General features: G+C 61.6%; 73 protein-coding genes, 1 tRNA gene, 1 other RNA gene and 2 pseudogenes (1 of these 77 only partly in view). 48 read left to right on the top strand and 29 right to left on the bottom strand.

Translation table 11 applies throughout. From position 1 onward, the window contains the following. Nucleotides 1-106: 106 nt before the first annotated feature. Nucleotides 107-697: pseudogene (locus V3587_RS25200) on the bottom strand (Bcr/CflA family efflux MFS transporter); the annotation flags it as partial. Nucleotides 698-704: 7 nt separating this feature from the next. Beyond that, on the bottom strand, nt 705-1,556 hold the full coding sequence (locus V3587_RS25195; protein ID WP_019746496.1) for an alpha/beta fold hydrolase: 852 nt from the start codon (nt 1,554-1,556) through the stop codon (nt 705-707). Between the two features lie 101 nt (nt 1,557-1,657). Between V3587_RS25195 and V3587_RS25190 the strand changes: the two genes are divergently transcribed. The 15 genes and pseudogenes from V3587_RS25190 (at nt 1,658) to V3587_RS25120 (ending at nt 15,359) form a co-directional block, all read left to right on the top strand. After that, nucleotides 1,658-2,143, top strand: a complete 486-nt coding sequence (locus V3587_RS25190; RefSeq protein ID WP_007731639.1) for an FAS1-like dehydratase domain-containing protein — start codon at nt 1,658-1,660, stop codon at nt 2,141-2,143. Beyond that, nucleotides 2,140-2,538, top strand: a complete 399-nt coding sequence (locus tag V3587_RS25185; protein ID WP_007731636.1) for a hypothetical protein — start codon at nt 2,140-2,142, stop codon at nt 2,536-2,538. The genes V3587_RS25190 and V3587_RS25185 overlap by 4 nt, the downstream gene beginning before the upstream one ends. 81 nt (nt 2,539-2,619) lie before the next feature. Continuing rightward, nucleotides 2,620-3,909, top strand: a complete 1,290-nt coding sequence (locus tag V3587_RS25180) for an aromatic ring-hydroxylating oxygenase subunit alpha (RefSeq protein WP_007731634.1) — start codon at nt 2,620-2,622, stop codon at nt 3,907-3,909. A gap of 122 nt (nt 3,910-4,031) precedes the next feature. Continuing rightward, nucleotides 4,032-5,375: a M20 family metallopeptidase gene (locus V3587_RS25175; RefSeq protein ID WP_007731632.1), complete on the top strand. Its 1,344-nt coding sequence runs from the start codon at nt 4,032-4,034 to the stop codon at nt 5,373-5,375. Then, the gene (locus V3587_RS25170; protein WP_007731630.1) at nt 5,375-6,331 is read left to right on the top strand and encodes a 3-(2,3-dihydroxyphenyl)propionate dioxygenase; all 957 of its coding nucleotides are present in this window, start codon (nt 5,375-5,377) and stop codon (nt 6,329-6,331) included. Before V3587_RS25175 ends, V3587_RS25170 begins: the two co-directional genes overlap by 1 nt. A gap of 30 nt (nt 6,332-6,361) precedes the next feature. Beyond that, on the top strand, nt 6,362-7,234 hold the full coding sequence (locus tag V3587_RS25165) for an alpha/beta fold hydrolase (RefSeq protein WP_019746500.1): 873 nt from the start codon (nt 6,362-6,364) through the stop codon (nt 7,232-7,234). Nucleotides 7,235-7,343: 109 nt separating this feature from the next. Then, complete coding sequence (locus V3587_RS25160; RefSeq protein WP_019746501.1) at nt 7,344-8,300, top strand: NAD(P)-dependent oxidoreductase; 957 nt, start codon at nt 7,344-7,346, stop codon at nt 8,298-8,300. Nucleotides 8,301-8,504: 204 nt separating this feature from the next. Next, on the top strand, nt 8,505-9,488 hold the full coding sequence (locus tag V3587_RS25155) for an ABC transporter substrate-binding protein (protein ID WP_007731624.1): 984 nt from the start codon (nt 8,505-8,507) through the stop codon (nt 9,486-9,488). Next, nucleotides 9,485-10,348 carry an ABC transporter ATP-binding protein gene (locus tag V3587_RS25150; RefSeq protein WP_007731623.1) on the top strand — a complete coding sequence of 288 codons (864 nt, stop codon included), beginning with the start codon at nt 9,485-9,487 and terminating at the stop codon, nt 10,346-10,348. The genes V3587_RS25155 and V3587_RS25150 overlap by 4 nt, the downstream gene beginning before the upstream one ends. Further along, complete coding sequence (locus V3587_RS25145) at nt 10,345-11,181, top strand: ABC transporter permease (RefSeq protein ID WP_019746502.1); 837 nt, start codon at nt 10,345-10,347, stop codon at nt 11,179-11,181. The genes V3587_RS25150 and V3587_RS25145 overlap by 4 nt, the downstream gene beginning before the upstream one ends. 10 nt (nt 11,182-11,191) lie before the next feature. Beyond that, a pseudogene (locus tag V3587_RS25140) lies at nt 11,192-11,980 on the top strand (class II aldolase/adducin family protein); the annotation flags it as partial. A 150-nt stretch (nt 11,981-12,130) separates the two neighbouring features. Next, nucleotides 12,131-13,141 (top strand): NAD(P)/FAD-dependent oxidoreductase, encoded by a 1,011-nt coding sequence (locus tag V3587_RS25135; RefSeq protein WP_007731607.1) that lies wholly within the window; start codon nt 12,131-12,133, stop codon nt 13,139-13,141. Between the two features lie 3 nt (nt 13,142-13,144). Continuing rightward, complete coding sequence (locus V3587_RS25130; protein WP_007731605.1) at nt 13,145-13,465, top strand: DUF362 domain-containing protein; 321 nt, start codon at nt 13,145-13,147, stop codon at nt 13,463-13,465. Beyond that, nucleotides 13,465-14,289, top strand: coding sequence for an alpha/beta fold hydrolase (locus V3587_RS25125; protein ID WP_007731603.1), 825 nt, complete (start codon nt 13,465-13,467; stop codon nt 14,287-14,289). Before V3587_RS25130 ends, V3587_RS25125 begins: the two co-directional genes overlap by 1 nt. Nucleotides 14,290-14,456: 167 nt before the next feature. Next, nucleotides 14,457-15,359 carry an IclR family transcriptional regulator gene (locus V3587_RS25120; protein WP_007731601.1) on the top strand — a complete coding sequence of 301 codons (903 nt, stop codon included), beginning with the start codon at nt 14,457-14,459 and terminating at the stop codon, nt 15,357-15,359. An 11-nt stretch (nt 15,360-15,370) separates the two neighbouring features. Here the strand turns inward: V3587_RS25120 and V3587_RS25115 are convergent, their stop codons facing one another. From V3587_RS25115 to V3587_RS25095, 5 genes are all read right to left on the bottom strand, one after another. After that, a complete protein-coding gene (locus tag V3587_RS25115) occupies nt 15,371-16,894 on the bottom strand; it encodes an AMP-binding protein (protein WP_007731600.1) in 1,524 nt (507 codons plus the stop codon). A gap of 15 nt (nt 16,895-16,909) precedes the next feature. After that, a complete protein-coding gene (locus tag V3587_RS25110) occupies nt 16,910-17,857 on the bottom strand; it encodes a quinone oxidoreductase family protein (protein ID WP_007731598.1) in 948 nt (315 codons plus the stop codon). 50 nt (nt 17,858-17,907) lie between these two features. After that, on the bottom strand, nt 17,908-20,244 hold the full coding sequence (locus V3587_RS25105; protein ID WP_283377319.1) for a CaiB/BaiF CoA-transferase family protein: 2,337 nt from the start codon (nt 20,242-20,244) through the stop codon (nt 17,908-17,910). 119 nt (nt 20,245-20,363) lie between these two features. Beyond that, nucleotides 20,364-21,335, bottom strand: a complete 972-nt coding sequence (locus V3587_RS25100) for an ABC transporter substrate-binding protein (RefSeq protein ID WP_007731596.1) — start codon at nt 21,333-21,335, stop codon at nt 20,364-20,366. 26 nt (nt 21,336-21,361) lie between these two features. Further along, nucleotides 21,362-22,153: an enoyl-CoA hydratase/isomerase family protein gene (locus V3587_RS25095; RefSeq protein WP_283377318.1), complete on the bottom strand. Its 792-nt coding sequence runs from the start codon at nt 22,151-22,153 to the stop codon at nt 21,362-21,364. A 191-nt stretch (nt 22,154-22,344) separates the two neighbouring features. Between V3587_RS25095 and tgt the strand changes: the two genes are divergently transcribed. Beyond that, complete coding sequence (gene tgt, locus V3587_RS25090; protein WP_007731594.1) at nt 22,345-23,634, top strand: tRNA guanosine(34) transglycosylase Tgt; 1,290 nt, start codon at nt 22,345-22,347, stop codon at nt 23,632-23,634. Here the strand turns inward: tgt and V3587_RS25085 are convergent. From V3587_RS25085 to V3587_RS30715, 3 genes are all read right to left on the bottom strand, one after another. Continuing rightward, nucleotides 23,625-24,359 (bottom strand): queuosine precursor transporter, encoded by a 735-nt coding sequence (locus V3587_RS25085; RefSeq protein ID WP_030535741.1) that lies wholly within the window; start codon nt 24,357-24,359, stop codon nt 23,625-23,627. The two genes, tgt and V3587_RS25085, sit on opposite strands and share 10 nt — an antisense overlap. A gap of 117 nt (nt 24,360-24,476) precedes the next feature. After that, a complete protein-coding gene (locus V3587_RS25080) occupies nt 24,477-25,442 on the bottom strand; it encodes a hypothetical protein (protein WP_223304518.1) in 966 nt (321 codons plus the stop codon). Nucleotides 25,443-25,450: 8 nt separating this feature from the next. Continuing rightward, nucleotides 25,451-26,161, bottom strand: coding sequence for an RDD family protein (locus V3587_RS30715; protein ID WP_007731590.1), 711 nt, complete (start codon nt 26,159-26,161; stop codon nt 25,451-25,453). A 130-nt stretch (nt 26,162-26,291) separates the two neighbouring features. Here V3587_RS30715 and V3587_RS25070 point away from each other — a divergent pair, with 130 nt between their 5' ends. Continuing rightward, complete coding sequence (locus tag V3587_RS25070) at nt 26,292-26,945, top strand: DUF4190 domain-containing protein (protein ID WP_047271551.1); 654 nt, start codon at nt 26,292-26,294, stop codon at nt 26,943-26,945. A gap of 28 nt (nt 26,946-26,973) precedes the next feature. Here the strand turns inward: V3587_RS25070 and V3587_RS25065 are convergent, their stop codons facing one another. From V3587_RS25065 to V3587_RS25045, 5 genes are all read right to left on the bottom strand, one after another. Continuing rightward, nucleotides 26,974-27,714 (bottom strand): EAL domain-containing protein, encoded by a 741-nt coding sequence (locus V3587_RS25065; protein ID WP_003943863.1) that lies wholly within the window; start codon nt 27,712-27,714, stop codon nt 26,974-26,976. Between the two features lie 255 nt (nt 27,715-27,969). Beyond that, nucleotides 27,970-28,866, bottom strand: coding sequence for a tRNA glutamyl-Q(34) synthetase GluQRS (gluQRS, locus tag V3587_RS25060; RefSeq protein ID WP_283377317.1), 897 nt, complete (start codon nt 28,864-28,866; stop codon nt 27,970-27,972). A gap of 1 nt (nt 28,867) precedes the next feature. Then, nucleotides 28,868-29,476: a TetR/AcrR family transcriptional regulator gene (locus V3587_RS25055; RefSeq protein ID WP_019746515.1), complete on the bottom strand. Its 609-nt coding sequence runs from the start codon at nt 29,474-29,476 to the stop codon at nt 28,868-28,870. Between the two features lie 51 nt (nt 29,477-29,527). Further along, the gene (locus tag V3587_RS25050) at nt 29,528-30,088 is read right to left on the bottom strand and encodes a TIGR03086 family metal-binding protein (RefSeq protein WP_050656464.1); all 561 of its coding nucleotides are present in this window, start codon (nt 30,086-30,088) and stop codon (nt 29,528-29,530) included. A 51-nt stretch (nt 30,089-30,139) separates the two neighbouring features. Further along, the gene (locus V3587_RS25045) at nt 30,140-31,207 is read right to left on the bottom strand and encodes an Lrp/AsnC family transcriptional regulator (RefSeq protein ID WP_064073653.1); all 1,068 of its coding nucleotides are present in this window, start codon (nt 31,205-31,207) and stop codon (nt 30,140-30,142) included. A 111-nt stretch (nt 31,208-31,318) separates the two neighbouring features. Between V3587_RS25045 and argE the strand changes: the two genes are divergently transcribed. Together argE and V3587_RS25035 are read left to right on the top strand one after the other, a co-directional pair. Beyond that, nucleotides 31,319-32,506, top strand: coding sequence for an acetylornithine deacetylase (gene argE, locus V3587_RS25040; protein WP_283377316.1), 1,188 nt, complete (start codon nt 31,319-31,321; stop codon nt 32,504-32,506). 16 nt (nt 32,507-32,522) lie between these two features. Further along, nucleotides 32,523-33,812: an MFS transporter gene (locus V3587_RS25035; RefSeq protein ID WP_003943831.1), complete on the top strand. Its 1,290-nt coding sequence runs from the start codon at nt 32,523-32,525 to the stop codon at nt 33,810-33,812. Nucleotides 33,813-33,834: 22 nt separating this feature from the next. On the opposite strand, the gene V3587_RS25030 is transcribed toward V3587_RS25035, so the two are convergent. Then, nucleotides 33,835-34,614 carry a helix-turn-helix domain-containing protein gene (locus V3587_RS25030; RefSeq protein WP_003943809.1) on the bottom strand — a complete coding sequence of 260 codons (780 nt, stop codon included), beginning with the start codon at nt 34,612-34,614 and terminating at the stop codon, nt 33,835-33,837. A 39-nt stretch (nt 34,615-34,653) separates the two neighbouring features. Next, nucleotides 34,654-35,325, bottom strand: coding sequence for a response regulator transcription factor (locus tag V3587_RS25025; protein ID WP_007731581.1), 672 nt, complete (start codon nt 35,323-35,325; stop codon nt 34,654-34,656). A gap of 134 nt (nt 35,326-35,459) precedes the next feature. Between V3587_RS25025 and V3587_RS25020 the strand changes: the two genes are divergently transcribed. Beyond that, nucleotides 35,460-35,768: a DUF6191 domain-containing protein gene (locus V3587_RS25020; protein WP_283377315.1), complete on the top strand. Its 309-nt coding sequence runs from the start codon at nt 35,460-35,462 to the stop codon at nt 35,766-35,768. Between the two features lie 22 nt (nt 35,769-35,790). Here V3587_RS25020 and V3587_RS25015 read toward each other — a convergent pair whose 3' ends face one another. From V3587_RS25015 to V3587_RS25005, 3 genes are all read right to left on the bottom strand, one after another. Continuing rightward, nucleotides 35,791-36,609 (bottom strand): pentapeptide repeat-containing protein, encoded by an 819-nt coding sequence (locus V3587_RS25015; protein ID WP_064112115.1) that lies wholly within the window; start codon nt 36,607-36,609, stop codon nt 35,791-35,793. A gap of 354 nt (nt 36,610-36,963) precedes the next feature. Next, entirely contained in the window at nt 36,964-38,055 is a 1,092-nt protein-coding gene (locus tag V3587_RS25010) for a Fic family protein (RefSeq protein ID WP_249343164.1), read from the bottom strand. A gap of 531 nt (nt 38,056-38,586) precedes the next feature. Beyond that, a tRNA-Ser gene (locus V3587_RS25005) sits at nt 38,587-38,674 on the bottom strand. 136 nt (nt 38,675-38,810) lie between these two features. On the opposite strand from V3587_RS25005, the gene ffs reads away from it, so the two are divergent. The 4 genes from ffs to V3587_RS24985 all read left to right on the top strand — a co-directional run bounded on the left by ffs (nt 38,811) and on the right by V3587_RS24985 (nt 42,298). Next, nucleotides 38,811-38,910, top strand: an RNA gene (gene ffs, locus V3587_RS25000) — signal recognition particle sRNA small type. A 41-nt stretch (nt 38,911-38,951) separates the two neighbouring features. Continuing rightward, nucleotides 38,952-40,244 carry an aminotransferase class I/II-fold pyridoxal phosphate-dependent enzyme gene (locus tag V3587_RS24995; RefSeq protein ID WP_030535733.1) on the top strand — a complete coding sequence of 431 codons (1,293 nt, stop codon included), beginning with the start codon at nt 38,952-38,954 and terminating at the stop codon, nt 40,242-40,244. 98 nt (nt 40,245-40,342) lie between these two features. Beyond that, entirely contained in the window at nt 40,343-41,698 is a 1,356-nt protein-coding gene (locus V3587_RS24990; RefSeq protein ID WP_030535732.1) for a glycosyltransferase 87 family protein, read from the top strand. An 18-nt stretch (nt 41,699-41,716) separates the two neighbouring features. After that, complete coding sequence (locus V3587_RS24985) at nt 41,717-42,298, top strand: HhH-GPD-type base excision DNA repair protein (protein ID WP_003943868.1); 582 nt, start codon at nt 41,717-41,719, stop codon at nt 42,296-42,298. A gap of 7 nt (nt 42,299-42,305) precedes the next feature. Here the strand turns inward: V3587_RS24985 and V3587_RS24980 are convergent, their stop codons facing one another. Then, entirely contained in the window at nt 42,306-43,214 is a 909-nt protein-coding gene (locus tag V3587_RS24980; RefSeq protein ID WP_003943906.1) for a LysR family transcriptional regulator, read from the bottom strand. Nucleotides 43,215-43,315: 101 nt separating this feature from the next. Between V3587_RS24980 and V3587_RS24975 the strand changes: the two genes are divergently transcribed. Beyond that, on the top strand, nt 43,316-44,362 hold the full coding sequence (locus V3587_RS24975) for a YeiH family protein (RefSeq protein ID WP_283377314.1): 1,047 nt from the start codon (nt 43,316-43,318) through the stop codon (nt 44,360-44,362). On the opposite strand, the gene V3587_RS24970 is transcribed toward V3587_RS24975, so the two are convergent. Next, entirely contained in the window at nt 44,355-45,359 is a 1,005-nt protein-coding gene (locus V3587_RS24970; protein ID WP_007731570.1) for an AraC family transcriptional regulator, read from the bottom strand. The two genes, V3587_RS24975 and V3587_RS24970, sit on opposite strands and share 8 nt — an antisense overlap. A 200-nt stretch (nt 45,360-45,559) precedes the next feature. Here V3587_RS24970 and V3587_RS24965 point away from each other — a divergent pair, with 200 nt between their 5' ends. The 7 genes from V3587_RS24965 to V3587_RS24935 all read left to right on the top strand — a co-directional run bounded on the left by V3587_RS24965 (nt 45,560) and on the right by V3587_RS24935 (nt 52,613). Beyond that, nucleotides 45,560-46,534, top strand: a complete 975-nt coding sequence (locus V3587_RS24965) for a quinone oxidoreductase family protein (protein WP_003943928.1) — start codon at nt 45,560-45,562, stop codon at nt 46,532-46,534. Between the two features lie 30 nt (nt 46,535-46,564). Beyond that, nucleotides 46,565-47,464, top strand: a complete 900-nt coding sequence (locus tag V3587_RS24960; protein ID WP_007731564.1) for a TauD/TfdA dioxygenase family protein — start codon at nt 46,565-46,567, stop codon at nt 47,462-47,464. A 52-nt stretch (nt 47,465-47,516) separates the two neighbouring features. Continuing rightward, nucleotides 47,517-48,569: a 3-keto-5-aminohexanoate cleavage protein gene (locus V3587_RS24955; RefSeq protein ID WP_042926507.1), complete on the top strand. Its 1,053-nt coding sequence runs from the start codon at nt 47,517-47,519 to the stop codon at nt 48,567-48,569. Nucleotides 48,570-48,666: 97 nt separating this feature from the next. After that, nucleotides 48,667-50,028: an MFS transporter gene (locus tag V3587_RS24950; protein WP_007731563.1), complete on the top strand. Its 1,362-nt coding sequence runs from the start codon at nt 48,667-48,669 to the stop codon at nt 50,026-50,028. Continuing rightward, a complete protein-coding gene (locus V3587_RS24945; protein ID WP_042926504.1) occupies nt 50,028-50,651 on the top strand; it encodes an RBBP9/YdeN family alpha/beta hydrolase in 624 nt (207 codons plus the stop codon). The genes V3587_RS24950 and V3587_RS24945 overlap by 1 nt, the downstream gene beginning before the upstream one ends. Further along, nucleotides 50,644-52,233, top strand: coding sequence for a long-chain-fatty-acid--CoA ligase (locus V3587_RS24940; RefSeq protein WP_208689935.1), 1,590 nt, complete (start codon nt 50,644-50,646; stop codon nt 52,231-52,233). Before V3587_RS24945 ends, V3587_RS24940 begins: the two co-directional genes overlap by 8 nt. 8 nt (nt 52,234-52,241) lie before the next feature. Continuing rightward, nucleotides 52,242-52,613, top strand: coding sequence for a carboxymuconolactone decarboxylase family protein (locus V3587_RS24935; RefSeq protein WP_283377313.1), 372 nt, complete (start codon nt 52,242-52,244; stop codon nt 52,611-52,613). Nucleotides 52,614-52,619: 6 nt separating this feature from the next. Here the strand turns inward: V3587_RS24935 and V3587_RS24930 are convergent, their stop codons facing one another. Continuing rightward, nucleotides 52,620-53,933 (bottom strand): ammonium transporter, encoded by a 1,314-nt coding sequence (locus V3587_RS24930; RefSeq protein WP_003943791.1) that lies wholly within the window; start codon nt 53,931-53,933, stop codon nt 52,620-52,622. A gap of 162 nt (nt 53,934-54,095) precedes the next feature. Here V3587_RS24930 and V3587_RS24925 point away from each other — a divergent pair, with 162 nt between their 5' ends. The 7 genes from V3587_RS24925 (at nt 54,096) to V3587_RS24895 (ending at nt 71,366) form a co-directional block, all read left to right on the top strand. After that, nucleotides 54,096-56,309: a DNA polymerase III subunit gamma and tau gene (locus tag V3587_RS24925; RefSeq protein ID WP_007731559.1), complete on the top strand. Its 2,214-nt coding sequence runs from the start codon at nt 54,096-54,098 to the stop codon at nt 56,307-56,309. 676 nt (nt 56,310-56,985) lie between these two features. Beyond that, a complete protein-coding gene (locus V3587_RS24920) occupies nt 56,986-63,096 on the top strand; it encodes a type I polyketide synthase (RefSeq protein ID WP_283377312.1) in 6,111 nt (2,036 codons plus the stop codon). Beyond that, a complete protein-coding gene (locus V3587_RS24915) occupies nt 63,093-64,649 on the top strand; it encodes a hypothetical protein (RefSeq protein ID WP_042922793.1) in 1,557 nt (518 codons plus the stop codon). Before V3587_RS24920 ends, V3587_RS24915 begins: the two co-directional genes overlap by 4 nt. A gap of 88 nt (nt 64,650-64,737) precedes the next feature. Further along, nucleotides 64,738-66,564 carry a multicopper oxidase family protein gene (locus V3587_RS24910; RefSeq protein WP_283377311.1) on the top strand — a complete coding sequence of 609 codons (1,827 nt, stop codon included), beginning with the start codon at nt 64,738-64,740 and terminating at the stop codon, nt 66,562-66,564. A gap of 222 nt (nt 66,565-66,786) precedes the next feature. Then, nucleotides 66,787-68,001, top strand: a complete 1,215-nt coding sequence (locus V3587_RS24905; protein WP_007731553.1) for an acetyl-CoA C-acetyltransferase — start codon at nt 66,787-66,789, stop codon at nt 67,999-68,001. A gap of 45 nt (nt 68,002-68,046) precedes the next feature. Further along, a complete protein-coding gene (locus tag V3587_RS24900) occupies nt 68,047-70,188 on the top strand; it encodes a 3-hydroxyacyl-CoA dehydrogenase NAD-binding domain-containing protein (protein ID WP_270008738.1) in 2,142 nt (713 codons plus the stop codon). 140 nt (nt 70,189-70,328) lie between these two features. Further along, complete coding sequence (locus V3587_RS24895; RefSeq protein WP_283377310.1) at nt 70,329-71,366, top strand: type IV toxin-antitoxin system AbiEi family antitoxin domain-containing protein; 1,038 nt, start codon at nt 70,329-70,331, stop codon at nt 71,364-71,366. A 36-nt stretch (nt 71,367-71,402) separates the two neighbouring features. On the opposite strand, the gene V3587_RS24890 is transcribed toward V3587_RS24895, so the two are convergent. Together V3587_RS24890 and V3587_RS24885 are read right to left on the bottom strand one after the other, a co-directional pair. Beyond that, nucleotides 71,403-72,704 carry a class I SAM-dependent methyltransferase gene (locus V3587_RS24890; protein WP_003943932.1) on the bottom strand — a complete coding sequence of 434 codons (1,302 nt, stop codon included), beginning with the start codon at nt 72,702-72,704 and terminating at the stop codon, nt 71,403-71,405. Beyond that, nucleotides 72,701-74,104 (bottom strand): FAD-binding oxidoreductase, encoded by a 1,404-nt coding sequence (locus V3587_RS24885; RefSeq protein ID WP_042447764.1) that lies wholly within the window; start codon nt 74,102-74,104, stop codon nt 72,701-72,703. Before V3587_RS24885 ends, V3587_RS24890 begins: the two co-directional genes overlap by 4 nt. A 338-nt stretch (nt 74,105-74,442) precedes the next feature. Between V3587_RS24885 and V3587_RS24880 the strand changes: the two genes are divergently transcribed. Beyond that, a complete protein-coding gene (locus V3587_RS24880; protein ID WP_003943959.1) occupies nt 74,443-74,877 on the top strand; it encodes an SRPBCC family protein in 435 nt (144 codons plus the stop codon). 54 nt (nt 74,878-74,931) lie between these two features. Here the strand turns inward: V3587_RS24880 and V3587_RS24875 are convergent, their stop codons facing one another. The 3 genes from V3587_RS24875 to V3587_RS24865 all read right to left on the bottom strand — a co-directional run bounded on the left by V3587_RS24875 (nt 74,932) and on the right by V3587_RS24865 (nt 77,644). Next, a complete protein-coding gene (locus V3587_RS24875) occupies nt 74,932-76,443 on the bottom strand; it encodes an alpha/beta hydrolase (protein WP_283377309.1) in 1,512 nt (503 codons plus the stop codon). Beyond that, complete coding sequence (locus tag V3587_RS24870; protein ID WP_283377308.1) at nt 76,443-76,592, bottom strand: hypothetical protein; 150 nt, start codon at nt 76,590-76,592, stop codon at nt 76,443-76,445. The genes V3587_RS24875 and V3587_RS24870 overlap by 1 nt, the downstream gene beginning before the upstream one ends. A gap of 251 nt (nt 76,593-76,843) precedes the next feature. Next, nucleotides 76,844-77,644, bottom strand: coding sequence for an Rv3717 family N-acetylmuramoyl-L-alanine amidase (locus V3587_RS24865; RefSeq protein ID WP_007731541.1), 801 nt, complete (start codon nt 77,642-77,644; stop codon nt 76,844-76,846). A 109-nt stretch (nt 77,645-77,753) separates the two neighbouring features. On the opposite strand from V3587_RS24865, the gene V3587_RS24860 reads away from it, so the two are divergent. The 4 genes from V3587_RS24860 (at nt 77,754) to V3587_RS24845 (ending at nt 80,853) form a co-directional block, all read left to right on the top strand. Continuing rightward, nucleotides 77,754-78,092, top strand: coding sequence for a YbaB/EbfC family nucleoid-associated protein (locus tag V3587_RS24860; RefSeq protein WP_003943929.1), 339 nt, complete (start codon nt 77,754-77,756; stop codon nt 78,090-78,092). Between the two features lie 12 nt (nt 78,093-78,104). After that, entirely contained in the window at nt 78,105-78,725 is a 621-nt protein-coding gene (gene recR, locus V3587_RS24855) for a recombination mediator RecR (RefSeq protein ID WP_003943917.1), read from the top strand. Beyond that, nucleotides 78,725-79,294 (top strand): TetR/AcrR family transcriptional regulator, encoded by a 570-nt coding sequence (locus tag V3587_RS24850; RefSeq protein WP_099696768.1) that lies wholly within the window; start codon nt 78,725-78,727, stop codon nt 79,292-79,294. The genes recR and V3587_RS24850 overlap by 1 nt, the downstream gene beginning before the upstream one ends. Before the next feature lie 86 nt (nt 79,295-79,380). Then, nucleotides 79,381-80,853 (top strand): MFS transporter, encoded by a 1,473-nt coding sequence (locus V3587_RS24845; protein ID WP_054188607.1) that lies wholly within the window; start codon nt 79,381-79,383, stop codon nt 80,851-80,853. On the opposite strand, the gene V3587_RS24840 is transcribed toward V3587_RS24845, so the two are convergent. After that, on the bottom strand, nt 80,840-81,553 hold the full coding sequence (locus V3587_RS24840; RefSeq protein WP_283377307.1) for a TetR/AcrR family transcriptional regulator: 714 nt from the start codon (nt 81,551-81,553) through the stop codon (nt 80,840-80,842). The two genes, V3587_RS24845 and V3587_RS24840, sit on opposite strands and share 14 nt — an antisense overlap. Before the next feature lie 65 nt (nt 81,554-81,618). Between V3587_RS24840 and V3587_RS24835 the strand changes: the two genes are divergently transcribed. The 4 genes in view from V3587_RS24835 to V3587_RS24820 are tightly spaced (each overlapping or abutting the next) and all read left to right on the top strand, a layout consistent with a single transcriptional unit that may run on beyond the window. Then, entirely contained in the window at nt 81,619-82,197 is a 579-nt protein-coding gene (locus V3587_RS24835; RefSeq protein ID WP_283377306.1) for an FAS1-like dehydratase domain-containing protein, read from the top strand. After that, nucleotides 82,194-82,622 carry a Zn-ribbon domain-containing OB-fold protein gene (locus tag V3587_RS24830; protein ID WP_047271580.1) on the top strand — a complete coding sequence of 143 codons (429 nt, stop codon included), beginning with the start codon at nt 82,194-82,196 and terminating at the stop codon, nt 82,620-82,622. The genes V3587_RS24835 and V3587_RS24830 overlap by 4 nt, the downstream gene beginning before the upstream one ends. Next, nucleotides 82,619-83,032, top strand: a complete 414-nt coding sequence (locus V3587_RS24825; RefSeq protein WP_283377305.1) for an acyl dehydratase — start codon at nt 82,619-82,621, stop codon at nt 83,030-83,032. The genes V3587_RS24830 and V3587_RS24825 overlap by 4 nt, the downstream gene beginning before the upstream one ends. Beyond that, a protein-coding gene (locus tag V3587_RS24820; protein WP_042447777.1) for a lipid-transfer protein crosses the window boundary here: on the top strand, nt 83,029-83,110 show its 5' portion. Its footprint extends 1,100 nt past the window's final position; only the first 82 of its 1,182 coding nucleotides appear in the window; its start codon is at nt 83,029-83,031; the stop codon falls past the right edge of the window. The genes V3587_RS24825 and V3587_RS24820 overlap by 4 nt, the downstream gene beginning before the upstream one ends.

Raw genomic sequence — 83,110 nt, 5'->3', positions numbered from 1 at the left:
CCGATGGAAGGCAGCACTGAATGCCTTCGAGATAACGTTCGACGGACGGCTGTCTGCCGGACGAAAGTAGTTAGAAACCAATCAATTACACCGTTTTCTGGACAGACCCCGACCGATTCTCGGGTGGAAGTGTTTCCGGCAGCGATACTGCCGCGAGTGCGATCATCGCGATGCCCAGGATGAAGAGAGCGAGAAAGACTCCGCGCCACTGTGTTACGGACATCAGTGCCCCGCCGATGGAGGGGGCCAGGATGGGCGCTACGCCCATGACCAACATCAGCCGCGAAAGTACAACTGCCGCATCGTGTCCGGTGAATAGATCACGAACGATTGCCATCGCGATCACGCCTGTCGCGGCGGCGCCGAAACCTTGAAGGGTTCGCAGCGCAGTGAGGACTTCGATGGACGGAGCAAAGAAGCAGGCCAACGACGCGCCGACGTGAATTACTGTGCCCACGAGCAGGGGACGTCGACGTCCGTAGATGTCGGACAGTGGGCCGATGAGCAACTGGCCGAAAGCCAGACCCAGCAGTGTGCCCGTCAGGGTCAGCTGAACCATCGTGTCCGACGTACCGAATTCCTGCGTGATCTGTGGCAGCGCAGGAAGATACATGTCGACGGTGAACGGCCCGAGGGCGGTGAGAATTCCGAGAAGCAGTACCAATCGGATCCGTGCACCGCCCCTCGGGGCGATCACCGTTCGTTCAGTTGTGCTGTTGGTCAAGGAAACCCGAAACTACACTGTAGTAGTCGTATGGTCGTTCTTCCTGAAGATGATGCGACGCCTTGTCCATGATGTAGAGATGGCCATGGGGAATCATCCGCGCAAGCATGAGCGGGTAGTCCGGGGTGAGGAATGCGTCGTGCATGCCCCAGACGAAGAGCGTCGGCGCCTGGATCTGGCCGAGTTCAGCTGTGAGATCCTGCCAATCGCCACGAGGTGAGTCCGCCGAGGCAGCCAGGGCCATTTCTTCGGGGTCGAGACTTTGCTCGTATCGCATCTGGAGGGTTTCGGCGGGCAACTTCGATCCGTCGAACCATTCGAGACTGGTGATCAAGGTGCGGAGTTTTTCGAGGGTGGGGCCGGTGCCGCCGTAGTAGACGTCGCGGGCGTTGCGGCCACGACGGCCATCCTCGGGGAGCGGCGCGAGTGGACCGTAGAAGACGGGCATGCTGCCCGTGATCACCAGGGAGCGAACGCGTTCCGGGTACTTTGCCGCAAGATTGAGAGCTATGGTGCCGCCCCACGAGTTGCAGACGAAGTCTGCGCGTTCGATTCCGAGTTCGTCGAGCAGGGCAACCACCTTGGCGGCGTGGAAGTCCCACATTGGGCCGGCGATGGTGCACTTGTCGGACCGACCGTATTGCAGCAGATCAACGAGAATCGCTCGTCGATCCGAGGCGAAGAGCGGTGCCACTGGCCCGAAGTCGGACCACGCAGTGCAGCCGGGGCCGCCTCCGTGCAGGAAAATCGTGGGGTCGCCCTCGCCGAGGTCGTAGTAATGGAATGTGACGCCATCTGCTTTGGCGTACAAGCTCTTCGGTTGATCAGCCATGGCTATACCTGACCTCGAGGTGAGCGGTATGGGAAGTATCGCGGTCCGGCAGGCGAACCCGGTTCGTGGCTGTGAGACTTCCGAATGCCTAGCGTGCTGGCATGAGAACAGAACTCGAGCACGCGCGTGATCGCGCGGAGGCGATGATCGGTACGCGGGAAACGCGAGAGTTGGGAACGGTGCGTCCGGCGGAGTCGGTTGCGTTTGCGGTTGCCACCGCCGAGACGGACCCCCGGTTTCTCGACCCGGAGCACCCGGCATTTGCCGTCCATCCGATGTATCTGCCTTCGCTTTTGCGAGGACCGCAAGGTGGCTCCGATCGAGAGTACCGAGCAGACGGCATGTTCCGTGACGAAGTGCCGGGCACAGACGGTATCGACGTGCGCTTGATGGCCGGCGGGCAGAGTGTGACTTTCTTGCGACCGGCCCCGCTGGGTGAGGCTGTCGTCGTAGGGCGAGTACTCGATACCGTGACGACCAAGGGCCGGGCTCCGGACGAGTTTCTGCTGCTCTCGGTCACCAAGACTTACCGGGGTGCGCAGTCCGGCGCATTCGCCGAGGTCGTCGAGAAGTTCATCGTCCGATGACCGAAACAGTAGTCGTGGGCACGCCGATCGAATCGGTGACCTTGGTCTGCGATCCGGTTCGGATCCTTCGATTCGGGGCGTCGACGCACAATTCGCACCGTATTCACTACGACGCCTCCTATGCGCAGACGGAGGGGTTGTCCGCACCGGTGGTGATGGCCCAGTTGCAGGGCACGCTGTTCTTTCGTGCCGCGTCACACTTTGCCGGTGGATACGAAGGAGTTGTGTCCGTCTCCTGGCAGAATCGTGCGCCCGCGCCCGTCGGAACCACACTCGAGGTGTCGGGTGAAGTGTCCCAAATCAACAGTGACCAACTAACTTTGGCATTGCGGGAGCATTCGGACAATGGCGTGCTGTGTGCCGTCGGAACCGCTGTGGTGGTCCGGGTCTGCTGAGCGAACCGAATCCATTGGCGTAGACCGCAATCTCACCCAAGATCTGTTTCATTCAAACGTTCAGTGTCGAGAGGACTTCACATGACTGGTGTCGAGGCGTCGGAAGCCACGTTCGCGCTGCCCGAGCGGCCACGAGCGGCCGGTCGGCAGGATTGGACGGCATGGCCGGGTTACAACGCAGCCGGCAGCGGATACCGCGGTTACTGGTACCCGGTCACGTGGTCGAACCACATCACCAAAGACCCCAAGAGCTTCACCATCTGTGGTGAAAAGCTGGCGATCATCCGCGACGCAGGCAAGGCATATGCCCTGCACGATCGGTGCCCGCACCGCGGCGTTCCGTTGTCCGAGGGCGATCAGCAGTTCCCGGGAACTGTCAGCTGCCCGTACCACGGCTGGACGTACCGACTCACTGACGGCAAGCTGGCCGCGGTCATCACCGACGGTCCGGATTCCAAGATCTGCGGCAAGCTGAACGTCCAGACCTATGCGATCGAGGAGCGACTCGGTCTGGTGTGGGTGTACATCCCGATCGCCAACGAGCCGGCGCCGTCCATCGACGACCAGTTGCCGCGTGAGCTGGTGGAGAACAAGGGTATCGTCGGTGGTCGGATTCAGCCCCGAGAAGGCAACTGGCGCTTCGCATGTGAGAACGGTTTCGACGAGGGACATGCGAAGTACCTGCACCGCACCGCATTGTGGCGTCTGTTCAAGCCGATGCCGACGTGGAACATCACGAGCATCGTTCCGGAGGGACGCTGGATCTACCGCGTGCAGGAAGAGGTGTACTGGGAGGCGGAATTCCCGGGCGTGGGAACCTGGACGAACAAGCGGTGGTGGAAGAAGAAGCCGGACGAGACCCAGATTTCGCAGATCGGAAACGTCGGCGCCGGTCTGGACGTCAATCCTGTGATCGCAGCTCAGAACTTCCCCGGTTTTGCTTCACTGTCCATGCCGGGTGTCCTGCGCATCGCGTACCCCAAGTTCATTCACTACGAGTTCTACGTCCCGGTGGACGAAGACAACCACAAGTACGTCGGCCTCATGGTCAACTTCGTCTCCGGCGCAGCAAAATTGGGCTTCTACGCCAAGTACCTCGGCGCGATCCGCTGGCTGTTCCACGGTCAGTTCTCGGGTCAGGATGCGTGGATGGTCGAGGTCACCGACGCACCGCCGGAGAAGCTGTACCGACCGGACGTGTCGCTGACGACGTGGCGAAATCTGGCAGAGGAAGAGTACGCCGAGAAGATCGCCGACGCGGCCAAGCACACCCCCAAGGCGCCGGTCAGGCCCACCCGAGAGCGCCGGACGCCAACGCCCCGCTCGGCCCCTGTCGCCGACGCTCAGATTCCCACCGGCACCAGCGAATAGGAGAGATACATGTTCAAGATTCTGACGGCTGTCGCTATCGGTGCCGCTGTTGCAGTGGCAGTTCCCAAGCTGTGGCAGCTGGCCGGCGAGCGCAGCAATACTCAGGTACATCAGGTCAATCCATGACCACTGCGAGGGCCGATGCTCTCGCAGGCCTAGGCGACGAGCGCCGGGAATGGGTCGAGCGAGCCTACGCCCATGTCGATCGTGCGCGATTGCGGGATCTCGCCACTTCGGTGGTCAACATTCCCAGTCCGACGGGTGACGAAGCACCGCTGGCCCGCCACATCACGGCGGTCCTGGCAGCGTCGGGCATCGAGGCCCACACAATGGATCTCGATGATCGGCAGGCGAACTCGTGGGGAAGGCTCCGCGGTGACGGGTCGGGACCGGACCTGTTGCTGTATGCGCCGATCGACACCGTCACGACCGGCGATCCGGCGGAAGACCTGCCGTGGGTGGGAAATGAGCTGCGAGCGGATCTGACGCCGCACGCCCAGTTCGACGAGAACTACGTGATCGGATTGGGTGCGTCGAACCCCAAAGGCCACGCCGTCTGCATTGTCGCGGCGGCCGAAGCAATTGCCGCAGCCGGTATTCCGCTCCGCGGTGACCTGGTGCTCGGATTCGGCGCCGGTGGTATGCCGACCAATGCCCGCCCCGGTGTCGGAAACCCCCGACGCAACACCGGCCAGGGCGTCGGCTGCTCGTTCCTCCTGGAACAGGGAGTGTGGGCGGACTGCGCGTTGATCGCCAAGCCCGGCTGGACGGTTTCCTGGGAAGAAGTGGGACTGGCCTGGTTCGAGATCACGGTGCACGGTCTGCACACCTACGTCGGCTCGCGCCACCGGTTGCCGTACCGCAACGCGATTACCGCAGCCGGCGAGGTGGTCGCCAAGTTGGAGGAATGGTTCCCGAAGTACTCGGCGGCGCATCAGGACGGTTTGGTTGCGCCTCAGGGGATCGTTGCCAACATCCGCGGCGGGTGGGAGCGAACAGCGTCGTTCACCCCCGAGCAGGTGCGCCTTACCGTTGATCTACGGCTCAGCCCGCGGACGACGCCCACCGCGGCCAAGCGCGAACTCAAAGCCGTCGTTGCGGAGATCGCACAATCGCTGGATCTGCAGATCGACGTCGAACAGGTTCTTGCCATCCCCGGTGAGGGTTCCGACCCTCGAATGTGGTTGCGCCGCGCCGCAGTCCACGCGTGGGAAGCTGCCGAAGGAGAGCCGCATCAGGACTTCTTCGACGCGAGTGGAGCCACCGACGCAAACATCCTGCGCAGCCGCGGCATCCCGACGATTCGGGTGGGTATGCCCAAGGTGGTCGACGCACCGTTCGAGGTGGACTTCGCGATGGGGATGAACACTGTGGACCTGGCTGCGGCGGAGAGATTTACGAAGTATCTGATCCGAGTGGCCCTCGACACCGTCACCCGCTCGCTCGAGGAAGTAGGAATCGACTGATGGCGAAGATAGTTCTGGGTATCGGTGCCTCCCACAGCACCTTGATGAACACCCATTGGGAAGAGACGACGCACAAGGCGGAGGCCGAACGCTTCCGGGACGCGCTGTATCTGAGCCGGGAGAAGATCGCGGCGTCGAAACCCGATGTTGTCTTGATTCTCGGCTCCAACCACTTTCGCGGTTTCTGGCTGGATCTGATTCCGGCGTTCACTCTCGGCGTCGGAGAGTGCATTTCCAGTGGCGAGTCAGGAACACCCAAGGGGCCGCAACGGGTCGACGTGGAGTTCGCCAGGCACCTTGCAAACGAGCTGATCGAAGGTGGCCGGTTCGATCTTGCCTACTCGGCGCGATTGCAGATCGATCATGGTCAGTCTCACGCGATTCAGTACCTTCTCGACGGAATCGATGTTCCGATAGTTCCGTTGGTGGTCAACGTATTCGCGCCGCCCCTCCCGACGTTCAAGCGATGTGAGGAAGTGGCGAAGGCCCTGCGGGATGCCGTTGCGTCGTATCCGGCGGATACCCGGGTCGTGGTGATCGCGTCCGGTGGATTGTCTCATCGTCTGCCCTGGCCGGACTGGCGGGATCCGCACGGTGAGGACGAGGATTTCATGGTTCAAGCCTGGCTGGACGGCCGGGAGAACTGGTCCGACTACGACGTCCGGCGACGCCAGATCATCCGCGCAGCCGATGCCGCGATCACTCCGGAGTTCGATGACCGAATTCTTGATCTGTTTGCCAGCGGCAAGGCAAGTGAGCTTGCCGAGTTCACGACGCAGCAGATCGAAGACGAGGCGGGCAACGGTGCGCAGGAGTTGCGGACCTGGCTCATGATGGCCGCGATGCTCGACTACGTTCCGGGTGAACGCCTTGCCTACGAAGCGATTCCCGAGTGGCTCACCGGTATGGGTGTCACGATTCTCGATCCAGCTGGAACAGACAGCGCAACAACATAATCTGCACCTTCAGTAAAGGAAGTTTCTCTGATGACAATCTGGAACGAACTTGCCGGGCTCGATTTCGAGTTGACGACCGTCGACGCCGGCGGTGTGCCCACGCGCTCTCTGCAGGCAGGATCCGGTGACGAGGCCGTGATCTTCCTGCACGGCACCAGCGGACACCTCGAGGCATTTGCACGCAATATTGCACCGCACGCCGAGTCTTACCGGGTTCACGCGATCGACATGCTCGGCCATGGTTACACCGGCAAGCCTGACTACCCGTACGAGATTCCGCGCTACGTCGAGCATTTGGTGAACTACCTCGACGCGGTCGGACTGGACCGTGTGCACTTGGTGGGTGAAAGCCTCGGTGGTTGGGTCGCTGCCTACCTGGCCAGCGAGCAGCCCGAACGTGTTCTGTCGCTGCAGTTGCTGGCAGCAGGCGGAACAGTCGCGAACCCGGTAGTCATGGAGCGCATCAAGACGTCGACCGCGAAGGCCGTCCAGAGTGACGACATCGAATTGACCCGCGCACGTATGCAGTTGCTCATGCATGATCCCGCCGATGCAACCGAGGAATTGGTTCAGGCTCGTCACCGGATCTACCATCAGCCTGACTTTGTCGCCAACATCCACAACCTCCTTTCCTTGCAGGAGATGGAGGTTCGCCAGCGGAACCTGCTGCGCCCGGATCGAATGGCACTCATCAAGGCGCCGACTCTTGTGGTCTGGGGTCAGGAAAATCCGTTCGGTGATGTTCCGGAAGCGAAGAAGATGGCCGAGGATATTCCGGGCGCTCAGCTCGAACTCTACTCGGAGTGCGGTCACTGGCCGCAGCACGAGCAGGCAGCGAAGTACAACCCGCTGAGCCTCGAGTTCTTGGCAAAGGCATCAGCCAGCGCGAAGGCAGCTATCTGAGAAGTTCCTGCCAAATATGCTGCTGCGTAATGGAGCCGGTCTCTCGATTGGGAGGCCGGCTTCCGCGTTTTCGAAGGTACAGTCATCGTCTTACAGCGAAGGAGTTCTCGTGAAGAAAGTACTTCTGCTGACGGCCGACGCCGACAACGGACTCGGTACCGCAATCCGTGACGCCGTCAGGGGTGAGGCGGAGGTAGTTCGATTACCTGAGCGCACCACGGGGGCGCTCCGTGCGGAGTTGCCGACATGCGACGTCGTGGTGGGGGACTGGAGTGGTGATCTGCCACTGGGCAAGGAGGAAGCAGAGCTCGGCCGGAATGTGCTCCTCGTCCAACAGCCTGGTGCCGGAACCAATTTCATCGATGCCGAAGCCTGGCGCGCCGCCGGAGTTCCGGTGGCGAATACTCCCGGTGCAAACGCGAACTCGGTTGCGGAGTGGGCAGTGCTCGCGGCAGGTGTGTTGTGCCGCTCCATGTTCTGGGCGCACAACGAGGTTACCGATGGTCGATGGCCACAGGAATCCATCCTGACGCGCGATTGCCGCGATCTGGCGCAGCGCCGGGTCGGCGTCGTAGGTGTTGGTTCGATCGGCCGCCGGTGTGCAGAATTGTTTGCCGCCTTCGGTTGCGACGTCTACGTCACCGCGCGTTCGAGACCGCGTGACACTGTGGCTGCGACGTTTGTGTCACTCGACGAGTTACTGCCTCTCGCGGATGTCCTGGTGCTGGCCGTCCCGCTTACGGAATCAACTCGGGGACTGATCAATTCCCATCGAGTTGCGCAGTTGCCCACCGGAGCGATCGTGGTCAATGTGGCGCGCGGCGCTGTCGTCGACGACGCGGCATTGGCGCGTGCCTTGCGTTCCAGGCATGTCGGCGGCGCTGCGCTCGATGTGTTCGACGTTGAACCACTACCGATTTCGAGCCCGCTCCGTGGATTCGATTCGACCCTCCTGAGCCCGCACGTCGCCGGCGGCAGCGCCGGAGCGCGTGCGTCGATCTATTCGATGACGGCGCAGAATGTCGCCAGTGCGCTGCGCTCGCAGACAATTCGGTGGACATTGTGATTCGGTGGACATTGTGATCGAGGGCCGTGTTACCGAAGTATTTCGGTCCGCACGTTCCTCCAGGTGCAGTGTTTCGCCGAGGTAAGTTCCTGTCCCCGGTCCGCACGGTGGACCCGGTTGGTTCTCGGGTGTAGGTACACACAGCTAGGTTTGCTCTCCACGACCCGCAACTGCGGCACAGATCACAAACAAAGGTGTGAGTAGATGGCCTCGCTGTCAAAGTTTGGAAGGACTGCTCTTGTTTCGGCTGCGCTGCTGCTGACCGTTGCAACCGGCGCATGCAGCCGCCCGGCGACGCAAAGCACAGCTGATTCTGCCGGAAGTGGACCACTGCGTATCGCAGTCGGAATCGATGCTTCCTACGCTCCGTTCTTCGTAGCGGATCAGGAAGGCATGTTCGACGCTGCCGGTTTGGACGTCGAACTCGTCCAGTTCGGTCGTGGTGGCGAGGCCGTCGACGCACTCTCGACCGGGCAGGTCCAGATCGCCGGTAGCTCCGATACGACAACGATCGCCCAGTTGCGTCAGAATCCGTCGTTGCGCGCGATGTACTCGTACGAGGCGTCGGGTGACTACATCAAGGTCGTGCTGCGTAACGGTGTCGACTCACCGGCTGCGATCAAGAAGATGGGCATCGTCCCGGGTCTCAGCCAGATTTCGACGGACAAGTACCTCGCTGCCAATTCCATTGCCCCCGGTTCGGTCGAGATGATCTCGGCGACCCCGACGGACATGCCCGCACTGCTCAGTCGCGGCGACATCGACGGGTTTGTCCTGTGGGAGCCGTGGCCGGCCACCGCCCTGGATCAGGGAACCGGCCACGTGGTGGCAGTAACCGGAGACTACGGCTGGTTCTATCATCATTGGGCGATCACGACGGCTCCGTGGTTGTCGGCCAACGAAGAGACAGCGCGAACCGTCGCGAAGGTGCTCGACGAGGCAACGCGCAAGGTCGAGTCGGATCCGGGCGTGGCAGCGTCCGCGACCAAGGCGGCTGTGAACGTCAGCGAGGATCAGACTATTGCCGCGGTGGACGAGATCGACTTCGCCGTGGTGAATCTCGAAGCTGCGGATGTCGAGTCGGCTCAATCGATCGTAGATTTCTACAAGTCGATCGGTGTTCTCAGCGACCAGCCGGATCTCGAATCGGCAATGCTTCTGGATTGGTACAAGGATGGTGCACAGTGAGTATCGCAACAAGTGGTTCAACGACCAGCTCGACGAATAGCGCGGGGACAGCCGGCCCCGGCAAGAAGAACACCGGTGTTGCCATCGACGTGGTCGACCTCGGAATCAGCTTCGGCGCGGCGGAGATCGTCGCCGGAATCGACATGCACGTGCAGCCAGGTGAATTCGTCTGTCTGCTCGGTCCGAGTGGCTGCGGCAAGTCGACGCTGCTGTCGTCCATGGCCGGCTTCGTGGAACCCAGCGCCGGCGAGATCGTGTGCGACGGAGATGTCGTCGCCGGCAGTAACCGCCACGCCGGCATGGTGTTTCAGAGCTCCGAAGCGTTGTTCGAATGGATGACCGTGAGCCAGAACGTGGCCTACGGCCCCAGGATGCGTGGAGCGAACCGCAGCGAGCAGGCGAGTATCGCGGCCGAGTACCTCGCGATGGTCGGCTTGCCCCACGCGGGTGCGAAGTTCCCCTCGCAGCTGTCCGGCGGTATGCGGCAACGTGTTCAGATCGCACGAGTTCTTGCCAACCAGCCGTCGTTGGTTCTCATGGACGAGCCGTTCGGTGCGTTGGACGCTCAGACTCGTCAGGTTCTGCAGACCGAACTCGACCGTATCTGGCGGCACACCCGCTGCACCGTGGTATTCGTGACTCACGATATCGACGAGGCACTGACGTTGGCTGACCGTGTGATCGTGATGTCGGCCGGCCCGCGGGCCCGGATCAAGAGCGTCTACGAGGTCAATGCGGCTCGTCCGCGAGACCGCAACGATCCCGAGGTGATCGAGCTCTACGAGAAGCTGCGGGACGACATTCGGGCAGAAGTGGTTGCGTCGCTGCGGAACCAAGGCATTGAGGAGGACGAGCTGTGACGGCTGTAGTGACCGGTGGTTCAGCCGGTGTGAGAACAGCGAAGGTGGCGGAGACAAAAAAGCGTTCGTCGGCGCGGCGATCCAAGATTGTCAAAGCGACGCTGATGTATGCAGCCTCAGCGGCAATCGGTTTGGGCATCTGGTCGTTCCTGGCGTGGTGGTACGGGCCGACCACCATTGCATCACCGGCCGAAGTATGGTCGGCGGCACAGGAACTGTGGGAGAGCGGCGTTCTGTGGTCGTCGATCACCGCATCGGGTCAGCGAATTCTCATCGGCTGGTTCCTGGGTGTCGTGATCGGTGCTCCCGTCGGAATTCTGATGGGCCGCATTTCCATCGTGCGACAGCTCCTCGATCCGTACATCGAGTTCTTCCGGTTCATTCCGCCTATTGCGTTTGTCACTCTCGCCGTCGTCTGGTTCGGCATCGGTGAGACGTCGAAGGTTGTTCTGATCTTCTACACCTCGGTATTCATCGTCACGGTCAGCACGATTGCCGCGACTGTAGCGATCAGCGAGAACAAACTGCAGGCAGCGGCAAATCTTGGTGCCAACAAACTTCAGATCATGAAGACGGTGGTCTTGCCGTCGTCGATCCCCGGCATCGTCACGGGCGCTCGCCTGGCGATGGGCAACAGCTTCCTCACCATCGTGTCGGCGGAGATCGTCGCCGCCGACCAGGGTATCGGTTCGATGATCTGGCAGGCTCGAAACTACGGCCGGATCGACTGGACGTTCGTCGGCATCATCGTCCTGGGCATCATGGGCTTCATCTTCGACCGGATTCTCCGCATTCTGTCCTCGCGGTACCTCGCGCGTTACGGCGTCAAATAGTCAGGAGCGCAGCATGAATCACCCGCTGAGCATTGCCGAGCAGGCCGGAATTCCGGGACCGCCCGAGTTCACCGATATCGAGAGTGAGCGGCGTCGTCGCAAGACCGCTGTCATCGGCGGGTATCGGATTTTGTCGAAATTCGGTTTGGACGAGGGAATCTCGGGACATATCACCGCCCGAGACCCAGAAGATCCGGAGACTTTCTGGACTGCGCCGTTCGGGCGGCACTTCTCCCAGGTTCAGCCGGAGGAATTGCTGCATGTGGCGTCGGACGGCGCGGTCATTTCCGGAGACGGACCGCTCAACCGAGCAGCGTTTGTCATCCACAGCAAGGTTCACGAGGCTCGTCCCGACGTCATCGGAGCTGTTCACGCTCACGGTTTGAACGGTAAGGCGTTCTCCTCGCTGCACACCCGCCTCACGCCGATCACTCAGGACGCGTGCGCCTTTCACGAGGATCACTCGATCTACGAGGAGTATCACGGGGTGGCGCTGGACGAAGAGGAGGGGATTCGCATCGCGGATGCCCTCGGATCGAACAAGGCCGTGATCCTCGCCAACCACGGTCATCTGACCGTCGGAACTTCCGTGGAGAGCGCAGTGTGGTGGTATGTGTCGATGGAGCGGTCGATGCAGGCGGAGTTGACGGCGCGAGCCGCCGGTGATCCGGTTGTCCTGCACGAGAAGATCGCGGCGCAGACCTACGAAGCAGTCGGCACCGAGAAGGTGGGGTGGTTTGCGTACTCGACCATCATCCAGAAGATCGCAGCAGACGAACCCGAGGTATTCGCGCACTGAATTCTTCGCGCACTGAATTCCTGCGAGCATTGGGCCCGTCGACCGAGAGGTCGGCGGGCCCTTTTCGTGTTGTCCCGCAACTGTTACCGAGGTCTGTTGAGCGGACCGGTTTCATTTGCGTGAGTCCGTCGGCGCAATACCGTATCGAGTGTGAACAAAACGTCTTCCACGGCGACCGACAACGAGATCGGCGTCGATATTCTGATCATTGGTGCCGGCCCCGCCGGGCTGTACGGCGCGTACTACGCAGGCTTCCGCGGCCTCTCGGTTGCCGTGATCGATGCCCTTGCGGAACCGGGGGGACAGGTCAGTGCGATGTACCCGGAGAAGGCGATCCTCGACATCGCGGGATTCCCTTCGGTCAAGGGACGCAACCTCATCGAGGGTTTGATGGCGCAGGCTGCCCCGTTCGATCCGGTGTACCTTCTGGGCATGCAGGCTCGTGAGCTGTCGCATGACGACGACGGCCGGGTGCGGATCACCACCAGCACGGGCCAGGTCGTGGTGGCCGGCGCGGTTGTCATCACCGGCGGCATCGGAACCTTCACCCCGCGTCCGTTGGCGAAGGGTTCGGAGTTCATGGATCGGGGGCTGAGTTACTTCGTCCCGGATTTGTCGGCGCACACCGGGAAAGACGTTGTCATCGTCGGTGGCGGCGACAGCGCGTTCGACTGGGCCGTTCACCTGGAACCAATTGCCAAGTCCGTCACCCTGGTTCACCGGCGAGATCGTTTCCGCGCGCACAAATCCACAGTCGCCAAGGTGCAGGAAAGCAGTGTCCAGGTTCTCGTCAACGCCGATGTCTCGGCGGTACGTGGAAACGGGTGGATCGGCGAGGTCGACATCACCCACAAACAAGACAAGAGCACGTCCACGCTGCTCGCTCAATCCGTCATCGCTGCATTGGGATTCACGGCCGACCTCGGTCCGATGATGGAGTGGGGAATCGAGATCGACAATCGCCACATCGCGGTGAACACACGGATGGAGACGAATGTTCCGCGTGTGTATGCCGCCGGGGACATCACGGACTATCCCGGCAAGGTCCGCTTGATCGCCGTCGGTTTCGGCGAGGCCGCGACTGCGGTGAACAACGCTGCGGCAGTGCTGGATCCGGAAGCAGAAATCTTCCCTGGACACTCCACCGAACAGGAGAGCTAGGCAATGGCATTTGTCATCGGTGAAGCATGCATCGACTACACGGACCGATCATGCATGGAAGAATGCCCCGTGGATTGCATCTACGAGGGTGATCGCAAGCTCTACATCAACCCGAACGAATGCATCGATTGCGGCGCTTGCGAATTGGCCTGCCCGGTGGAGGCGATCACCGTCGACCGGAAAGCAGACCCGGATTTCAAGGAAGACAACAAGCGCTTCTTCCTCGAGGTCTTGCCTACCCGTAGCGAGCCCGTCGGAAATCCGGGTGGTTCGGCAAAGATCGACATCGTCGGCGTCGATACCCCGATGGTTGCGGCGTTCTGATGGCTGGCGGCCTGCAACTCGGATACGTTGATTCGTCTTTCGGGCAATTGCATTACGCGCAGCAAGGTTCGGGTGAGGCGATTCTCCTGCTTCATCAGGCGCCCCGGTCGTGGGACGAGTTCCGCGAGTTCATTCCACTCCTTGCCGACGACTTCCGCGTTGTCGCGATGGACATGCCGGGGTACGGCAACAGTGCTCCGGTGCCCGGCCCGCAGACCATCGAGACCTATGCGCGAGGCGCGTGGGAATTGCTCGACACCCTGGGCGTCGATCGAGTCACGGTCATCGGTCACCACACCGGTGCGGCAGTGGCGCTCGAGATGGCGGCATCACGCCCCGAGAGGGTGCACGCTGCCGTGCTCTCGTCGTGCCCGTGGACCGACCGCAACTACCGCGAGGGGCACTCGGGACCCGGTGGGATCGACTGCGTCGACCGGGCCGCAGACGGTAGCCATCTGACCAGGCTGTGGGAGATGCGTCGCCCCTACTACCCCGAACCAGGCACCGCACTGCTCGACAGGTTCATCCGAGACGCGCTTGCCTACCGGGTAGATCCGGCGGAGGGGCACAAAGCCTGCGCCCGCTACGTCATGGAGGCGAGAGTCGGTTCGGTGACTGCGCCGGTTTTGCTGATCGGCGCGCAGAAGGATCCCTTCTCGATGCCTAACATTGCGCCGTTACGTGCACACCTGACGGGTGCGGCAGTGGTGGAAACGGAGATCGTCGAATCGGGGACCGTCGCACTCGTCGAGGAGCACGCTCCGCAGATTGCATCCGCCGTCCGCATGTTTCTGGAGAATTACGCAGGTAGGCGCCCCGTGTAAACTCTGCGGGACGGGTTCACTGAGCGGACCGTGTGGCGTGCGTCTCATCGTGTCGTCACCATAGTGTCAGTCTCGAAGCACCTGCACCTAACGAGGACCCCGACCGATCTCGGTCGTTGTGGCACTCGGTCTCGGCAGGCTGTCACAGATCGTTCAGGAGGACACTCATGGCCGCTCCACAACAATCCGTCGGGTTCGGATCCGTACTACCCATCGCGTCGGAAACGACCGCTGCATCGCAGCCTGCAGGTGAACTGTCCTCGGTCCTGGGCAAGGCTCGAATGATCTTGGACGCTTTCGACACCGACCACAGTGACCTGTCTCTGACGGAGCTCACCCGGCGCAGTGGGGTCGCGAAAGCGACGGTTCACCGGTTGGCCGGCGAGCTGGTCGAGTGGGGATTGCTCGAGCGCGCGGGTACCAAGTACCGGCTCGGCCTGCGATTGTTCGAGCTGGGCCAATTGGTGCCGCGTCAGCGGATTCTGCGCGACGCGGCGCTGCCGTACATGGAGGACCTACTGCTGGCGACGCAGGAGACGGTTCACTTTGCGGTTCGTGACGGCATCGACGTCCTCTACATCGAGAAGATCATCGGACACCGCGGGCTGAATCAGCAGTCGCGGGTGGCCGGTCGGCTCCCGCTGTACTGCACCGCCACCGGCAAGATCATCCTTGCCTTCTCCCCGCAATCGGTCTTCGACGAGGTAGTCGAGCAGGGTTTCACCGCCTTGACCAGTCGAACGACGATGTCCGTCAGCGTGCTGCGCCAGCAAACCGAGCGGATGCGTAAGGAACAACTCGCGGTGGAGGTCGAGGAGACACGGCTCGGGTACATGAGCGTCGCAGTGCCGGTGTTCAGCGGCCCGCGCACTCTGGCCGGCGCGTTGTCTGTGACAGCGCCGACGGCTCGCCTCAACGTCAGCCGCATCACAGGGGCCCTGCGCACTGCCGGCGCCGGAATCACCCGAAAACTTCATGCCATGAAGTGCACACATTCGCCGAGCGACCCGCTGGCTCTGCGCACGATCTGCAGTCCGGTGATGTGTTCGTTCAACGGTTGCGGCAAGTAGCGAGGCGCGGTCTATCGCCGGGCGCGGAACACGCTCTTCTCGCAATCCCAGGTGTGTGGGCCGACGCCCCTCTCACGTAGCACTGCTTTCTGTACCTTGCCGGTTTCGGTGAGTGGCAACGTGTCCACGACGTCGATGTACCGGGGAAGTGCAAAGTACGGCAGCTGTTGCTGGGAGAACTCCAGAATCGAAATGGGGTCGAAAGATACTCCGGGGCGCAGTATTACAGTTGCCATGACGTCGTCCTCGGCCAGATCCGACGGTACCGGGAAGACGGCAACCTGACCGACCGACGGATGCAACGCCAGAACGGTTTCCACTTCGGCCCCGGAAATATTTTCACCGCGGCGCCGAATCACGTCTTTGATGCGATCGACAAATCGGAACCAGCCGTCTGCTTCCCGAATCACCCTGTCACCGGTCTGTATCCAACTCTCCGTCGCCGGAATCTCCTCGCCCAGATAGCCCAGTGAACAGGCGCCGGGGATCGTGCTGCGGACCACCAGTTCGCCGGGCTCCCCGTCTGCGGCAGCAGTACCGTCGTTGACGACTGCGGCGTCGTAGCCACTCATCACCCGCCCCATGTACCCGGCCCGCCGATCTCCCGGAAGTGTGCCGATCACGAGATTGGTTTCGGTACTTCCGAATCCGTCCACGAGTTCTACACCGAATCTCTGGGCAAACGGTTCGATCAGATGAGCCGGCGTTGCGGGGGCAAGTGCCACGTGGACGCTGTGCTGTCGGTCTTGCGGCGATGGGTCCGCGTTCATCAACATGGCCACCATCGCACCCAGCAGGTAGTCGACAGTTGCGCCGATCTCGCGAACTTCGCGCCAATGATTGCGGACCGAAAAGCGTTGTCCCAGGAAAAAAGTAGACCCGGCCCAAAGGGACTGAACAAAGGCATTGAGAGCATTGGTGTGAAACAGCGGCAGGCAGTTGTACAGCACATCGTCCCCGGTGAGCCCGAGTGAGGCGCCGACGCCTTTGCCCCACTGCAGGAACTGCGCGTGCGGGCATCGGACGCCTCGGGGCAGACCGGTGGTGCCGGAGGTGAAGAGTATCGCGGCCAGGTCGAGCGGATCGAGGGTCTCGGGCTCACAGCCCGGATGCGAACCGGCAGTGGGGACGCACTGTTCACCCATGACCCACACGGTGCCGTCGAATCCGGCTACAGCGCCTGAGTATTCGGGTGAAACCAGGATCCGTTGTACACCAGCCTGTTCGAGTGCGCTGGCAACACTGTCGGCTCGGAGGGCCGTATTGAGTGGGACGACAACCGCACCGATCCACGCGCATCCGAGAACAAGGTCTGCCAGTTCGATCCTGTTGCCGGACAGTGCCGCCACGCGCTCCCCACGGCCGACACCGTGATTACGGAGATCCGCCCCCATCGACGCTGCACGATCCCGCAATTCGCGGTAGGTGACCGTGATCCCGTCGACGACGAGCGCCGGGTGCTCCGGACGCTCCAAAGCTCGCCTCCGGATCAAATCCGGAAGCGAGCGCGGAATGGCATGTGCGTCGTGGTGCATGGGTAATTGTATCCCTCAGGGTACGACGACGGCCCGGCCGGCAACCTTGCCCTCACCCATCAACTGCAGTGCCGTTGCGATGTCATCCAGCGGAAACTCCTGCACTGCAACGGAAATCTTGCCTTCGATGAGCAGCCGGATCATTTCAGGTGCCAGTTCGGCTTGCCGGGCAGTCTTGCGAATCATGTTGACGGGCAGGATCCGGACATCGCTGAGCAACCAGTTCGGTAAGTCCAGGGTGAGGCTCTTACCCAAGGTATATCCGATCAGGGCAGCCCGGCCACCGGGGACAACACTCGCCAGAAGGTGCGGCAAGCCGTCGCCGCCAAGCGTGTCGATCACGGCGTCGACGGAAGGCTCGGATCCCACCACTCCGGCAAGTTCGTCGCCTTGCCCGACGACGGGACGCACACCCTCCGGAAGCAAGGCAGCCTGATCTTCGCGCGGTACAACACCGATTACCTCGGACGCTCCGGCAAGCAGAGCGAACTGTGCTGCCATCGATCCGACAGCGCCGGATGCTCCGGCGACAACAACTCGTTCGCCGGGAGCGACGGCTGCAATGTCGTTGACGGCAACATAGCCGGTTGTGCTGGGCAGGAAGAAGGTTGCGGCGACGGCCGGCGACAGTGCGGGATCAAAGGGTGTGAACGCCTTGTCTGCCGCTACCAGATACTCAGCCCAGCAACCGTTCTTGAACAGGCCGACTCCGCCGCCTCGGACCAGAAGGCGGGTGCCAGGCTCATAGGTGTCGGATTCGATTACCGTCGCCGCTCCGTCTGTTCCACCGATATGTGGCAGGTTCGGCTTGACTCCGAAGTTTCCGCTCGCGACGGTGATGTCGAGATGGCCGAGCGCGGCAGCGTCGATGCGCACGAGCGTCTGACCGGATTCACGTGTGGGAATGTCGATGTCGTCGATGACCGGTGAAGTGCCGAACTGATGGAGTCGGGCCGCGCGCATTGTGTCTCCTAGTAGCGATCTGTGAATGGATGTACTGAATATGAGTGCGGTCAGGACAGGATCGACTGGTCGCGAAGTCCGGCGATCAGTTCGTCGCTGTATCCGAGCACCGACTCGAGGACGTCGTCGGTGTCCGCGCCCAGCACCGGCGCAGCGCGTCGGATCGAGCCGGGTTCGGAGTTCCGGCGAACGGGGATGCCTTCGTGGAGGAATGTTCCGGCGAGGGGATGTTCCTGTGCCGAATAGAAACTGCGTGCCCGAAGATGTGGATCGCTCTCGACCAGATCGCGTCCGTCCTGGACGGTGCCGGCCGCGATACCCGCCGATTGCAAGCGTTCCATGACGGTTTCGGGTGACAGAGTCCTGGTCCAGTCGGCGATGGCGTCGTCGATACGTTCGTGATCGGCTTGGCGGCTTTCTGCACTCGCGAAGTCAGGATTGCCGATCCATTTCTCTGCTTCGATGATGCGGCACAATGCATTCCATTCCGTGGTATCGCGAATGGCAATCGAGCACCACCGGTCGCTGCCGAGGCACGGGTACACGCCGTGTGGTGCCAGTTCGTGATGGCTGTTGCCGATCGGATCGGGGGACTGTGACCGGGCGGCTCGGAGAACGCTGGTACCCATGTGCGCTGCCATGGCTTCGAGTTGTGACAGGTCTACGTGCTGTCCCCGGCCGGTCCGGTCGCGGTAGTCGAGGGCTGCCAGCATCGCGACGCCGGCTTGCAGTCCGGCGACGATGTCGCCATGGCCGTAGATGACTCCGACAACGTCATCGGCGTTCCAGCCGGTCAGTGCGGTCAAACCGGTACTTGCCGAAACGATGTCGGCATACGACACCCAGTCCTTGCGAGGACCGGTGTGACCCATCCCGGACATCGACACGTAGATGATGTCCGGGTTGAGCTCCCGGAGTTGTTCGTAGCCGAGCCCCATCTTGTCCATGACCGACGAGCTGAAATTCTCGACCACGACGTCGGAGTTCCTGATCAGGTCGCGCAGTACCGAAAGGCCCTCTGCGGATCGGGTATCGAGTGTGATGCTGCGCTTGTTGCGGTTGACGTCGTTGAAGTACCCGCTGGTGTTCGGATTGTCGTGCGGTCCTCGCGAGAGATGCATGAACGGTGCAAAGCGAGTCGGGTCCGGGCGTCCGATCGATTCGACCTTGATGACATCGGCACCGTGGTCGGCAAGGATTCTGGTGCCGTACGGGCCCGCCAACACCCACGTGAGATCCAGGACGCGGACACCTTCGAGGCTGGGCGTGCTGCCACCGCTGAACTCGTGGGTTTCGTTCACTGCCACAGGCGAGGTGGCCTTCAAGAGTTCCTGATGCTGGCCCAACCGGGCAGCCTCGAGCGTTCCGATGCGCCGGCCTTCGGGGAAAGCGAAGCCGAACCCGAGATCGCGGTAGGTACCGTGATCTCCGGTCACGTCGGTGAAGAAGTCCCGGTCGTTGAGTTGCGGGTTACGCAGCAGTTCTTCGGGCCGGTCGACCGCTGCCCACGGCAACTTGCGTGACTGCGCGCTGACCGCGAATTCTTCCTTCGGCCACTTCGCGATGAAGGCGGACAGAACGTCGAAAATGTGTTCCTGATGCGTCTTTCGGTAGACCGCGTCGGACCACTCCGGTTGATCGAGATCGTCCTGAGCATCGTTGTCGATCAGCCAGGCCAACATGCCGTCCCACATGCGGGGGCTACCGCCGAGGCCGCCACCGACATAACCGTCGGCGGCCTGGAACAGTCCGTGCGGAACGAGCGGATGTACCCGGCCCGGACGCGGTGGTACGCGGTCCTCGTGAATGTAGGCAAGAGTGCCCGCTTCCAGCGCGGCGGCAACACATTCCTGAGCGCTGATCTCCAGCAACGGGTTGTGGCCCTTGGATCGCGAACGCAGTCCGAGAAGCACGCCGATTGCGGCATTGATTCCGGCGAGCTGCTCAGCCTGGAGTTCGGGGAGCAGCAGTGGAGGGTGCTCGGGATCGCCGACCTGGGCCATCATCCCGCCGAGTGCCGCGACGGTCAGATTTGTTGCCTTCCAGTCACTTCGCGGTCCGGTTGTGCCGAAGGGTGTCACTCGTACGTGAACGAGAGATCCTCGGTTGTCGCGTAGAGCGCCGGTCGCGCTGCCGTCGAGCAGGATGTCGGCACTGCGCAGCAGTGCTTCGAAAGCGAGGCGATCGTTGCTGTCGTCGATATCGAGGACAACGGACTTCTTGCCCGCATGCCAATGCAAGTACGAATCACCCTGGGACTCGGTGCGACTGGGGTCACCGGTGGGTGGTTCTACCAGAATGACCTCGAAACCCAGCCCGACCAGGATGCGCCCGGCGAATCGCGCAAACGGACTGGAAATCTCTACGACCCGTACCGGGGGATGCACCACAACTACTCCGTTTCAATCGAAAGATATCGCCGAACCGACTGGAGTCGAACGTAGTTCTGCGGGCCGGTGGGCGACATGATTTCGGTCTGCCCACCGGACCCGTTCTCACTCTCCGCTCAGGCGGCGTTCTGCTCGAACCATCCCGAGAGGAGGACAGCGGACGGATCGATGTCCGCGGAGATCTTGCCCTGCTCGCGGAAGAATGCAACAAGTTCGTTTGCGCGCTCCACGTCGTCCTCGGTGAATCCGCGTCCACCGAAATCGATTTGGGTCACCCGGTCTGCGGCCTCGGCCGGGTCCATCTGGATAGACGCGGCAATTGCGGTTGCAGCCCGATCCGGATCCGAGTTCACGATTGCCGACGCTTCCGAGATCACCTTGAACACCTTGCCTGCGGTTTCTTCGTTCGCGGACAACCAGTTGTCCGAAGCGATGATCCATTGGGCGTACTTGGCGCCGAAGTCGCCGGTCGTGGCAACAACGCGCCCGCCGGTATTGACACTCTGCGTCACCCAGGGGTCGAAGGACAGGAAGCCGTCGATGTCACCGCGCGCCAGCAAAGCAGGCTGTTCGGGCGGGCTTGTGCTCACGAGTGTGACCGTCGTGGGGTCGATGCCGAGACTGGCCAGGTACTGGTTCGTGAAGTAGAGGCCGATGCCGGGGAAGACGCCCATGGTCTTGATCGACTTCGGCTCGACGCCATTCCTCAGTACAACCTGGAAGTATCGGTCGGATTCCTGAAATACGCCCAGCGCCCGCAGGCTCGGATTGGCGGCCATGACGGACAGTGCCGTCGAGTCGGCATTGCCGGAGAGTTCCGAAGTTCCGGCTACGACGTTCTGGGCGCCCGCCGCCCCGCCTTCCGTCTGGATGACCTGGACGTCGAGGCCGGCGGCCTCGAACATGCCCTCGTGGTCGGCCAGGAAAATCGGGGCGTACGACGGGTCTACACCCACCGCGATCCGTACCAGGCCACCACTTTCCGCGGAGTTGTCGGTAGCGGGCCGGGTGCATCCGCTGACCGCGATCGTCAGGGCGGCGAGAGAAGCGACTGCGCCCACCCATTTCTTCTGAAATTTGTTGAGCATGATGGCCTCTCGGTAAATGGGAGCTGTCAGCGTCCCGTGAAGGTGGGGGACCGCTTGTCGAGGAATGACTGAAGTCCCTCAGCAGCGTCGTCCGTCTTGATCAGGTCGAGCACTGCCTCGAATTCGAGATCCAGCGCTTGATCGAGCGGCAACGACATGCCCTCGTCGACAATGCGTTTGATCATTCCGATGGTGGCAGTGGGTTTCGTCGCGAGTTCGCGTGCGAGGTCAGCGCAATGCGCATCGAGGTCGGCGTCCGCAACGACGGTGTCGACCAGGCCGATATCGAGTGCATGCTCGGCGCTGAGGCGCTTGCCTTCGATCATGAGCACTTTGGCTCGGTGAGCCCCGATGAGGCGTGGAAGTCGCTGGCTGCCACCGGCACCCGGAAAAAGCCCAAGTCCGATCTCGGGGAAGCCGATGGTCGCCGACTGCGCCATGATGCGGAAGTCGCAGGCCAACGTCAGTTCTGCTCCGCCGCCGAGTGCGTGCCCGTTGATCTTCGCGACGACAGGTTTGGGAGCCGACTCGAGGATCCGCTGTACGTCGACCCACGGGCGCATCGCGCGCTGAGTTTCTTCCGTCAGCTCGCGCATCACGGTGATGTCCGCACCGGCGACGAAGAACCGTCCAGTGCCCGTCACGACAATGACGCGGACGGTCTGGTCCGACGCGAGTACCGGCAGTATCTGCAGAAGCTCGGCGATCATGCTGGGGTTGAATGCGTTGGCTGGAGGTTTGTCGATAGTCACGGTGGCAATCGAGTCTGTGACGTCGACGGTGACGAAGTTGTAGGTCTGGCCGGTCTGTCTCGTCAAGTGAGCTCCTGTCAGCGGGTTGGCGGGGTAAACCGGTCGAGCCGGGGGATGTGTAGTGGGAAGTATGGTGGGGACCCTCACGCGGCGGTACCGCTCGGGTTCGGTCAGTAGACCAATGCGGATGCTGATCGCGTAGGAACTTTCTTCGCTGTGATCACGGCGATATTTGCTCCTGTGACAGGATTGAGCCCGTGACTTCTGCAGTACCGACACCGCCCGCGCCCTCCGTCGACAAGCGTCCCGAGTCGATTTTCACGATAGGGACCAGGCTCGAGGACCGGCTCGGACGAACCGGAACCATCCACACACCGCACGGCGATATCGCGACGCCGTCGTTCGTGGCTGTCGGAACCAAGGCCACGGTCAAGGCCGTGCTGCCCGAGTCCATGAAGGAACTCGGTGCGCAGTCGTTGCTCGCCAATGCGTACCACCTGTACCTGCAGCCGGGCCCCGACATCGTCGACGAGGCCGGCGGGCTGGGCAAGTTCATGAACTGGGACGGGCCCACCTTCACCGACAGCGGTGGCTTCCAGGTGATGTCTCTTGGCGTCGGGTTCAAGAAGGTGCTCGCGATGGAGGCCGTCGGTGTGCAGTCCGACGACGTCATCGCGAAGGGCAAGGAGCGTCTCGCGACAGTCGACGACGAGGGCGTGACGTTCAAATCGCACCTCGACGGCAGTAAGCATCGCTTCACCCCCGAGGTGTCGATGCAGATCCAGCATCAGCTCGGCGCCGACATCATGTTCGCGTTCGACGAGCTCACAACGCTGCTCAACACCCGCGGCTACCAGGAGCGATCGGTCGAGCGCACGCAGGCGTGGGCGATCCGCTGTATCAATGAACACGAGAAGCTCACCGCCGAACGCGCTGACAAGCCCTATCAGGCTCTCTTCGGCGTGATCCAAGGCGCGCAGTACGAAGATCTGCGACGTCAAGCCTGCCGCGGACTCGAGTCGATCGAAGGCGAGAACGGATACGGCTTCGACGGCTACGGCATCGGCGGCGCCCTCGAGAAGCAGAACCTCGGAACGATCGTGCGTTGGTGTAACGAGGAACTACCCGAGAACAAGCCGCGTCATATGCTCGGCATCAGTGAACCGGACGACTTCTTCGTCGCAATCGAGAACGGCGCGGACACTTTCGACTGCGTCAACCCGTCGCGTGTTGCTCGCAATGCTGCGATTTACGTCCGCTCCGGCAGGTTCAACATCAACACCAGCCGATTCCGTCGTGACTTCACGCCTATCGACGACGAGTGCGACTGCTACACGTGCGCCAATTACACCCGCGCGTACATCCATCACCTCTTCAAGGCGAAGGAAATGCTCGCGTCGACGCTTTGCACCATCCACAACGAGCGATTCACCGTGAAGTTGGTCGACGACATCCGAGCCAGCATCGAAGGTGGGTATTTCCACGACTTCAAGGCAGACATGCTCGGAAAGTTCTACGCGGCGAAGACGCCTGCACCTCAGGCGTAGGTCGGTTCGCGCTTCTTCACGTATGCGATGACGCGGTAGGTGATCGGCATGACCAGAACCTCGACAAGCGTCTTCCACAGGAAGCCGACCAGCACGTAGTTGATGAAGTCTTCCCATGTGCTGATGCCGATGACACCGGCCGCGATGGAACAGAAGATGAGGGTATCGGCGAATTCGCCGACGACGGTCGAGCCGATCAGTCGCGCCCACAGATGCTTCTCCTGCATGCGCTTTTTCATCATGACCAGAACCAGTGAGTTCAGTAGCTGTCCGACGAGGTAGGCGGCCAAGCCTGCGACCAGCAGCCGGGGAATGACACCGACCACGGTTTCGAGGGCGGCCTGGTTCTCGTAGAACTCTGCCGACGGGAGTTGCACTGCAATCCAGAAGCACGCAGCGGCAAGAATCAGTGCGCCGAAGCCCAGGTAGATCGCGCGTCGGGTCGCTTTGAAGCCGTAGACCTCGCTGAGCACGTCACCGAGGACGTAGGCGAGCGGGAACAAGAAGAATCCACCATCGGTGATGATGGGCAGAATCTGCAAGGGACCGAGCGAGAAGTCGGAATCCGCAAAGAAGGCGACCCCCTTGGTCGCCGCCACGTTCGAGATCAGCAGCGTTGCGGTGAAGAGCGCGACGATCGTCGGGTAATAACCCCGGCTGACGTGCGCAAATTTGGTTTCGTGGGTCGATTCGTCTTGCTGATCCTGAGCTGTCACGTCCGTCATCCAAGCACCACAAGGCGCTCGGATGCGAGTTGGCGACCGTCCAGTTGCGCAGAACACACCGAAGGCCCTGCGGTTTCACGTGGAACCGCAGGGCCTTCGGTGATGCAAACGAACGGATCAGGCAGCTACATGGCCGCCGGTCAGCACGCGGTATGCGTAGGTGCTGGCGATCAACGCGACGGGCGCCGTCACCAGAAGACCGATTCCACACAGCAGCGCACCGACGATGTTGATACCGATCAGAGCGAGCGCCAGCAGGACCAACGTTCCGACGTTCGACGAGGTCAACGCGTAACTCGATTTGATGCCCGAAATCGCATCCTGATTCTTGTCCACGATGAAGGTCAGCGTGTAGTAGAGCAGGAACGCCGCGATGATGCCGGGAATGATGCAGAGAGCCAAACCGACGTAAGTTGCCACTGCTACCAGGAAACCGCCGAGAACAACTGCGCCGATGTTGGTGAATTGGAAGAAGGTGCCGAAAGCCGGCTTGATTCCATCCAATTCGCTCAACGCTCCACGAAGGAATGCGGCTTGGATGATGTAGCCGACGATAGCGGTGACCAATCCACCCACAATGGACAGCGCGCTGAATTCGGTATTGGTGTAGTCGAAACCGTTGAAAGCGCCCTGGATCAGTCCGGCGATCAAGAACGCGATGATCGAGATTCCGATCCAAACCAATGCGTTGTCTTTGAACTTGTTCCAGCCGTAGGTAATTGCGGCGCCCACGGAAAGCTGCGGTCCACCGAATCCTGCGCCGTAGTCATTGGCGGGCGGCGGTGGGAAGTTGCCGCCTCCGGGAGGTGGCGGGTATCCACCGGGCGGTGGGTAGTTGCCACCGGGAGGGGGATAGCTTCCACCCTGCGGAGGCGGCGGATATCCACCTGGCGGCGGGTAATTGCCACCTTGAGGAGGTGGGGGGTATCCACCAGGCGGCGGGTAGCTTCCGCCCTGCGGAGGCCCCGCCGGCGGGGGATAGCTCCCAGGAGGAGGCGTTCCCTGCTGGCCGTAGGGATCCTGGGGCGGGAATTGCTTTCCGTCCTCGGGATTCTGGTTGGGGTCGTGCCCACCGGTTGTCATATGCGCACCTAACCCTTGACTACCTGAGTTCCACCAGCGAGCTCGTCATGCTTGCCCTGCTTGGTGGGGCTGTTGTTGATGGTGACCGCGATGACGATGTACGCAACGAGCGAGAGAAGTCCTCCGATGATCGGAATGATCGACAAGAGGTTGAATGCGTTGCGAATTGCGGACTGCTGCGGAGTGGGAAGGCCCGCGCCTCCCGGGGCCTTCACCGACAGCCCAAGGAGCTTCTTGCCTGGGGTCCAACCTTGTGTGACCTCGAACCCAACGAAATATGCGAATGTCAGAAGGGCAGTCAGCAGGCCTGTTATCCAGTATCCCGAGTCGACGAAGATGATCAGGAGCCCGACCACTAGGCCGAGAATGATGTAGTCGATAAGGCGAGCGCCGAATCGAATACCCAGTCCACCGGCTTCGGCGCCAGAGGGCAGTCGGTTTCCTCCGCCGTACGCACCTTGGTCGTTGAACTGCGGAGGCGGCGGGAAGTTTCCGCCCTGGGGCGGCGGCGGGTATCCACCGGGAGGCGGGTAGTTGCCACCCTGAGGGGGCGGGAAGTTTCCGCCCTGCGGGGGCGGGTAGCTTCCGCCTTGCGGGGGGCCGGCGGGAGGGGGGTAACTTCCGGGAGGAGGTGTTCCCTGCTGGCCATATGGATCCTGGGGTGGGAATTGCTTCCCGCCTTCTGGATTCTGGTTGGGGTCGTACCCACCGGTTGTCATGTGTTCCCCTCAGTCGTAAATATCGCGCTCGAGTGTGACAGTGGATATGACCCTACTGGGATCAAAGAGCGATGTGGATGACATCTGCTCACTTGGATTCGGAGGTCACCTGTGGTTTAGGCTGCGTTGTATGACGAGTTCCGGGGGCAACAACGACGATTCTTCGAGCGATTACCAGGCAAAACCTGGGTACGGAGAATTTCCGAGCCTGCCTCCTGAGGGGTACGGCGTGTCCCCGTCCGAAACGCAGTCTTCACCTGAAGTTCCCGGATATACCACTCCCAACGAGCAGTACCCGGGTTATCCACCGCCGTCGTACAACCCGCCCGGTAATAACCCCCAGCCGGGCGGAATCGGTGAACCGAACCCGTACCTGCCGCCGCAGAATTTCGGACCGCAGAATCAATATCAGCAGAATCAATATCAGCAATCCGGACAATACGGACAAGCTCAATACGGACAGCCTCAGTACGGCCAACCTCCGAACCCGTACGGTCAACCGAATCAATTCGCGGGTGGGTACGCACCGCCGATGCAGCCGGTCGGCACCAATGGTCTCGCAATTGCATCGCTGGTTGTATCGCTTGCGGGTGGTTGCTTCTACAGTCTCGGCGGAATCGTCGGAATCATTCTGGGAATTGTCGCGCTCAATCAGATCAAGCAGACAGGTCAACAGGGGCGCGGGCTTGCGATAGCCGGAATTGCGGTCGGCGCGGCCTTCTTGGCAATTTTTGCCGTGATTCTCGTGGTCGCACTCATAGCGAGTGCATCGTCGTCGTACTGAAGTGTCGTCGTGCTGAAGTGGCGAGCGCTCACACGGGAGTGACGACGGACGACGCAGGAAGTGGCTTGCCGAAGTAATAGCCCTGGCCCATGTCGCAGCCGGCCCGCAAGACGTTGGCTGCGTGTTCCGCGGTTTCGACGCCCTCTGCGATCGAATCAAGCCCTAGCTTCCGAGCGATGTCGGCGATGGACTCCATGACCATGAAGGCGCGGTCTCCAGCACGACCCGCTGCGCTGACAGCCCAGGTCAAGGATTGGTCGATCTTGAGAATGTCGAGCGGCAATTCCGACAATGCGGAGAAAGACGCGAAGCCCGCCCCGAAATCATCCAGCGCGATTCGAATTCCCTCGTTGTGCAAGACGTGAAGAGTCTCGGCGGCATGCCGGCCTACGACGCCGAGTTCGGTGACTTCCACGATTATTCTGCTCAGTGGCGTTTGTGAACTGTCGAGGGCTCCGAGGATCTCGTGAGCGGCGTGCGGGGTAGCGAGTTGGCGAGGTGAAAAGTTGACCGCGACCATCATGTGCTCAGGCCACGACGCTGTTTGGGCACAAATCATTTCCAGAGCTTGTAGCCCGATGGGAATGATGAGCCCAGAGGATTCGGCGGAGCGCATGAAATCTTGAGGTTCGATCAACCCTCGCAGCGGATGACGCCAACGCAAAAGAGCTTCATAGCTGATAATTGCTGACGAGTTCAGATTGACCTGGGGTTGATACAACACCTCGAATTGATGGTCGTCGAGTGCCTCGCGAAGCTCGCGGACCATGCGTATTCCTTTTCGTCCTGAGTCGCCCGTGCCGCACGTGCGTGTCAGCGTGGATGCTGCAAGTGGGTACTGTGGTCGGATTCCAGGTTCAGATCCCGGGCGTGGTTTTGCAGGAACAACTCGCCCGGAATTTCCTTCGCCAGTCTCGACCGTACTTCACTATTCGAGAATTGCCAACGAATAGCTATTGCGGACGGCTTTGTCATATCGGACAATCGTAGTTTTGTTCCGACGAGGCACCGATTGATACGTCACTTACTTCGCCGGGAAAATCCACGGGGTCCGGGGGATCTTGCGAGAGTCGAATCGATCCGCCAATTGGGGTGATGTGACAACCTCGCCGGGTTCGGCGAGACCGATGCTCGACGCGATCATCGTCAGAACCTGCTCGGTACTGCGTCCGGCCTCGAGTTGATCTGCCAGAGTCACTGCGCCGTCGCGCTTCGCGAGTCGCTTGCCTTCACTGTTCAAGGCAAGAGGAACGTGGGCGTACGACGGTGGTTCGATGTCGAGCAGCTGGGCAAGGTATGCCTGACGTGGAGCCGAGGTCAGGAGGTCGTCGCCGCGAACCACCTGGTCGATGTTCTGTGCACCGTCGTCGACGACAACGGCAAGGTTGTAAGCGGGCACCCCGTCTCCGCGGAGCAGGACGACGTCGTCGACTGGTCCCGTCACCTCGCCGAACAGTTCGTCATGGACGGTGAACGAGTCGATGCCGGCCCGTAGCCTCAGCGCAGGAGATCGGCCACTTGCCGATTTCTCGGCGCGTTCGGCCTCCGAAAGGTTCCGACACGTGCCGGGGTAGGCGCCGTCTGGAGCATGGGGCGCTGACGGTGCCTGCAGGATCTCCTTGCGTGTGCAGAAGCAGGGATAGGCCAGGTCACGCTCGCGCAATTGGTCGATAGCCTTGTGGTACAAGGGAAGACGGTGTGACTGCAATACGACTGGGCCGTCCCACGTGAGGCCGAGCCTGCGCAGATCGTCGAGTTGTCGTTCCATCGCGCCGGGGCGGACACGGTCGAGATCCTCTACCCGAATGAGGAAGTCGCGCCCGCTGGTGCGGGCGAACAGCCAGGCCAGGAGGGCAGTCCGGAGGTTTCCCAGATGGAGATCGCCGGACGGACTCGGCGCGAAGCGTCCTGCTCCTTCCACGTCAGCTGGCGAGCCCGACGGAGGCGAGCGGGTTCTCGGCGTCGTGCAGGGTGAGGCGGATCTGGGTTTCCAAAGCGTGATCGAGGTACTGCGGCGGATACATGGCGGGGCTTCCGAGTGCGTCGAGTGCCAATCCATTGACGGTTGAAAGCAGAAGTGCCGCTCTGGTTTCCGCTTCCGGAGTTCCGATGCCGATCAGAACTGTCGAGATGCCGGTGCGGATTGTGAACAGGGTTGTCCGGCGAATTTCGGAGAGTGACTCACTGGTTGCGGCGCGCACGGCAAACGCGGCGAGCACATGCGCCTCACGCGTGCGTTGCTCGTCGAGGGGCAGGAGTTGCGAGAGCGCCTGGAACAGGGCGGTATGCGGGTCTGCGTCGGCGGACGATTCGGCCAGTCGCGTCAACAATCGATCGACGAGTGTTCGCAGTGCGAATGCGAACATCTCGTCCTTGGTCGAGAAATGATGTTGCACTGCGCCGATCGAGACACCCGCCCGTTTTGCGACCTCGCGAACGCTGGCATTTTCCAGTCCGGATTCCGCGGCGACATCGAACAATGCCGCCGCAAGCAGGTCTGGACTCGTGGAGGATTTTCGGCGTTCCGGCATACCGCGACATTACATGCGTATGGAAGTAATGCCCACGTCAGGGGTGCTTTTTCACGCCTTCCGGCCGAGGAAGGCAAGGAGTTTCGTCGCTTTGTCAGCGTTGTCCGGAACCTGTATTTCCGGGCCGCACACACCGCTCATGCGGATCGACTCGCCCAGGCCCGCGGCGATCTCCGACACCCACTCCACGTCCGCGTCTCGCATCGTCGTATCGGTGCCGGTTGCGGCCGCGAGGTCCCAACCGTGGATGACCAGATCGAAACACAAGAACCCCTCGACCGTGGCCCCGAGGTTGGTCCTGCCGAAGTGTCCGTCGTATTCCAGGGTGGACTTTGCCGGATCGTCCAGAATTTCCTGCATCGAATTGCGGACGGCCGCCCAGGCTGCCGACGGGTCGTCGTCGACCGACGGACCGGGTGCCAATTCCAGGCCGACTACCTTGACCATGTCTCGTTCGCTGTCGAGCACGTGTCTCACCACGTCGCGGGCGGTCCAGCCCTCGCAGGGGGAATCGTCGTCCCAGCGGTCGGCGGGTACGGCGTCGATCCGGGCCGTGAATCCGGCAGCCAGATCCCGATAACGCTGGGCGGGGGAGATCTCTGTTGAAGTCATGACAACAATCCTTCACCGCCACAGCGCATCGTGATTGATTATTTCGGACATTCACTCGATCTCCGGGGCTTCCGCCCAGATGTCCATCGGTACGACCCCGGCACTCTTGCCCTCGTCGTCGAGAAGTCGGCCCACCCTCTTCATCGATCGCAGCACCACTGACCTGTTCAGCACCACCAGGCCCGGTGCCTCTTGTGCGAGTTGTACTTCGGTAATGGGAGTTTCGCGAAGGGAGTGTGCGGCGATCGCGAGCAGTGTGTTGGCGCGTCCACCGGATATCCGCATGCACACCCGCGTTCCCGGCACTCGCTCCACCAGGGCACGAATCGTCGACCGGTCCGTGGGATCGACATATCCCCACACCCAGGTCACGAGGGGCCAGCCGGACAGCGGTAGAGACACGTCGCAGCGGAACACGATCTGGTTGCGCGACGTCAATTCGGCAAGTCGCCGCCTGACCGTACTTTCGCTGAGGCCGGTACCGACCGTGAGCTCGGCAATCGAGGATCGACCGTCCTCGCCCAGCTTCAATATCAATTGGCGATCGACCGCGTCGAACGTCTTCCCGTGATGGCGCTGATCCGTCGGCGCGTATTTGTATCGCACAGGCCGGTCTGTCATCGTCGCTCGCTGCGCGGCATCGAGTACCTGCAATTTCCAGTCGTCTCCGATCGCGAAGACCTCGGTGACGAGGTGTGCACGCGAACTGACGATCCCGGGCACCGACGCGAGTGAGCGAAGCAGGAAACGCGACAGGAAAGCCATGTCTCTGACCTCGACGAGAAGAGTCAAGTCGCCTGGGCCGCTTGTGTGTTCGACGCTCAGCACGTGCGGCCAGCGGGCAAGTCGTTCTGCAATCGTCAACGCGTTCGAAGTCGTGCAGTCGACTTCGACAAAAGCCAGACACGATTCCGGACGGCCATGGCCGGTTGCCCTGGCAGAGACCCAGGCGGTGCCGGAATCCTGTAGCCGCTGCCAGCGGCGAGCCACGGTAACCGGATCCACTTTGAGCGCGTCGCCAACCGTGCGCCACGACGCTCGCGGGTCGAGTTGCAGGCAATTGATCAGGGCGAGGTCGACGTCGTCCAGTACGGCGGAATCCTGCGTTTCTTCGATCATGGTGCAAGTATCGTGCATCTTCACTGTGTCTGGGATCACTTCATTCATGCTCGAAGGGCAGAACGCGGTGGCGAGTGCCCACCGCGTTCATGCTGTGAAAGGAGAAACCAGATGTCATCGACCACGTTGCCCGCTGTTCCGACAGAGAGAAGCCTCGAGTGGGTGCAACGCCTCATCGGAATCGATACGACGAGTGCCGTGAGCAATCGACCGTTGATCGATCTCATTGCGGCGGAACTACGTCGCCATGGGGTCGAGCCGGTACTTGTTGCCGATGACGAGGGAACGAAGCTCAACTTGTTGGCAACGTTCACTCCTCCTGACGGAAGTACTGCCGGCGGTGTGATGTTCTCCGGCCATACAGACGTAGTGCCGGTTGACGATCAAGACTGGAGTAGCGAGCCTTTCACGCCCGACGTTCGCGACGGAAGCCTGTACGGACGTGGCACGTGCGACATGAAGTCGTTCATCGGGATCGTCGTCGCTGCGATCCCCGACATCGTTGCTCGGCCGCTGGCGAAGCCGATTCACTTTGCATTCTCCTACGACGAGGAAGTCGGCTGCATCGGTGCGGCCGGGTTGGTCGAGGAGGTTGTTTCCCGGAACCTGCGCCCTGATGTGTGCGTCGTCGGAGAGCCGTCGGAGATGCGGGTCATTCGCGCACACAAGTCGATGAACGTCATACGTGTTGATCTGCATGGTGTTTCGGCGCACTCGTCGCTTACTCCGCAAGGAGTCAACGCGATCGAATACGGCGCGGAGTTGATTCGATTCGTCAGAAGCGCGGCCGACGAACTCCGTGCGTCCGGCCCGTACGACGACGCATTCGACGTGGCCTGGACGACGTGTTCGGTCAATCTCGTATCCGGCGGGATCGCAGTGAACACTGTCCCCGAGGATTGCTCCATCACTTTCGAATTCAGGAGCATCAGCTCAGCTGGCGCCGCAGATTTGCTCGAACGCTTTGCCGCCGAGGCGAATCGGATCGAAAACCTGATGCGGGAAGAAAACCCGTCAGCTTCCGTGACGATGCACGTGTCGGCCTCGGTCCCTCCCCTGGAGACGGATGCGAATGCTTCGGCGGCCGCACTGGTCGAACAATGGGGTGGTCGGGCATCGGACGAAAAGGTCGCGTACGCCACCGAGGCCGGGATGTTCGCGACTATCGGTATCCCCACTGTCGTGTGTGGGCCGGGAAGCATCACTCAGGCGCATGCACCTGACGAGTACGTGACACTTGACCAATTGGCACAGTGCGAGCAATTCGTTCGGAACGTCATCGCTCACGCCCGCGCCTGACCCCCTAAGGAAAACCATGTCCACGGCAACTACGCCAACCTCCGGAACAGTCACCCCGGAACGCCTGGCCGCTGCTCGCAAGGCGGTGATCAGCAGTTCGCTCGGCGCTGCGCTCGAATGGTTCGACGTCATCGTCTACGCATCATTCGCAGTGGTCATCGCCCATAACTTCTTTCCCGGCGGCGACAACACGCTCGGTTTGATACTGACGTTCGCGACGTTCGCGATCTCGTACGTCATCCGGCCGCTTGGCGGGATGGTTCTCGGAAGCTATGCCGACCGTCGCGGGCGCAAGAACGCCTTGACGTTGACGATGATGCTGATGATGATCGGCACGCTCATCATGGCCGTGGCGCCGACGACCTCGATGATCGGACCGTGGGCCGGCGTCGTCATCCTTGTCTCACGTCTCATTCAAGGATTCTCCGCCGGCGGTGAATTCGGTACTGCTACAACCTTCCTCGTGGAGACTGCGCCACACAAGAAGGCGTTCTACTCTTCCTGGCAAGTTGCCAGCCAGGGTGCCTCGGTTTTCCTGGCATCGCTGTTCGGATACGTGCTCAACACCCACCTTTCGCATGAAGCGCTCTACTCGTGGGGCTGGCGCGTTCCGTTCTTCTTCGGCATTATCGTCGGGCCGGTCGGACTCTACATCCGTGCCAAGCTTGACGAAACGGACGATTTCAAGACGAGCGTTCCGGAAAAGGCTCCGCTGAAGACGACGCTGACCAGGCATCTCGGCCGGGTACTGACCGGTGCCGCCGTAGTGGGCGTCGCGACTATCTCGATCTACCTCATCTTGTACATGCCGACGTTTGCCGTGAAGAACCTCGGAGTTTCCGCCTCGGCCGGCTATCTCGGCGGCATCGTCGCCGGACTGGTCACCTTGATCACCGTGCCGTTGATCGGGCATCTTGCAGACCGGGTCGGACCGGCGAGAGTTATGACCTGGGCCGCCGTTGCGGCAATCGTCTTGGCCTGGCCGCTCTTCAAATTGATGGTCGATCACCCGTCGACTCTGACCCTCGTCCTGGTTGTTTCGGTCCTGGGTGTCATCATGGCGTTTGCCTTCGGTCCCTTGCCCGCCCTGATGAGTTCGCTGTTCCCGGCAGAGATCCGGGCTACCGGAATGTCATTGTCGTACAACCTCGGAGTGACTTTGCTCGGCGGAATCGCGCCGTTGGTCTTGACCTGGTTGATCAGTACAACAGGCTCGCTCGACGCCCCGAGTTACTACTACATGACCGTCGCAGTTCTTTCCCTCGGTGGGCTGTGGTCGGCAAGGACGCTTTTCAGCCAGAAGTGACGGCGGGGGAGCGCGGTCGGGATTACGCGACCGCGTCTCCCTCCGCCAGCGCGACAACGGTATCCGACCCGTGCCAGTCGGGGGCTTGGGTGCGGAGTAGAGCCGCCGGGGTCAGCGACGAGATTCGGCGGCATTCACGGGTCAAGTGGGCCTGATCGCTGAATCCGCAGTGCGCTGCGGATTCAGCGAGTCCCAGCGCGGGTCGACTGCGAGCGAGCGCCATGAAGCGCTGGAGGCGCAGGATCGAGCGCAGCGTTGCCGGGCCGTATCCGAAGGCGTCGTTGCATCGACGTTGGAGTTGGCGCGAAGTCAGTGCCGCCGCGTCGGCGAGAGAGCTGACATTCCACGAATGTTCGGACAGTGCGGTGCGAACGTGGTTGATCACCGGATCGTGACGGAAACTCGAACTTACCCAACTCCGAACAGCGCTTTCGAGGATGGAGACCTGTTCGTGGTCTTCGGAATTTTCCAAGCGGTTCAACAGTATTCGTTCCGTGCGTGCGTCGGTTACATCGCTGAGATCGGCGCGAGAATCCCGAAGCTCGGACGCCGAGGTTCGCAACATCGGCGATGCCGATCCAGGGCGGAATCGAACCCCCACGGAGCGTGTTCCGGGCGGAAGAGTGAATGACCATGCAGCGGTTTCGGGGCCACAGACGCGTATGCCGACGCCGCGTATCCACAGCACGTCCATGCAAGCATCGGGCACGAGGAGGTGTTCTCCTTCTGCGCACGCCGTCCAGCCACACACCAGGATGTCGGAGAGATCCGGGGCGACCGATTGTGGTGTGTACCAACCCATGACAAGAGCTTATCGAGCGGCACCGACACGAAGGCGACTTCAGTCGACCGGGCCGAAGCGGTATCCGAATCCCCTGATGGTTTTGATGTACTTCGGTTTCGCGGGATCGGATTCGAGTTTGGACCGCAGGCTGAGAATGGTTGCATCGACTACACGCGTCCTTTCGTGGTCGGAACCCCACACGTTTCGGATCAGGTGATCACGTGAGTACACGCGCCCAGGCTCGGTCGACAGCTCCAGGAGCACCCGCCATTCTGTCCGGCTGAGGACCAGCAGCTTTCCGCCCATCGTCGCCGTCATCGCACGTCGATCGAGGAGCAGGTCACCGTGACGTTGGTGTTTGCCGGGGGCGGGATGTGCGGTTTCACGAAGGATTGCGGTGACCCGAAGATCGAGCGCGTGAGAATCGATCGGGTTCAGCACAAAGTCCGAGACAGCGCGATGTGGTGCTTCGTCGATGTCCTCGTAGGTATCCACCAGCATCATGATCGGCATCGAACTGCGCAAGCGGATCTGCCGTGCGATCTCGTAGCCGTCGATGTCCGGCAACAGGAGATCGATCACGGCGATATCGAAACTGTCGGTGTCCAGGTCATCGAGTAGGCGGCGCCCGGTGCGGACGAGCTGTATCTGGTGCCCGAAATGTATTAATTCGGTACCGAGTGTCTGGGCAAGCTCCGAACGGTCGGTAGCTGCAAGTATCAAGCTCATGTGAAATCCTCCCCCCGAAGGTGTTACTAGTCGTAACAGCTTGCATTCTGGCAGATCATCGACCGCGGGACCAGACATAGGGCGGCCGATCGGAAGTCGAGGGAACCGGGGGCGTTCGTCGCTAGACTTCTTTCATGGGCACTCTGTTCGCGTTGACGCTGCCAGGCTTGCTCGTGCTGCTGGTCCCGTTCGCTTTCGCCGAGACTCTCTGGAACCGGCTCACCGGCGGCCGGGCACTGCCGTGGACTCGGGGACGTACGACTCGTCCGGTCTCGGCCGCGGGCTTCGAAGAGGTTGCTGCCCTGTTTCAGGGGTCCAAGCATCATGAATTCGAACAGCGTCAGAGCGCATTGATGCATCGTGAGGACGGAACGGACGGTGACCCGCCGTGGGTGTCTGTCGATCCGGAAGCTAACAAGGTCGTTCTCCGTCGACGGAGTTGACAGTCGCGAACAGTCGTCTGGCTCAGGCCCAGTGGCCGGGGCGGGTCAGTGAATCGGGCAGCGTGGTAGCCGAATCGCCGATCGCCGCGTTGATCTGGAACTGAGTGAGAAAGATACTGCCGCGGAGTTTTGCGCCGCGAATGTCGGTGCCGCGTAAGTCTGCACCGATCAGATCGGCTCGATCGAGTTCGCAGTCGCGGAGGTCTGCACCGATCAGGTAACTCCCGCGAAAGTTGGCCCCACGTAGATCGGAACCACGAAATTTGGCGCCGATGAGGTCTGCGCCGCGATGGTCGAGTTTTCGGCCCTTCTTGCCTGAGATCGGTGAGCGCACAAGGTTACTCGTCTGCAAGAGCAGTGTGTTGACTGCCGCTCGGTGTGCTGAGACGTCGACGGCTTGAATCTGCGAAGGCGTGCCGTTGGTCAGGCTTTCCGTCTCCGCGAGTGCAGCGTCGAGTTCCTTTCGTATCGAGTGGGTTTGCTTCAGCGAGCGGGCTTCGGCGAGATACCAGAGCAGTTCGTGCAACTGGCGTACGACAGGGAAGGTTTCGAACATGTCCGACGCGGTCTCCGGGGCATCACGCCAGCTGACGCCGTCGTAGGTCTGCTGTGAAACCTTCTGTCCCGCACCGAAACAGTCGTAGACGGTGCAACCGGTGAAGCCCTTCTTTCGCAATCCGGTGTGAATGCCGCAACGGAAATCCTGCTGCAGGTTCTTGCAGGGGTCGCCGGCATTCTTGTTGGTCGCGAAGTCGGAGGACTTGGAAAAGGGGAGTGCGACGCAGCACAGACCGAAGCAACTGCTGCAATCTGCGAGCAGATTGGTCTGGCCGGCAATCACGCGTACTCCCGATGGTTGGGTTGGACGGAAAGTCTGTCCTCGGGTTTGTGAGTCTGTCAAACGAAATTGCGTGGTTCGGCAGCAAGAAGTCCAGCGGCTCCGAGGTCGTATCCCGCGCAATTGCGGGGTACCAATCCGGCAGACGTGATTCTGGACCACGCTCGTGAAGTAGGTCGAAAATCGGGTGGACGGCCCAGCTCGCTGCAACCAATCGTCGTGCGGTACCCGGCGGCAGAACCAGTGCGCCGACGAAGACCACAAATGTTGCGGCCACTGCACTCCATTCGCGAGTGGGAATGGAAACGTCGATCGTGCGCCCAATCGCCACCTAGCCCATCTGCGACCTGGCGAAAATCACTCCCCATCCAGATCGAGGAGCGATACCCCCCGTGCCGTGAGCCGGAAGCGCAGCGGTCTCTTCGTAACCGTCTCAATGATCCCGGCATCGTCCAGGCGCTGAAGTCGCGGGCGGGCGAACTGGCTGGATCGACCCACCACCTCGACCAGGGTGTTCAACTTGATGGCGCGGTTCGCCTCGAAGCAGTGGGCCTGACCCAGGGTGAACAGGACTGCGCCGATGTGGTTGCTATCAACCGGCGGCGTCGACTCGCGATCGAGTCCCAAGTTCAGCGGAAATTCCTCATCCTCCACCAGAACGCGGATACGCGCCTCGAGTGTGTCGATCTTATGCCGCCTCTCGGAGAGGTCGAGCAGCAGTCGATGTTGCGCCTCGGCGATGATCTCCAGCATATCGATCAGGTAGGGCGTCAGATCTCCGCGGTTCAATGGATTCTCCGCGTCAGAGAATGCTTTGTAGTAACGATCCTTGTTGTCGGCGACGGTCGCCGACAATGCCAGGCTCGCATACGGAGCCAACACCTGTCGAAGGTCCAGCGCGAGAAGGTAGCGTCCGGTTCGGCCGTTGCCGTCGTAGAACGGGTGCGTGTACTCGAAGATGAAGTGCGCGACCACTGCCCTGATCAGTCGTGGAATCGAGTCGTCGCCCCCCTGGCTCAGCATGAGGGTCAGCGCGTCGTCGATCGCTGACTCGGGTACCACACCGGTGTGCACGACCTTGATTCCTGACGTGATCGATACTGGCCCTTGCCGGAACCGCTTCCCATCGGGGGCGTCCTCGTCGCGAATCTCGCCCCGAGTTACCGCGTCGTAGACGTCTCGGATGTCGTCGAGCGTCTGCGGACTCTCGGCCTGGTCGTTGCCGATATTGAGATAGAGCCGCACCATCTCGGCGAACCGCTTGTTCGCGAGGGGTTGCTCCGCCCACACCATCTCGATTGCCTCGCTGATCTCCTTCCGGGTTGAGCGGACCTGTTCGATCTCGTTCGTTGCCTGGATCTCGTCGATCACCATGCGATGCAGGTAGTGGGTGCGCGCGAGGGCCGGCAGCCCGTTCCACTCAGCCCGGATCTTCGGCTCGAAGCTCATGATCCGTTCGATCAGCGCTGCGACTTCGGGTGTCATCAGTGCGAACGTCGAGTGTTCGCCGATCAGTAGGTCCCAGTGGACGGCGGCGGGAGAATCGCGTCGCGCTCGCTCCTCAGCATCGGCACCAGCACGATCTCGTTGGTGAAAGATCGATTTCAACGTCCTGTACGCCATCTGGTCTCTCCCTGTATCCACGCTATATTGCCGCCTTGCTTTCCATGCCTATCTTATCCAGAATGGGATCTGGATAAATAAGACTTGCGGCGCGGGTGTCATTTCATGACCAACGCGGGCTGCAGGAGCAGATGTGGCCATAGCTTCCCGAATCGGGTTCGGGCCATCGGCGGCCACTCGAAATCACGCAGCAGCATTCCGATTCGGCGCGCTGCGGGATCGAAACCACCACGAGTCGGCAGACCGTCTGAGCTCGCAGAACATCGAGCTGAACCGAGACCCTGTTGCATTACTCGTTGCATGAGGACAGAAAAGAACCCCTGTGAACCGCTTCTCAGCAGTTCACAGGGGTTCCTTTGGCGGAGGATAGGGGATTTGAACCCCTGAGGGCGTTAACCCAACCCGCGTTCCAGGCGAGCGCCATAGGCCACTAGGCGAATCCTCCGTGGAGCAGCATACCCAATTGCGGGCGCGAAGCGTTAAACGGGTACCTGACCTGCGAAGAACCGGTGGAACTCGAGGTTTGCATCTCGGCCCCGGTAGGTGGTGTGCAGCGGCCGGAGAAAGCCGTCTACACTGTTCATTGGATCCCGCGCGGCGCGCATCCTGTGAACTCCCCCAGGGCCGGAAGGCAGCAAGGGTCAACGGGCTCTGCCGGGTGCGCGGGGTCCTCTATTTTTTCACATACCCGACCCCGCCTCGTCGGTGAAAGGCCGCTCCGGATGCCTATCCAAACCCAGATCGGGTTGATGAGCCATGAAGAACTCACCTCCGAGCATGAGAGCCAGAGCGCGAAGTACACGCAGCTCCAGGCGCAGAAGCTCGCACTCGATCTGACCCGCGGTAAGCCTTCCCCGGAACAACTCGACCTTTCCGCAGAGCTGCTGACGCTGCCCGGCGACGGTGATTTCCGTGACGGAAGCGGCACCGACTGCCGTAACTACGGCGGACTCACCGGTCTGCCGGAACTGCGCGCCATCTTCGGTGAGCTGCTGGGTATCCCCGTTGCGAACCTTCTCGCCGGCAACAACGCGAGCCTCGAGATCATGCACGACAACGTCGTGTTCTCACTGCTTCATGGCACACCGGATTCGGCCCGGCCGTGGGCACGCGAAGAGAAGATCAAGTTTCTCTGCCCCGCGCCGGGCTACGACCGCCACTTCGCGATCACCGAGTCCCTCGGCATCGAGATGATCGCGGTGCCGATGAACCACGACGGCCCGGATGTCGTCAAGATCGCCGAACTTGTTGCGTCAGATCCGCAGATCAAGGGCATGTGGGCGGTTCCGGTTTACGCGAACCCCACGGGTGCCGTGTACTCCGAAGAAATTGTCCGTACGCTCGCGTCGATGCCGACGGCCGCGCCCGACTTCCGCCTGTACTGGGACAACGCGTACGCCGTACATCCGCTTGTCGGCGAGACTGCGCCTTCCTACGACATTCTCTCGATGGCAGCGGAGGCCGGACACCCCAACCGTCCGCTCGTGTTCGCGTCGACGTCCAAGATCACTTTCGCCGGCGCTGGTGTGAGCTTCTTCGGTAGCTCGGCGGAAAACCTTGCCTGGTACCAGAAGTTCCTGGGCAAGAAGAGCATCGGACCGGACAAGGTCAATCAGCTTCGCCACCTGCGTTTCTTCGGCAATGCCGACGGCGTTCGTGCGCACATGGAGAAGCATCGCGCGTTCCTCGCGCCCAAGTTCGAGCTCGTACTGCGGATCCTCGAGGATCGTCTCGGTGCATCGAAGGTCGCGTCTTGGACCGAGCCGAAGGGCGGATACTTCATCAGCCTCGACGTGGTCGACGGCACGGCCAAGCGGGTCATCGAACTGGCGAAGAACGCGGGTATCGCGCTCACCGCTGCCGGATCGGCTTTCCCGTACAGCACGGATCCGGACGACCGGAACATCCGGTTGGCCCCGAGCTTCCCGTCCACGGCTGAACTCGAAGTTGCCATGGACGGCGTGGCTACGTGTGTTCTGCTCGCAGCTACCGAATCGCGTCTCTCCGAGATCTGAGTTCTCGAAGCGGCGTGCCCGGTCGGTACTTTTCGGTCTTGTCTTGTACCGTTCGGAGCATCAATTCCCGACATAGGGTGTAAATCCCGGAGGTTGTAGTGACGGGCGCGATCAACGCTTCGGATGGGCCTTCTTTCGAGGCGCACACCGCGAACTCGGAGTCGGTCGTCGAAGCTGACATACCGCGACGCACCCTCCGTGTCGGTGTTCTCGGATTCTCTGTACTCGGTGTTCTGGCAGTCGCGTCCGTGCTGATGGTTCTTTTCGCCGTGCCGATGAATACGCGGTACTGGGGCATCTTCGAAAATTTCCTCGATCTCGACGTCTACCGCCACGGCGGCAGCGTTGTGGTTCAGGGCCTTCCGTTGTACGACGGGCCAGTCCTGGAAGGGATGATGTTCACGTACACCCCGTTTGCGGCTTTGCTGTTCACGGTGTGGGCGGTGCTCTCGTTCAAACAGGCGATTGTCGTGTGGACGGGTTTGAACATCGCTGCGCTGTTCGCAGTGATCGTGTTGTGCTGGAAGTATCTCGGTTATCGGCTCGACGTGAAGGCGTACGCCGTCAGTGCGTTGGCCACCACGATCTTTCTGTTCATGGAACCGATACGTACGACGCTCTGGCTCGGGCAGATCAACATCTTCCTGCTGCTCTTGATCGTGTGGGACCTCGGTCGGGACGAGAAGAGTCGGCTCCGAGGAATCGGGGCAGGCATCGCCGCCGGCGTGAAGCTCACTCCGGCCTTCTTCTGGGCGTACCTTTTCATCACTCGTCAATGGCGTGCGTTGGTGACGGCCGTCGTGACGTTCGCTGCGACCGTTGCGATCGGCTTCGTCGTGATCTACAACGATGCGTACAAGTACTGGACCGGCACTCTTGTCGACAGCGAACGCGTCGGACCGACGGACGCTCCGAGCAACCAGTCCGTGTCCGGTCTGATCGCTCAGCTCACTCACACTCCGACGCCGTCGCGGGTCCTGGTCCTAGTCTTCAGTGCGCTAGCGGTATGCCTCGGACTCGGTGCCGCGTGGATTGCTCACCGCCACGGCCAGAAATTGCTCGGCCTCACCATGACGGGGTTGACTGCGACCACTGTCTCGCCGTTCTCGTGGGGCCATCACTGGGTGTGGTTCGTCCCGCTGGTCGTCCTCGCCGCGCACTACGCGATGGTGTCGAAGAAGCGCTGGGCGTGGGTGGCGCCGTTCGTTTTCCTGCTCCCGGTCTTGAACTGGTCTCACACCTGGTGGGACCCGTCGGTCATTCCGGGTACGGATCGCTTCATCGGAATGGGCCTGTTCATGTTCGTGCCGCCCGAGTATCTGCGGATTCCGACCGTCGGCGTCTACCTCTGGGTCTTCACGCTTGCCGCGGTCTCGACGTTGGTTCTGTTCGGCTGGAAGAAGTGGAAGATTCCGGCCCCGGATGCGTCGGCGCCGGTCACAACTGCCGTCTGACGTGGCAGTATCGGACTCATGGCACTTCAACTGAACCTTGTCGGTGACCCCGAAGCTGATGCCCTCCTGGCCGAGGACCCGTTGGCGTTGTTGATCGGAATGCTTCTCGATCAACAGGTTCCGATGGAAACGGCCTTCCTCGGTCCGAAGAAGCTGGCGGATCGGCTCAGCGGTATCGACGTCAGGCGTATCGCCGACATGGACACCGACGAGTTCATCGCCGTCTGCGCCGAGCCTCCGGCTGTGCACCGATTCCCCAAGTCGATGGGCGAGCGTATCCAGCTCATGTGCCAGTTCATCGTCGAGAACTACGACGGCGACACCGCGGCGATCTGGACTTCGGGAAATCCCGACGGCAAGGAAGTACTGAAGCGGCTCAAAGCCCTACCCGGTTACGGGGATCAGAAAGCCCGGATCTTCCTGGCGTTGCTCGGAAAACAGATCGGCGTCGAGCCGAAAGGTTGGCGCCAAGCGGCCGGCGACTACGGGCTCGAAGGTTCGAGGCGCTCGATTGCAGACGTGGTCGACGAACAGTCTTTGCTCGAGGTCCGCGAGTTCAAGAAGGCCGCAAAGGCAGCAGCGAAGGCCGACAAGAAGTAAGCCGCTTTCAGGACTTCCGGGACCCGCTGGCACGCACTACTTTCATCAGGTCGCCTGCGGGGCCCTCGAGCTGACGCGGCGGGCGCCACACTGCACGCAGGGATCGGTCGAGTTCCAAGCCTTCGACGGCTACCACCCGAAGTTCTCCCTGCTTCACCTGGTCCTCGACGGCCAGCGTGCTCAGTACCGCCGGGCCGACGCCACCAAGCACGCTGGTTCGAATCGCGGCCGAACTACCCAGTTCCAACAACGGTGCACCGCGCTCGTATTCGTGTAACGCCAGGTCGAGAGTCGTTCTGGTTCCCGATCCGGGCTCGCGCACCAGCAGCGGCGTCGCTGCCAGTTCGGCGACGGTCAGCGGCTTTCGTCGACGCGCCCATGGATGATCCGGATGAACGACCACGACCAGCGAGTCACGCGCGACGGTGACGCTGGACAGGCTCTTCGGAACGGTCGGTGACTCGACGAATCCGAGGTCGCACATTCCCACCTCGACAGCCTCGAGGACGCGGGTCGAGTTGTAGACCTGAAGGTGGACGGTGACACCAGGATGTAGTGACCGAAAGATACCGAGCCAGGCCGGAATCAGATGTTCGGCGACGGTCATGCTGGCACACACGGTCAATTCCGCGGATCGTTCGGTCCGCATCCCTTCGGCGACGTCGAGAAGCTGCCTCGAGTTGGCGAGGACGCGGCGCGCCCAGTGGACGATGACGGTCCCCTGCGGAGTCAAAGTCGCCCCCGTCGACCTTCGGTGTATGAGTGGCATCCCGAGCTGCCGCTCGAGGGCTTTGACGGCGCGGCTGGCATTCGGCTGCGCAATGTTTGCTGAACGGCTTGCCGCACTGAGACTTCCGTGATCATCGATGCCGATGAGTAGCTCGAGAGTGGTGAGGTCGGGCCACCGTCTGGTCATGCAAACAGGCTATACCGAACTTCACGTTCATATCGATTTGATATGCCGTAATGGTAGAAATCGCCCTACCGGAGCGATGGTGGCTCAAGGACGCTGGATGAGTGAACCGTGATGTGAAGTCCGTGGCCGAGAAACCCGCAGTCGCCCCTTCGTCAGAAGTACGACGGTGGTCCAGTGTGGCTGCATTGGTGCCCGGAGTTGCGTTGTGCGCCTTGGGGGCCACGGTCGCGCTGATAGCCGGTCAGTTCACCTCCGCCGTGAGTCCGTTGCTGATTGCGATCGTGGCGGGTGCGGTGTTGGCGAATGCCGTCTCTTTGCCGGCGAAATTCCAACCTGGCCTGGCATTCTCGGCGAAACGGCTACTTCGGGTGGGTATCGCTCTGCTCGGGCTGCAATTGATGTTCTCCGACATCGTCGGTTTGGGCTGGGGAGTGATCGCCGTTGTGGTTGCGATTGTGTTCCTCGGTATCGCCGGGACCATGTATGCCGGAAAACTTCTCGGATTGAGTTGGTCGCAGAGAATTCTGATTGCCTGCGGCTTCTCGATCTGTGGTGCTGCCGCCGTGGCTGCTGCGGACGGTGTGGTGAATGCGCGAGAGGAAGAGTTGCTCACCGCTGTTGCGTTGGTGGTGATCTTCGGAACTCTGATGATTCCGACAATCTCACTGTTGGCCAACGCTTTCGGTATGAACGAGGTCGGTGCAGGCATGTGGGCCGGTGGGTCGATCCACGAAGTGGCGCAAGTGGTGGCTGCCGGCAGCGCTCTCGGCGCCACCGCGTTGGGTGTCGCGACCGTGGTGAAACTTGCGCGCGTGTTGATGTTGGCGCCGGTCATGGCATTTCTGAGCATCCGGCAACGCAGGATGGTCGACAGCACCGCCACCAAGCGTCCTCCGTTGGTTCCGTTTTTCGTCGTGGCGTTCATCGGCTGTACGGGCTTGCGCTCCACGGGCATCTTGCCGGATGAGCTTCTGGGACTGGCGAAGACGGTGCAGACGGCGCTGTTGGCGGCCGCGATGTTCGCACTCGGGCTGGGGGTGCGGTTGAGCGTCATTCGTGGAGTTGGCGCCCGGCCATTCGTGCTGGCCGCGATTTCCACTGTGTGGGTGGCAACGATCGCCTACGTCGGAGTCGTGCTGGTCAGCTGATCGAGCGCTGAGTCCGCCACGCGCTCGGGCTCATCGAGAACTGAGTGCGAAACCAGCGCGAGAAACTACCCTGCGTCGAAAACCCGAGGTGCACAGCCACTTCGGTCAACGAATAGCGAGGGTTGGAGACAAATCGTTCCGCGAGGGAGCTTCGAACCGAATTGAGAACGGCCGTGAACGTATCTCCGGATTCGGCGAGATGACGGTGCAGTGTCCGCCGGTCGAATCCGAGACTGCGTGCCACCTGCTCGACAGAGCAGCGGCCGGTCGGAAGCAGAACTTCGATCAATTCCTTGGTGCGGCTGAGGGTATCGGAGGTTTCCGAGGCGGGAAGCGAGTCGAGGAACTGGCGAGCGTACGGCCGGAGTAACTCGTCGGAAAGTTGGTTAGCCGCATCCAGGTCGGCGGCGAAGAAAACGATACCGGTGAACTCGTGATCGAATTCCACCGTCTCGCCGAGGATTCGCCGATGCGTGCTCGTGTCTTTCGGGGCATTGTGCGTGAATCCCACGCTGACCGGTTGCCATCGAGAACCTAGGAAACTCCGCAGGATCTGCAGTGTCGCGCCGACTGCGAGTTCGACGCTCTGTCTGGTGTCGACCGGTTCGCCGACCTCGAGCGAGATTCGCAGGGTGGCGAGTCCGTTGACCTCGTTCAATCGAATGCGTAATGACTCGTTGTACGTGTGCTCGTATCGCATCAACACGTCGAGTGCGCTCCTGACGTCTGGTTCTTCCCTGATGACCAAGCTGAGGGGACCGAGATTGGACAGTCGACGCAGGCCGGCGAGTAGAAGCCCGAAGTCTTCGTGTCCGGACTCCGCTGCCGATCGCTCCAGGAGCGATGCGATGGAGGCGGCCGGTACCCATTGGTCGGGGTTCGCCAGGCTTGCCGGGCTCAGGCCGACACTTCTCATGAGGGCCACAGCGTCCACGTCCACTGTTCGGCACAGGTCGACGTATCGGTTCAGTGACGCGTAGCGGGCGAGTGGCTTCATGGGGCCCCCTTTACTCGATGTCCCGAAATGTTGTGTTGTGTGTCTCGTCAAGTTAAGCATGTGAGCCGGATCTCACATAGTTTTGTTCACATCAGTTCGGCACGACCAGGAAGCCGAGCACCGACTTCTGGAAGTTGTTGCGTACGAATACAGCTCGACCGTAATCGAGTCGAGCCCGCCCACAGAATTGGAGAGCATTGATGGCAAACGCCATTCGGTTCCACGAGATCGGCACACCGTCCGTCATGCGTTGGGAAGAGATCGAGGTAGGACGACCGGGCGCCGGAGAGGTTCGGGTTCGTCATGAAGCGGTGGGGTTGAACTTCGCCGACACCTACTTTCGAAGTGGCCTCTATCCTGCGCAATTGCCTGCCGGGATGGGCGTCGAGGGCGCCGGTGTGGTCGAAGAGATCGGCGAGGGAGTAGTCGATTTTGCAGTGGGGGACCGTGTGACCTACACCGGCAGTCCGCTGGGTGCGTACGCCACCGAGCGGATCATGGCGTCGTCCGACCTGATCGCGCTACCCGACGGCATCGCCTTCGACACCGCGGCCGCCATGACCATGCGAGGACTGACTGCCGCCTACCTTCTGCGTCGCATCTACCCGTTGAAAGCGGGAGACACCGTGTTGCTACATGCTGCGGCGGGCGGGGTTGGACTGATCTTCACCCAGTGGGCAAAACTGTTGGGAATCAAAGTGATCGGAACGGTGTCGAGCGACGAGAAGGCGAGCGTTGCCCGAGCTCACGGGTGCGATGAAGTCGTCATCTACACCCGCGAGGACGTCGTCGCGCGTGTCAAGGAGATCACCGGGGGCGTCGGCGTGCCGGTTGTCTACGACAGTATCGGGCAATCCACGTTCGACATCTCTCTCGATTGCCTTGCCAGGCGGGGGCTGCTGGTGTGCTTCGGAACGGCGTCCGGACCGACTCCGCCGATTCAGGCAATGCAGTTGGCAGTCAAGGGATCACTCTTCCTCACACGTCCGGCTCTCGCCGATTACATCGCGGATCCCGAAGAACGTGCCGAACTGGCGGGCGAACTGTTCTCACACGTCGAGTCCGGGCGAATCAAGATCGAGATCAACCAGCGATACCCCCTCGAAGATGCGGTGCGTGCGCACCACGACATGGAGTCCGGTCGCAGTATCGGTTCCTCCGTCTTCTCCGTCTGAACCGAAACAGCACTTCCCAGAGGAATTGTCATGACCAACACCGCAACGCTCACAGAAAACCTTCCCTCGTCGAGGAATACGATCCGCGTCGAGAAATTGACCTGTTCGATCGGGGCAGAGTTGTCCGGGGTGGATCTCGGCGAGGTCGCGCGAGATGATGCACTCTTCGCCGAAATCAAGGCATTGTTGCTCGAACACAAGGTTCTGTTCTTTCGCGACCAGACCTTCTCCAAAGCCGAGCACGTAGAACTTGCCCAGCGATTCGGTGAACTCGAGGATCATCCGGCTCTGGGCAGCGACCCCGACCACCCGGGCTTGGTCCGCATCTACAAGGATCTGGACAGCCCGCCGGAGCATTTCGAGAATGCATATCACTGCGACGCCACCTGGCGCGTTAACCCGCCCATGGGATGTGTATTGCGTTGTGTGGAAACACCTCCTGTCGGCGGCGACACGATTTGGGTGAACATGGCACTCGCCTACGAGAATCTGCCGGCGCGGGTCAAGGAGCAGATCAAGGATCTGCGTGCCAGGCACAGTATCGAGTCGACCTTCGGCGCTCGGATGCCGATCGAACAGCGGCACCAGCTGAAGGAGCGCTTTCCCGACGCCGAACATCCCGTGGTACGAACACATCCGGAGACCGGCGAGAAGATTCTCTTCGTCAATTCGTTCGCCACACACCTCGTGAACTATCACACGCCCGAGAACGTCCGCTATGGAATCGATTACGCCCCCGGCGCCGGGAATCTGCTCACTTACCTGGCGAGCCAGGCTCAGATTCCCGAGTACCAGGTTCGGTGGCGCTGGACCGAAAACAGCGTCGCGATCTGGGACAACCGTTCGACACAGCATTACGCGGTGCAGGACTACTGGCCCGCGGTTCGAAAGATGGAGCGCGCCGGAATCATCGGCGACGCACCGTTCTGATCTCTCTTCCCAGCCCCGAAGATAAATTCATTCACTCGATCGGAGTCACGCTATGCATTTCCACGACGATTCACTGTTCCCCGAAACCCAGGACAAGCTTGTCATCACCGTTGCTCCCTACGGACCGGAGTGGGAGCCGGACGATTTTGCAGAAGACCTCCCTCTGTCGATGGACGAGCACGTCCAGCAAGCCGTCGACTGTTTCAACGCCGGTGCCACAGTTCTCCACATCCACGTGCGTGAACTCGACGGCAAGGGCTCGAAGCGTCTGTCGAAGTTCAACGAGCTTCTCGGTCGCTTGCGTGAGGCCGTTCCCGAGATGATTCTGCAGGTCGGCGGGTCGATTTCGTTTGCCCCGGAGGGGGAAGGTGCCGATGCGAAGTGGTTGTCCGACGACGTGCGTCACATGCTGGCGGAATTGGAGCCGGCTCCCGATCAGGTGACGATCGCGATCAATACCAGCCAGATGAACATCATGGAACTGATGACCGACGACGACATCGCGGGTACGTCGATGCAGCGTCCGGAATTGGCCGATACGTATCGGGAAATGACTGTGCCCGCCGGTCCGGAGTGGGTGGCAGAGCACCTGCGCCGGTTGCAGGCCGCCGGAATCCAGCCGCATTTCCAGTTGTCCAGTATTCCGCAGCTCGAAACGGTGGAGCGGTTGATCCGACGCGGCATCTACACGGGTCCGGTCAACCTCACGTGGGTCGCAATCGGCGGCGGCTTCGACGGACCCAACCCGTACAACATGATGAACTTCGTCCAGCGTGTTCCCGACGGTGCGTGCCTGACGCTGGAAACGCTGATGCGTAGCGTCCTGCCGGTGAACACGATGGCCATCGCGATGGGCTTGCACGCTCGCTGCGGCAACGAGGACACCATCTGGGGCCGCAAGGGCGAGAAGATGACGTCGGTGCAGCAGATCGAGCAGTTGGTGCGCATTGCAGGCGAATTGGGCCGCGAGGTGGCTTCCGCGAAGGAAGCTCGGGACATCTACCGGATCGGTGAGACGTATGCCGACACCGACGAGACGTTGGCGAAGCTGGGTTACGCGCCCAACCGCCGGATCGGCCAGCTGGGATTCACGCAGCACGCCTGAGTTCGCACCCTCTCGTACAACAGTTCCGGGGGTACGAACCGCGACGGTTCGTACCCCCGAATCCCCCCGTCTACCTCGAGTACTTCCTAGGAGAGTCATGGGACTGCAAGCTCCCGCCACGCCACGTGTGGACACCGCGCTCGGAATCGGCGGACGACGAAAGTTATACCCGTGGATCGTTTTCGCCCTGGCTTTCGGTCTTCTGCTCTCGGACTACATGTCGAGGCAGGTGCTCAGTGCAGTCTTCCCGATCCTGAAAGCGGACTGGGATCTCTCCGATTCGCACCTCGCCTCCCTGAGCAGCGTGGTGGCATTGATGGTCGGGCTGTTGACGTTCCCGTTGTCGCTGCTCGCGGACCGCTGGGGCCGCGTCAAGAGCTTGATCTTGATGGCGGTGTTGTGGAGTGTCGCGACGTTGCTGTGCGCAATCGCTCAGACCTACGAACAGATGTTGGGCGCCCGGTTCCTGGTCGGTGTCGGTGAAGCGGCGTACGGCAGCGTGGGTATCGCCGTGGTCCTCAGTGTGTTTGCGCCCCGCGTGCACGCAGCTCTTGCAGGTGCCTTCATGGCCGGTGGATCGTTCGGTTCGGTCATCGGTGTGGCAATCGGTGGGTTCATCGCAGTCCAGTTCAGTTGGCGGTGGTCTTTTGCCGCCATGGCGATCTTCGGTCTGATTCTGGTCGCGCTCTTCCGTGCCCTCGTCACCGAGAAGAAGCTCACCGCTTACGCCGTCGAGGCCGCGCCGGATGCCGCCGGGGAAGCGGTGAGACACGACGGTTTTCGTGCGCCGGTGTCCTCGCTGTTCACCAATCCAGCCGTATTATTCGCCTACATCGGTGGTGGTCTCCAGATGTTCACCGCCGCTGTACTTCTGGCGTGGTTGCCGAGCTTCTTCAATCGTTACTACGATTTGGCCCCGGACAAGGCCGGCGTCACGGCTTCCGTGTTCGTCCTCCTGGTCGGAAGCGGGATGGTGGTCTGCGGTTTCATCACAGATAGATTCAGCCGCGACGATTCGGCGCGAAAATGGACCACCGCCATCGTCTACTGCGCCATCTCGTTGGTGACGCTGAGCATCGGGCTCCGGTTGGGCACGGGGACAGCACAACTCGTGTTGCTCGGTATCGGTGCATTCTTCTCCGCCGGTTCGTCGGGGCCGACGGCAGCGATGGTCGCGAACCTTACCCATCACTCGATTCGAGCGTCGGCCATGGGAACGCTCACCGTCGCCAACAACCTTCTCGGGCTGGCGCTCGGTCCCTTCGTTGTCGGCATCCTCGCCGATCACCTGGGTCTTCTCGGCGCTCTACAGCTTTCGCCCTTCGTCTATGTCGTCGCGGCCCTCGCGTTGGTAGCCGGCAAGCGTGCCTATCCCGCCGGGATGAGGCGGCTGGCGACGTTGCAGAATCGGCCCGAGATCCCCGGCGCCACTGAAGTAACAGACGTTCGGAGCTCATGATGAATGAATCAACTACGGTAGTAATGGTTCCCGGTCTGCGGGATCATGTCGAAGATCATTGGCAGACTCACCTCGCGCGCAGGCTCGACAACGTTCTGACGGTTCCTCCCCTCGAGACCGACAAGCTCAGTCGCGATGCGCGGGTTGCGGCATTGAACGAGGTGCTGACAAGTGTCTGCGGGCCGGTGGTCCTGGTCGGGCACAGCGCCGGAGTCATGACAGTTGCTCACTGGGCGAGGGCGCATCATCGAGAGGTTGCGGGCGCACTTCTGGTCACGCCGGCGGATCTCGAACTTCCGCTGCCCGAGTCTTATCCGTCTCTCGACGATCTCGACCGACACGGGTGGCTACCGATACCGCGTCAGCGTCTGCCGTTTCCGAGCACGGTCGCGGCGAGTCGGAACGATCCGCTCGCCGGGTATCGCCGAGTTGTGGGTTTGGCTGAAGGATGGGGGAGTCGGTTGCTGGATCTGGGTGAGGTCGGACATCTCAATCCGGCGTCCGGATACGGGTATTGGCCGCGGGCGGAATCGTTGGTGCGGGAACTGCTCGAGTCGGTGTCGCGCGCTGCCTCGTCTCATGCCACGGATTCCGATGCGCAGGAGGAACACAGTCATGCTTGATCTTGCTGCTCTGCTGGAAGACTCGGCCCGGCGGTACCCGGAACGGGATGCGCTGGTTCTCGGGGAAGCGAGGCTGACGTATGCGCAGTTCGACGCGTACGCGAATCGCATCGCCCATCTGCTCGTCTCGCGGGGTGTCGAGCCAGGTGACAAGGTGGCGTTGTCCTGCCCGAACGTTCTCGAGTTCCCGATCGTCTACTACGGCATTCTCAAGGCCGGTGGCGTCGTCGTTCCTCTGAACATCCTGCTCAAGGGGCGCGAAATTGCCTATCACCTGGCTGATTCGGAAGCGAAGCTGTACTTCTGTTTCGAGGGAAGTCCCGAATTACCGATCGCCGAGTACGCCATCGCCGGGTTCGAGCAGAGCGAGACCTGTTCGGCCCTGATCGTGATCAGCGCCGAACCGGGTGCACCGTCGTCGATCCTCGGAGTCGAGACTCTAGGCGAAGCACTGGCATCCGTGTCCGGCACGGAAACGCCTGCAGTCGCGGTTGTTCGTGAACCGACGGACACCGCGGTCATTCTCTACACCAGCGGCACTACCGGAAAGCCCAAGGGCGCCGAACTCACTCACTGCAACATGGTCTTGAATGCACTGTCGACCAACCGGTTGTTCGAGAGCGTTCCGTCCATGCATGAGCGTTATCTCCTGACTTTGCCGTTGTTCCACTCGTTCGGCCAGACAGTGACCATGAATGCGGGAATCTGCGTCGGTGCCACTTTGGTGTTGATGCCGCGCTTCGATGCGACCGCGGCACTCGAGATCATGGAACGCGAAAAGATCTCGGTCTTCGCGGGCGTCCCGACCATGTATTGGGGACTGCTCGGCGTGCTGGACGAGGTAGTGAAATCCGGGGTGGATATCGAGACCGTTGCACAGAACATGCGGTGCGCGATCTCGGGTGGCGCAGCGCTTCCCGTGGAAATATTGACACAGTTCCGGGAACGCTTCGGTGTTCAGATCCTCGAAGGGTACGGGTTGTCCGAGACCTCTCCGCTGGCCTTGTTCAGTGCCCCGGAGAGTGACCCCCGGCCCGGTTCGATCGGCGTGCCGATCTGGGGCGTCGAAGCGCGGCTTGTCGACGACTCTTGGCACACGATCGCCGGCCCCGATGAAGTGGGAGAGTTGGCCATTCGCGGGCACAACGTCATGAAGGGCTATTTCAACCGACCAGAGGCGACGGCGGAAGTCATGTGCGACGGATGGTTTCGCACCGGGGATTTGGCACGGGTCGATACCGACGGAAATTACTACATCGTCGATCGCGCGAAGGACATGATCGTGCGGGGCGGATTCAACGTCTACCCACGCGAAATCGAAGAGGTTCTGCTCACTCACCCAGCCGTCTCACTCGTCGCCGTCGTCGGGGTGCCGGACACGAGCCTCGGCGAAGAAGTTGTCGCGTTCGTGATCCGAGAGCCGAGTGAAGAGATCTCCGAATCGGATCTCGTGGAATGGACGCGGGAACAGATGGCCGCCTACAAATATCCGCGTCGCATCGAGTTCGTGCCGTCGCTGCCGATGACGGCAACCGGAAAGATTCTCAAACGTGAACTGAATCAAGCATTTTCGATGGTCTGAGGAGATCGATGACTGACGTTCGAGCAAGTGAAGCTTTTCCCGTGACCCAGGCCATGAAGGATTCGGGTGGCTGGAATCCGTTGTGGGACGGACTTTCGGAGCTGGATCCCGAGTGGACCGAGCTGTACATGAAGACAGCGATGCAGCCCTGGAACAGCGGGGTGCTGTCACCTCAGGCGATCCAGTTGCTGTGCATAGCCGTCGATGCGGCGAGCACACACATGTACGCGCCCGGCGTACGACGCCATATTCGCGCCGCGCTCGACATGGGAGTGACCTCGAAGGAGATTCTCGAGGTGCTGAAACTGACCACCGTCGTCGGGATTCATTCCTGCAATGTCGGCGTTCCGATCCTGATGGAGGAAATCGCGAACCGCTGAGGGCGGTCAGTCCCGCTCGCGGTTCTCCCGTTCCTCCCGCTGACGCTGGAGGAACGGGCTCGGGTTCTGTCCGCCGATCGGACCGTGGCCGAGGACTCCGTGCTCGTAGGCCGACTCCGCGTGCAGGGCAACGTCGATTCCGCGGGCCTCGTCTTCACGCGAAATGCGGAAGCCGAAGGTCTTGTCGATGAGCTTTCCGAGACCGTAGGTCACACCGAAGGCATAGAGCGCGACCACGACGACGCCGACGAACTGCTTGCCCAACTGCGCGAATCCACCGCCGAAGAACAAACCTTCCGGACCGCCCGTCATCACGGCCGTCGCGAGGAGTCCGATCAGCAACGAGCCGACGATTCCACCGACGAGGTGCACGCCGACGACGTCGAGGGAGTCGTCGTAGCCGAGCTTGTGCTTCCATCCCACGGCGTACGAGCAGACGATGCCGGCGATCAGACCGATGACGAGCGCACCGAACATGTTCACCGTTCCGCACGACGGGGTGATCGCGACCAGACCGGCGACGACGCCCGAAGCTGCGCCGAACGTCGTGGGGTGTCCGTCACGATTCTGCTCGACGAACAGCCAGCCGAGTAGTCCGGTGCAACCGGCGACGAGTGTGTTGAGGAAGATCTGCGAGGCCATACCGTCGGCCGCAAGGGCCGAGCCGGCGTTGAATCCGAACCAACCGAACCAGAGCAGGCCTACGCCGAGCAGGACGAACGGCAGATTGTGCGGACGCATCGACTCGGCCTTGAAACCCATCCGCTGGCCGAGGACCAGTGCCAATGCCAGACCCGACGCTCCGGACACGATTTCGACCACGAGGCCACCGGCGTAGTCGAGTGCGCCCATCTGGGCGAGCCATCCCTGCGGATTCCACACCCAGTGAGCGACGGGGACATAGACGAGCAAGGACCAGATGGGGACGAAGATCATCCAGGCGGAGAACTTCGCGCGGTCGGCGATCGCACCACTGATGAGTGCTGCAGTAAGGATTGCGAACGTCAATTGGAAGGTTGCGAACAACACTTCCGGGACATTCCCGTGCACGGTCGACGGGTCGATGCCCGCCATGCCGATGTGTTCGAGTCCGCCGATGATGCCACCGTGATCGTCGCCGAACACGAGGCTGTAGCCCACGAACAACCACGCGACCGTGACGAGTGCGATGGAGACGAAACTCATCATGATCATGTTGAGTACGCCCGTCGAGCGGACCATGCCGCCGTAGAACAGTGCGAGTCCTGGCGTCATCAGAAGTACGAGTGCAGTACTGACGAGCAACCAGGCAGTCGCTCCGGCATCGATGGTGGCGGGCACAGTTTTCTCCTCACGCACGCGGACCAGCCCGCGTGCACGGAACCCACGATGAGTGCGTGCGGTTTCCTCCGCACTGCGATTGTGTTGCGAACATGTTTCGGGAGAAGTCGGCGTTGCACCCGCACCGGACCACCTGTCGTGGGTCGCCGGTAGTCTTTGCGCGTGGCCCTGTACCGGAAGTATCGACCCGCGTCCTTCGCCGAGGTGGTGGGGCAGGAGCATGTCACCGCACCGCTCAGCACGGCCCTCGACACCGGACGCATCAACCATGCCTACCTGTTTTCCGGCCCGCGCGGCTGCGGAAAGACGTCGTCGGCGCGAATCCTGGCGCGTTCGCTGAACTGTGAGCAGGGACCGACGTCGACGCCGTGCAACGTGTGCGACTCGTGCGTTTCGCTGGGCCCGGGCGGCACAGGCAACCTGGATGTGACGGAACTCGACGCCGCAAGTCACGGTGGCGTCGACGACACCCGAGAACTCCGAGACAAGGCGTTCCACGCACCCGCCGCATCTCGCTACCGCGTCTTCATCATCGACGAGGCACACATGGTGACGGCAGCGGGTTTCAATGCGCTGCTCAAAATCGTCGAAGAGCCGCCGGAACACCTCATCTTCATCTTTGCGACGACGGAACCGGAAAAGGTTCTCCCGACCATCCGTTCGCGTACACACCATTACCCGTTCCGCCTGTTGGCGCCGTCGACCATGCGCGGACTCCTGGAAAAGATCTGCGCCCAGGAGGGCGTACCGGTCGAGCCTGCGGTGTATCCACTGGTCATCAAGGCCGGCGGCGGTTCCCCTCGTGACTCGTTGAGTGTCCTCGATCAGCTGCTCGCGGGCGCAGGAGAAGAAGGTGTCACGTATCCGCGCGCTCTCTCTCTTCTCGGAGTCACCGACGTCGCGCTCATCGACGAAGCAGTAGACGCCCTGTCTGCCAGTGACGGGGCCGCGTTGTTCGGCACTGTCGATCGCGTGATGGACGCCGGTCACGATCCACGCCGATTCGCGCTCGATCTTCTCGAGCGCCTGCGTGATCTCATCTTGATGCAGGCTGTTTCCGACGCCAGCGAACGAGGATTGGTCGACGCTCCGGAAGCGGAGCTGGTCACGATGCGTGAGCAGATTCAACGAGTCGGCCCGGCCACGCTCACCCGCTTCGCCGAAACTGTCCATGCCGGACTCAGCGAAATGCGTGGTGCGACGGCGCCGCGGCTGCTGCTCGAAGTGATGTGCGCGCGAATGCTGCTGCCGTCGGCCTCCGACACCGAGTCAGCTGTATTGCAGCGGCTGGAGCGCCTGGAACAAGGTATTCCGGCTGCCGGAGTCGCGGCTGCCCCTCGCGCGGCAGCAACGCCGGCACCGACCGTGCCGCCGCTCGAACCGGAGATTGCTTCCAAGTTCCAACGGCCCTCTCAACGCAAGGCCGAGCCTGAGGTGCGGCCGGAACCAGCCGCGCCAGCTCCAGCTGCGGCGCCGCCGGTTGTGGAGGCTCCTGTCGTCGAACCTCCGGTAGCGGCAGTTCCCGTCGTCGAGACTCCCACTGTCGAGATCGTGGAACCGCCGGTTGCCGAAGCTCCGGTGGTTGAAGCTCCGGTTGCCGAAGCTCCAATAGTTGAAGCTCCTGTGGTTGAACCACCGGTTACTGCTCCTGTCGAAGCGGAAGAGCTGATCGGGCTTGCCGAGCCGGAACCCGACTACGAGCCCGAGCCCGAGTTCGACGAGCCGGCGGTTGCCGAAGCTGCGCCGGTCTCGGCAGGCCCCACAGTCGAGACTCTCCGTGAATCGTGGAACACCTTGCGCAACAAGGTCGGTGAACGAAACAAGGTTCTTCCGGCCATGCTGTCCGCTGCGACGGTTCACGACGTGCGTGGACATGTCGTTGTCATCGCTCACGGCTCACCGGTCCTGGGTGCTCGTGTGACGCAACCGCACAACGCGGCGGTCATTTGCGAGGTCCTTGCCGAAATGTTCGGTGGCACTTGGCAAGTCGAGTATCAAGAAGGTGCGCCTACAGCGCCGACAGTATCGAGCGCAACCAAGGCGACGGAAGCTCCGAGCCGCCCTGCCGCTGCGCCCCGCTTCTCGCGCCCCAGCCAGGAGCGCGCAGCGCAGCAGCCCAAGGCCCCGCAGCCCCAGCGCGGAGATTCGGACGACATTCCGCCGCCCGAGGCCCCCGACTATCCGGAAGACCCTGGACCGGCCCCTGCTCCTGAGGTCGACTACGAGGCAACTCCTCCGCCTGCAACGCCGGAGGACGAGGACGAGATGTTTGCGGAGGCGGCTGAGCCCGCTGATCCGACTGCCAGACGTGATCCCGAGGATGTTGCAAAGGAACTCCTCAAGGACGTCCTCGGAGCTCGCCGCCTCGAAAGCTGAGTTGCCGAGTCGGTCCGTGTGCGTGAAACAGCTGTCGGAATCCAGCTGCACCACTGTGTGATCGAATTGTTATAAATGCCGTTCCCTTTGTGCGCGCGCGTGTCGAAAGCGCACCGGCTCGGCCTCGCAAGCTGATTTGTATGTGGCTGGTTTGCTGGCACATTCGTTCGCTCAGTTCCGGTGTAACGAAACGTCGATTCGGACGATGGTCGCCGAAGAATATCTGGAATTTCTCGTTGTCTGATGGGCATTCGAGTGCTGCTGTTAAATTTCGGTGTGTCACGAATGTTCAGATTGATAGTTGTCGGATGTTTGATTTGCGGGGATCGACCAATTTGGGACATTCGGCGAATTGGCCACATATTCGGCATTGCGGCATTTCGGTGCATATTCAACTGAATATTTGCCGATCGCGAGAAAATGGCGGCCGTGAAACCGGGATCCGGTACGGATGTTCAAGCAGGAGCATGACCGGTTACGAAGCAAATAAGTAACTCCGAGTTACAGCTAACTCTCGATTGCTGTTAAATTGCTGAAACACGTTCATTGCGCCGAACAACCTTTGTTATTTGTTTATGCCTTGAGGTAAATCTGCGTTTTACACACCGATGAGGGCGTGGTTAGTCTTCGGTCGATTGAGTCTCCCGTGGATGCGCGCGAAAATAGGAAGTGTAAGATGACTGAAGATTCAACTAATCCTGCGATTGCGATAGTCGGGATGAGCATGTGGTCCCCCGGTGCACATGATCTGCAAGGATTTTGGGAGAACGTCCTCGCGCGTCGGATGCAATTCCGAAAGTTTCCGGAGTCACGGATGTCCCTCGACGACTACTGGAGCGCGAGCCCTGACGACGTCGACAAGACATACGCTGATCGCGGCGCGTTCATGGATGGTTTCGAATTCGACTGGGTCGGTCGCCGGATACCGGAGCGGACCTTCAAGTCGACAGATCTCACACACTGGTTGGCTCTGGAAACAGCACTCGGGGCTTTGACGGACGCGGGCTACAGCCGAGGATCGGTACCCACTGGACGCAGCGCCGCAATCGTCGGCAACTCCCTCACCGGTGAAGAATCCCGGATGTGGTCGATGCGTTTGCGTTGGCCTTACGTCAAGCGCGCACTCGCTGTCGCAGCCGAAGCGCGCCAGTTGGACAGTTCCGTCGCCGATGCTCTCGCCGAGACGATGGAAGAGGTCTACAAGGGCCCATTGGTGGAGCCGAGTGAAGACACTCTCGCCGGCATGTTGTCGAATACGATTGCCGGCCGGATCTGCAATTATCTCGACTTCAACGGCGGCGGGTACGTCGTGGACGGTGCGTGCGCGTCCGGAATGCTCGCGGTGGCGACTGCAGCCGAAAAGCTGGCGTCCGGCGCGGCCGACTTCGTCTTGGCAGGGGGAGTCGACGTCAGCTTGGATCCTTTGGAACTGGTGGGATTCGCCCGTTTGGGTGCACTGACCCGTGGCGACATGAACGTGTACGACGCAAGCCGAAGCGGATTCATCCCGGGTGAAGGTTGCGGATTCGTGGCCTTGAAACGACTCGAGGACGCCAGGGCGGACGGCGACTACGTGTACGCGACGATTCGCGGCTGGGGCATCTCCACCGATGGCAAGGGTGGAATCACCAAGCCCCGCGCCGAAACTCAGGCCGAGATGATCCGTCGCGCATACTCGCGAGCGGGATTCGCGGCCAGCGAGGTTGCCTTCGTCGAAGGACACGGAACTGGTACTCCCGTCGGAGACCCCGTCGAACTGGCCGGCGTCCAGCAGGCCGCTCAGACGGACGGGCCCGTCGAGGCTCGTAGCATCGGCATGACGTCACTGAAGTCGTTGATAGGGCACACGAAGGCGGCGTCGGGCATCCTTGCGCTGATCAAGGCGACCATGGCCGTCAATCAACGAATCCTTCCGCCGCTCGCCGGTTGCACCGACCCGAACCCGGCGTTCGGAACCGAAGCGCCGGCACTCTTTCCGCTCGTCAACGGTGAGATCAGAGATCCGTCTGAGAAGATGCGTGCTGGTGCGCAAGCCATGGGTTTCGGCGGTATCAACTGCCACGTCGCGATCGAATCGGCTGATGCACCGTCCAGCAAGCTGACACCCTCGCAAGACGTCCGCACGATGATGGCGTCGTATCAGGACACCGAGGTTTTCGTACTTTCTGCAGATTCCGCGGTGGACTTGGCGACCCGAGCGCGGGATGTTGCAGATCTGGCGGTTCCGTTGAGTGTTGCCGAGCTGCTGGACTTTTCGGCGAAACTCTCTCGAGTGATCTCGCCGACCGCGCCCTTCCGTGCCGCAGTGGTGGCCGGACGTCCCGCGCAGTTGGCCGAACGCATGCGTCAGCTTGCCGTGATCTGCGAGAACTCCGCTCCTGCATCCGGTCAGGTGAAGGTCGTGAGCAACGAGATCTCGATCTCGAACGCCGTCCACCACGACATCGGATTCCTGTTCCCGGGACAGGGATCCCAACAACTAGAGATGGCGCGCGTGCTGATCGAGCGCTTCGAGTGGGCACGCGAACTGGCGACCGAGGCGGACGGCTGGTTGGAGGGAGTTGGAGCGGAGGCGATCACGCCTCGAATTCTGCGGAACCCGGTCAAGAGCGCTGACGCTGCGGAATTGGCGAAGTGGAAGCGGGATCTCGCCCAGACGCAGTTCACCCAGCCTGCCGTCGCTTTGGCTTCGCTGCTCTGGTTCGAGTACCTCCGCCGATTGGGTGTCACACCCAGTGCTGTCGCCGGCCACAGTCTCGGCGAGTTGACCGCGCTCTACGCGGCAGGAGCTTACGACCAGAAGACGCTGATCACCTTGGCTGCGGCGAAGGGTGCGGCCATGGCTGTCAGTGGTGGTGGAAACGGCGCGATGGCGAGCCTGACCTGCGACCGATCGACGGCTGAGGCGATCATCGCGGAAACAAAGGGTTACGCGACCGTCGCGAATCTGAATACGCCTACACAGACCGTGGTTTCGGGCACCAAAGACGCGGTCGACGATGTGGTTGCCATCGCGAAGACGCGCGGAGTGTCGGCTCAGGCGCTTGCCGTGTCGAATGCTTTCCACTCCGAGATGATGAACGAGGCCGAGCGGGAGCTGAAGTCCACTGCGCCCGTTGACGAGCAAGTCGATTCGTTGACTTGCCCCGTGTATTCCTGCGTCGAAGGGAAACGCGTACAGACGCCACTGGCACTTCGCGAATTGGTCACCAAACAGGTTGTCTCACCGGTCGACTGGGTCAAGACGGTAAGTGGAATCTCGCAGGACGTGGACCTGCTCGTCGAGGTCGGACCCGGCCGTGTGCTGACCGGGCTCACCAAGGCGATTAATGGGACCGACGGCGTGCGCTGCTTCCCCGTTGCGTCCAAGTCCGGACGCGACGAGGACTTCAATGTCGCACTGGCCGCGATGTACGTACATGGCGCCCAGGTCCGATGGAACGAACTTTTCGACGGCCGGTTCGTGCGCGAATTCGTTCCTGCCGATCAGAAGGTGTTCATCGAGAACCTGGCCGAGGCGAAGCTGACGGTTACCTCTGCTCCCGAACCGCTCGCACTTGGTACGTCCGGCGGGGATCCGGCTGCGGCGCTGGCCGATTACCTGAGTCGACGCGGGACCTTCCTCGTCGACGTCATTCGTGCTGATGTAGGCAGTGGAGCGACTTCTCCGTCTTCTCCATCTGCTCCGACTTCGCGGGCAGTCACCAACGGCCACGAATCCGTAGCAGCGAAAGCTCCTTCGCCGGTTTCGGCTCCGGTAGTCGAAGAGCCGGCTGACGCGGGCGCTGGGTCCGTGGAAAGTGAGCTGATCAGGATCCTCGCCGATACGACGGGATTCCCCGCCGAGTCGATCACGACGGATCTGCGTCTGCTCGATGATCTGAATCTCGACTCGATCAGTGCGGCAGAGGCTATTTCGAAGGTTGCGCATCAGTTCGAGGTTGTCGACCTCGACCCTGCCGAGTTGGCCAATGCCACGATCGGAGAAGCAGCATCGCTGATCCTTGCGGCATCACCGAATCCCGGTTCTGCCGTTCCAGCAGCGAGTTCGGTGCAGTCGGACGTGTCGCGAATACTGCGCGAGGTAATCGCGGAGGACACCGGATTTCCGGTGGAGTCTCTCGATGTGGATCTCCACCTGCTCGACGACCTGAACATGGACTCGATCAAGGCTGCCGATGCGATAGCAACTGTGGCAACGCGATTGGGTGTTCAGGGTGATCTGGATCCGGCCGAACTCGTCAACGTCAGCCTGGGTGAACTGATCGAAGTGCTCGATCGATCCGCGAAAGAGAAGTCGGGGCAGCAGCAGCCGGTTGCGCGGGCGCTGCCGGTGAAGGCAAAGGGTATATCAGCCGACAGCTTCACCTGGGTTCGCGATTACACCCTGGAAAAGGTTCGGAGCGAGACAGCGTTGCACGGAGTCCGAGACCTCACGGACACGACGTTTGTCGTCATCGGTGACGACGCCGGTTTGGTCGGAAGGTTGGAATCCGAACTACGAGGGCGTGGTGCTCAGGTCGACATTCGCACATTCTCCGACGGCGCTCCTGCGAATGCACAGCACGTGGTTGCCGTAATGCCGCGTGTGACCGATGATTCCGTCACCGAAATCGGCTTGCGCCGTGGGATCGAACACATGTACAAGATGGTTCCGGCGCAGCAAAGCGGAGGCGCACGAACCACATTGGCAGTGATTCAGTTCACCGATGTCGCGTTGGGCAATCCGGCGCCGGTACCGAGTGCGGCGGCTTTTGCCGCTTCGGTGCATCACGAGCGCCCCGAACTGGATGTCCGCGTCATAGGATTCGACGGCTCGACTGCGGACGCGGTGGTGGCAACCACCGTCGTCTCCGAGTTGGATTCGGTTGCACCCTATGTGTTCGCGACTTACGACACCGAGATGGAACGCACGGCACTGCAACCGCGGGTTCTCGCCTCGAGCGACTACACCGTCCGCGAGAGCGGGTTGGGGAGTTCGGATGTAGTGGTCGTGACCGGTGGCGCGAAAGGCATCATGGCGCAATGCGCTCTGGCTCTCGGCCGAAAGACAGGCGCCGAACTAGTGCTGATCGGAAGCTCTCAGCGACAAGCGGGTGACGAAATCGCTTCCACTCTTGCGGACTTCACGTCTGCCGGTTTGAGCGCTCACTACTATCGCTGCAACGTCACGGATGCTGCGGCGGTGGCCGGCGTCGTCGCCCAGATCGAGGTCGAGGTTGGGCCGATCACCGGGTTTGTCCACGGTGCGGGGGCGAATGTTCCGCGGCGGTTCGAGAGAGTCGACAGCGCTGCGGCTTTCAAGGAGGTTGCACCTAAGGTCCTGGGCGCAGCCAACTTCGTCGAAGCGCTCGCTGATCGTGACCTGAAGCTGTTCGTGGGCTTCTCGTCCATCATCGGATTCACAGGTATGCCCGGAAACAGTTGGTATGCATACGGAAACGAGCTTCTCGACGAAATGGTGGTGCGGTATGCCGCCGGGCACCCGAAGACTCGGACGTTCTCGCTCGCGTACAGCGTGTGGGGGGAGACCGGCATGGGCGCCCGCATGGGCAGTGTCAACCACCTCGCGAAGATGGGTGTCATGCCGATTTCCACGGCTGCGGGAGTGGATCATTTCCTTCGCCTGGTCGACAGCGGACCCGAGGCGAGTCGTATCGTCGTGACCAGTCGACTCGGCGGTCTCGACACCTGGGCGCCGGCAGCACCGGCTCTGCCGGCGGTGTCGCGCTACATCGACCAAGTGGTGACATTCGAGCCGCAGGTAGAACTGGTGACCCGGACGACGTTGTCCACCTCGGCGGATCCCTTTGTCCTCGATCATGTCTGGAAGGGATCGGCGCTGCTTCCGACGGTGTTCGGGCTTGAGGCGATGTCGCAGGCGGCGGCCTATGTCACCGGACGCGTGACTCTGGGCCGCGTCCGCATCGACGACATCAAGCTGGATCGACCGATCGTCGTCGACACGGTCGAGGGCACCAGAGTCGAGATCAAGGCAAGCGTCGTGGAGCAGGATCGTGATGCTGCAGGAACGCGGGTGCATGTCACGATCGGCACCGAACGGACCGGGTACGGACGGCCCCATTTCTCGGCCGACTTCATCTTCGGGCTGGACGAAACACTGCCGGAGTTCGAGAAGGAGTTGCCGCGACCGGTGCTCGACATCGATCCGTTGGACGATCTCTACTCGTGGTTGCTGTTCCAGGAGGGCGATTTCCGCCGACTCGAAGAGATCTCGAGCCTCGATTCCGAGCACATTCTCTTCAGCGCTATTTCGCGAGCCGACCGTAAGCAGCACCTCCTCGGTGATCCCTACTTCCTCGATTCCCTGCTCCAATCGGGTCAGATCATGGTTCCGCGGGAGATCTGCCTTCCGGTCAACATTGCGCGAATCGACATGTACGACGGACGATTCGAGGCTCGTTCGTTCACCGCGTACGCCTACGACAAGGTGCAGACAGAGACCCACATGCAAGCCGACGTGGCGGTGGTGAAGGACGGACGAGTGGTGATGCAGCTCGAGGGATATCGCTCCCAGATTCTCTCCCACGACGAAAGCCGTCCTACGGCTGAGGAAATCGCGGATCCGACTGCGCGCGACGCACAGATCATTCTCGACAAGCTCGCGCAACACAGCCGGGCGTTGGGAGTGAAGAGCCCGCGGGTTGTGGTCGCGCATACCCCGGGGATTCACGAGTTGACCAAGTCGGAACGCCACGAGCAGGAGAAACCGATCGCCGAGGCGGCCGTGAACATTCATCTCGATGAGGATGTGGTGATCAAATGAGTAATGCCTTTGCCATCGAATGGCAGGAAACCGGAAAGCCCGTCGTCGTCGGTGATATTCCGCCCTCTGTGGATGTCTCGCTCTCGCACGACGGCAGCAAGTCACTCAGTTCGGCCGGCGACTGGCCTCAGGGGTGTGACATCGAACCGATTCGCTCCCGAACCGCCGTGCAGTGGAAGGCGCTTCTGGGTTCGGCGCGGATTCCGCTGCTGGACGAGTTGATCGCAGGCGGCGAATCACTCGATCGTGCGGGAACCAGGCTGTGGGCGGCGGCCGAGGCGATCCGAAAGGCCACGGGGCAGATGTCGGTTTCTCTGGCGATGGGCGCCAGGGAGGACGACGCAGTGACCTTCCGCGGCGGCGCAGAGGGAAGCGTGGTGGTTCTGACTTTTCCAGCTCTGTTGACGGACAACGAGGAGCGGATTCTCGCGTTTGTGACTCATGAGGAGGATGCGGAGGAACCGGCGCAGGACCCGGCACCGCAGTTCGACTCCGGACCGTTGTCGGCGAAGTCTCTCGCGCAGTTCGATCCGATGGCCTACGGCTCCGACGTGCATGTGGTGGCCCGGAGCGGCTATCCGGCGGTGTCGATCCGGTTCCCCGTCGGGTTCCGGGACGCGTGCAACGTCGGTGGATCAGTGGGGTTCGCGAGCTTCGCGCTGTGGTTGGGCGCTTTGCGAGAGAGGGGAACCGGACCGATCTCGAAGCAGATCGTGGAGGACATGGCGACGGGTCGTTGGGGCATGGTGACCAACAACTCCGAGGTGTTCATCGATGCGAACCTGTACACCGACGACATTGTCGAGGGGACGATCTGGATCACCGAGCTCACCGGTCCGGATCGGGCAACCACCAATCTGCATGTCGAATGGTGCCGGGTCGACGGCGAGACGCGCACTCACATCGGGTGGAGTGCGATGCAGACGACGTGGGTGGAAATCCTCTCCCACGGTGTGGTGGCGGCACGGCCGATGCCGCAGTACTTCCACGATTTCATCGAGCCGATGACGATTCCGACGGGGACGAAGAACATCGCTGTTCCCACCGAACCGAAGAACGTCGATCGTGGTTCCGTGATCCGCTCGGCTCCGATGGTGCCGCGCAATCCGTACCTGCTCGAATCCGAGGTGTTCTCGACGACGTTGCAGGACGGAAACGTCGTGGGCAACATCTACTTCGGCAACTATTACATCTGGCAGTCGAGGGTTCGGGACAAGTTCCTGGTCCGTTCTCAGCGTGAGGCCATGGCGGCCAGAGGCGCTCTCGGGGAACTTCGTTGTGTGCACACCAGGGTTGAGCATCTGCGCGAGGTCATGCCGTTCGACGACGTCCTGGTCACGATGTCCTTGTCTGCCCTCTACGAGAGGGGGATCGACCTCGAGTTCGAGTACTTCAAGGTCAATGAGGACGGATCACGGGAGAAGCTCGCGATCGCTCGGCACAGAACTGTCTGGACGATGCCGGGCGCTCCGGGAGAACTGGAAATCTCTCCGCCGTCGAAACTTCCACAGTCGCTGATCGATTCGGTGCTGGAGGCGATCGACGGAAAGTAGGCGGGGGATTTTCCGAGATCGAAGTGGAGAGACGGGTTGCGTTTTCCTTGCGGGAGAACGCAACCCGTTTCGATGGGGAGGGGAATGTATGGGTATCGAGGTTTCCAGAAGATCGGTTCTGAAAGGGTCGGTAGTCGGCACAGCGGCTGTTGCTTTGGGTGCAAAGGCAGGTGCTGCTCCGGCGGGGAGTGTGGATATCGAGTCTCCGTTGATTTTTCATTCGCCGGAGTTCGAGCCGTTCTGTGACGAACTACATTCGTTGTCAACGCTTTCCGGAAACGAGATCACACTGACAGCGCAAGTGGGGCAACATGCCTTTCATCGGGATTTTCCCTCGTCCCCAGCACTGTCGTACCGCAGCGGAGAGATCGGTGGCGGTTATCTGGGCCCTACCGTCGAGGCGCATTCCGGCGAGCCGATCATGTTGACGTTCGAGAACGATCTGACCGGACATCCGTTGGCAGCGGACATGGATATGACGCTGCATGGAATGCAGGCAGACTTTCGCGCTAACCCGCCGACGTCGTTGCACTTGCACGGAGGAGTCACTTCACCTGAGAGCGACGGCCATCCGGAGCTGCTGGTGATGCCGGGACAGGCTGCGATGCATCACTTTTTGCACGGTCAGGAAGCCGCCCACCTCTGGTATCACGATCACGCGATGGGCATCACCCGGCTCAACGTCTACGCCGGTCTGATCGGCAACTATCTGATCAGGGATGAATTCGACACCGGCAAACTGGGAAATCCGTTGGGGTTGCCGGCCGAGGAATTCGAGATCCCGTTGATCCTGCAGGAGAAGATCTTCACGCCGACAGGCGCCCAGAACGGCCGATCCACCATCTTGATCCCGGAAGGATCGTGGGAAGGCGGCGCGGTGGGCGACGTCGGCTTGGTCAACGGCAAGGTGTGGCCGGAACTGGCTGTGGCTCGGGGCCTTTACCGCTTCCGCATCGTCAATGCGTCGTCGGCAAGTGTGTGGAATCTTCACTTCTCGAACATGATGACGTTCTGGGTCATCGGCAACGACGCCGGAATGCTCGACGCGCCCGTCGCGGTCAATGCCTTCCGCTGCGCACCGGGGGAGCGGTACGACCTCCTCGTCGATTTCACCGGACTGTCGGAGGGTTCGACGGTGGAGCTTCGCAACGACGAGGCGCCCCCGCTACCCGCCGCTGTCATCGGTGAAGTGACGATGCCGCTGTTCTGCCGGTTCCGCGGTGACGCCAGGCGCGGATTCACCGGTGGTGTTCCGTCGCAACTGCGCGGTGGGCGCCGGCAACGTGACGTTCTCGCCCCGTTGGAGCAGCCGACGGTAATTCGCACGGTGACGGTGAGCCAGCAACTGGAACTGCGGAATCCACCGGCTCAGATGACGCTGAACAACCTGACGTTCAGCACCACGGACGTCGAGAGGCCGCGGCAAGGCACCGTCGAGCAGTGGAACATCGTCAACACCACGCCGGACCCGCATCCGATACACCTGCACCTGGTGAATTTCCGGATTCTCGGCAGAACACCGATGCGGACGCTGGAGTACTTGATCCGACATCCGCAGCCGGTGATCGGCAACAAGTGGACTCCGTCGCCCGAAGGGTTCGAGGCGGGGCCGATGATCGCGCCGGCGCCGTGGGAAGCGGGAATGAAGGACACCGTCAGGGTGGACGGCGGCACCGTCACCCGGATCATCGTGCGATTCCCCACCGCGGATGAGCTGGGTTTCGATCCCGACGCGATGTTCGATCGTCTTCCGAGCGGTGGGATGACGGGCAGTGGGATGACGGGCGGTGGGATGACGGGCGGCGGGCGCCACGATATGGCTGATTCTGGTCGACTCCAGGGATATGTGTGGCATTGCCATCTACTCGATCACGAAGATCACGACATGATGTTGCCGTATCGCATCGTGCCGTGAGTGCTTCCGGGGGCGCACCCGAAATGAACCGAAGCGGGCAGGCGTTCGCGCACCTGATCACCTCGGTCACCTAGCAGGATCGCTTCGGTCCTTCCCATGAATTTGGAACACGTTCTACAGTGAAAGGGCTGAGGTCTGTACCTCGGCCATGCGCCACCACCGAAGGTGGCGCGGACGATCTGCAGACCGGTTCGACGAATTACACGGAAGGAACACCTCACAGTGACCACAGAGGCATTCATTTATGAAGCCATCCGTACCCCGCGAGGCCGCGGCAAGAAGACCGGGTCGTTGCACTCGGTCAAGCCGATCTCGCTGGTCACGGGTCTGATCCAGGAACTGCGCGTGCGCTTTCCCGACCTCGACGAGGACCGGATCTCCGACCTCATCCTGGGCGTCGTCACCCCCGTTGGCGATCAGGGAATGGACATCGCCCGCGTTGCAGTCAACGATGCGGGACTGCCCGACACCGTCGGCGGCGTTCAGCTCAACCGTTTTTGCGCTTCCGGCCTCGAGGCCGTGAACATGGCTGCTCAGAAGGTTCGGTCCGGCTGGGACGAACTGGTGATCGCCGGTGGCGTCGAGTCGATGTCCCGCGTTCCGATGGGATCCGACGGTGGACCGTGGGCACTCGACCCCGCCACCAACTACGACAATTACTTCGTGCCGCAGGGCGTCGGCGCAGACCTCATCGCCACCATCGAGGGCTTCTCGCGTGACGACGTCGACGCATACGCCGTGCGCTCGCAGGACCTCGCCGCCAAGGCGTGGACCGGCGGATACTTCGCCAAGTCGGTAGTGCCGGTCAAGGACATCAACGGCATCACCATCCTCGACAACGACGAGCACATGCGTCCGGGCACCACGGCAGAGAACCTCGCCGGCTTGGCTCCCGCGTTCGGTGTGATCGGTGAAATCGGCGGATTCGACGCCGTGTCGCTGCAGAAGTACCACTGGGTCGAGAAGATCAACCACGTTCACCACGGCGGCAACAGCTCGGGAATCGTCGACGGCGCTGCCCTCGTGCTCGTCGGTAGCGAGCAGGCCGGCAAGGACATGGGTCTGACGCCGCGCGCTCGCGTCGTCGCCACCGCCACCAGCGGCGCCGACTCCACCATCATGCTCACCGGCCCGACGCCGGCGTCGAAGAAGGTTCTGGCAGCTGCCGGCCTGACGGTCGACGACATCGACCTCTTCGAGATCAACGAGGCATTCGCTTCCGTCGTCCTGAAGTTCCAGAAGGACCTGAACATCCCGGACGAGAAGCTCAACGTCAACGGTGGCGCGATCGCCATGGGTCACCCGCTCGGTGCAACCGGCGCGATGATCACCGGAACGATGGTCGACGAGCTCGAGCGTCGTGGCGGCAAGCGCGCCCTCATCACCCTGTGCATCGGCGGCGGTATGGGCGTTGCCACCATCATCGAGCGCGTCTGACGCGGCGTCCGTCCTTCCAACGAGGCTTACCAGGAGTCAAGCAAAGTGACTGATCAGAACATCATCAACTGGGACCAGGACGCCGACGGCATCGTCGTGCTCACCATCAACGATCCCAACCAGGGCGCAAACACCATGAACGACGCGTACATCGCGTCGATGAAGGCCACCGTCGACCGTCTGGTCGCCGAGAAGGACTCCATCACCGGTGCCGTCATCACTTCCGGCAAGAAGACCTTCTTCGCCGGTGGCGACCTCAAGAACATGATCAAGGTCGGCCCCGAGCAGGCCGAGGAGATCTACAACCACAGCGTCGAGATCAAGGCAGACCTGCGTCGTCTCGAAACTCTCGGCAAGCCGGTCGTCGCCGCCATCAACGGTGCGGCGCTCGGCGGTGGCCTCGAGATCGCTCTCGCGACCCACCACCGCATCGCGGCAGACGTCAAGGGCGTCAAGATCGGCCTGCCCGAGGTCACCCTCGGCCTGCTGCCCGGCGGCGGCGGCGTCGTGCGTACCGTGCGGATGCTCGGCCTGCAGAACGCGCTCATGGGCGTCCTGCTCCAGGGGCAGCAGCGTGGACCCGTTCAGGCCAAGGAAGTCGGCCTCATCGACGAGGTCGTCGGCTCGGTAGAGGAGCTGGTTCCGGCTGCGAAGGCATGGATCAAGGCCAACCCCGAAGGCGGCGTTCAGCCGTGGGATGTCAAGGGCTACAAGATCCCTGGCGGAACTCCGTCCACTCCGGCATTCGCTGCCAACCTTCCGGCGTTCCCCGCGAACCTGCGTAAGCAGCTCAAGGGCGCTCCGATGCCGGCTCCGCGCGCCATCATGGCCGCAGCCGTCGAGGGTTCGCAGGTCGACATCGACAACGCGCTGCTCATCGAGGCTCGCTACTTCACCTCGCTGGTGACCGGCCGCGTCGCGAAGAACATGATCCAGGCGTTCTTCTTCGACCTGCAGTCGATCAACGGCGGCGGTTCACGTCCGGCAGGCATCGAGAAGTCCACCATCAAGAAGGTCGGTGTCCTCGGCGCGGGCATGATGGGCGCGGGCATCGCGTACGTCTCCGCCAAGGCAGGCTTCGACGTCGTCCTCAAGGACGTCAGCATCGAGGCTGCCAACAAGGGCAAGGCGTACGCCGAAGGCATTGAGGCCAAGGCACTCTCGCGCGGCAAGACCACGCAGGAGAAGTCCGACGCACTCCTTGCCAAGATCACCCCGACGTCTGACCCGGCAGATTTCGCCGGCGTCGACTTCGTCATCGAAGCAGTCTTCGAGAGCCAGGAACTCAAGCACAAGGTGTTCCAGGAGATCGAGGACATCGTCGATCCCAAGGCACTGCTGGGCTCGAACACCTCGACGCTGCCCATCACGGGTCTCGCCACCGGCGTGAAGCGTCAGGAAGACTTCATCGGCATCCACTTCTTCTCGCCCGTCGACAAGATGCCGCTGGTGGAGATCATCCGCGGTGAGAAGACTTCCGACGAGACTCTGGCTCGCGTGTTCGACTACGTCCAGGCGATCCGCAAGACGCCGATCGTGGTCAACGACTCGCGTGGCTTCTTCACCTCGCGTGTCATCGGAACCTTCATCAACGAGGCCATCGGCATGCTCGCCGAGGGCGTCGAGCCTGCCACCATCGAGCAGGCCGGTATGCAGGCCGGTTACCCGGCTGCGCCGCTTCAGCTTTCGGATGAGCTCAACCTCACCCTCATGCAGAAGATCCGCAAGGAATCTGCCGACGCCGCCAAGGCCGAAGGCAAGGAACTGCCGGCAGATCCGGCCGGCGAGGTCATCAACACCCTCGTCGAGAAGTTCGATCGTAAGGGCAAGCTCGGTGGAGCCGGCTTCTACGATTACGCAGAGGGCAAGCGCACCGGCCTGTGGTCCGGACTCCGCGAGAACTTCAACTCCGGAACCTCCGACGCCCCGATCCAGGACCTCATCGACCGCATGCTGTTCATCGAGGCGATCGAGACGCAGAAGTGCTTCGACGAGAACGTCCTGATCACCACGGCGGACGCCAACATCGGCTCCATCATGGGCATCGGATTCCCGGCCTGGACCGGTGGCGTTCACCAGTTCATCGTCGGTTACGAGGGCGGCACGGCCGGCTTCGTCGCTCGTGCAAAGGAACTCGCTGCGCAGTACGGCCCGCGGTTCACCCCGCCGGCTTCGCTAGGGGCATAGCCCCCGTGCGCCTTTTTGGTAGTTACGGCTACCAAAAAGGCGCACAGGGGTTTATCCCCAGCTGGTGAGTTATCCACAGACGAACTCCGACAGCGAATTTCACGTCAGTCCTGTCGGAGTTCGGCCTGACGCTTGGTGCCATGACTACGTCTCATGGTGGAAGCGAGTTTCTCCGGATTCTCGATGCGCAATCCGGTCTGGTACGGCAACAGCAACTCTCGTCATTCGGATACAACCGAGGGATGCTGCGGAACTTTCTGGACCGCGGCGAATGGCAGCGCGTTCTACAAGGCGTGTATGCAGTGACCGCTGGCCCGCTCACCAGAGAAATGATCTTGAACGCCGCTTGGCTTTATGGTGGCCCGCAAGCGATTCTGAGCCACGACACTGCAGCTGAGGAATGGGGAATGCGTCGCATCGACGCAGACAAGCCAGTCCATGTCACCGTGCCATACGGCAAGTCCGCTCGCTGTCAGTCCGCGACAATCCGCCGAGTTCCAGTGCGAACGTCGGGTGCACTTGTCAGAGTGGGTGGCGTGGTTCACCCCGGGGTAGTCGTCCACCGATCCCGAGCCCACCGATACATCGGCGTGCCGTCAGTCATACCTCGAACGTCGCGGGCGGATACCGCGATTGATCTTGCGACCGCCGAATCCACAGCGCGAAGCGCCTACGTTTCACTCATCACCACAGTGACAAATGCGCGAATTCCGTTGAACGATGTGCGTCGTCGGATTGACGAACGAACACCATATCGATTCAAGGGTGCGCTTTCCGATGCGGTACGACTCCTGGCAGACGGGGTGCAGTCAACGCTCGAATACCACTATGCGGTCGACGTGGAGCAGGCGCACGGGTTGCCGTCGGCCAGACGCCAGTCTCCGGTCCGCGTCGACGGCCGCACGCTGTACGAGGACTGCGATTACAGCGAAGTCAGTGTGCCGCTGATCGTGCGTCTCGACGGTCGGTGGGCGCATTCCATGGCAGAAGTGGCATTTCGTGATCGCCGCCGTGACAATGCGGCAGAGCTGGCAGGTCGTCCGCGGTTGGTCTACGGATTCGACGAGGTGATGAAGACCCCGTGCCAGGTTGCACATGAAGTGGAGACGGTCTTGCGGCGCGGAGGTTGGGTGAGGACGCAGTCGGGTGCCTGCGGCACCTGTGCGCCTTTTTGGTAGTGCCGACTACCAAAAAGGCGCACAGGGGCTTTGCCCCTAGGCCTTCCACCACGGGCGAAGCGGCACATGCGCCTCACCCTTGGGGCCGAGCTTCACGGCCAGAACCTGGTGCAGCTGAACGACATTGCGCTCGAACCCGAGTCGTGAGCCGGCCATGTACAGGCCCCAGACGCGGGCGGTTCCTTCGCCGACCTCGGCGACGCACGCGTCCCAGTTGTCGACGAGATTCTGGCACCATCCGGCGAGCGTCAGTGCGTAATGCTCGCGAAGGTTCTCTTCGTGACGCACCTCGAGGCCGACGTTCTGGATTTCGGAGATGATGCGACCCGAACCGGTGAGCTCCCCGTCGGGGAAGACGTACCGGTCGATGAATCCGCCTGCCTTGGCGCTGCTTCGGTTGTCCGGACGGGTGATGCAGTGGTTGAGCAGACGCCCACCCTCACGCAGCTTGCCCTTGAGGAACTCGAAGTACGCCGGGTAGTTTCCGACGCCGATGTGCTCGGTCAGGCCGATGGAGGACACTGCGTCGAATCCGGTCTCGGCCACGTCGCGGTAGTCGGAGAAACGGACCTGGGCGAGATCGGCGAGGCCCTCGTCCTCGATGGCCTTCTGTGCCCAATCCGCTTGCTCGCGAGAGAGAGTCACGCCGATCACCTTGACGCCGCGCCTGGCCGCGTAGCGGACCATCGAGCCCCAGCCGCAGCCGATGTCGAGAAGTCGATCACCCTTCTGGAGTCCGAGCTTCTCGAACACCAGGCGGTACTTGTTCTCCTGGGCTTCTTCGAGCGTCTGTTCCGCATTGTCGTAAGCGGCACAGGTGTACGTCATGGACGGGCCGAGGACGTACTCGTAGAAGGTGTTGGAGACGTCGTAGTGGTGATGGATGACTTCGGCGTCACGAGTCTTGGAGTGACGCAGTCCTTCTGCGACGCGACGCCAGCGAGGGAGATGTTCCTGGGGCGGCGGGGCGATGGGCCGCAACAGATCCCAGCCCAGGGAGCGCGTGATGCTGGCGAGCGTCAGTGCGGACGGGCGCTTGAGGTGGAGTTCGTCACCCATGATGCGCAGGATCTCGTACGGATCACCGGGGTGGACACCCTCGGCTTCGAGATCGCCGGAGACGTACGCGCGGGCCATGCCGAGGTCGCCGGGAGCTGTTGCGAGATAAGTGGTTCCGCGAGTCGACTTGAGGTGCAGTCCGTAGTCGGCATCTTCGGGGCCGGCGGTGCTGCCGTCGTACGCGGTGAATCGAAGCGGCAGCATGCCGTCGGAAAGCGTCTCGAGAATCTCGGCAATAGAGAGCTTGTCCTGGCTTTTGGAGTCTTTGAACGTGGTCATTTACGTTGCACCGCCTTAGAGAATAGATCCAATAAACGGGATTTCGGGTCGTAGCGTTCCTTGAGTCCGATGTACCGGTCGCCGCCGTAGTACAGCTCCTCGAAGTCTTCCTTCGAGTAGTAGGAGTCGGAGTAGAGCGATTTGTGTCCGTCGAAATCGCTGACCTTTTCTTCGATCAGTCGATTTGCTGCCCCCTCGCGCTCACCGGGAACGATCGGCACCGAAGACCAGAAGCCGATGTTGACGTAGGTGCGCTTGGGTTCGAGGGGGTAGAGGGGCCACGGCCGTGATGCAGAAGCGGCGGCAGGGCTTGGCTCGCGAAGACGCAACGGGCACAACCACAGTGGTTCGATCGGGATTTCCTCGAGGAACCACGAGACGAAGTCCGCGGTTCGTTCGATGGGTACCTCGACGTCCTGGACGACGCGTTCGCGCGGGGGCTTGCCCTTGCGCTTTTCGAGGCGATCTCCGATGTCGTACTTGTGGTCGAGGGCGATCAGCTTCCAGTAGAAGCTGCTGCGCAGGTACTGCTTGGGCCAGAAGCGCCGGATCTTCGGGTTCTGTGCACCGAAAGCTCGTGAGCACCAGAACCAGTCGGTGTCCCAGCGCCACAGGTAGTCGCGAATGGTCAAGCGATCCGTCTTGGGCTGGGTGAGTGACGAATGCTGGATCGACCGGTAGAAGATGTCCTGGTCGGTGTAATCGCTGACCGGGCCTTCCTCGTCGGTTTGCGCGCCGAGTGTGAGGTAGCTCTCGGAATCGGTGAAGACCACCCCGTCGAGATAGTCGACGGCGATCCCGTCGTACTCGCGCTCGGTGACGATGCGATCCATCGTTTCTTCGAGTTTCTTCAACGAATCGAAGCGCACGTGGCGCAAGGCGACGTACTTCTTGACGGGTTCGAGTGCGATCTTCAATCGCGTCGAATAGCCAAGGGTGCCGTAGGAATTGGGGAAACCGAAGAACAGTTCGGCGTGTTCGCCGTCCGGTGTTGCGGTGATGATCTCGCCGCTTCCGGTCAGTACGTCGATTTCGAGTACCGACTCGTGCGGCAGGCCGTTGCGGAACGAGGTGGACTCGATGCCCAGGCCGGTCACCGCACCGCCCAGGGTGATGGTCTTGAGTTGAGGCACGACCAGGGGCGCCAGCCCGTAGGGCAGCGTCGCGTCGACGAGGTCCTCGTACGTGCACATGCCGGCGACGTCGGCTGTGCGCGCCTGCGCATCGACGGCGATGACACCTGCCAGACCGCTGACGTCGAGGCCGGGGGCCGACGTCTTGGCGCGAGCGCGGAACAGATTGGATGTCTTCTTTGCCAGGCGTACAGAAGCATCGGCGGGAATGGCGCGGTATGACGCGAGTAGGCGTTCGACGCCTTCTCTGTGCTGCTCGAACCCCATTTCACGCGCAGCATCGGAACCCGGGCCTTGCTTTGTCCGGATTCGATCTAACTTCTGAACTACCCCATTGAACGAGAGAGTCACACCCTGACGCTATCGGTAGTTGCGTGTGCAAGCTATCCGGAGGGGTATTAATGCCCGAATTTGATCGAGTTGTTGCAATCGAACTCGGTAAATGCTCCGAGTGGTGAACCAGCTCACACGGAATGGGTAGATGGTCGAGATACCCGGGCGCAGCAGGCAGTATGGAAAGGAATATCTGCGCAGTTCGAGGTGCGGATTCGGGTAGTCATTCGCGGTATCGAGCCGCGTTGGTCGAGCAAGGAGACGTAGGGCATATGGGTCAGGTCAATGCAATGAGTTCGACAGTCGTCACAGCAGCACCCGACAAGGTGCTCGCGGCGCTCTCGGACTACGAGACGGTTCGCCCGCGAATCCTGTCCGAGCAGTACCTCGACTACAAGGTCGTCGAAGGTGGCCAGGGTGACGGAACCGTCGCGCAGTGGACGCTCAAGGCGACGGAAAAGCGCTCGCGCAACGTCAAGGCGACAGTGACGGTCGACGGCAACGTCATCACCGAGAAGGACGCGAACTCCAGCCTCGTCACCACCTGGACCGTTGCCCCCAACGGCACCGGAACGACGGTGACGACGCTCACCCAGTGGCAGGGTGCCACCGGTATCGGCGGCTTTTTCGAGCGCACGTTCGCTCCGAAGGGTCTGCAGCGCATCCAGGCCCAGGTCCTGGACAACCTCAAGCGCGAACTCGTCTAACCGATCCTGCATCACCGAGATGGCGTCGTACCTTCACCGGTACGGCGCCTTCTTTCACGGGCTGGTAATGATCCGTCCGAATTCGGTGAGTGCGGGGTTTCCGCTTTCCCAGTAATCGCTGTGAACTCCGAACCCAGGCTCCCCGGGAGATCCGGTGAATACTTGCGCGCCGAATTCCGGATCCGACGGGTCGAACCCGTGGACTCCGAGGATCTTGGGGATCAATTGGACCGGATCCCAGAAGGCCGTCGTCGAATGAACATGGTGAGCCATCTCGGCCGAGTCGACGCCGTCCAGGCTCAGTTCGTTCACGCGCTCGGCATCGACGCCGGGGCTTGCGACAAAAACCAGTTCGTCGACGTCGAGAGAAGCGCCACGGGTAGTCGCAGCACCGATGACGGTGCTGCCGTAGGAATGACCGATCACCACGTTGTGCGAAGGCGGACCGTCATGCGAGGTTCGTAACCCGTCCTGGAAGCTGTCGAGCCTCGGCGCTGCGGAGTCGGCGTACCGATCCGAGGCTGCGTCGGGAATGCCTGGGGGAGCGTCGTATCCGGACCACAGGATCACTGATGTGGCTTCCGTTGGCGCCGCCCTGACCGTCGCGTCGTACATGGCCTTGGTTCGTTGCAGGTCTCCGCCGACGCCCGACAGCCCGGAGCCGGTTCCGGGGACCAGTGTTGCGACGTTGCCGGCGGCATCGGGATTACCGACTGCCACGACGGCATGCCCATCCGTGACCGAGAGAAGGAACGTGTCCGGTCGAAGTTCGCCGCGCACGGCCGTGTATCCGGCAGCTACCGTTCGATCCGGCAACTGCTCGAGCGCAGAGAGGTACCGCCGGTTGTAGTAGTCCCGGTCGAGAGCGGGAAGGCCGTCGCGGCTACCGATGGACGGATCCCACCTCGCCAACGCGTCTTTCTCGTTGGGCGTGAGCAATTCCCAGAGTCGGTGTAGCTCCGTGGGTGTCCCGGGGAGTGTCGACCTCCCGTCGAGGATGTCGACGACAGTGCTGTCGAGGCGATCAGGCTGATTGCCAAGGAGTGATCCGATCTCTCGGAATGCCGCACGCAGAGCAGTCGCGGCCCGGTTGTCTTCGTCGTCGAGTGCCGTCAATGCAGTGGAGATCTTCTGCTGAAAAACCTGTGCAGCCGTGGCGTTTTCGGAATCTTGCATGGCGTCGGCCAGATTCCACGGCTGCTTCGTCTCAGGTGCCGATACCGCTCCACTGTCTGACACCGTCAAGCCGTGTTCGAGAGTCGCCTCCTCGACCAGGTCCAGAACTGATTTTCGCGCCGCACCGATCGTATTGGCCGCTCCGCCATACAGATCCGCAACTACGCGAACCGCAACCGACAGCCGCGACGAGGAAAGCGAGATGCCAGACCACTGCACTGCGGCTGCGCTCGACGCTTGTCCCTGCCAGAATTCGCGGACGGCGTCGATGCTGCGTCCGGCGTCATTGCCGAGAACTTCGATCTGCCGGTCGATGTCGATCAGTTCCGAAGCGCTTGTGCGCAATTTCTCCGGTGACCACGTTCGAAGCTGAGAGACGGTGGGCTGCATCAGTAGGCTCCGCGCAGTTCGGACACCACTTCGCCCTCGGCAGCGTCGTACAGACGTGCTGCGGCAGCGGTTCCCGACGCCATGAGTCCCAATTGCGTAGCCAGGTGCCGGTACGCGTCGGCGATGACGCCGGCATTCCCAGTCGACACAGCCGCGACAGCGGACGAGTTCAGGGCCGCCGCGGCTTCGAAAATCGGGCCGGCGGAATCGATCCCCGAGATCTGATCCGCAATTCGAGACAGATCAGCTGAAAGTTGCTGCAGAGCAGCGAAATCTACCTGAAGTAAGCGAAATCTACCTGAAGTATCGGCCCCATGGCAGAACCGTATCCAGGTGAGCGGGCTACTTCGGCGGTGCCGACATACCTGTGGACAAGTGGAATTTCTCCACAGAAGACAGGTCAGGGGGTTGTGAGGAAGGCCGTGACTCCGCTGGTGACGGCGGACGCATATTCCTGCTGACCGTCCGGGCTCGTCATGCGCGCTGCCTCGTCGGCATTTCGCATGTTGCCGAGTTCGACCAGAATCGACGGCCGCTGCGACAGATTGAGTCCCGTCAGATCGGCGCGTGGTGCCAGCCCGTCGTCACCGATGTAGGTCGACGGGGTGAGTCCGGCGGTGACGAGTGAGTCGCGCATGGTTTCGGCAAAGGTGACGGACGGGCCGGCCTGCACCGCGTTCAGCGGGGGCGCGGAGTAGCAGACGTGGAAGCCCTCGGCTCCGGCTGCTGCGCCGTCCGCGTGAATGCTCACCACTACGTCGGCGCCGGAGGAATTGGCAGCTTCGGCGCGTGCGTCGACGCAAGATCCGACGCTGATGTCGTCCGGTCGACTCAGGACCACTGTGGCGCCTTGGCCTTCGAGTTCGCTCTTGACCAGGCTCGCGACTTCCCAGTTGAAGGTGTGCTCGGGGAACCCGGCATCGGTGTTGGTGCCGGTGGTCTGGCAGTTCTTGGTGCCGCCGCGGCCCGTGGGGACCTGGGTGTTGATGCTGTCGTCGTTCGCCCCGCTGTGCCCGGGATCGAGGAAGACGACCTTGCCGGTGAGCGCAGCGGGGACGTCAGCGGCGACAGTGCTCAGCGGAGACACCTCGACCGAAGTCGTGGCCTCGGCAGTCTCGGTCGGAATCGTGCACGCAGCGCTCAGAAGCCCGGCCCCGACCATGGCGATCAGGGCAGTGGAGCGGAACACACGTGATGCCATGTTTGACCCTCTTGACGGTTTTACGGTGTCTGACTGGTTCCGGCGCACCCGCTCACGGTAGCGCGCACCGACTACGCTGGTGGGGATAACTCTGTAGAAAGGACCGCTCGTGCAACCAGGTGGAGCACCCGACATGTCTGCTCTGTTGGCTCAGGCTCAGCAGATGCAGCAGCAATTGATGGCGGCGCAGCAGGAAATGGCTCAGGCCGAAGTGACTGGTCAGGCCGGTGGCGGACTGGTTGTCGCCACGGTCAAGGGCACCGGCGAGGTTGTCGGTCTGCAGATCGATCCCAAGGTCGTCGACCCCGAAGATGTCGAGACGCTGCAGGATCTGGTGATCGGCGCGATCGAGGACGCTTCGCGTAAGGCACAGGAAGTCGCTGCTGAGAAGCTCGGCCCGTTGGCCGGCGGACTCGGCGGAGGCCTTCCCGGTCTCCCCGGCTTCTAGAAACGAGAACGCGTGTACGAAGGTCCGGTTCAGGATCTGATCGACGAACTCGGGAAGCTTCCCGGAGTCGGGCCGAAGAGCGCTCAACGCATCGCTTTTCACCTGCTCTCCGTGGAGCCTCCCGAGATCGACCGTTTGAAAAATGCATTGCAGCGCATCCGTGACGGCGTTCAGTTCTGCACGGTGTGCGGAACTGTCTCCGATCAGGAGAAGTGCCGCATCTGCGCCGACGCACGTCGCGATCGCACGGTGATCTGCGTCGTGGAGGAACCGAAGGACGTTCAGGCCGTCGAGCGCACCCGTGAGTTCAAGGGTCGCTATCACGTGCTCGGCGGTGCGCTCAATCCGCTCTCGGGGATCGGGCCTGACCAGTTGCGTATCCGGGAGTTGTTGGCTCGCATCGCAAATCAGGAGGACGGCGTCGACGTGTCCGAGGTCATCATCGCCACTGACCCCAACACCGAGGGTGAGGCGACAGCTACCTATCTCGTTCGCATGATGCGAGACATTCCGGGGCTGACGGTGTCTCGGTTGGCTTCGGGTCTTCCGATGGGTGGCGATCTCGAATTCGCAGACGAGTTGACGCTGGGTCGCGCATTGTCCGGCCGTCGTGAATTGTCGCGGAACGCTTGATGAGCGGCACGGAGCAAGGTCAGCAGGTGCGTCGTACGTCCGAGCAGACGCGTGCGCAGATCATCGCGTCGGCCGGGAAAGCATTCGCGACTCGGCCGTACCGCGAAATCACGCTCAAGGACATCGCCGAAGACGCAGGCGTCAGCGCACCGCTGATCATCAAGTACTTCGGTTCCAAAGAGCAGTTGTACGACGAGTTGGTCGACTTCCGGGCAGCGGCGGTCACGGTCTTCGACGCCCCGAACGACTCGCTCGGCGAGCGCATGGTCTCGCTGTTCACCAAGCCGTTGGAGTCGTACAAGCCGCTGTCCATGAGCTTGTTGTTCATGAGCGGCGTCAGTGAAGAGAGCAACCGCAAGCTGCGCGAGAACTATTCGACGCAGATGATCGACACCCTCGCCGCTCGCCTGTCCGGCCCCGACACGAGATTGCGCGCGGAACTGGCGATGTCGATGGTGGTCGGAGTGGCGATCATGCGCCGACGGATGATGGCCGGCCATGCCACCGGCACCCAGGACGAGGTGGTTGCGCTGTACGCACCGCTGGTGCAAAAGCTGCTCGACGGGTGAGCGGCGTCACAATTCTTGCTCGGTAAATATCCGTTCACCTAATGTAGGTGAACGGATATTTACCTAGTGAGAACAGGCGGTGTGGGGTGACGACGCTCGACCGTCCGCCGGGCACGCCTGCAGTCACCACCTCCGACGCGGGACTCGCGCAGCCGCGCTCCCGCTTCCTGTTCCCCATCGTTGTCGCCGCCGCAGTGTTCCAGGCTGTTCTGCAGACGGTCATCGTTCCACTGCTGCCGGAGTTGCCGCACTTCACCGGCGCTGGACGCACGGCCGTGTCCTGGCTGGTGACCGTCACGTTGCTGGTCGGCGCTGTCGTCACTCCCATCTTCGGTCGACTCGCCGACATGTTCGGCAAGAAGAAGATGCTTCTGGTTGCTTTCTCGATGATGACTCTCGGCTCGATGTTGTGTGCGCTGTCGTCGGACATCGCTGTACTCATCTTCGCGAGAGCGTTGCAGGGGGCCGGGTCGGCAGTCATCCCCATCGGAATCTCCATGCTGCGTGACGAATTGCCACGTAACAAGGTCAACGGCGCAGTGGCCATGATGAGTTCGACGCTCGGCGTCGGAACCGCTTTGGGCATACCGTTTTCCGCGATGATCGCGCAGTACTCGAATTGGCACGTCCTGTTCTGGGTAACCACCGCCATCGGGCTGTCCGTGACTCTTGCTGCGGTGCTGTTCATTCGAGAGTCCGAGCCGAATCCGTCGGGAAGATTCGACGGCGTCGGGGCGGTTGGTCTGAGCGCCGCGATGATTGCTCTGCTTGTGCCGATCACTCAGGGGTCGAGTTGGGGGTGGACCAGTGGAGCGGTGATCTCCATGCTGGCCGCGTCGGCGGTGCTGTTCGCGCTCTGGGTAATTCAACAGCGGCGCAACGTCAATCCGCTGGTCGACGTCCGTGCTCTCGTGAAACGTGCGGTGTTGATCCCGCATCTGGCGGCTCTGCTGGTCGGGTTCGCGTTTTTCGGGAACACGCTGATCACGACACAACTGCTGCAGGGGATGAAGGGGCCGGGTGCCGGGTACGGCCTGTCGATCATCGCGGCAGCGCTCTGCCAGATTCCGGCGAGTATCGCGATGGTGCTGTTCTCACCGGTTGCGGTGCGTATCACCGACCGCTTCGGTTCACGGACCGCGATGTTGACCGGCGCCGTGTTCCTCGCCGGCGGGTACGGGATTCACGCCGTTGCCGGTAAGCCACTGTGGGGAGTGGTTGCAGCACTGGGTATCACAGCGGTCGGGACTGCCATCGTGTACAGCACGCTCTCGCTGTTGATTCTGGTTGCCGTACCTCGTCAGCGACTGGCGGCTGCCAACGGGGTGAACTCACTTCTGCGGACGTCCGGAAGCACGATCTGCAGTGCGACGGTGGCAACCATTCTCGCTGCATTCGTGATCAGCGGTTCGGAACATTCCACGTCGTGGACCGGATTCTCCGTCGCCTACCTGGTGTGCGCGGGCTGCGCGGTGGTCGTGTTCGCGGTGTCGATCCTGTTGCCGCAGGGACGAACCCCGAAACATCTGGATTTGCCGGATCTGGTCAGGCGACCCTGAATCCCGAGAGGAAGAGCGTGATCATCAGATCCGCGAACTCGTCGGTGGTGTACTTCTGGCGATCCGGCCAATGCGTTGTCGACCACAAGGTGTCTCGTACCGATCGATAGAAAATTTCCGGTGCCACGTCTTTGCGGAAGATTCCCTGATCGACGCCTTCGGCAATCGCTTTCATCCAATGCTCGCGGACTTGGCGGGAAGGCCCGTCGACGGATTGCAGGAGATCGTTGTCGCGAAGATAAGCCCGATCGTTCTGGTAGATCGCCGTCGGGTGCGGGTGTAGTTCGATGACGACCAGCGTCTCGCGGATCAAGCCGCGTAGGACGTCCTCGGGGTCGTTTGCCGTCTTCTCCACCTGATCGAAGCGGAGCTGAATGTCGGTGATGAAGCCTCGCATGAGCTCGGCAACTATCGCATTCTTCGACTTGAAGTAGTGGTAGAGGCTGCCCGAGAACACACCGGCGGCGTCGCCGATCTCGCGAACGGTCGTGGTGGCGACACCCTTCCTGGCGAACAGCTCGGCTGAGCTCTCCAGGATCTTCTCCCGACGATCTGGTGATGCCACTGAAATCTCCACTGGTTGTCGGTCCTGCTCAGGGCAGGGTTTCGGGGGTGCCGGGCTGCCGGCGTCGAACGTAGCGCAATCCTGCCCGATAGCTCCGGCTCGAACCAATTCGTCGGTGAGATCGCGTGTTTCCACTTCCGGATTCCTATGCTAGCTTCAAAATCAAGCGCTTGCTCAACTTTCGTTCACGGAGGATTTCAGTGCAGAGCCTGCAGACGCAGTTTCCGAATTTCATCGGCGCAGAGGCCGAACCACCCCGCGTCGCCCGCTACGCCGTCAACGAGGCGATGATCCGCAACTGGGTCGAGGCGCACGACGACCGCAACTCGATCTACGTCGACGCCGAGGCCGCCCGCAGTACCGGTCGTCGAGACGTCGTCTGTCCGCCCGCCATGATCTCGACCTGGGTGATGGCGGGTTACCGACGTTATCGGCAGGTCCAGCAACTTCGTGCCGACGGAGTCTCCGAGGACTTCGCGTATTCACGACTGCTGGCGTTGTTGGACGAGGCCGGATACACGTCCGTTGTCGCGACCAACGTCGAGCAGGAGTATTTCGCGGAGCTGAGCCCCGGAGACCACGTCACCGCGCATTTCACCATCGAAGCGATCTCGCCGTTCAAACAGACTGCCCTCGGTCACGGGTGCTTCATCACTCTGTTCAAGGAGTACGTCGACCAGGACGGAAAGACGTTGGTCGAAGAGCGCTTTCGATTGCTCAGGTTCAAACCAGATGCCCAGACAGATACTCAACTCGAAGTCCAGGAGGTAATCGCATGAGCGAGACTGGCTCCCGCAACACCGCTGTTCCGAGACTGACCGTCACCGACGACAACGATTTCTTCTTCTCCGCGGCCAAAGAGGGTCGCCTCGAGATCCAACGGTGTGGGGATTGCAAGACACTGCGCCACCCACCCGCACCCGCGTGCCCGGAATGTCGCTCGTTCAGTTGGGACACAGTCGAATCCACGCGGCGATGCACGTTGCACAGCTTCACGGTCATCCATCACCCGAAGGATCCTGCTTTCGAGTACCCACTCGCCGTCGGACTCGTCGATCTCGAAGAAGGCACGCGTCTGGTTGCCGACATCGCGGGGATCGATCACGAGGAACTCGACTTCGGCTTGGAACTCGAAGTGACCTTCTCCGAGCACGCTCACGGCGAGATGCTGCCGCAACTGAGGCGACGGGGTTCGGTGCAATGACGAAACTGATTGACTGCGAAGTGGGTTCGGTCCTCCCCAGCCTCGAATTGCCGTTGGACCGAACGCTGATCGTCGCCACTGCGATCTCTTCTCAGGATTTCGAGGACGTGCATCACGATCCGGGCAAGGCCCAGGATCGCGGAACTCCCGACATCTTCATGAGCATCAACACCACCAACGGGCTCATCGACCGCTATATCACCGACTGGTCCGGCCCGGCATCACGGATCGTCAAAACATCACTACGGCTTGGTGTTCCGAACTTTCCCGGAGACACCATGACATTCACCGACGAGGTCACCGCCACAGACGGCCGGGCGCTCACCGTGACGGTTCTCGGGAAAAACGCCCGTGGAACACACGTGACGGCCGACGTGACTCTCGAACCGGTGGAAAGGGTAATCGCATGACACGAGGATTTTCGAGGCAAGCAGCCATCGCCGGAATCGGCGCAACCGAGTTCTCCAAGAACTCCGGCCGCAGCGAAT

Origin of the sequence: Rhodococcus sp. IEGM 1306, assembly GCF_036541985.1 — a bacterium.
GTDB lineage: Bacteria > Actinomycetota > Actinomycetes > Mycobacteriales > Mycobacteriaceae > Rhodococcus_F > Rhodococcus_F qingshengii.
Note: the sequence above shows the minus strand (reverse complement) of the source record. Positions and strands in the feature narration are given on the sequence as shown.

What these genes read in the sequence shown, in the direction of transcription:
- V3587_RS24960 (WP_007731564.1), top strand. Translation starts at nt 46,565, where the DNA reads ATGACCAACACCGCAACGCTCACAGAAAACCTTCCCTCGTCGAGGAAT.
- V3587_RS24885 (WP_042447764.1), bottom strand. Translation starts at nt 74,104, where the DNA reads ATGGGGTTCGAGCAGCACAGAGAAGGCGTCGAACGCCTACTCGCGTCA.
- argE (WP_283377316.1), top strand. Translation starts at nt 31,319, where the DNA reads ATGTCATCGACCACGTTGCCCGCTGTTCCGACAGAGAGAAGCCTCGAG.
- V3587_RS25080 (WP_223304518.1), bottom strand. Translation starts at nt 25,442, where the DNA reads ATGACAACCGGTGGGCACGACCCCAACCAGAATCCCGAGGACGGAAAG.
- V3587_RS30715 (WP_007731590.1), bottom strand. Translation starts at nt 26,161, where the DNA reads ATGACAACCGGTGGGTACGACCCCAACCAGAATCCAGAAGGCGGGAAG.
- V3587_RS25055 (WP_019746515.1), bottom strand. Translation starts at nt 29,476, where the DNA reads ATGCCGGAACGCCGAAAATCCTCCACGAGTCCAGACCTGCTTGCGGCG.
- V3587_RS25155 (WP_007731624.1), top strand. Translation starts at nt 8,505, where the DNA reads ATGGCCTCGCTGTCAAAGTTTGGAAGGACTGCTCTTGTTTCGGCTGCG.
- V3587_RS24980 (WP_003943906.1), bottom strand. Translation starts at nt 43,214, where the DNA reads ATGACCAGACGGTGGCCCGACCTCACCACTCTCGAGCTACTCATCGGC.
- V3587_RS25030 (WP_003943809.1), bottom strand. Translation starts at nt 34,614, where the DNA reads ATGGGTTGGTACACACCACAATCGGTCGCCCCGGATCTCTCCGACATC.
- V3587_RS25120 (WP_007731601.1), top strand. Translation starts at nt 14,457, where the DNA reads ATGGCCGCTCCACAACAATCCGTCGGGTTCGGATCCGTACTACCCATC.
- V3587_RS24880 (WP_003943959.1), top strand. Translation starts at nt 74,443, where the DNA reads ATGGGTCAGGTCAATGCAATGAGTTCGACAGTCGTCACAGCAGCACCC.
- V3587_RS24995 (WP_030535733.1), top strand. Translation starts at nt 38,952, where the DNA reads ATGCCTATCCAAACCCAGATCGGGTTGATGAGCCATGAAGAACTCACC.
- V3587_RS24970 (WP_007731570.1), bottom strand. Translation starts at nt 45,359, where the DNA reads ATGAAGCCACTCGCCCGCTACGCGTCACTGAACCGATACGTCGACCTG.
- V3587_RS25170 (WP_007731630.1), top strand. Translation starts at nt 5,375, where the DNA reads ATGGCGAAGATAGTTCTGGGTATCGGTGCCTCCCACAGCACCTTGATG.
- V3587_RS24935 (WP_283377313.1), top strand. Translation starts at nt 52,242, where the DNA reads ATGACTGACGTTCGAGCAAGTGAAGCTTTTCCCGTGACCCAGGCCATG.
- V3587_RS25180 (WP_007731634.1), top strand. Translation starts at nt 2,620, where the DNA reads ATGACTGGTGTCGAGGCGTCGGAAGCCACGTTCGCGCTGCCCGAGCGG.
- V3587_RS24875 (WP_283377309.1), bottom strand. Translation starts at nt 76,443, where the DNA reads ATGCAGCCCACCGTCTCTCAGCTTCGAACGTGGTCACCGGAGAAATTG.
- V3587_RS25070 (WP_047271551.1), top strand. Translation starts at nt 26,292, where the DNA reads ATGACGAGTTCCGGGGGCAACAACGACGATTCTTCGAGCGATTACCAG.
- V3587_RS25125 (WP_007731603.1), top strand. Translation starts at nt 13,465, where the DNA reads ATGGCTGGCGGCCTGCAACTCGGATACGTTGATTCGTCTTTCGGGCAA.
- V3587_RS25195 (WP_019746496.1), bottom strand. Translation starts at nt 1,556, where the DNA reads ATGGCTGATCAACCGAAGAGCTTGTACGCCAAAGCAGATGGCGTCACA.
- V3587_RS24915 (WP_042922793.1), top strand. Translation starts at nt 63,093, where the DNA reads ATGAGTAATGCCTTTGCCATCGAATGGCAGGAAACCGGAAAGCCCGTC.
- V3587_RS25185 (WP_007731636.1), top strand. Translation starts at nt 2,140, where the DNA reads ATGACCGAAACAGTAGTCGTGGGCACGCCGATCGAATCGGTGACCTTG.
- V3587_RS24965 (WP_003943928.1), top strand. Translation starts at nt 45,560, where the DNA reads ATGGCAAACGCCATTCGGTTCCACGAGATCGGCACACCGTCCGTCATG.
- V3587_RS24865 (WP_007731541.1), bottom strand. Translation starts at nt 77,644, where the DNA reads ATGGCATCACGTGTGTTCCGCTCCACTGCCCTGATCGCCATGGTCGGG.
- V3587_RS25065 (WP_003943863.1), bottom strand. Translation starts at nt 27,714, where the DNA reads ATGGTCCGCGAGCTTCGCGAGGCACTCGACGACCATCAATTCGAGGTG.
- V3587_RS24940 (WP_208689935.1), top strand. Translation starts at nt 50,644, where the DNA reads ATGCTTGATCTTGCTGCTCTGCTGGAAGACTCGGCCCGGCGGTACCCG.
- V3587_RS24955 (WP_042926507.1), top strand. Translation starts at nt 47,517, where the DNA reads ATGCATTTCCACGACGATTCACTGTTCCCCGAAACCCAGGACAAGCTT.
- V3587_RS25175 (WP_007731632.1), top strand. Translation starts at nt 4,032, where the DNA reads ATGACCACTGCGAGGGCCGATGCTCTCGCAGGCCTAGGCGACGAGCGC.
- V3587_RS25050 (WP_050656464.1), bottom strand. Translation starts at nt 30,088, where the DNA reads ATGACTTCAACAGAGATCTCCCCCGCCCAGCGTTATCGGGATCTGGCT.
- V3587_RS25130 (WP_007731605.1), top strand. Translation starts at nt 13,145, where the DNA reads ATGGCATTTGTCATCGGTGAAGCATGCATCGACTACACGGACCGATCA.
- V3587_RS25115 (WP_007731600.1), bottom strand. Translation starts at nt 16,894, where the DNA reads ATGCACCACGACGCACATGCCATTCCGCGCTCGCTTCCGGATTTGATC.
- V3587_RS24985 (WP_003943868.1), top strand. Translation starts at nt 41,717, where the DNA reads ATGGCACTTCAACTGAACCTTGTCGGTGACCCCGAAGCTGATGCCCTC.
- V3587_RS25035 (WP_003943831.1), top strand. Translation starts at nt 32,523, where the DNA reads ATGTCCACGGCAACTACGCCAACCTCCGGAACAGTCACCCCGGAACGC.
- V3587_RS24825 (WP_283377305.1), top strand. Translation starts at nt 82,619, where the DNA reads ATGACGAAACTGATTGACTGCGAAGTGGGTTCGGTCCTCCCCAGCCTC.
- V3587_RS25100 (WP_007731596.1), bottom strand. Translation starts at nt 21,335, where the DNA reads ATGCTCAACAAATTTCAGAAGAAATGGGTGGGCGCAGTCGCTTCTCTC.
- V3587_RS24950 (WP_007731563.1), top strand. Translation starts at nt 48,667, where the DNA reads ATGGGACTGCAAGCTCCCGCCACGCCACGTGTGGACACCGCGCTCGGA.
- V3587_RS25165 (WP_019746500.1), top strand. Translation starts at nt 6,362, where the DNA reads ATGACAATCTGGAACGAACTTGCCGGGCTCGATTTCGAGTTGACGACC.
- V3587_RS25190 (WP_007731639.1), top strand. Translation starts at nt 1,658, where the DNA reads ATGAGAACAGAACTCGAGCACGCGCGTGATCGCGCGGAGGCGATGATC.
- V3587_RS24850 (WP_099696768.1), top strand. Translation starts at nt 78,725, where the DNA reads ATGAGCGGCACGGAGCAAGGTCAGCAGGTGCGTCGTACGTCCGAGCAG.
- V3587_RS25020 (WP_283377315.1), top strand. Translation starts at nt 35,460, where the DNA reads ATGGGCACTCTGTTCGCGTTGACGCTGCCAGGCTTGCTCGTGCTGCTG.
- V3587_RS24945 (WP_042926504.1), top strand. Translation starts at nt 50,028, where the DNA reads ATGAATGAATCAACTACGGTAGTAATGGTTCCCGGTCTGCGGGATCAT.
- V3587_RS24890 (WP_003943932.1), bottom strand. Translation starts at nt 72,704, where the DNA reads ATGACCACGTTCAAAGACTCCAAAAGCCAGGACAAGCTCTCTATTGCC.
- V3587_RS25045 (WP_064073653.1), bottom strand. Translation starts at nt 31,207, where the DNA reads ATGATCGAAGAAACGCAGGATTCCGCCGTACTGGACGACGTCGACCTC.
- V3587_RS24920 (WP_283377312.1), top strand. Translation starts at nt 56,986, where the DNA reads ATGACTGAAGATTCAACTAATCCTGCGATTGCGATAGTCGGGATGAGC.
- V3587_RS25025 (WP_007731581.1), bottom strand. Translation starts at nt 35,325, where the DNA reads ATGAGCTTGATACTTGCAGCTACCGACCGTTCGGAGCTTGCCCAGACA.
- V3587_RS24895 (WP_283377310.1), top strand. Translation starts at nt 70,329, where the DNA reads ATGACTACGTCTCATGGTGGAAGCGAGTTTCTCCGGATTCTCGATGCG.
- V3587_RS25085 (WP_030535741.1), bottom strand. Translation starts at nt 24,359, where the DNA reads ATGACGGACGTGACAGCTCAGGATCAGCAAGACGAATCGACCCACGAA.
- V3587_RS25110 (WP_007731598.1), bottom strand. Translation starts at nt 17,857, where the DNA reads ATGCGCGCGGCCCGACTCCATCAGTTCGGCACTTCACCGGTCATCGAC.
- V3587_RS25010 (WP_249343164.1), bottom strand. Translation starts at nt 38,055, where the DNA reads ATGAGCTTCGAGCCGAAGATCCGGGCTGAGTGGAACGGGCTGCCGGCC.
- V3587_RS24830 (WP_047271580.1), top strand. Translation starts at nt 82,194, where the DNA reads ATGAGCGAGACTGGCTCCCGCAACACCGCTGTTCCGAGACTGACCGTC.
- V3587_RS24910 (WP_283377311.1), top strand. Translation starts at nt 64,738, where the DNA reads ATGGGTATCGAGGTTTCCAGAAGATCGGTTCTGAAAGGGTCGGTAGTC.